Origin of the sequence: Fibrella musci, assembly GCF_041321105.1 — a bacterium.
In the GTDB taxonomy this organism is placed as follows: Bacteria; Bacteroidota; Bacteroidia; order Cytophagales; family Spirosomataceae; genus Fibrella; species Fibrella musci.
Map to the genome: position 1 here is coordinate 516,607 of NZ_JBGGWD010000002.1, position 115,343 is coordinate 631,949.

The following is a 115,343-nucleotide window of genomic DNA, read 5'->3' on the forward strand; positions in this document are numbered from 1 at the left end:
GACGACTGCAGTCGGCAGTTTATTCACCCAATTCCTCGAAGCGTTTGTATTGCTTCCGGTACAGGGTGGCGGCTTCCGGGTCAGGTTGAAAGGTATGCCCAAATTCGGTGGTTGCGGCCAAGTCGGTCAATGATAGCGGTTTATCAGTGGCACTGGCCAGCGCAAACTGAGCCAGCTTAACCGCCCCGATAGCTCCGCTTTCGTTGCTGGCGTTGAGCCGCACGGGTACGTTGAAGATGTCGGCCATCATCTGCACCCAGAATTCCGACTGTGCAAAGCCGCCGTTGGCATGGATCACCCGCGTTGGGCCAGCGTTGCGGGCCAGCAGCAGTTCGGTACGGCGCAGGTTGAAGAGCACACCTTCCAGCGCGGCTCGGGCGAAATGTGCCCGCGTGTGCAGCCAGTCGACGTGGTGGTAGCTGCCGCGCACGCTGGCGTCCCAGAGCGGAGCCCGTTCGCCCTGCAAATAGGGCCGGAATAACAGACCGTCTGAACCGGGCGGCACCGTGGCGGCTTCGGTCAGCACGGTTGGGGTATCTTGCTGAACAAGTTTCTCCGACAGCCATTCGAGCACGTTAGCGCCGTTGTTGGTGGGGCCGCCAACCACATACCGGTCAGGGTCGGCAGCGGTGCGGGCGTGGAGCAGGTAGGAAAAGAGTCGATCATCGCCCACAGGCCGGGAACTCGTCCGGCGAACAGCGCCGCTGGTGCCGATGGTGATGGTGGTTACGCCCGGCTCGATGGCCCCGGCTCCCAAATTCGCCAGGCAGCCATCCGACGCGCCAATAATGAGCGGCATATTGGGCGCGAAAATGGCCGACTGCCCCGCCTGCGGCTGGTAGGCAACGGTATGCGTGGTGTTGACGGGCGTAGATAGCTGATCGGCGCGGACGTTGGCGACGGCCAGCGCAGGGGCCAGCCAGGTACGTTTGGCGTTGTTGAACAAGCCCGTGGCGCCCGCCATCGCGTAGTCGATTTCGTAGCGGCCCGTCAGTTTCCACCACACGTATTCTTTGAGCGACAGCCAGCGAACGGCCCGTTTGAGCAATCGCGGATTGTGCGCGCTGAACCAGGCCAGTTTGCAAAGCGGCAACATCGGATGCACAGGTACGTTCAGCGCCTTTGTCACCTCGGCGTGGCCCGTGCGGATGGCGAGGGCTTCGCGGCTCGCCCGGTTGTCTGACCAGATCAGGGCGTTGGTGAGGGGGCGGCCGACATCATCGACCGCCAGTAGACTATGCATGGCGGTACTGAAACAAACCCCGGCCAGCTGGTCGGCCTGCGGACCTAGTTCGGCGAGGCATTCGCTTATGACCTCGCCAAACAAGGACCAGATGGCCTTTGGGTCTTGCTCGGCCCAGCCGGGTTTGGGTACCAGCGTTGTTACAGGCCGGGTGGCCTGCGCAATGGGTTGGCCCGTTTCGGTATCAATCGCCAGTGCTTTTAGGTTGGTCGTGCCGATATCAACGCCAAGTAACAGCATACGTCAGTGGATCGTGTGTAGTGAATGCGGCAAGTGCCTAGCGGCGGCTTCCAGCAAACGAAGCTATTACACATTATCCATTCTCACGTATACGGGTACGTTGGCAAAAGGCCAGATCAGGGTTCAGTGGTCCATAATCGGGCATTCCGACAACTAACAATTCACTACTAATCAACTGCTTAATAAGCTACAAACGTACCTATCGTCCCATCAGTCGTACGCGGATTTCCGTATCTTCTTTTACCTCGAAAGCGGCCTGATCAAACGAAGGCGGGCCCATCAGCATGGCAATGTTGGAGAAGCCGAAGGGTTCGGTGGGCATCATCCCCGCCCGGTCCATCACCTTGTTGTTGTTCAGATCCTGATAGAGCTGAATGGCGTATTGACCCGCCTTCAGGTTGGGAATCACGATCGTCAGCGGCCCTTCGGCAGGCACCGCTACCGCCGTATCCAGATCTGATTTTCCCATGAAATTTTCGGGTTTCATAATCAGTCCGACGTGCATCGTGCCCGTTCGCTGACTGATGTTCGGAATATTGATCGTCAGCTTGTAGGTACTATTCTGAGCCAGCAGGGGGCGATGTACAAACAGGGCGGCGATCAGCAGGGCGATGGTGTATAGCAGCGTTTTCATAGAAGAGCGCGGTTTGGTTTCTGGTTCAAACCTATTGCTCGCTTGCTACATGGCCGACAGGCAGGGGTGAACAGCACGCTTTTGGGACAAACGGCACAGGGTGGCGCGTATCTTTAGCCATTCTGATTCAGCTGCCGCCTCGATGAGTCCGACCGATGATCTTTTTCCGCCCGTCAGTCCCCGCATCGCCCGGGACCGTTTTCTGGTTCGTGATGACCAATGGGAGCAGCGGTTCCGGCCCGATTTCGACCAGTTTATCATTGCGTCGCTTGCCTTTGCCCGGCCTGTGATCAAGCTGCCCGTGCCGGCGGCGCGCACGAGCAACCACGCCTTCTTTCTGCTTACCGACGGCACCCTGGACCTGACAGTAGGGCATCAGGCCTACACGATGCAGCCGCAGCAGTTGGCCGTTGTTCCGGCGATGCAGATTTTCTCGATACCAGCCATTAGCGAGACGGCAGCGGGTTACATGTGCTTTGTAGATCGCGACAGGCTAGCTAACGCCACTCACAAACTCCCTTATGATTTTCTGAAGCTAACGGGCCAACCACTGATTTCACTAACAGATGCCCAAACCGGGTTCATCGACGCGCTACTTGGCCGCCTGGCCGTCGAGTACTACGAATCAGGTGCCAGCCGCAACGATCTGATCGGGCCGTATTTGCAGGTGCTGATGGCCGAAATAAACCGGGCGTATGCCGGTACGTTGCCCACTCAAACCGATGCGGGCGACCGGCTGGTGCAGGGCTTCATGGATTTGCTCAATGCCCCCGACAACCGGCGAGTGCGGGTGAGCGAGTATGCCGACAGCCTCAACGTGAGTCCTAACCACCTGAACAAAGTAGTAAAGGCACGTACCCGGCAGTCACCCTCGGTCTGGATCGATGGGCGGCGGGTGCTGGAAGCCAAAGTGCTGCTTTACCAATCGGCGCTGACGGTTGGGCAGATTGCCGCCGAACTGGGCTTTGCCGATCAGTCAGCTTTTGGCAAGCTGTTCCGGCGTTACGCACAAACCAGCCCAGCCGCTTTCCGAAAAATGATTGACAGAGACCAATTTCTGCCGGGTATGGCCTAACGCCAACCAACATACAGACGTGACCTTTGCGGGCAGAAACTGCCTGTCAAATGCTGTATCAAATTGCTTTAATACTCCACAATGCCCTGCGCTGGCTGGTGCTGTTTAGCTTGCTGGGTACGTTGGTGAGCGCTTTTTCGGGGCTGATCAACCGCCGCTTATACACCAAGTTAGACCAAACCATTCGGGTCGTGGCTACGTCTGTTGCCCACACCCAGTTGCTGGTTGGTTTTTACCTCTACGCCGTCAGCCCGATCATCCGCTATTACTGGCGCGAAAAACCATCGTTCAGCGAGGCGGCGGCATTTCCATTTTTCGCCCTTATTCATATTAGCCTGATGCTCACCGCCGTGGTGTTGATAACGATCGGGTCGAGTAAAGCCAAGCGCCAGACCGAGGCCCGGCAGCAGTTCGGAACCACCGCCCTGTATTTCACCATAGGCCTTGTGCTGATACTGGCCGCGATCCCCTGGCCGTTTTCACCACTGGCAGCCCGGCCCTGGGTACGTTGGTAACTAGCTGCGTTTCGTGTTTGGCGTTTAACGTTTGATGTTCGCTCAACCATCTAACCAACTGTTTATCAACCAACTAAATCATCAAATATTAAACGTTAAACATCAAACGTTAAACGCTAAACCCCATGTTTTTCACCTCACCTAAACTCCGCTTGCGGGTGGCCAGTATGCTTGAAGGTACGTCGTTGCTGGTGCTGTTTCTTGTGGGCGTACCGATGAAACACCTCTATCAGCAACCGGGGGTTGTGCAGGCGGTTGGGCCCATTCACGGGCTGCTGTTTGTCTGGTATGCGCTCACCGTTATTCAGGCCAAAACCGAGTACCGCTGGCCCTTGGGCAAGACACTGCTGGCCTTGATTGCTTCGTTCGTACCCGGGGGTACGTTCTACGCCGACCATGTGATTTTCCGAAAACTGCGCGAACAGACTCAGGAGCCATGAATGTGTTGGTTTTTAAAACGAATATGGTCTGCGCCGGCTGCACACAAACGGTTGGACGGGCGCTGGGTACGTTCGGAAACACCATCCGCTGGACGGCCGATCTCGACGATTGCGACCGGGTTTTGCGGGTTGAAACGGCTACTGTTCCGGCACAGGTCATCGTTCAGGCCGTTGGGCAGGCGGGCTTTCTCTGCGAGGAATTGCAGTAAGCAAACGTACGTGCAAGTTGGCTATCAGATGAGATTGGGAGGTACGTTATCTTTACCAGATTCCGGCTCACCTTAACATCATATGGCTAACCTAAACACGACCATTAATAAGACACACCGCTACGATGCCATCGTCATCGGCTCAGGCATGAGCGGCGGCTGGGCAGCGAAAGAATTGTGCGAAAAAGGGCTCAAAACGCTGGTGCTGGAAAAAGGCCGGATGGTCAATCACGTGGAGGATTACCCCACGGCCATGAAAGACCACTGGGAGTTTGAGCACCGCGGCGCCCTCAACCAAGACGATCAGAAAGCCTATCACGTGCAGACGCGCAGTGGCTTCGTCGGCGAGAGCAACAAGCATTTTTTTACCAACGATCTCAACGACCCGTACATCGAAACCAAGCGGTTCGACTGGATTCGGGGCAACCACGTAGGCGGGCGCTCCCTGACCTGGGGGAAACACTGCTACCGCTGGAGCGACCTCGATTTTACGGCCAACGCCCGCGAGGGAATCGCCGTCGACTGGCCCATCCGCTACGCCGACCTGGCCCCCTGGTACAGCTACGTGGAGAAGTTTGTGGGCATCAGCGGCGAAAAACTGGGCCTCGATCACCTGCCCGACGGCGAGTTTCTGCCGCCGATTCCGCTTAATTGTCTGGAGTCGCACTTCCGGCAGGCGATGAAGAAAACGTACGGCAACCGCTACGTAACGCCGGGCCGCGTCGCCCACCTGACCGACCCACAGCCCTGGCATCTCGAACTGGGGCGGGGAAAATGCCAGAACCGGAACCGCTGCGGCCGGGGCTGCCCCTACGGCGCTTATTTCAGCAGTAACGCCGCCACGCTGCCCGCCGCCAACCGCACCAACAACTTCGCTATCCGGCCGCATTCGGTGGTGCACTCGATTATTTACGACGAAGCTACAGGCCGGGCCACGGGCGTGCGCGTGGTCGATGCCGAGTCGAAGGAGATGACCGAGTTTTTCGCCAACCTCATTTTCTGCTGCGCCTCTACAGTGGCCACTACGCAGATCTTGCTGAACTCAACGTCGAAGCGGTTTCCTAACGGCATGGGCAACGACAGCGGCGAGCTGGGGCATAATATCATGGATCACCACTACCATGTGGGTGCCATGGGCAGCTACGATGGCTTCGAGGATCAGTATTACAAAGGCCGTAAACCCGCCGGGCTGTTCATTCCCAAATACGTTAACATCGACGAGAAATCGAAGAACCCGAATTTCCTGCGGGGCTACGACTATCAGGGCGCCGGAGCCGGCCGCGGCAACTGGGGCGGGGGCGTCAATACACCGGGCGTTGGGGCGGCGTTTAAAGAGTCACTGTTTAAGCCGGGCGGCTGGGGCATGGGCCTCATGGGCTTCGGCGAGGTGCTCCCCTATCACGACAACAAAGTGACCCTGCACCCCGACAAAAAAGATCAGTGGGGGTTGCCCATGCTGGTGTTCGACGCCGAATTCAAGCAAAACGAGCTGGCGATGCGTAAACAGATTATGGCCGATGCCGCCGAGATGCTCGACGCGGCCGGTTTCAAAGACATCACCACCTTCGATTATTCGGGTGGCATTGGTGTGGGCGTCCACGAGATGGGCACAGCGCGGATGGGCCGCGACCCTAAAACGTCGGTTGTGAACGGGAATAATCAGCTTCACAGCGTCCCGAACGTATTCGTGACTGATGGGGCGTGTATGACCTCGTCGTCGTGCGTGAATCCGTCGATTACCTACATGGCCCTGACGGCCCGCGCTGTTGATTTCGCCACGAAAGCCAAAAACCGTAACGACCTATGAACCGCCGCAACGCACTCAAAACCTCGGCTCTATTTATGGGCTACGCCGTTTCGGCTACAGCCCTGACCGAAACCTTCATCGCCTGCCAGAAAACGGTCAACCTGAATTGGAAACCCGTTTTCCTGACCAACGAACAGGGGAACACCGTCGCCGAAATCACCGAGACGATTTTACCCAAGACCAGCACGCCGGGCGCGAAAGAATTGGGCGTGCCGCAGTTTGTCGATAAGATGCTGCACGACCTGCTCGCTGAGGAAGATCAGAAAGACTTTATCGCCAGTCTGGAGGCACTTGATGACCGCTGCGAATCGGAATACGGCAACTCGTTTGTCGACTGTACGCCCGCTCAGCGCGAGGCTTTCTTGCTAACCCTCGATAAAGAGGCCGAACCGTTTCCGCCGTCACTTTGGGGGATTACGCTGAAACCGTCGGGCCCACCGGCCTTTTTCCGGCGCCTCAAAAGCTTGACGCTACTGGGCTATTATACCAGCGAGAAGATCGGCAAAGAGGTATTGGCCTACGACCCCGTCCCCGGCGAGTACATTGCCTGTATGCCCCTAAACGGCCAGAACGCCTGGAACGAGTAGTATTTTTTTCTCTGCCTGCATTCTGGCTTCCTGGTTGGTATGACAGAATGCAGGCAGAAGATCACAGCACCGCTTTCGGCTTTGTGGTCATAAACTCTTTGAGATAGTAGGGTTCGAATGCAACCAAATCCTCAAACTGCCCGGCGGTATATGCCTGAGCAGCTAACGTACCTACCGTGCGGGCCGAGGGACGTACCTGCGCAGCCGGGAAGAGCGCGTTAGGGTGCGTCAGAACGGGGCGAGCCTTGGCGGATCCATCGCCGAAAAACACAACCGGCTGTTGGGCTAGCCAATCGGCAAATGATTGTTCGTCCAGGATAGTCGCCGAGGTAGGCTTAACCTCTTGGCCCTGTTGATCATAAATAGCGCAGTAGACTTCCATTCGCCGGGCGTCGATCATAGGGCAGAGTAACGTACCTGTATCATAAAACGGCCGAATCTGCTCGGTCATGGCCGCCAGTGTGTTGATACCAATCAGCGGTTTATCGAGCGCGAAGCAAAGGCCTTTGGCCGTTGAGACCCCAATACGAAGTCCGGTGTAGGAACCGGGGCCTTTCGCCACCGCAATCGCCGACACGTCGGTTAGGGCATAGCCGGCATGCGCGACGACATCGTGCAATAAAGTAGTCAGGCGCGATGACGCCGTGCGTTCGGTAAACAGTTCGTAACAGCCTAGTAAGTCGCCCGTCAGGGTATGCAAGGCGGCGGAGCATACAGTGGTGGATGTATCGAGAGAAAGAAGCATAAACGGGTAAAGTAAAGAGAAAGGCGAAAAGGGACTGATGACGCCAGAGCAACTACGCTGGCGTCATCAGTCCCTTTTCGCCTTTCTCTTCTCTATTTCTTTTTCAAAATTCCGTTGTACCGGTTCATGTCTTTGAACAGGTCAAGGGCGGCTTTGATATCGGGATCGGTCGAAAATGACGCCTCTTTCAGGCCTTTTTGCAGGTAGTAGTGGCTGGCAATTTCCTCTTCCAGCAGCGTCCGGATTTCGGTCTGGAAGGTCTTCATGTCAGCATCTTTGCTGTGCGACATTTTTGATTTCAGCGCCTTCAACTGATCCTGAATCTGGTCGAAATACTTTTCTTTTTTAGCCGACGCTTCCAGCACACCCAGGTCTTTCTCGACCTGCGTGGTGTAGTCGTATTCTTTGTCAGACACCCACTTTACAAACTCCTGATACTCGGCGTCGGTAAGGCGGAACTCGCGCGCTGGTTTGATCGTCGGGTGTTCGCTCTTGTATTTGACGGCGTAATCGAAAATATGTCCCTTGCTGGTCAGGCTCTGGGCAATGGGCGTCGGCGTCTGGGCCTCCGTCTGGATATCGGGCGTTACCCCACCCCCATCATACACCACCCGACCCGCACGGGTTTTGAACGCTGTACGGAGCGAATCGGCAATTTTGCCCACGCTGCCGTCGGCGTTGCGGTGGCTGTAATCGATGGCCTGAATGCACCGGCCACTAGGGATGTAGTATTTAGCCGTCGTGATCTTCATACGCGTGCCGAACGAGAGCGGGCGGGTCGTTTGCACGAGGCCTTTGCCGTAGGTACGTTGCCCAATCAGCACACCCCGGTCATAATCCTGGATCACACCCGACACAATCTCAGCCGCCGACGCTGAGTGGTTATTAGTCAGTACCACGATGGGCATATCGGTGTCGAGGGCAGGAGCCATCGCTGAGTACGACTTATTCCACTCGGTCACTTTGCCTTTGGTCGTCACCACCTCCGATCCTTTCGGGATGAAGACGTTCGAGATATCGATGGCCTGATCGAGCAGCCCGCCGGGGTTTTCGCGTACGTCGAGCACGAGTTTCTTCATGCCCTTTCCTTTCAACTCCTGATAAGCAGCCTTCACCTCACGCCCGGCAGCAGCCATGAAATCTTTCAGGTCGATATAGCCAACCTCATCGTTGAGCATACCGTAGTAGGGTACGTTGGTCACCTTCACCACGTCGCGTTGCACCTGTAGGTCGACGGGGGCTTTCTGGCCGTACCGTTTCACCGTCAGCTTCACCGACGTACCTGTCTGGCCACGCAGCAGCTTACCCGGATCGGCATCCTGGCGGGCCTTGATATCGACGCCGTCGATTTTCAGAATCTCATCGCCGATCTGTAAACCCGACTTTTCGGCCGGCGTTCCTTCATACAGCATCATCACCACGTTGCGCCCCTGTCGATCGCCGATCACGGCCCCGATGCCGTTGTAGCGGCCCGTGGTCATGGTCATGTAATCTTCGATGTCGTCTTCGGCGTAGAAGTTGGTGTACGGATCAAGCGATTTCAGCATCGCGTCGATGCTCGTTTTCACCATCCGGTTGGGGTTTACTTCGTCTACGTAGTACATGTTCAGTTCTTTGAACATGGTGGCGTAGATGTCGAGGTTCCGCGCGATTTCGAAGAAGCGATCATCGCGGGTGAAGGCCGTCAGCCCACCCGCAACGAGCAGGGCCGAGGTGCCAAGTATAAGTTTTTTACGGAGCCGCATAACGTAATGAACAATGTACGATGAATAATGTACGATGAATAACGAACGACGCCTTGACAGGGCAAGCTCATTGTGCATTGTTCATCGTACACTATTCATTCTTTTGAGTGCCAATTTCATGCCTTTATCTATCTCGTCAAACGAAATTTTGACCTTGGCGGTATACAGAAACGTAATCGCGACGGGAGAGACAGCGGCCTTCTGCAAGATACACTTATTCAGCCGATATGCCTCGCGACAACGCCGCCGTACGAGGTTACGGTCTACCGCTTTTTTGAAGGCGCGTTTAGGTACGCTAAACAGTACCTGAGGCGGCGGCGGGCTGGGTACGTTGGCGATCGCCTTGTCTACGTCAGCAGCCTCTAGGCCCGGTACGTCGGCCGGGTCAGGTACGTTGGCAGCAGACGCCTGACCGGGCAACACAAACATCACCCGAAACGGATGCGCGTAGACCGACTGTACCGCGTCGGAGCCAGTCTGAGCGCTGCGATCGAAGAGCCGGTTGATGAGCTTCTTGCTCGTCAGGCGTTCGGTTTTGGGGAAGGTGTTGGGCATAAAATGCACAAAGCTACGCGGATATGAGCTGAATCACTGAGTAAATAGGGCGGATATTCCCGAGTAAATCAAACCGAGGGGTCTACTAAGCAACTCTTCAGTTTGTAAACGGATTGTATTTTATTTGCACCTAATACATACCACACTGTTCGCGCTACACGGGAAGAATGCATTCAATATGACCAACAATACCACATCAGCCATTACTGAATTTGCTACTCTTTTTCCCGAGTTTGCCGACCACACTGAGTTGATCATCCAACTCAGTGGCCTACTCAGAAAGCACGTGCTACGCCCCGGTCAACTGCTTGTTACCTCAGGCGAAGAAAACGACAGGCTGTATTTTATCGCGAGCGGCATGATTCGTGGCTTCTATTATACGGATACGGATACGGATACGGATACGGATACGGATACGGCGATAACATCCTGGTTTGAAGCCGAGGGGGGGTACGTGGCCATACCGCATAGTTACTTTGGTGGCGAGCCTTCGCGCGAGAGTATTGAAGTGCTGGAAGCTGGTGTGGCCTTCTCGATAGCACGTAACGACCTTCAACGCCTACAGGCGATTACCCCTGCTCTGGGCATGGTGCTTCGCAACATTATAGTCCGTTACATGGTACGGATGGAGCATCAGCTACGGGCGTTGCGTATGACGACGACCCGGCAGCGAGTGGCGTATTTTCGGCATTACTTTCCCTCTATTTACAAACGCGCTGCATTGAAACACATTGCTTCCTTTCTGAATATGACCCCCCAGACCCTAAGCAGAATTAGGGCAGAAAAAGATTGATGATGCACATTTACCTAAAAGGATATACTTATTATCAGATCTTTATTAATTAGTTTATATCAATTCGCTAATTGCCCCAGATTAATCACTGATTAAAATTTCAAACAAATCTTTGCAACAAGTAAGCCCCGCACAAGCATTGGAGCGCGTTGGCGGGGCTTATGAGTCTGATTGTTCAACCAAAACTCTGTGCAAAGATGCGCAAAATTTTAATTGCTGCGGTATTAGTGCCGCTTGGTATGCTTTGGGGGTGTCAGGACCGGGTTGACTCGGCCTTGCCTGTCACACCTCAAGTAGCTGAGTACGTAGAAGGCTCAGCGGGTGAAACGTATGACCCCGTGTTGGAAGAATTCGCCAAAACATTGGCAGCCTCGATGACGGATATTTCCATGCGGGAATTCGTGCACACGGAAGCCGCAAGAGCTTTCGACGGTGATCAGGACATTTTAGTGCAACAGGTCGGCAACAAAGCGTTTGAAAAGACGCTGGTCAGAGCCAATAGCGAACGGGCCCGGAGCGGCGCACGAACAACCGCCTTCTCCCTGCGAGAATACACGGCCAAACGGCCCTTGTTGAACGTTGCTGTACCTGTTCATAACGATGAATGGCAACCGACCATGTATACACCGCTAGTGGCTGTTTCCCCAACCATCAACGATGAATATAGAGTGAAATACATCAAGGCGTTTGACAGCAAAGGTAACGTCCATTGGCTGAGCACTCGTGGAGTACCTGATAAGCCGGTCGTGGTAGTAGGACTGAATGAGCGTGTTCGGATGGATGCCACCGGACAGATGAAGTTGAAAGCCAACCTTGTTTCGCTGCAAAAGTCGGGCAAGCGCCCAACTGGTCAACCTGCCATGATGAACATCGAACAATTACCTGATGATGGCACCGGGGGTGGTGGAACTGGTGGTGGTGGAACTGGCGGTACCTGCCACTTTCAAGACAATGCACTTTTGCAAATTCCTCGTCTGGAGGTTAATAATATCGAGCCTTTCGAGACTTGGGATCGTGGAATGCCAGAAATCTGCCTTGAGTCGTATGGTATTAACCCTACAACCAACACCGAACGGAAATTCAGAAGGTTTATATGGCTAGGCCAGAATAATGCATTTAGGCAACCTGGGCCTTGGAGTGGGTTTGGTTATAGCCCATACCAATCTTTCGATGTGAATAACATTGAAACTTGGAACACGAGCCTATTCGGCTCGGAGCTTGCCTTCAAGTTTTGGGAGGAGGACAGCGGCGGAACAGATGCCAGTGCATCTCTCAAACTAGGACTGATTACTATCACAGTTAATTTAGGTGCGGGAGATGATGAAATTGGTGACCTATGGTTATACCGCTGTGGCGATAACCAAATTTACCAAAACAACGGCCAGAATTTTAAACAATTGCAAAGCAGAAATTCTAATTTCTGGATTTTCTTTCGTACAGTCTGATTAAACCGTTAGCTCATCCTGATTCTTCATACGTTGATGAATGGAAACCTCAACTAACAAGATCAGAAGTACTGACTTCATTTTTGTTAGTTGAGGTCTATCAATTAACATACTTTTTTCACCAAACCCAGTCCGTGCAATGAAATCTATTCAATTTTCAGTGTTGCTTTTAATAAGCATCATTTTCTCCTGCAAGAATGATGATCAGATTTTGGGCAATCGTGTGGCCGGAACATGGTCACTTGAGCGAATACGGTATGCTAACCCTAATCGTCCCGGCATGGACACTACTATTACCCTGCAAGGTGCCACAATGAGGTTCGATGCCTGTCAGTACAAGCGTGGCGAATCCCTCAACTGCACAGGACAACATCAGGTGTTCAATAATAGCGCAGTACCGTTCAACTTTGATATTGACGGTGTGAAGCAGTCTTCGTTAAGTCTTAATCAGCAGTATAATCAGTATACGCCTAAAAGAGGCGATCTGGATTTAAATGGAAATTACTTCATTTCTTTCTCTGATAACAATAATCAGATGGAGATGAAGGGAAGATACTATTTGTATGGCTCTGATAAGGTGTTAGACGAGACCGCTTATTTCACACTGAAGCGAAATTAGGAACTGATCAACTTCCTTGCTTGAATTGATGAAGAGGCTGATTCTATGTATGCTATTTTTAGCTGTGTTCATGCAGATTTCCACAGCTCAGCCCAGTGTTACGATCAGCGGTTTTGTACGAGAGATGGGTAGCGACGAAGCCATGCCCAGCGTTACGGTTCGAGTATTAAATCAGTCTGTTGGCACTACAACAAACTACTATGGGTTTTACACACTAACCGTCCCTAAAGCGCTCATAACCGCTTCTACTGCGCTGACACTGGTTTATAGCAGTGTTGGCTACGATGTTGTTTATGAGCGAGTTGATTCACTGGCTTCGCAGACTCGCCACGTGTCTTTACAATCCACAGCTCGTATGCTCAGTGAAATAACTGTGATAGCCCAGCAGGAAAAGCTTTCTGAACAAAGTCAGATGAGCCAAGTATCAGTGTCGATGCAACAGGTACGTCAGATGCCCGTGCTCCTGGGCGAAAAGGACATATTGAAGGCATTGCAACTGTTACCCGGTGTGCAGAAGGGCAATGAAGGACAAACCGGCCTGTACGTTCGAGGTGGTGGTCCAGATCAGAACCTGTTTCTGCTTGATGATGCTGTCATTTATAACGTAAGTCATCTGTTCGGCTTCTTTTCTATCTTCAATAACGATGCATTAAAGCGGGTTGATTTATATAAGGGAGGCTTTCCGGCACGGTATGGCGGACGTATTTCGTCGGTAGTGGATATTCAGATGAAAGAAGGAAACCGACAACAGTTTAGTGGCGAAGCCAGTATTGGCCCACTCGCCGGAAGGGTAATGCTGGAGGGACCGTTACTTCGTGAAAAGCCGTCTTCTTACCTGATTTCAGCCCGTCGTACCTTTCTTGATCTGCTACCGGTACTCGGTGCCGCTCCGTCCTTTTATGATCTAAATGCCAAAGCCAACATTGATCTGACAACCCGTGATAAATTTTATTTAAGCGGATACATAGGCCGCGATGCGTTTGGCGGGGGCGGTGGGGGCATCAATTGGGGCAATACGGCTGTGACCCTCCGATGGAACCGGCTACTTTCTCAAAAACTATTCGGTACGGTAGCACTTATTGCCAGTAACTATCGCTTTCGAGTCTTTACTGAGTCAGGTACTGGTAGTAAGCAGGTATCACTTGATTACACATCAGGCATCCGTGATTTAACGGCTAAATATGATCTTGACTGGCACCCTAATGCTGCGCATACTATTCGACTGGGGGCATCGGTCACAAACCGGCGCTTCACGCCCAATGCTCGCGTACAACGCACAGCCGACCGCGACACCAGCAACCTTGATCAAATTAAGACATTAGCCACCGAAGCGGCGTTGTACATTGAAGACGACATACGTGCTTCATCATGGCTACGCGCCAATATCGGCTTACGGGCCGTCCTATTCAACGTCAAGGGGCGTACTTACAGCTACGCTGAACCAAGAGTGTCGTTGGCACTCACGCCGATAGCAAACTGGGCCTTTAAAGGCTCTTACGCTCGCATGAATCAATTCATGCACCTGCTGTCAAGTTCAGGTTTGGGGTTGCCCACTGACTTATGGGTACCCACCACTGACCTGGTTGCCCCGCAGCAGGGGTGGCAGCTTACCGCAGGTGTTGCGCACGACCTGCCAAGCCGAGCTATTACGCTGACAATCGAAGGATACTATAAAGAGATGCAAAATTTAATTGGCTATCGCGATGGTGCTTCTTTTCTGGCCGTTGATCTTTCTGCCACGATTGACCCAACATTGACGTACAACACGAATTGGGAAGACAACATTGTAGTTGGTAGAGGTCGGTCGTATGGAACCGAACTACTTCTACAACGTAAAGAGGGTCGGCTTACAGGTTGGGTAGGTTACACATTATCATGGACTATCCATCAGTTCAACGCCATTAACGGAGGCCGTGAGTTTTACCCTCGCTACGACCGCCGCCATGACGCTTCAATAGTGTTATCATATAAACTGAGACCACGCCTGACACTTTCTGCCAATTGGGTTTATGGAACAGGTAATACTATTACCCTGCCATTGGGCACATACTTGGCTGGTATTAACTCTCCTTCCGCTGGATATACTACTGGTTCACTTGAACCTTCAGGCGTAGCTGTTGTTAGCTCCACGTTATATAGCGACCGTTTTGCTTTTCGAGTAACACCTTACCACAGGCTCGATGTTGCGGCTCGATTTGAGAAGCCAACGCGCCGAGGCCGTGTGCGTACTTGGGAGCTAAGTATCTACAACGCGTACAATCGGATTAATCCATTCTATTATACCACGCGTCAAGATAGATTTAGCAATGAGTCGAAGCTATTTCGTGTAGGCCTATTTCCTATTTTACCCTCAGTTAATTATAGTTTAAAATTTTAATTAGTATGCTCTTACGCCAAAGTTGGTTGTGTTTGCTATTAGGCTTAATTAGCTGCGATGATGTATTATTGCGATCAACGCCAGAGACTATTCCTATTCCGCGCGTAACGCAATCATACGTAGCAGTATTTTTATCACCCAATAGCCCCACAGTTGACGTTCTATTAACTAGAATAACGTCCGCGGCAGGGGAAGGTTATGAATCTGATGCACTTGGTATACCCGATGCAACAGTGACGATCTTACGCGAGGATGGCAAAATTCTTTCTGTGCCTTATCGAAATGGTATTCGGTATCAGGTTTTGAATAATGGCTTTGTGCAGATAGGTAGGCATTATAAGTTATTAGTCAAATTACCAGGAGGCACTCAACTGGAAGGTTCTTGCACCATTCCAATTAAAAATATTGACGCTGGGCAAATTAAAGTTAACGATCTTGGGGATAACAGACTACGAGTATCTTGGACAGATGTAACCCCGGAAGTCGACTACTATGCTATATTAAACGGGAGTATGCAAGCCTCTCGGCGTGACACGACATATGCCTCAATTGATCCGCTTTTTGTGTTAACTGACGTTGGCAATGACGTTAGCAAGAGGGTTTATTCACCTACGCTTAATAAAGCATTTGATCTGCCTGATGAAAGTAGCGTCGTTAACTTCAATAATATTATTTTGTGTCGAACAGACTCAGCCTATTTCGCTTATCACAAATCAGTTGCTGATAAAGAAGCCGCCCGAGAAAATCCGTTTGCTGAACCTATCAACTTATACTCTAACATAAAGGGTGGATACGGCATATTAGCCAGCTATATAGGAGTTCGTGTCGTTTGCAAAGGAGAGCGAATTGTTCAGGTTCGCGAATAATAACAGCAAACTAACAAAGCCCCCTGCGCATTCACTCCGATGTTATTGGCAAGGAGCTTTGTGTAGCTATGCGTCAAGATTACATCTTAAATCGGTTGTCTTTCTTCTCGTCTGACACGGTCAGTTTCCAGCGGCCTTTGGCCCGGCGACGCGCCAATACGCTCTGGCCGTCAGGCGTTCGGTTTTGGGAAATATGTGACGCATAAAACGTTCAGAACTATGAGGGTATGAGCGGAATCAGCGACTTACTGGCTATCTATCAGGCAACAGCTATCAATTTTGTCGACATTTATTTCGCACCAGGTTACAACTTTTTTCGGGTGGCACTGGTCTTGTAACTGTCGGAGGCTCATCGTTATCCCCAAGCCTTTCTTACATAGGGTGCTCAACGGATTGAAACCGGTCTTTTGCCTTCTCCTTTCTACTATTATGTTCTAACCAACTCAACGATGAAAACGCATAGTTTTTTCCTGGCCTGCCTGCTGGGCCTGCTGCATACTGCTCACGCCCAAACCGAAAAGGGGACATTGGCCATCGGTATCAACGCCGCAAAAGGTATCTGGCGTACTGAACAAAGCGACGTTGCTAGCGGCAAAATAACGCCCTCTATTAGTTACTTTCTGAGAAAGAACGTGCTGATTGGGCTGAGCGTACCCCTCGAATCTGGCAAAACCAGTTATGCACGGGCTGGTTTAACCGGCGATCTGTCTCGCCTGAACAGCTCATCCATCGGGTTGGCGCTAATTGCTAGACGTTACTTTTTGGATGGTCGCGTCAAACCATTTGTTCATCTGGATGGCGGCTATACCTAGAATACGGTTCACTACTACCGATTGCTTCAGGATACGCCTTCAGGAATAGGCAGCGGGCAAACGATCAGAGCAAATGCCGGGTTAGGCATCAGCTATTTTGTCAACAACCGATTCAGTATCGAGGCAACCGCTACAATAGGAATTGCCAATGTGAAATGGGCCATTACGGAGAAGGCGCTAGACCCAGACAACCGCTTCCTGCTGCTCGGCATTGGTGTCAACTGGTATCTGTCTCCCCGCTCAAAATGAGTAGTTATTCAGGACAACAAGTCATTAAAAAAGCCGCTCTGATCATCAGAGCGGCTTTTTTAATGACTTGTAAAAGTCAGGCGTTACAGTTTGAACCGGTTGCCTTTCTTTTCGTCTGAAACGGTCAGCTTCCAGCGACCTTTCGCCCGGCGACGCGCCAGCACGTTCTGCCCGTTGGGCGTTGCCATCCGCTCCCGGAAGCCGTGCTTGTTGCGGCGTTTGCGGTTCGACGGTTGATACGTTCTTTTCATTGTATAGCTGCGACTAAAATGCCTGTTTCTGAATTGAGTCCGCAAAAGTAACAGAACGAATCGAGATCACCAAACAGAACGAGTTCAATGTTTAACGTCTAACGTTCGAGGTTGTAGTGCTGAGACTCAGGACACCTACGCAACTTTGGACCTTGGGCTTTGAACATTGAACTATTCTCAACGATCCGGTTAATTTTGTGGCCGATACGTTCAGCATCAGCTTCTCTTCAGTTCTATTCCATGTTTAAACGAACCAAGATTGTTGCCACGGTTGGCCCGGCCTCAGAAACCAAAGATCAACTGTTGGCCCTTGCCCGTGCGGGCGTAAATGTGTTCCGGCTCAATTTTTCGCACGGTACGCATGAAGACCACCTCATGCGCCTGAATCGCATCCGCGAGATCAACGAAGAGAATAACCTGAACCTCTGCGTTCTGCAAGATTTACAGGGCCCCAAGATTCGGATTGGTGCCGTTGAAGACCCTAAAAATGGTGTACCCATCCTGCCGGGCAACAAATTGGTCTTTACCAATGAAGAAGTCGTAGGTACGTCGGGTCGGGTAAGTACGCCCTACAAAGGCATGTACCGCGATGTGCGCCCCGGTGAGCGGATCCTGCTCGACGATGGCAAGCTGGAAGTGAAAGTAATTGGCGTGGAAGGCACCGACGTGGTCACTGAAGTGGTCTATGGTGGCCCCCTGAAGTCGAAGAAAGGCGTAAACTTGCCCAACACGAAGGTGTCGATGCCGTCGGTAACCGAGAAAGACTGGGCCGACCTCGACTTTGGCCTTGAGCACGACGTAGAATGGATCGCCCTCTCGTTTGTTCGGGAAGCGCGGGAGATTCACGAAATCAAAGAGTACATCAAATCGAAGGGCAAACTGGCCCGCGTGGTGGCGAAGATCGAAAAACCGGAAGCCATCATTAACATCGACGAGATCATCGAAGCCACCGATGCCATCATGGTGGCCCGCGGCGATTTGGGCGTTGAACTGCCCGCCGAAGAAGTGCCGATGATCCAGAAGATGCTGGTCGAGAAGTGCAACCGGGCGGCTAAACCCGTGATTGTAGCGACACAGATGCTCGAAAGCATGATCGACGCTCCCCGCCCGACCCGCGCCGAAATCAACGACGTGGCCAACTCGGTTATGGACGGTGCCGATGCGGTGATGCTCTCGGCCGAAACGGCGTCGGGTAGCTATCCTATCCTGGCTGTCGAGAACATGAGCGCGACCATCCGCAACGTGGAGGCCAACTCAGATAAGATTTATTACAAGCACCACGCGCAGGTGAATGATCACCCCGGCGAAAACGTGCTGAACGATAATGTGGTGATGAGCGCTTGCCGCCTTGCCCGCGACACGAAAGCCAAAGCGATTATTGGGATTACTACATCGGGCTACACAGCCGTGCGGTTGAGTCATCACCGGCCCAAGGCCAGCATCTTCGTATTCTCACCTGATGCCCGGCTGCGGAATGTACTCGGCCTCTACTGGGGGGTGCAGGTGATTCCCTACAACCCCGAAGCCAACCAGAACGCCGATCAGACCGTTGAGGCGATCAAGCAAACGCTGGTTGACCGGGGCGAACTAAGTTCTGGCGACATCTTCATTAACACGCTTAGCATGCCGCTCTCGAAGCAGCGCCGTACCAACACGGTGAAACTGAGCGTAGTCGAATAGGTACAGTGAGCAATGAACAGTACGCAGTATACAGTGATTACTATTGATCGGGCGCAGCCATCGTGAAGATCACTGTATACTGCGTACTGTTCATTGCTCACTGCCTTTCACCGCTTCGTAGTCGCTTTTGAGGCGGCCTACTTCGCGGGTCAGGAAGGTTTGTAGTTGTTGGTTGAAGTTCGCCTGCTCGTCGGCGGACAGGCTGGCATATAAGTCTTTCAACTCCTGATTGATGGCAGCACGCTCGTCGGCAGAAGCGGCGTTGATTGACCGAACGTGGTAGGTTCTGAAATCGTAGGTCGTCATAGCCGGTAAACGACAGCCTCCGTTTGGGAGTTCGTCAGCGGGTGGCTCCGTTCGCAGTAGGATAAGAATCCGGACGCCCCGTTAAACCTTTCGGGTAAATTGGCGTCTTACCCTTGTTTTATAATGGCATTAAGCCACGATAAGATTGGCTCGCTGTGAGCCAGGTATTTATTTTTGCGGGGTCGTTGTGAACCCGTGTTTTGTCTAACCAATTGCCCATTTCTTCTTTACAATGAAAAAAGCACTCAGCTTCCTTCTTGCCACCGCCGGTCTGGCTACGGCATCGTTTACGGCTCAGGCGCAGGATAATATTCCTGATGACATGAAGGCCCTGATGACAAAATACACGTGTATCGCCTGCCACCGCGTCGATACCAAACTCGTTGGCCCGGCCTACAAAGACGTCGCCAAACGCAACTACACCAACGATCAGATCGTTGAACTGATCTACAATCCGAAGCCGAGCAACTGGCCGGGCTACATCGCGATGGCCCCCATGAAGCAAGTGCCGAAGGAAGACGCGCTGAAACTTGCCACCTGGATTAACACCCTCGACGGCAAACCCGCTAAAGCCGGTGCCAAGAAAGGGACCGCCAAAGGCAAGAAAGCTTAAGACTGATTAATGTACAATGCACGATGTATAATGAATAATGGGGCTGACGCGCTTTACTCTTGCGTCAGCCCCATTATTCATTATACAGTATACACTGTGCATTAATTACCCCCTGATCGCTGCCGGACAACCTCGTAGAGTACGACGCCAGTAGCAACCGAGACATTGAGTGAGCCGACTTCGCCCAGCAGCGGAATCTTGACGTGGCCGTCGACGACGCGCAGGATGTCGGGCGAAATACCGTCTTCTTCGGACCCCATTACGATGGCGAGTGGGCCCTTGAAATCATTCGATAGCGTATAGAGATCGCGGTGCGATTTTTCGGTACAAGCCAGCACCTGCACACCCGACTTTTGCAGGTACGACACCGTATCGACCAGGCTAAACTCCCGGCAAACCGAAATATGGTTCAGGGCACCCGACGACGTTTTCATGGCGTCGGAGTTGATTGCCGCCGAGCCTTTGCCCGGAATCACGATACACTGCACCCCGGCGCACTCGGCCGTACGGGCAATGGCGCCAAAGTTGCGCACGTCGGTGATCCGGTCGAGCAGCAGCAGAAACGGAACCTCGCCGCGTTCGTGCACATCGGCCATCACATTCGAGAGTTTCACGTATTGGACCGCCGCCACCAGACACACCACGCCCTGGTGGTTTTTGCGCGTCAGACGATCGAGTTTCTCGACGGGCACGCGCTGGATTGTAACCCGATTCTGGAACGCCAGATTCTGAATATCGGCGTTGCTCAGGCTTTTCTCCATGTAGAGTTTGTCGATCTGCTGCCCCGAGCGTAGCGTTTCGATCACCGACTGAATGCCGTAGACCATCTCATCAGGTCCGGGTTCCGGGCGGGTTTCTTTGGGGCGATAGGCGGGCCGGGGCTTATCATACCCTCCTGAGCGGTTGTCGCGGTCGTTACGCGGGCGGCTGGGTACGTCGTTACGGTCGCGATCGTCGCGCCGCGGGTAATCCCGGTTATCACGCCCGCCGCCAGACCGGCCTACGGGCGATTGGCGACGCGGTTCTTCATCCCGTTGCGCTGGTTCATCGCCCCGATCGTCACGAGTAAAATCGCGCGGCCGGTTTTCGTCGCTGCGATCGTGTTCATTGGGGTTCCACTCATCATTGGGGCGATTTACTCGCGAATTGCGCCGGTTCTCCATGCTTCTACGACGGGGTACCAAATCGGCTGGTATTCGACATAACGCACCAGCTCATAATGGTCCTCGACAAATTGATTTTGTTTACGATTAAATGTAAAGTTCACTTCCGACAAGTTGCTGCGCTTGTTGTACACCCACACCTCGCGGTCACGGCTGCGTTGCACCCGGTCGGGCGCGCCGAGAATGATGTAAATCATCCCCTTGTCTGTTTTCCAGCCTTCTTTGTAGGTAGTAAACAAGGCGTTGGCTTCCTCAACCCGGCCATAATAGGCCCGGATAGCCCGCTTCGCTACCTCTTCGTTGCCCGACGTCAGCGTCAGCCAGTAGCGGTCGAGGGCTTTTTTGGCTTCTTTCGACGCATTCAGTTCGGCAATCTCCGTGCCCGTGCTCATATACAACAGTGGCTTCACGAGGCGCTCGGGGCGGGTCATTTTGGGGTAACGGCCGTCACCTACGAGCAACCCAATACCGCTCTGTTCCGTTGTGTCGGTCACAAAGTAGTAGAGCCCTTCGTCGGGTAGCCGAATGGGTTCATTGGTCGTAATGGTCAGCGTGGTATCGATAGCCAGGGTGCGGGGCGCGGGCCGTTGCGATGAGCTCATCGGTGGCAGGGCCGGGTCAAATTCGTGTTTGTAGCGGTAGGCAAACAGGGTACGTTTGGTGCCCGCCACGTCGCGGATCACGATCGTGTCCTGCGCACGTGCAAAGTTACGCAATTGCGGCAGGCGGCCCGCTGCATCGAAAAGTGCATATTGATCAGCCAGGCGGGCGGTTCTGAACCGAAGCGGCAGGTCATTCAGCGCTTTTTTACCCGTGTTCTTCTCCGAAATCTCGGTCAGCATAATCGCGTTGGTCGCGTTTTTGGGCCTTGGGATCGTGAACGATACGACCAGGTGATCGTTATCGCGGGTGATGGTTTCCGGCGTCAGGGGTACGTTGCCATACGCCAGTCGCTCCCGGTTGTTGTAGTCGGGATAGATCACAAAATTGACCATAAACCGCTCCTGAAAGGTCTCAGCGGGCATTGGCTGGCCGTTTGGCTGGCTCGTAATCACATTCAGGTACACACGCAGGGCGGTGGTGTCAATAGCCAGGAACTTTCCTTTAATTGCCAAGACCGACCACTCGCTTTGTGGCTGATCGGGCGTGACAGGTGCAGCCCCCACGTCAGTCGACGGAATTGATCGGGGCTGAACCCGACCAGCAGGCCGCATCCGGTCCCCTTCTGGGTCGGCCGAGCGGGGCCGACTTTGGGCCGACGACGTACCCACCGGGGCCGAACCAGTGGCGGCGGTGCCATCGGGTGTAGGAAATTTGGGCTTTGAGGGCGCGCAGGCCGCCAAAAGGCCGAGTATCGGAAGGATGTATAAGCGACGCATATGCGAAAGGACAAGTCAATCTACCTACTTCCAACGAAAAACCATAGTCGTTTCGTTTGGTTCTATGCCTCGACGAATCGCCGGACGAACGGCGTAGCGGGGCTATCACGCAGCACGTTAGGCTCTCCGAGCTGAACGATACGGCCTGCATCCATCAGCGCAACGCGATCGGCCAGCGCAAAGGCTTCACGCACATCGTGCGTTACCAGCACAATTGTTTTGCGTTGCAGGGCCTCCAGCTCCCGAAATTCCCGGCGAATATCGGCTCGGGTGAGCGGATCGAGCGCCCCAAAGGGTTCGTCCATCAGGATAATGGGCGGGTCGGCAGCCAGCGCACGGGCCAGCCCTACGCGCTGCCGTTGTCCGCCACTCAGCTGATCGGGAAAGCGAGTCAGCAGGCTTTCGGGCAGGTGCAGCATCGTCAGCAGTTCCTGGGTACGTTGGTCGATCCGATCGGGCGCCCAACCCAACAGGCGCGGCACCAGCGCGATGTTATCGGCTACGGTGTAGTGCGGAAACAGGCCCGCCTCCTGAATGACGTAGCCGATACCCCGCCGCAATTCGTGGGGCGATTGCTGCCGCACATCAGTCCCGTTGATGGCAATCGTGCCTTCGTCAGCGTCGATGAGCCGGTTCATCATTTTCAGGGTGGTCGTTTTCCCGCTCCCCGACGTACCCAGCAAGACCAGCGTTTCGCCTGCCGCAATGGTTAACGAGATCGAGTTAACCACCGGTTGATGGTGGTAGCGCTTGGTTACCTGCGACAAAACAATGGCGGGTGTAGCCATGAAAAAATGTTGATTCTGTGGACGAAAATAAATGGTGGACCGTAAATAGGCTACGTTGTGGCGGGTGTAGCTTGCCCGCGTGATTAAGGAACAAACAGTAAACAACGTACGCGAATTAAGCCATGAACAACCCAGAAAGCGGCCCGCTAAGCGATGCGTTGGCCACCGCCTTCGTTGATCGCTCACCATTTGGCAACTATGCCATTCCTCAACCCGGTTTGGCCGCAGGTACCCCGCCACGAGTGACCATCCGGTACCGGTATTGCGACTATTTACTTGGCGAACGCACTGGCGACGTGGTATTAACCAACGCCCACGCCATTCCTATTCATCAGGTAAAGAAGCTGATCGGGGTTTTGTTTTACGACGGCCTTTATTTCGATGCGCGTCTGTGCGGACTACCCTGCCTGGCGGCGGACTATTTGCCCGATACAGACCGCGACTGGCACGAACTGGTGCGGGTCTCTTCCACCTACGAGGCTGGCACCATACCGCTGGATCTCGTTGATTTTCTGACGAATGCGTTGAAACGGCACCGACCCCAATCGTTTGCCAACCGAGCTTGTACCGAACCGTCCATCCACTAGCCGGCCTGCTGGGTACGTTACCGGCCCGGTTGACCGCCGTTCTGAAACGCTTACTAAAATCGTCGGAACATATGAGCCGATACATGGTACTTTGCTCATCAACCCTTAACCGGACTTGTTGATGAATCGGCTCTTTACCCTGCTGGCGATAACCAGACAACGATTGGCTCCTGTTCTCCAGCCTGCGCTCACTTTTGCCCGCAAACAGGCCGATAACCGCGTGTATTGGCTGATAGGCGCGCTGATCATCGCCAGTTTTCTGGTTTTTGCCGAAAATCAGCTTGGCGAGCAGAACATGAATGCGCTCGGTGGCCAGTATGCCAGTAAGGGCCCCAACCCAACCGAGTTGCTGCAACAGTGGCGCCACACGCCCGACCTGAGCGGTCAATGGAAGCTGGCCCTGCTGGAAATGCTGCTGGATATGTTTCTGTTCATTCCGGCCTACGTGGGTACGTTGCTGATCTGGTGCGGCTATTATACCGAACACTCGCTGTTTGTGACCAACCCACGCCGCCCACGCCTTACCCTGCTGATGCGCGGGCTCGGGCAGGGCGTCATGCTGGGCACACTCGCTAGTGCCGCAGCCGATGTACTTGAGAATCTGGTCCTGTTCGGGTGGTTGTTCAACTGGCCGGTGGAGTGGGTTGGTAGTGGTTTACTGAGTGCTATACGCATTGCAAAAATGGCTCCGATTGCCGTGGCGTTGTGGTACATCCTGCTGCATCCGCTGGGTATTGTGCTGTCGTTCCGCGAAGCCTTTTTCCGCCTCTTCGGTATTGACCGGTACGATCAGGAACCCATCCGGTTAGGCTTGCTACACCATATCGAGCAGCATCGGCAGAACGAGGCAGCCGTGAGTGAGCACCTGCACACGCTCGAACAGGCACAGCCTACGCTGACGCCGCTTACATTCAAACGGTATTTCCGGACGATCTGGCGGGGGTTTCTCAACGTGCAGTTTATCGTGTATCTGTTACTGCTCCTGTTTGGCCTGCTTCAGCTCGATCAGTTCGATGAACTCTTTTATTCGCTCATTAACAGCGATGAGCGGCCACGCTTCGGCGTGCTCCTTTTCTCACTTGTCTCGCTGGGGTTGTTGGGTGGCATGGTTTACGTCAGTAGCAAGCTGCTGCTGTTTGTCCAGCCCAACTATTTCGGGCAGTTCAGCTCTGACCGGCCTGCCGATTCAGCGGCGCAGCTGCTGGCGCTTCAACCCGAACTACGCCTGCTACGCAACGTACCGCTTTGGCTGGCCCATGCCCCTTTCGTGATCATGGCCTTGACGTTGATCCTGAATTATGGGCGGCTGAATGCGCTCATGGGCGAGCAAACAGCCACTGCGGGTCTGGCCTACATTACGCTGTTGATGGCGGTCATCGCGAGTGGACTGGTGTTTTACTGGATACTTCGCCCTTATCACCGGTCGCTCGATGCGCAACATATCGCCTTGTTCGAGCCACTCAATCCATCGCACGACTACGCCCTACTGGTCGATCTGGCACCACGCAGCATTCTGTTCGGACAGGGCTTACTGGTGGCTACGCTGATGGTCTTTTTGCCGACGGTGACGGGACTGCCCGCCGCACAGACTATTGGCCTCTATGCTGTGGTCTGTTTGTGGCTGGCGGCGGTGGCGTACCTGGGTACGCTCATCTACCAGTTCAATAACCTGCCCGACTTTCCGCTCATTGTGATTCTGGTGGGTCTGGTGCTCCTTTTTTCGCGCTATAACGATAACAGCGACATTCGGCTCAGCATCCCGTCGGGTCCCAATACCGCCATCACGGCCCCTTGCAATGAATCTGCCGCGCCAGCACCTAGCCTCGATTCGTCACTAGCGCTGCAACGACCCGATATAGCGGCTTACTACCGCCAATGGCTGGAGACCCGCCTCCAGGCTGATACAACCAGCCTGCTGCCCGTCATTGTGGTGGCCACAGCCGGGGGCGGTATTCGCGCAGCAGCCTGGACGACAGAAGCCCTGAGTGCCCTCAACGACTCCATTCCCTGTTTCGACCGCCACTTGTTTGCCATCAGTGGCGTATCGGGCGGGGGGGTGGGTGCGGCTACCTATGTGGCTACGCTGGCTGGCCACCGCGACTCGCTCACCTGCCTGCCCCGCCACGATGCGGTCAGCCTGAAAAAGCCTGTTCAGCGCGTCATCACCGAAGACCTGATTTCACCCACGGCCGCGGCTATGCTGTTCCGGGGTGGCGTGCATAATCTCATGCCGGTTGTGGTGCCCGCCCTCGATCGGAACCGATGGCTCGAAGATGCCTGGGAACGCGGTATGCTTTCCGACAGCGTTCAACTGGATTCGACCACGCATCAGATACTCCCGCAGTCCTTTTTGCGGCTATGGCCATCCAGAGCCGAGCTGACGGGCAACCCGCTGGTGCTGCCTGCGCTGCTCCTCAACGGAGCCGCCGCCGAGACCGGGCAGAAAGTAGTGATGACGAACCTCAACCTGGGCAACACGACCGATTCGCTCAATCCCTTTTACGACGTGGCCGATCTGTTTGCCAGCATCCGCAGCGACGTCCCCTACAAGACCGCTACGTTTCTGTGCGCCCGTTTCCCATTTGTGACGAGTGGCGGTAAGGCAACCGGGCCGTTGCCCAACATCACGGGCGCCAATTGCCAGCAAACCAGCTACCATGTCATCGATGGCGGCTATGCCGAGAATACAGGCATCCTGACGGCCGTACAGCTTATCAAAAGCCTGCAACGGATCAGCGACACCATCCGCATCGGCCCGACCCGCCGCGCTGTGGCCGGTCAGGTACGTTATTTTCTCATCTTCCTGCCCAACTACGCGGCGGCCGACACGCCGGGTACATTGAGCACGTTACGTTTCCTGGCCGAGCCCGTCAAAGGGTTCCTGAATACCTGGAACCGCAACAGCGTGGGCCTCGATCAGCTCATTGCCAACACCCTCTCGAAAGACCTCAGTTTTAAATACACCAGCCTGACGCTCGACACCCGCCGCCACCATTACCCGCTGGGCTGGTACATTTCCAAACCCGCCGTGGAGAAGATGAGTGAGCAGGTTCGGGACGACATTCATGCCGGTTTAAACGAAACACAGGCGAGTGTGCTCTGCCAAATAAAGACCTTGCTGAGCTCGTCGTTCTGCCCCGTTTTTACGCCACCTCAACGGCCTAAAACTATCCCGCAAACATTACGAGCAGGGCTTGGAAAACCCATCAAAAAGTCGTAATTTTAATCAGTTAAACAACTTCCCAAACATGGCAAAATCTGATTTGGCCACGGCCACAGCAAGTGCTAATGACAATAAGCTGAAAGCCCTCCAAACCACCATTGAAAAGTTAGACAAAGCGTTCGGCAAGGGCACGGTTATGCGCCTGAGCGAGAGCAAAGTCGTCGACATTCCCGTGATCTCAACCGGTTCGCTGGGCCTTGATCTGGCTCTTGGCATCGGTGGCGTTCCGCGGGGTCGGGTGGTGGAAATCTATGGTCCCGAATCATCTGGTAAAACCACGCTCACGATGCACTGCATCGCTGAAGCCCAAAAAGCAGGTGGCCTTGCCGCCTTCATCGATGCCGAACACGCTTTCGACCGGACGTATGCCGAGAAACTGGGCATCGATACCAATAACCTGCTGATTGCGCAGCCCGATAACGGCGAGCAGGCCCTCGAAATCACTGAACACCTGATCAGTTCAGGCGCTATCGACATCATCGTGATCGACTCCGTTGCCGCCCTCGTGCCCAAAGCCGAGATTGAAGGCGAGATGGGTGAGAGCAAGATGGGTCTGCAAGCCCGCCTGATGTCGCAGGCGCTGCGGAAGCTGACCGGTGTGATCAACAAAACACAGTGCTGCTGCATTTTCATCAACCAGTTGCGTGAGAAAATCGGCGTGATGTTCGGTAACCCCGAAACCACGACTGGTGGTAACGCCCTGAAATTCTACGCCTCGGTTCGCCTCGACATCCGCCGGATTGGGCAGATCAAAGAAGGTGCCGATAACATCATCGGTAACCGCGCCAAGGTGAAAGTGGTGAAGAACAAACTGGCGGCTCCGTTTAAAGTCGTTGAGTTCGACATCATGTACGGTCAGGGTATCTCGAAGGTGGGCGAAATCCTCGACCTCGCCGTTGAGATGGAAATCATCAAGAAGTCGGGTTCGTGGTTCTCTTACGGGGCTAGCCGCCTCGCGCAGGGCCGCGACGCCGTGAAGGATCTTATCCTCGACAACCCAGAGTTGATGGCCGAACTCGAAGCCAAAATCCGGGCGAAGATCAATGAAGATACCAACGCCCTCCTAGACCCCGTTGGTGGCACCGAAGATGACGACGAAGGCGCTATTGAAGATTAATTTCAAACCTATAAGGTCTCTAAAGACCTTATAGGTTTCTGCATAAAAGCCGCTTCTACAACAGAAGCGGCTTTTTTATTAGCAAGACCGACGTACCCAGCCACAGGAGACGTACCTGTACACACAGAGCGGTTTACCTGCCTGGCTATCACAGGCTACCTTCTTTTAAACCGTATAGAGATTTTGAAACTACTGCAATTCGAGCTTTTCAAACGCCTTTTCGGCGGCCGACTGCTCGGCTTTTTTCTTGCTGTAGCCGCTGCCTGTGGCGAAGGGCTCATCATTGACCAGCAGTTGCGCCACGAACTCGCGGTACTGACTGGAGCCATTTTCGGAGATAATTTCAAAGCGGAGTTCTTTGCCCTCGCGCTGCGCCCACTCAATGAGGCGGCTTTTGAAATTGGTATTGTTGCTGATGATCGAATCCAGGTCGTAGTGCGACAGCAGATTCTTCAGGATGAAGCGGCGAGTGAAATTAAAGCCCTTGTCGAGGTACACGGCCCCAACGAGTGCCTCCAGGGCATCGCCATACATGGATGTACGGGCTGGCATCAGTCGGCCGCGCTGTCCGTCGTATTCGATCAGGTGATCGAGGCCAATTTTTCGGGAAATGCCGTTCAGGCTTTCGCGGTTCACGATCCGTGACCGGATTTCGGTGAGGAACCCTTCGTCTTTAAAGGGGTACTTTTTGAAAAGGTATTCGGCAATGACCATACCCAATACCGCATCACCAAGGTATTCGAGCCGTTCGTTGGACTCTCGAAAACCTTTGATTTTCGTTTCCTTCGCCGCCGACGTGTGCCGCACGGCCAGCTGGTAAACGTCCAGATTCGAGGGTTGGTCGCCAATTATGTGCGCGATCGCCTGCCGGAGCTGACGTCGTTGCACTTTGCTTGGTGAAGGACTAAACCAGGCGAAAAAGGGCTGCTTAAAGAAACGGGGCAACGCGAGCTGCACAAAAGAAGCGTCAGGGATGGTCAGAATAAAGCAGGCTGTCGAGCGAGTGCCACTACGGGCGAAGAATAGAAGGGCGAACAGTCGTCGAGACGCGCCATAAACAGAAGTAAGCTGGCAGACGAAAGCTCCGTGGGGCAATCCGGCGGGAGGTGCGCCTGCCAGCTACGAGTAACCCGTGCTTAGTTAGACGCGTTGCTTTCGAGGTATTTGATTGCCTGACCGACCGTAGTGATCGTTTCGGCCTGATCGTCGGGGATTTGTACGTTGAATTCCTTTTCAAATTCCATGATCAGTTCGACCGTGTCGAGCGAATCGGCACCAAGGTCGTTGGTAAAGCTCGCTTCGGGCGTAACTTCCGAAGGGTCAACGCCTAATTTGTCAACGATGATTTGCTTTACTTTGTCAGCAGTCTGAGACATTTTGGTAGTCTTTGTTTTGGTAAAAAACTGTGCAAAGAAAACACTTTGCCAACGGATTGCCAAACAATTTTTAACCCAATCAGTCGTTTATTACATTCATTTAGTAGCCAATAACTAGCTAATAATAAGCCAATTACCGATCAATCAGCCATCCTAAGTGCGCACAGACCATCTGCACTCTACCTGGTTAATAGTGTATACCAAAAACCAGGAGCGCACCCGGAAAGCGTACCTTTGGGGTATAGGTTAATCCGTCGCTACCATGCAGCTACCCAAACTCAATCATACCGACTCCAACCGTTTTTTCCTGATGGCGGGCCCCTGCGCCATTGAAGGCCGCGACATGGCGCTGCAAATTGCCGAGCGCATCGTGACCATAACCAACCGCCTCCAGATTCCGTATATCTTCAAAGGATCGTATCGCAAAGCCAACCGGACCAAGCTTAACTCGTTTACGGGCATCGGTGATGAATTGGCGCTGTCGATTCTGGCCGAAGTGGGTCGCACATTTAATATTCCCACGGTAACCGACATTCACGAGTCGCCCGAGGCGGCAATGGCGGCGGAATATGTCGATGTATTGCAGATACCGGCGTTTCTGTGTCGGCAAACCGAACTGATCGAGGCCGCGGCCAAAACCGGCAAGGCTGTCAACGTCAAAAAAGGTCAGTTTCTATCCGGCGAAAGCATGGGCTTTGCGGTCGAAAAAGTGAAAGCAACGAATCCAGATGCCACCGTTTTCCTGACCGACCGGGGCAACTCGTTTGGCTACGGCGATCTGGTTGTCGACTACCGCAATCTGCCCGCCATGCAGGCACACGGCGTTCCGGTCGTGATGGACTGCACCCATTCGCTGCAACAACCCAATCAGGCCTCAGGCGTAACGGGCGGCAAACCGGCGCTCATTGCCACGATTGCCAAAGCCGCGATTGCCGTTGGCGCCGACGGGCTGTTTATCGAAACCCACCCCGACCCCGCCTGCGCCAAATCCGACGGAGCCAACATGCTCCCCCTCGATCAGCTGGAAGCCCTGCTCGAAAAGCTCGTTCGGGTGCGTGAGGCTATTTTGTAATGTACAATGAATGATGTACAATGCACGATGTACAATGAGGCTACGCCATCACAAACCATTGTGCATTGTACATCATTCATTGTACATTCTTCATAAAATTCGCCAGTTTGGCTTCGTCGAGCTTGCCTTGGGTACGTACCCCGCTGCATAGATCAAGGCCAAAAGGCTCGACGGCGTCGATGGCCTGTCGAACGTTGTCGGGACGCAGGCCACCCGCCAGAAAAATCGGCACGGGCGACTGCTCCCGAATCTGGCGGCTGATGGCCCAATTGTGAACCCGACCCGTGCCGCCCAGTTCTTTCACGGCCAAGTTGGGGTTGCCGCTATCGAGCAGCAACGCATCCACCTGTGGGGCAATTTGCAGCGCCTCGTCGAGCGACCGTTCATCGATCACGTGAATGACCTGTACCAGCCGAATGCCGGGCAGCGCCGTGCGGATGTCGGCGTAGGTTCCGTCAGTCAGGGCATCGACTAGCTGTATGGTGTTGGTATTGACCCGCCGCTGATGGGCGATGATCTGGCCCACCGAGGTCTCGCTGGTTAGCAAAAACGTGGCTATGGGCGGCGGCACCGCCTGGGCTATAGTTGCAATTTCGTCGTCGGTGATCACGCCGGGGCCACTGGGCATTGGCCCGACTAAACCGAGTGCAGCAGCGCCGTAGCGAATGGCCAACTGCGCCTCGGCGGGGCTGCTGATGCAACAGATTTTAACGCGTGGAGCAGACATAGCGCCGGATTTTAACGAAAATCTAAAACGAAAGACTGAGTAGTATAGGCCACGAATATGCTACTTATTGGTTAGGTGAGCGAATTACACGTTTGCCTAAACTCCCCTTCCCGGTTTAGGGTTGTAGGAACAAACCCCCGCGTGCTTGAACTTTTCGGCGATTGTGCGGGGATTACAAATTGTTTTGGTACTAATTTCGCCCGCTGCTCTATAAACGGGCATACAAACCGTTAACGCTCTCCCACGCACGTATGGCAAGTAATGCTGAATTCATCGTAGATGGCAAGTCGTACAGCTTTCCCACCTTGGAAGGCTCTGAACATGAAAAGGCTGTAGATATTTCCGTCCTCCGCGATCAGACGGGGTACGTTACGCTCGACCGGGGTTACAAAAACACGGGAGCCACCCAAAGTGCCATTACGTTTCTGGATGGAGAAGAAGGGATTTTGCGGTACCGGGGCTACTCGATTGAAGAGCTGGCGGCTAAGGCATCGTTCCTGGAAGTATCGTACCTGCTGATCTACGGCGAACTGCCCACGCAGGAGCAGTATGATTCGTTTGCCACGGCGATTCGTCGGCATACGCTGGTCAACGAAGACATGCGGAAGATTTTCGATGGCTTCCCGGTGAGTGCTCACCCGATGTGCGTGCTGGGGTCGCTGGTCAACGCGATGGCCGCTTTCTACCCCGATTCGTATGATGGCAGCAACAGCACCGACCTGCACATTACGCGGTTGATGGCGAAACTGCCCACGATCGCTACGTGGTCGTACAAGCGCTCGCTGGGGCACCCAACCAACTACCCCAAAAACGAGCTCGACTACATCCCGAACTTCCTGAATATGATGTTCGCGTTGCCGGTGGAAGACTACAAAGTTGACCCCGTCGTAGCCGAAGCCCTGAACGTACTGCTGATTCTGCACGCCGATCACGAACAGAACTGCTCAACCAGCACGGTTCGGCTCGTGGGTTCATCGCAGGCCAACATTTACTCGTCGATCGCGGCGGGCATCAATGCCCTGTGGGGTCCGCTGCATGGTGGAGCCAACCAGGAGGTCATCGAGATGTTGGAAGAAATTAAGGCCGGTGGTGGCGACGTAGCGAAGTACATCGACATGGCGAAAAACGCGAAAACGACGGGCTTCCGCCTGTTTGGTTTCGGTCACCGCGTGTACAAGAACTTCGACCCCCGCGCCAAGATCATCAAGAAAGCCGCCGACGACGTGCTGAACAAGCTCGGCGTAAACGATCCGGTGCTTGAAATCGCCAAAGGGCTTGAAGAAGCTGCCCTAAACGACCCCTACTTCGTTCAGCGGAAACTCTACCCCAACGTCGACTTCTACTCGGGCATCATTTACCGCGCCCTCGGTATCCCGACGAATATGTTTACCGTGCTGTTTGCCATCGGCCGCCTGCCTGGCTGGATTGCCCAGTGGAAAGAAATGCGCGAGCAAAAAGAGCCAATCGGTCGTCCGCGTCAGATTTACACGGGCGCTACCCTCCGCGAGTTTGTCCCCATCGCCGATCGGAAGTAGAATCTATATTTGATTTTTATAGCAAAGGCCGGTAACCAAGAGTGGTTACCGGCCTTTGTTTTTATGATAATACCGAAGCTGAAGCTTCTGTTGTAGGTCGTATTCAGGCTTCACATAGCGCCATCACCACTCTTGCCAATGGGTGCATAATCCAGTCTTGGCAGGGTTTGTCAATACGTACCTGATTATTCGCGTAAGCTCAGCATCCCTTTGGTTAAGTATAAGTGGCTTACGCTGAGTGATTACAAATTAAACTTGCATTTCCGTTGATCTCTTGAGAAAGACAGGGCTTGCTGCGCGCTAATTTCGCGGCCGAAGCAGGAGCTTCGGTATTACTATGAGTCAACTTCCTCAACGTGACAAGGCCGTTATCTGGCACCCGTTTACCCAAATGCAAACCGCGCCGCTGCCGGTGCCCATTGTGCGGGGCGAAGGGTCGGTGTTGTATACCGCCGATGGGCGGGCTATTCTCGACATGATTTCGTCGTGGTGGGTGAACCTGCACGGTCATGCCCATCCGCACATTGCCAGCCGGATCAGCGAACAACTGCTGACGCTTGAGCACGTCATTTTTGCCGGTTTTACGCACGAGCCCGCCGTTCAGTTGGCAGAGCGACTACTGCCCATCCTGCCCGATAACCAGCGTCGGGTTTTTTACTCTGATAATGGGTCAACGGCGGTAGAGGTAGCCTTGAAAATGGCCTTCCAGTACTGGCATAATCTCGGGCAGCCACGCCGCAAAGTCGTCGCGTTTGACGATGCTTACCACGGCGATACGTTCGGCGCGATGGCCGTAGGCGGACGGTCGACGTTTACTACGCCCTTTGCCCCGTTTTTGTTCGACGTAACGTTTCTGCCCACGCCTGTGCCGGGTCGCGAAGCGGAGGTGCTTGAGCTGGCAAAAGCGGCTTTCACTGACGACGTGGCGGCTTTCATCGTGGAGCCGCTGGTGCAGGGGTCGGGCGGGATGAACATGTATTCGCCCGCCGTGCTGGATCAGCTCTTTTCGATGGCGCGGGCCAAGGGCGCATTGCTCATTGCCGACGAAGTGATGACCGGCTTTGGCCGAACCGGCAAGCTGTTTGCCAGCCACTACCTGACCGAAAAACCCGACCTGATGTGTCTCTCGAAAGGACTGACGGGCGGCACGATGGCCCTCGGCGTAACGACCTGCACGCAGACTATTTACGACGCCTTCCTTTCGACCGACCGGATGAAGACGCTCTTTCACGGGCACTCGTTCACGGCCAATCCGCTAGCCTGCACGGCTGCGCTCGCCAGCCTCGATTTGCTGCTCACGCCCGAACGCATGGCCGATACTGAGCGCATTGCCGCACAGCACGCCCGTTTCGCCGATGAACTGCGTACGCAGCCCCGCGTGGCCAATGTGCGTCAGTTGGGTACGTTGCTGGCGTTTGATCTCGTAACAGACGGGCAAACCACCTCTTACTTCAATAATATCCGCGACGTAGCCTACAATTTCCTGCTTGAGCGCGATGTATTAATGAGGCCGCTGGGCAATGTGCTGTACCTGATGCCCCCCTACTGCACCACCAACGCCCAACTCGATCAGGCCTACGAGGCCGTGCGGGCTTTGCTGGGTACGTTGTAAATTTTCCCTTAGCGGGCGGTTTAAACCGCCCGCTAAGGGAAATCGTATTGCTATTTTTACCCTATGTTTTCTTCGCATATACCCGCGTCGGCCGTGACGTATTGTCGGGCGCTGCAACGTCAATACCCCTTTCAATTCCGGCTGTCGCGACCCCGTAAAACGCGACTGGGCGACTTCCGGGCACTACCCGACCGCACCACGCACATCACCGTCAACGCCGACCTGAATCCGTACGCCTTTCTGATTACGCTAGTCCACGAGATTGCCCACTGCGCCGTTTACCACACCTACAAGCGTCCGGGAAAGCCCCACGGACGTACCTGGCAAACGGCGTTTCAGCGGCTGATGACTCCTTTATTGACCGAAACCGTTTTCCCCGCTGACGTGCTGCATCCGCTGCGCGCTTACCTGACCAAACCGGCCGCTACCACCTCGGCCCAACCCCTACTCATGCAGGCATTACGGCAGCATAACCCCACGGCGGCCTCGCTGCCCCAGCCGGGATTGCCTACCTTGCGCCAACTTCCCGAAGGTCAGGCCTTTCGGTTTGGCAAAAAAACCTACGTCCGGGGTAAGTTACGACGTACCCGCGTCGTTTGTAAAGACATACAATCGGGCCGATCCTACGCTATTCTGGCCGATGTCGGCGTGGAAATTGATGAGTAGCAGGAACGGGGAAGGCAATACGGTATGAGGAATTTATACAGGCGGTATCAACAGACAACAACGAACAGGCCATTCATGGCCCTGTTGGCTGTGTGCATCCTCCAAGTTGCCTTATCGGTTTCGGCGCAGGCGCAATCGGTGCTGGCTACAGGAAAATGGTACAAGATCGGCGTGTTGGGGTCGGGCGTTTACCAACTCGACTATGCCAAACTGACCCAAATCGACCCCGCCTTTGCCACCGCCGATCCGCGCCTCTTCCGGCTATTCGGTAATGGCGGTGCGCCCCTACCCCAACCCAACAACGCTCCGCGCCCCATCGATCTGGTTGAGAATGCCATTCAGGTACGTGGCGAAACGGATGGCCGCTTCGACGCGGGCGACGCGCTACTGTTCTACGCACAGGGGCCACGCACCATCAGCCGTGACGCCAAAACCGGCCGCTTTCAGCACCAGTTCAACCCATACACTGACACCACCTTTTACTTCCTGACGATCGGCCCTACCAACGGCAAGCGCATCGCCACCCGCCCCGCCGACGTGCTCACCAGCGGCCCGATCAGCAGCACCTTTACGGATTATGCCTTCTACGAACGCGATACCACGAAAGTACCGGGCGTAAACTCAGGCCGCGACTGGGTGGGAGACAGTTACGGGTTTTATCCCCAGCAATCGGTTTCGTTCCGGCTGCCGGGGCGGGTTGCCAACGTACCCAGCCTTGTTACGCTCTCGGCGGTAGCGGTGTCGCTACAACCCTCGGCCTTTAGCGTGACGCAGGGAACGCAGTCGGTCGTGCGAGCCTCGTTTCCGGCCATTAGTAGCTATATCTATGCGCCCCGCGGAGCACCACAGGTTGCGTCGGGGCAAGCGGTATTACCCAACACGAGCGACGAGCTGGTTTTTACGCTGACCTACGATGCCCAGGGCGCCAGCGGCGCAGCGGCCTATCTGGATTATCTGGCCGTGCAGACCAGCCGCACCATTGCCCAATACGAACAACCAAGCTGGGTACGTAGCGGGCGCGGGCGGTATGTGGCGACCCAGGCCACCAACGACCTGCTCATCTGGGACGTGCAGCAGCCGACAACACCTGTTCAGCAAGCCTACACGCTGGCCAACGGGCAGGCAAACTGGTCGGTAGCTGATAGCGCCTCATTTTTTTTACACACAGCCCGCAACCTGAGTGCACCAGCCACCATTACGCGGCTGGCGAACCAGAACCTACGCGGCCAACCTACGCCTAACCTGCTCATCGTCTGCCCCGATGCGTGGCGCGATCAGGCGGAGCGGCTGGCTCAATTCCGGCGCGACAACGACAAGTTGACCGTGCTGGTGGTCTCGCCGCAGCAGATCTACAACGAGTTCTCGACCGGGCAACAAGACCCAACCGCCATCCGCGACTACTGCCGGTTCCTGAGTGGACGGGCTTCGGGGTCAGCCAATACATTGCGGTATCTATTGCTGATGGGCGATGCCTCGTATGATTTCCGCAATAAAGCCGGACTATTATCGGCTGCCCAACAGGCAAACCTCGTACCGACCTACGAAAGCCGCGAATCGCTCGACCCGGTGCGCAGCTTCAGCTCCGACGATTATTTCGGTTTTCTAAAAGATACCGATGGCGACTGGGCCGAAACCCCCACGGGAAATCATCTGCTGGACATTGGGGTGGGGCGATTGGCCGTGAAAACGCCCACCGAAGCCCGTAATGTGGTCGATAAGCTCATCCGGTATGCCAGTGATAAGCGCCTGCTGGGCGACTGGCGCAGCCGCCTGACGCTCGTGGCCGACGATGGCGACTACAACATCCACAACCAGGATGCCGACCGGCTGGCGGCCATGGTCGAGGCCTATCACCCCGAATTTCGGCCCGAACGGCTGTTTCTGGCCCAATATCCGAAAGACACCACCGGCAAAGACGCCCTTGACCGGCCCATCGAGAAAGCCCCTCAGGTGAATCAGGCAATTGGGCGGGCCATCGACGACGGGCGACTGATTATTAATTACGCCGGGCATGGCGGTACAAGCGGCTGGGCGCAGGAACAAATTCTGACCGTCGGCGACATCCTGGCTTGGAAAAACAGCCGCCTTCCGCTATTTGTCACGGCCACCTGCGCATTCGGTCGCTACGATAATCCCGTGGAAGTATCGGGTGCTGAACTGGCTCAACTCGACCGGGCGGGTGGGGCCATTGGGCTGCTCACCACGGCCCGGCCCGTCTATGCCAACACCAATTACCTGCTCAACGAAGCCTTTTATCGGGCCATTTTCAAAGCCATCGAAAGCAATGGACAAGCTACCGCAGGTACGTTGCCCCGCCTCGGTGACGTGATGCGCGACACCAAAAACAACAGCCTCTCCGACGTACTCAACCGGAATTTCACCTTGCTGGGCGACCCCTCGATGCGGCTGGCATACCCTCAGAATAGCATCACCTTTACCCGCCTGAATGGGCGTACCCTCGCGCCCGCCCGCCCCGACACTATCCGGGCCGGGCAGCGTATCACGCTTGAGGGAGAAATCCGGACGGCGGGCGGCACGGCGGTATCAGACGGAGTGCCGCTTAGTACGTTCAATGGCACGGCGCGGGTACTCGTCTACGACAAAGCGACGCGCCTACGTACCCGCGAAACACCCGATGCCGAGTCATACGCTTACAATGCCTTCCAGAGTCTGTTGTTTGCCGGGCACGCGACAGTGCAGCAGGGGCGCTTTTCGGTCAGCTTCACAGTGCCTGCCGATGTGGTGCCGAATTTCGGATTCGGGCGGGTGCAGGCCTATGCCATACAGACCGATAGCACCACCGACGCTGTGGGAGCCTATGCACAACTGGTAATGGGCGGAACGGCTAGTCCGGGCGACACCGACACACGTCCACCTAGCCTGACGCTGAGCCTCGTAGGCGCCAACCCCGCTGCCGAACGGCCTACCGTTGTAGGCCCGCTGGTGCAGGTACGTCTTCAGGTAGCCGATGAAACCGGCGTGAACCTGACCCAGACAACCGCCAACCGGGGACCCACCCTTCAACTCGACACAAACTTACCTTTTCGCATCGCCGACTATTATACGGGCGCGGCGGATGGGCAGCAGGGGCAGTTCGTAATCCCGCTGGGCAATCTGGCGGCAGGTACGTATACGATTCGGGCACAAGTGTTTGACTTAAGCAATAATTCGGCGCAGGCGACGTTGACTTTCGTAGTCTCCGACAAGCCGGGTTTGGCCATTCAGCGACTGGTTGCCGCCCCAAATCCGGTGCAGGCGCAAAGCAATTGGCTCATGACGCATAATCAGGCAGGCCAACACCTGAACTGGACGTGGCGGTTGCTTGATGCCTCGGGGCGGATTGTTACTGAGCGGCAGGATTCTTGTTACGACTGCGCCGAAACCGTCCAGATTGGTCGTTACGACGCCCAGACTATGCCCCTGGCAACGGGAATTTATATATTACAAGTGCAGGCCCAAAACCCCGAAACGGGTGAGCAAACGACAGCCAGTACCCGATTATTGAACCGAAACGAATAACCATTCCCTTACTCCGGTCTCGCAATACCAACGTGTTGTAGAGCGTAAGTCCGGTAAACCTACTAATTTTGACCACCGCTTTCGGGTCATTTCACGGAGCGGCATTTCGCACTAATTATGAAGCGTATTTTTTCCTGCTTCCTGCTTGGCGCAGGGTTTGTTGCATCGGGTACAGTAGCAATGGCTCAGGCAACGCAACCGGGATCATTCACCAACCTGAATGGTGGTATCAACGTACCGAACTCGGCCGTTCCCTTCCTCAACTTCACCCCCGACGCCCGCTCGGGTGGGCTTGGTGATGCCGGGGTGGCCCTCGACAACCCCGACGCCAACGCCATTTTCTGGAACCCCGCGAAACTGGTCGATGCCAAGTCGGATGCCGGTGCGACCGTATCCTACACACCTTGGCTGCGAGGGATCATCAACGACATGTATTACGGTTATTTCTCGGGTTACAAGAAGGTAGCAAAAGATCAGGTCATTGGCCTCTCGCTGCTCTATTTCGATCTGGGCTCTATCGACTTCACCAACGCGCAGGGCATTTCTACAGGTACGTTCAACTCGCGGGAGTTCGCGTTTACGGCCAACTACTCGCGGCGGCTGTCGCGGACGTTCTCGATGGGCGTCAACCTCAAATACCTGAATTCCAACCTGGGGGCGGGCGCGTCGTTCTCCAATGGCACGCCCTTGCAGGCAGGGTCGACCGCTGCGGCCGACATCAGCGCCTACTACGCCAATTCAAGCATCGATGCTTCGTCGGGCCGCGGCATCAGCTGGGCGTATGGTCTAATGATCTCAAACATCGGTGGAAAAGTCAACTACGGCAGTACAGATCAGTACTACATACCCACCAATCTGCGGCTGGGTGGTCGGTTTACTTACCACGCCGACACCTACAGCAAGTTCAACTTCATTGTCGACTTTAACAAGCTGATGGTACCCACCCCACCGACCTACGCGCTGGTGAACGGAAGACGGGTAATTGTAGCCGGGCAAGACCCCAACCGGCCTTACCTCAGCGCGGTGTTTGGCTCGTTTGCCGATGCACCCGGTGGCTTCTCGGAAGAATTGAAAGAAATCACCGGCTCGATCGGGGCCGAATATTGGTACAACGATCAGTTTGCTGCCCGGGTTGGTTTCTTCGGCGAATCAGTCGAGAAAGGCGGCCGGCAGTATGCAACGGCGGGTATTGGCGCCCGGTTGTCGAACCTCGGTCTCGACTTTTCGTACCTGATCCCGACGCGGCAAGGCAGCCCACTGGCTAATACCCTGCGCCTTTCGCTGATCTTCAACTTCAACAAAGGAGACCGTGTTGCTGAAGATGCCGACGAAACGGCCGACGAAGCTAAGTAGTTATTTGTCGGTTTGCCTGCCGGTCTGTCCACCACGGTAGTGGCCGGGACGGCGCGCAAATCGGCCCTTTTTAAATCGGCAACCTGTTCTTACGGGTTGCCTTTTTCATACAAGCCAGTTGACTTACATGACACTCGACCGCACTATTGCGCCTGATTTTCACCCGGTTCAGGATATTCAGTCTGTTGCCGTTGATACCCAACAGCTCGACAACGGCGCGCCGCTGTATGTCGTTACCTTCGATCAACAGCCCGTTATGCGGCTGGAGATCAATTTCGATGCCGGTACGTGGTATGAAGAGGGACGCCCCGGCACCTCGTTTTTTGCCTGGAAAATGCTGGCCGAAGGCACCAAACAACACACATCGGCCCAAATCAGCGATGGCTTTGATCGGTACGGTGCGTTTCTGGAACTGAACAACGGCTTCGACCGGGGCAATCTTATTGTTTACTGCCAACCTAAGCATTTAGGCAGCGTGTTACCGCTGGTTGCTGAATTGCTCACCGAGGCAACGTACCCAGAAAAGGAATTCGAGGACCTTCGGACGATTACCCTGCAAAACCTGAAAGTCAGTTTCGAGAAAACGGCCCACGTGGCCAACGTACGGCTTCGGCAAAAACTGTATGGGCCCAATCACCCGTATGGCCGCAGCCAGAACCCTGACATGGTAGCCGCCCTGACCCGCGCCGATGCCGTTGCCTTTTACGATCAACATATCCGCCAACGCCCATTCCGGGTGCTGATGGCCGGTCAGGTGGGGCTTACCGAAATCGCGCTGGTCAATCAGGTGCTGGGGCAGTTGCCCATGATGGCCTCACCTGAGCCGGTAGCCGATCAACCCATACAGCCCCAAACCGATACGTCTGCTGAGCTCATCGAGAAAGCCGGTAGTCTGCAATCGTCGATTCGGATTGGCCGCATGCTTTTCCGGCGCGATCACCCCGACTTTCACAAGATGCTGGTGACCAACGAAGTGCTGGGCGGTTATTTCGGCTCACGCCTGATGAAGAACATCCGCGAAGAGAAGGGTTTCACCTACGGCATCTCGTCCAATGTGGGCGCCTTCCGCCACGCGGGGCAGTTTATGATCGGCACCGATGTAAAGCGCGAGTTTACCCAGCAAACGATCGACGAAGTCTGGAAGGAGATCCACCGCCTGCAAACCGAGCCCGTCCCGGCCGACGAGCTGACAGTGGTGCAGAACTACATGGCGGGCGAATTCGTCGGTTCGCTTAACACGCCTTTCGAGATTGCCGACCGGTACAAACTCATTCTGCTCGACGGCCTGCCAGTCGATTTTCTGAGCACCTACATCCGCCGCATCCGCGCCGTCACGGCCGCCGATATTCAGGAAATGGCCCAAACCTACTTCACTCCGGAATCGATGATCGAAGTCGTTGTGGGGGGGAAAGCGTAGGGAATGTACAATGTATAATGCACGATGCACAATGGGCTGACGCAAGAGAAAGACGCGTCAGCCCATTGTGCATCGTGCATTATACATTGTACATTCCCTCTTTTTTCTTCTATAAATTATCCTTTTTGGTGTAGCTTTGTCATTCCGATTCCGCTTTGTATCCTAAATAAATACAATTTTCCGTCAAATCTGAATGACGTTATTGATAGTGGGAGCCACTGTGATGGCTTACCTGTTAGGATCGATTCCGACTGCTGTTTGGTACGGACGCGCCTTCTTCAACCTCGATATCCGACAGCACGGCAGCGGTAACGCCGGTGCGACTAACACCTTCCGTGTTCTGGGCAAACGAGCCGGTACCATTGTGCTGCTGGTCGATGCCCTGAAGGGCTACGCTGCTGCCTCCCTGGCTTTTTTTGTCAATACCCTTTATCCGCTCAGCGACAACGAGCTACTGAGCTATCAGTTGCTGTTTGGCTTTCTGGCCGTAGTTGGGCACCTGTACCCGCTGTTCGCGCAGTTCCGGGGTGGCAAGGGCGTGGCTACGTTGCTCGGTATGGTGCTCGCTATCCGGCCCGACGTGGCGGCGGTCTGCATCGGTATCTGGCTGGTGGTCGTGATTGCTTCGCAGTTTGTTTCGCTGGGTTCGCTGCTGGCGGCGCTGGCTTTCCCGGTATTGCTGCTCCTGCGCGTTTTTGGTCAGCCCGAAAACCCCATGCTCATCGGGTTCGGCTTTCTGATCTTCCTGATCGTAGCCATTACCCACAAGAAAAACATCGGTCGCCTCATCCAGGGTAACGAAAACCGAACAATCTTGATTAAGTTGAAGAAAAAATAAAGCGTCAACGCAAAGGGCGCTAAGGGTTCGCGAAGAGCGCAAAGCTTTTCAGTACAACATTACGTTGCGGCCTTCGCGTTTTTCTTCGCGCCTTTGCGTTGAAAAGACTAACCATGCTAGCAACGTACCTCAACGAGAATAAGCAACGGTTCCTCGACGAACTGTTCGATCTGATTCGGATTCCGTCGGTATCAGCCGATTCCAAGTTTAAAGGCGATGTACGACAGGCGGCCGAATTCGTCCGTGACCGACTGGCCGACGCGGGCCTCGACGACGCCGAAGTCATCGATACGGCGGGCCACCCCATCGTGTTTGCCCAGAAACTCATCGACCCGGCCAAGCCGACGGTCCTGGTTTATGGCCATTACGACGTGCAACCGGCCGATCCCTACGAACTCTGGCACACGCCCCCTTTCGAACCGACGATTCGGAACGAACGCATCTATGCCCGCGGGGCCTGCGACGATAAGGGGCAGTTCTACATGCACATCAAGGCCCTCGAAGCCATGCTTGCCACCGACTCGCTGCCCTGCAACGTGAAAGTGATGATCGAAGGCGAGGAAGAAGTAGGCTCTGATCACCTGGGTACGTTCGTGGCCGAAAACCGCGACAAACTGGCCGCCGATGTTATCCTGATTTCCGATACGAGCATCATCAGCAACGATGTGCCGTCATTGGAGACGGGCCTGCGGGGGCTTTCTTACGTGGAAGTGACCGTAACGGGACCCAACCGCGATCTGCACTCGGGTGTGTATGGCGGCGGGGTAGCCAACCCGGCCAACGTGCTGGCCAGGATGATTGCGTCGCTACACGATGAGCAGGGACGAATCAACATTCCCGGTTTTTACGACGACGTGATGGACCTGAGCGAGGCCGAACGCGCCGAACTCGCCAAAGCGCCGTTTGACCTTGACGAATACAAACGCGACCTGGGCATTGGCGACGTAGCCGGTGAAGCGGGCTACTCGACCAACGAACGTACCTCGATCCGCCCGACGCTCGACGTGAATGGTATTTGGGGCGGCTACACCGGTGAAGGCGCCAAAACCGTGCTGCCATCGAAGGCTTCAGCCAAGATCAGCATGCGGCTGGTCCCCAATCAGCACCCCGACGTGATCACCGAATTGTTTGCCCGGCATTTCAAAGCTATTGCCCCGGCGTCGGTGCAGGTAACCGTAACACCCCACCATGGCGGGTTCCCGTACGTGACGCCGACCGATTCGGTGGAATTTGAGGCCGCCAGTCGTGCGTTTGAATTAGCCTGGGGTAAGAAGCCTATCCCCACGCGGGGCGGCGGCAGCATTCCCATCGTTGCCCTGTTCGAGAAAGAGCTGGGAATCAAGACGATTCTGATGGGTTTCGGACTCGATGCCGACGCGCTACACTCGCCCAACGAAAGCTACGGACTCTTCAATTTCTACAAAGGGATTGAAACCATTCCTTATTTTTATCAGGAATATGCCCGATTAAAGGGCCAAATATGACTTAATAAGTATGAGATATGAATTAAACTTCATAATTCCTGTCCGGATTGTGAAATTTGTTTAATTCATACCTCATAACTCTCAAGTCATACGATACAACGACTCAACGCTATCCAGCTTCATGACCGCAACGTTTGCCACTGAGCCTGTTCAGGTCTCGGTTGTTATCTGTGCTTATAACGAACAGGACGCCATACTGCCCCTGCTCGATTCGGTGCGGCATGCATTGGCAGACATGACCTATGAACTGATCGTTGTTGACGACGGCTCGACCGATCAGACCCTGACGCGGCTCCGGCAGCAGGGTGGCGCACCCCTGACGATCGTCGAACTCAGCCGTAATACCGGGCAGAGTGCTGCCATGGCGGCGGGGCTGTCACTGGCGACCGGCTCATTCGTAGCTACACTCGATGGTGACGGTCAAAACGATCCTGCCGACATTCCGCAGTTACTCCGGGTGGCGCAGTCGACCGGAGCCGATCTGGTAGCGGGTATCCGGGCCAAGCGGCAGGACGGGTGGTTATTACGGCGACTACCTAGCCAGCTAGCCAACCGGCTTATCCGGAAGCTGACGGGCATCGACCACCCCGACTTTGGCTGCACGCTGAAGCTGTTTACCAATGATCTGGTGCAGCGCCTGCCGCTTTATGGCGACAAGCACCGGTTCATTCCGGCGCTGGCGAAAGCCGAGGGTGCGCGCATGGTGTCGGTACCCGTGATGCACCACCCCCGGCTGACGGGACAATCCCACTACGGGCTGGGGCGCATTCCCCGCGTGCTGGCCGATCTTGTTTTCATGACGTACCTGATTCACTATCATAACCGGCCCATGCATGCGGCCATGCGGGTGCTGGGTACGTGCCTAGGCATAGCCGGGCTGGGTACGTTGATGACGGCTTCTGGCGCTGGGTACGTGGGTACGTGGCTGATCGGCGCGGCCGGGTATGTGCTGCTGGCGAGTCTGTTGCTGGGTGTAGCCATCAGCGCCGATCTACAACTGTACCGGCGTTACCAGAGCCGCACCGCTCAGCCCTTCGTGATTCGGCGTGTTTATCGAAAAAACCCCGTTCCGCTATGACCATTCTTCTCACCGGCGGGGCGGGCTTCATCGGCACGCACCTTACCGAACGACTACTCGCGCAGGGCGACACCGTTCACATCATCGACAATTTCAACGACCTCTACGACCCGGCTCTGAAGCGGCAGAACATCAGCCGCCATGCCGATTCGGGTCGGGTTTACGTGCACGAGGGCGACCTGTGCGATCCGCTGCTGCTCCACCAGCTTTTTCAGCAATACACGTTTGATGCCGTCGTGCACCTGGCCGCTTTACCGGGCGTACGGTCGTCGTTTGGGCAACCCAACGAATATTATCGGGTCAACGTATTGGGCACACAGCACCTGCTCGACATGATGCGGGCGCACGACGTCCGGCGGCTGGTCTTCAGTTCCTCGTCGTCGGTTTATGGCGAAACGGAACGGCAACGAAACAGCGAACTACGCAATCAGCCCGCACCGATTTCGCCCTACGCGCAAACCAAACAGGCGGCCGAACAGCTCTGTCAGCAGTATGCCGAGGAGTACGGCTTCGCCATCAACTGCCTTCGCTTCTTTACCGTCTTTGGGCCCTTACAACGCCCCGACATGGCGATTTACCAATTTCTACGGCGCATCCTGACCCATCAGCCGATTACGATCTACGGGGATGGCAATGCCAGCCGTGATTTTACGTACGTCACCGACGTGGCTGCTGGCATCACCAAAGCCCTGCAACACTGGGACGGTTTTCAGCTCTATAACATCGGCAGCGGTACCAACACCACCGTCGCTCAGCTTGTGCAGCTCATGGAAGAAGCGACGGGCAACAAGGCGCAGCTGACCTTCAACCACCGGCAGCCCGGCGACGTCTCGCATACGTGGGCTGACCTGTCCAAAGCCTCCCAACAACTCACCTATACCCCGCAGGTCAGCTTAGCCGAGGGCGTTAGCCATATGGTAACTTGGATGCAGATGATGTTGCTCTAATTTATTAGGCGGTATCTTTGTGGTTAGCATGTGGCAACAAGTACAACGTTGGTTTAAGAAAGAGTCGAGTGCGGCCTCGGTTATAGAGCGGATTACCGAGCTATGGCCGACAGATATGCATAACCACTTGATTCCGGGTGTCGATGATGGCGTTAAAACGCTGGACGAAAGTCTGACCTGTCTCCGGCAGTACGCAGCCTGGGGTATCCGGCGCGTCATTGCTACGCCACACATTAGCCAGGATTACCATCCCAACACCGCCACTCAGTTGCTGGAAGCGGTCAAAAGCGTACAGCAGGCCTTACGCGACGAGAACATTCCGATTGAGTTCAGCGTCGCAGCCGAGTACCTGCTCGACGAACAGTTCGATCACCTGCTGCGCAGCGGTGAGCTGTTGAGCTTCGGAGCCAAACAGTACGTGCTGATCGAAACGGGCTGGGCCGCCGCCCCCCGGCAGCTCGATCAATGGGTGTTCGACTTACAGGTCAAGGGCTACACACCGATTCTGGCGCATCCCGAACGGTACCGTTATTACCAGACTGAACCCTATCTGCTCAAACAGCTCCGAGAGCAGGGTTGTCTGTTGCAACTCAATCTAATGTCGCTGGCAGGTCGCTATGGGTCCAAAGCGCAGAAGCTGGCGCAGGATCTGCTCAAAGAGCACTGTATCAGTTTTATCGGCAGTGACCTGCACCGCCCCGCCGACCTCGCCATTCTTCAGGAAGCCTTTTCGCAACCAGGCTGGCAGGAATTAGCCAAGCAACCCTTATTGAATAATAAGTTGTAAGCACATGTACCCAATTACCGCAACAGCACGATGGTCCCGTTGTAAATCTGATCACCGTCATTGCGGATGGTGCGGTATACCAGGCGATAGCTATAGGATCCGTTAGGGCAAGCCTGCCCCTGTTGCGTCCCATCCCAGGTCGGCCGGTCGCTTCGTTCGTTGTAGACCAATTCACCCCAACGGTTGTAGATAGCCAGTTCGACCACGTCGCCCTGCACGATCGCGGGCGCAAACGCATCGTTCATACCGTCGGCGTTGGGTGTAAAGCCTGTTGGCGCCAGAATGTGCGAGGCGCAGATTCCTGATACCGTAATGGTTCGAACGACGGAGCAGCCCATCGGGTTGGTAATGGCTACCCGGTAAACGCCTTCGGCCTGAATGGCAATCTCGGGAGTCGTTTCCCCTTTGTTGTCCCAGCGATAGGTAACCGAAGGCTCCAGACTGCCCGCCGTAATGATTTTACCCCGGCAAACGGTCTCGTCGGGCAATACCGATGGCAGCGGATTGACGGCCAGCGCCAGTGAAGCAGTAGCCGCACATTGGCCATTGGCAACAGTAAGCTGATACGTACCCGGTTCACTCACGCGAATACTGGGCTCGACCGATCCCGTCGACCAGTGATAAACGGGATTGGCAGGACCGCCTACGGTTGGGATCAGATCAGTTTCCTCGCCCAGGCAGATAGCCCGCGCCCGGTCCAGACTGACGGTTGGCGTAGTGACTACATCAATGGTGCGGATCGCCGTGCACCCCAGCGGGTTCGTTACTTTAACCTGGTAACGGCCGGGTTGCGATACATTGACCGTCTGCGCTTTACTGTTGACCGACAACCAGTTGTACGTCATGCTGGTCTCGGTAGCGCCCGCCTCCAATGTCGTCGACGGACCAGACAGACAAACCGTTGCGTCGGGTTTCAGGGAGGGAGATCGGGCCGGTGCAACCACGACGGAAGCCGTTTTCACGCAGCCCCCGTCCTGCACCGTGACCTCATACGTACCGGGTTTAGCGACGGTGATGGCCGGTGTAGTTTCACCCGATGCCCATCGATACGACACCGAATTGGTAGCTGCCTTGACGGAGGGGCCCAACGTAATTGCCTGTCCATTACAGAGCGGTGGGTACGTCCCAAATCGAACTTCCGTTGGCGACGGCACCGATACAGTCGTCATGGCGTAAGCGATACACCCTTTATCGTCGGTGGCCTTGACGGTATAGGTACCACTTCGGTCAAAAACGTTGGTTCCATTGCCCGGCTTTTGTCCCCCGTCCCATTGATACATTGTACCTCCTGTTGCGGTAACGCTACTATTGTTACAGCCGGGCTGTGGCGCACTGATGGCCAGTGGCATAGCCGAAGGCCGAACGCCAAAATTGATGTTTGTGTAGTATTCATACCGGTCGGCGTCAACCGTCAGACAGGAGAACGTTCCGGGAAACAGAAGCACCGCATAGCCTTCTGTACCTCTCAGTTTGGTAGCACTAATCGGCTCAGCGCCACCATTTTGAAACAGCGGAACATACGATCGGGAAAACGTCAGATTCACGGTTGTATCCGGGCCGCCAAGTGACGCAATCAGCAAAACGGGATTGGTGACGGGTTCCGAAAAACATATTGTCACTTCGCCTTTGCCTTCTTTCGACCAGACCATCCTCGGTGTGGTTGTAGCCGGCAATGAACTGTATTCGGGGAAAGGTGTAAACTCACCAAAGGCATAAATACTTTTGGTCGAACCCATCGGAAAGTTGGTTGTTACGTCGACCTGTATCTGCCGACCATCAACCTGCAACGCGCCCACCGCCTTATTATCCTGAAAAGAAGACCAGGCGACCCACGAATACGTTTGGTTACACTGAGCCAGCGAAGCCGTGCAGCTCGCATAGCTAATAGCCAGCCATACCACGAGTTGACATACCCAGTCTGGTACTTCCCAAAGTAGCTTCATTCGCGTCTCGTCGACTGTCACGCTAGTCAGGTTTTTGATGGCTGAGATGCGCCCTAAGTCAGCAAGTAAGCTTGCATCAATTCTATGGACTTACGGTATACGAGTCAAAAATACACATTTTAGAACGAGTCAGTATACTCATTTCGACCAAGGCCCCCATATGGTTTACGCTAACTCTCATTCGATTACATCGTGAATATGAGTATCTTGCCGCTTATCTATAGCCAGATAAGGGGAATCCGTAACGCTAATTGACCAATTCAACGTTTTTATATGATATTATACTCATTCAGTAGACGTGGTCGATTTTTTGAGAAATATTGTATACCGATAAAGTTTGTAGGATGATCTACAGTTTTTGTCATCTCGATCGATCGAACCACCCCTGCGGTCAGGACGACTCTACCATATGGTTAAGCAGACGATCAACTTCTTTGCTGGATCAGCCCTGACTTAGCGCATACACAACGTTATGGCTACTCTATCTTCCCCTGTATCGCCGGTGTCTGCCTTACCCCGCGCATCGGTCCTGAGTCTCGACATTTCGCTGGCGTCATACCATTCCATTCAGGAAGCGATCATCGCGGCGGCGCATCGGCATGAATCGCGCACAGCCTGCTTTGCCAATGTGCACATGACGGTTGAGGGAACCCACGATGCAGCTTTTGCCCGGATTGTCAATGAGGCCGATTGGGTAACCGCTGATGGCGTACCGTTGACCTGGGCCATACGGCTGTTGGATGGCCTGCCGCAGGAGCGGGTAGCCGGTATCGACATGTTGCCCGATCTGGTTCGCCGCGCTGCTGAAGATCAATTACCGGTATTTTTCTACGGATCAACCCCCGACGTGCTGGCCAAAACCGTTGCGGTTTGCCAGGAGCGCTATCCTGCGCTTCAACTGGCAGGTACGTTGTCGCCCCCCTTTCGGCCCCTGACCCAAGCAGAAGAGATAGAGGTCATTGACACCATCAATGCCTCGGGAGCCCGGCTGGTGTTTGTAGCCCTGGGGTGCCCGAAACAGGAACGCTGGATGGCTCAGATGCGGGGGCGCATTCAGGCGGTGATGCTGGGCATTGGTGGGGCCTTACCCATTTTGGCAGGTACCCAAAGCCGGTCGCCACGCTGGATGCAGCAAAATGGCCTGGAGTGGGTATTCCGGCTGGCAGTCGAACCGCGTCGGCTGTTCAAGCGGTATGCTGTTACCAATTCGCTTTTTCTGCTTTATCTAACTCGTCAGTTCTGGCGCACCAAACGAGGCGCTGACTCACGCCGCCAGCACAATCTATGAACCAAACGCAACCTGTAACCGGCACAGCGGGCCAATTGGCCCCTATTGTTCTGTTTGCCTACAAACGACCGCAGGAGCTTAAACTGGCTCTCGAGGCGTTGCAGGCCAACTACCTCGCTCCGCAAAGTGAGCTTTATGTCTTCGTCGACGGTCCCAAACGGGAATCTGATCGGCCCAAGGTGGAGGCCGTTCGGGCACTCATCGATAACCTCACGGGTTTCCGGACCATTCACCGGCAATACGCCAAACAGAACCAGGGGCTGGCCAAATCGGTCATCACGGGCGTAACGGCCGTGATGCAACAGCACGGGCAAGCCATCGTACTCGAAGACGACCTTCTGCCTTCGCGCAACTTCCTGGACTACATGAATCAGGCGTTGCGCCATTATCGGCAGCAGCCGACGGTTTTTTCCATTACCGGCTACACGTTCCCCTTCGATAAACCGGCCGGTTATACCGCCGACGGCTACCTATATCCGCGAACGGGTTCATGGGGTTGGGCCACCTGGGCGGACCGTTGGCTACCAATTGACTGGGCCGTGAGCGATCTTAATGAGTTTTTAGGTGACCAACAGCGATGCGATACGTTTAACTACTATGGTAGCGATCGGCTGCGGATGCTGAAGAAGTGGCAAACCGGAAAAATTGATTCCTGGGCCATTCGCTGGTGTTACGCGCAGGCAAATGTCAGCGGCCTTACCCTCTACCCCACCGTCTCGAAAATTAATAACGTAGGCTTCACGACCGAGTCGACGAATACGCACGGCTACAACCGCTACCGGACCATTCTGGATACGGGTGAACAGCGTACGTTCTCGTTTCCGGACGAGCTGGCCTGCACAGATTATTACCTGCATAATATGCGCTGGAAGTTTAGTCTGCCCGTCCGTTTCGGCAATCGGCTCATCACCGAGGCATTGAAAGCAAGGCGCTGGCTGACCAAAACGTAATCAGCAATTACTTCACTCAACCGACTACGCATGACAGCCCCTATTATACTCTTCGCCTACAAACGGGCCGACACGTTTCAACGGACCATCGCGGCCCTTCAGGCCAATCACCTGGCGGCGCAAAGCGACCTGCACATCTTTGTGGATGGCCCCAAAACGGCGGCCGATGCGCCAAAAGTGGCAGCGGTGCAGGCGCTGGCCCGGCAGGTAGCGGGCTTTCGTACCCTGACGTTGCATTTTGGCGAGGCCAATTGCGGCTGTGCCCAATCCATCATCAACGGCGTATCGCTGATTCTGCGTGATCACCCTGCGGCCATTATCGTTGAGGATGACATTGTGACGGCGCCTAACTTTCTGGATTTCATCAACCAGGGCCTGGTTACGTACCGCGACAGCTCCCGTGTTTTTTCGGTGGGTGGCTACACATTTCCGTTCGAGAAACCAGCCGATTATCAGGACGACGTGTATTTTTTCGGACGTACCTGCGCCTGGGGCTGGGGTATCTGGGCCGACCGCTGGTTCAAAGCTGACTGGAACGTGATGGACTTCCCGCAGTTTATGGCCGATTCGGGGGCAAAGCGGGCTTTCAATTATTACGGTAGCGATCGGGTACGTATGTTACGCCGGACCATACAAGGCGATATCGACACTTGGGATATCCGTCTTTGTTATGCACTCTACAAGCAACAGGGCCTGACAGTCTATCCGACGGTGTCGAAAACGACCAACATCGGCTTTGGCGGCGGCGACGGTATGCATGCAAACGTATACGATCGGTACAAAACCCCATTGGATACAGGCGAACAGCGTCAGTTTCGAATGCCGGGACAGGCCTTTGAAAGCCCTTACTATACTCAGCAGGTACGTCATCAGTTTAGTCTGAGCGTACGTTTATACAACCGCCTGAAGACAATGGCGGGCGTGCGGTGAAGGATCCTGTTTTCATGTATCTTTGTCGCAACTCAACGGTCTCATATGCAGAAATTTACGGTCGGCCTTGCTGCTCTCTGCCTGTCACACCTTGCTGGCGCACAGGCCATTCCTGATACAACCAGCCGGGGTGCTCGTTCATTTGTCGAGGTAGGCGGGCTTGCCGCATCGGCCAGCCAAACGCCATTCTGGCTTCGCTCCCGCCAATACGGCCTCGTACCGCTCAACAACCCGGCAGGCATCGTTCGGGCGGGTACGGCCTTCTTCAAGGGCGACCCCACCGACCCACGCCGCGTGCACCTGAAAGTTGGAATTGAAGGTGCGCTGATCAGCAGCGCCGCAACGGCCGCCGAGCCAAACGCGGTTCGGTTCTTACTGCCCGAGGCGTATGCCAGCCTTCGGTTAGGTCAGTTCGAGCTTTATGGTGGCCGCCGACGCGAAGTATTTGGGTTGGTCGATACGTTATTGACGTCGGGCTCCTATTCGTGGTCGGGTAATGCCTTGCCCATTCCAAAAATTCAGATTGGCACACGGGGCTTTGCCCCGCTTGGGTTTACCAACGGCATCGTAGCCATCAACGCCTTCTACGCCCACGGCTGGTTTGGCAATGCCGATTCAGTGCAGGGCTCCTATCTGCATCAGAAAGCACTCTATGGGCGGGTTAGCCTGTTCAAACGGCGGGTCAATCTGTATGCGGGAGTAGTACACAACGCACAATGGGCCGGGCGGCGCAATGTAGGTACGTTATCAGTCAACGGTCAATTACCCAACACGTTCAAAGATTATCTGCGCGTCATTACGGCATCCGAGACTCCTATCGGAGACTCAACTAGTTATGTCGAAATTGACCGGCTCAACCGGGTAGGTAACCACCTGGGGTCTATCGATTTTGCTTTGGAAATTCTGGGCGATCGATCCAACTGGTTTTTGTACTATCAGCACCCCTATGAAGACAAGTCGGGCGTAGCTTTTCAGAACATGCCTGATGGCCTTTATGGGGTACGTTGGCGTAACGCAGGCGCTGGTGCAGGCGGTTTTCGGCTTCAACAGGTAACTGCGGAAGTGCTATCTACGATGAATCAGAGCGGATTTACGACTGATCAGAACGGGCTGTTTGCGGGAGCCGACGATTATTTCAATAACTACCAATATTCTGACGGATGGGCCTACCGCCGCCACATCATTGGGACACCCTTTATCACTTGGCGTGAAGACACCCGCCCCGACCTGCGTGACCTTCGTTCGGCATATGGCCGACTAACGGTAAGTAGTAACCGCGCTCAGGTTGTCCACCTTGGTTTATTGGGTGGGTGGCCTTCGGGTGTTCAGGTACGAGCTTTATTCTCATTTAGCCAGCATTTTGGCAGGCCTATTTTGCGCGACCCCAGAGTACCGTTGTCCCAATTCTCGGGTATGGCCGAAGCGTTGATACCTGTACGTTGGCTGGGTGGTTCAGAGTTGGTAGCCACCGTTTCGCTTGATCAGGGCGAATGGTTGACGAATAATTTTGGCGGCTGGATTCGCCTTCGAAAAACCTTTGCCCGTGTTCAGTGATGCGTATCCTGTTCATCCATAATTACTATCGACTACGAGGGGGCGAGGATACCATCTTTGAGCAGGAGTTTGCTAAGCTACGCGAGTTAGGACACGACGTAGACGCCGTTATTTTTACCAATGACCAGTTTGGGGAGTCGATTGGCGGTAAGCTGTTGTCGGCCTTTCAGACGCTTAATAACCGGGCATCGGCGCAGCGAGTAAAAGAAGCTATTACCCGGTTTAAGCCCGACGTCGTTCATATCCACAATCTGTTTTACACAGCTTCGCCCGCCGTTATCAATGCCGTCAAAGCGTGCAACGTACCCGTTGTAATGACGTTGCACAATTATCGGCTCGTATGTGCCAGTGGGCTGCTCATGCGGCCGGGAGAGATCCCATGCGAACGTTGCCTGACTAAAACGGTTCCGCTCGACGGTATTCGCTTCGGTTGTTTTCGTGATTCGCGGGTACAATCCGCACAGCTCACAGCCATTACCAGTTTACACAAACTGACGCATACATGGCAACACGTCGACCGGTTCATCACGCTAACCAATTTTGCCCGCCAGAAGATGTTGCAATCCTCCCTGCAACTGCGGCCGGAACAGGTTGTTGTAAAGCCAAACTTCGTCCCTGATCTAGGCTACACCGCACACGATCTGCGTGGTGATTTTTTCCTGTTTGTGGGCCGGCTGTCGCAAGAGAAAGGTATTGACGTATTGCTGGAAGCGGCCAAACAAGTGGCTCTCCCTATTGAAGTAGTTGGCGAAGGCCCGTTGCAGGCAGCCGTAGAAGCCGCTGCTCAACAGGGTCAGGTACGTTACCGGGGAAGCCTACCGAGAGAGCAGGCGGTAGAACGGATGCGGCAATGCCGGGCCATTATTGTGCCCTCTATCTGGTATGAGGGGCTACCTACCGTTATTCTGGAAGCGTTTGCGACAGGCACCCCTGTGATCTGCTCTGATCAAGGCAACTTGAACCAGATCGTAGAAGATGAGAAAACGGGAAAACTTTTCAAGACTGGACATGCTCCATCTCTGGCGACGATACTCACTACTATAAGCCAAGATACCAGTTCACTGGCAGCTTGGGGGCAAACGGCACGGCAAACATTCACTGAGCATTACGAAGAAAAAATCGTGATTCACAAACTACTAGATATCTATATGTCTATATCTAATTCTAATTAATCTAAAGATATAAATACTAATTTAGATCACTAATACTATACGCTGCTTTTTTGACGATGGTCTAGTATATTTACTCTAAATAATAACCGCAAATTACTTTTGATATTATGAAGATTGCATACATCGTAACCGCTTATACTGACCCCCAGCAATTACGACGCCTTGTTGATTCGCTCAATTCTAACGCTCACTTTTTTATTCACATAGACTCTAAAGTAGATATAGTTCCTTTTAAAAATCAATTATCTGACTACACTAATGTGTTCTTTACTAAGAACCGATTCTTCATCAACTGGGGAGGCTTTGCTCAAGTATTGTCTCAGCAGGAACTATTAGCTTCCGTATTTGAAAGTAAGCTACATTTTGATCGGGTTGTCTGTCTAAGCGGAACAGATTACCCGCTCTGGTCTACGAAAATGATTTTCGACGAATTTTCTAAAAACTCTAAAAAAGAATATATACAAGCAGTAAATTTAACTAAGCTAGAAAACTCTATTCAGACTAGAAAAGTAGTTCTTTACCACTTTTTAAGGGATATAAAAATTAAGAACTATTTTATTAAAAAGTGCTTCAGTGGGTCAGCTAGGCTACTTTTTAGAGCATTACCGTTTAGAAAAAGCCCAACTACACTTATTGAAGGAAAACAAGTTGACGTATATTTCGGTTCTGATTATTGGGCTTTGACAATAGACTGTGCCAGAGATGTTTATAATAAATTATTAAAGGAGGACGAATTAATAAACTATTTTAAACATTCATACATCCCTAGCGAGATGTGCATTCAGACCATAGTTTTTAATTCCGAATTTGGAAAGAATGCTATTTTAACTCCAAAAGAAAATTATGATAACCTTCACTCACTAACCCCTCTACACCATATTGAATACCATGGCATGATTAAAGTATTTGATGAAACGGATTTTGAGGCATTAGCTGCTAATCGAAAAATGTTTTTTCGAAAAGCATTAACTGGAAGGTCAGACAAACTTCTAGTGAAAATAGACGCTTTAAGGAGTGAGAGAGATTCGCTAAAGAATTAAACTCTATTTATTTTTGATAGCGAAGCTTGCTATAGTCCTTCCTAAGTCAACAGCAAAGTAAACGATTTTTAGAGGAGTATGGCGAACTGCAAAAGTATAGCGAGCTCTCAAGTAATTAGGCGATTTGAACGACCAGAACCCAGCAAAAAATTCTTTACTTGACTTTTGCTTGTTACGAGTCGCTTCCATATAGTTGTATATTTTACTGGCTACAGAGACGAATAATTTATATCCTTTTTTTCGAGCTCTAACAGAAAATTCAATATCGGCCATATAATGAGGAAAGTTAGCAGCGTCGTAAGCACCGATTTTCCCGAAAATTTCTAGCGGCATCAATGTACCTCTGCCTGATAATTCGTCTGTCGATACAATGAAATGGGAATTGGCAAGCTTACTATAATCATTATTATACAAGGCAGATGTTCGATTCCCTTTTGCTGTATAATAATTACATTTCCCACCTGCATATTCTAAATAGTTAGGGTTATTAATATCAACTACAACAGATCCTATCAGGCAAGGCTTGTTTGCATTATAGCTATCCATCATAGTTGATAAATAATCGGGATCAAATGTCAAATCGTCGTTAAGTGTCAATAATAAATCACTATTTACATCTTTACTATGCTTGAGCGCATAATCAACTCCCATATTGACTGCCTTAGTCCACCAGAGGTTACCATCACCATTTAACACCGTTACTTCTGGAAATTCTGTTGCAATCATATCTGCTGTACCATCTGTAGAACCATCGTCAACAACGACAGCTTGATAAGCAGTGTACGTCTGTTTTCGCAAACAACTCAGGCAACCGCGCGTATAATCTCTGCGATTGTAAACAGGAATGATAATGTAAATCATAAGATGAATTGGCTCAGTAATTATTCCACCTCGTTATCCTCTGGCAGGAACAAATTCTTGCAAGCTAGGGCGAGCATTAGACTGATGCATGTGATAATGTGGTACTTGACCAATAAATGAAGCCCAACCGGAGAATGTACTGGGCGGGCCAATCAATAGATCACATTGGCTGAGTGTAGCCAGATCGCCCAAGAAGGTCTTATTGGAAATAGCGGTTGACCAGTTCGAAAACGAAGATTGCTTAATCGGCTCATTAGAGCATAAAACAAAGGCAACCTTCTTTTCAGGTAACAAGTCGATTATATGTGCCATTATTCCCGCATAAGCGCTGTCATCGTAGTAGTATTTTCCGCCTTTCCACCCAGCATAATCGCCGCGGCGTAAGTGAATACCAACTACTATATCGCCTTGTTGACGGGCAACCGTCAGCAACTCACTCGCCTCATTTTGCGCTTGCTCCGGCAAGGCAAACATCGTTTTTAAAGCGACATACTGCCGGTTGAACGATTCGTAGTCGCGAAAGTCCCAATGGGTTGCAATAACCCGTTGCTGCGTAGCCTGTTCCAGAAAGTGTCGATCGGCCTGATCGAACTCGTAGGCCCGGTCAAGCACAGCGTAACCCTGCTGTTCAAAAAGGCGTCGAATGGTCCCTTGAAACGGGCGGCGGGTACCCACTTTTAGCAACTTCTGCTGAAATCCTGACAACAAGGGTTCGTCAGACACTAGCTGATGTTGCATCAGTTGGGGAAACAAATGCCGGTGTTCAAAATCGGCGCAGTTAACCTCGTAGCCTAGCTGTAAAGCATTGGCGACATGATGCCCCAGCCGAAACAGCTGATTGCAAAACTGCCCTTGCGTTCCTGCTACAATAACCATATTAGTTGACAAAAACAGGCCTATTATCGTCTTCCAGTTCGTGCATTGCCACGCGTCGTAGTTGTCCGTCTATCTGCTCAACGGGCACCAGACAAGCCATGTATGATCCTACACCAACGAGTACCCAATAGAAAAGCGGAAGTTGATAGGACCAACTGAAGACAAAGCCCGTGCATAAAAAGACAAACAGGGCGATGTAACCGGGCTCCTGCCTGAAACGACGCCACATAAACAACAGTGTATTAATGAGCATGCCATACATCAATACCATTCCAAACAGGCCATAATGGTACAGGACATGGATGTATCCAGAATGAATAAAAGTACCTTTTACACCGATCCAGTCTGCATTCCCCTCCAGTACAGCAGTTAGTTCCCCGTCATCATAGCCATCATACATCCAGCCGAAAAAAGGACGCTGTACGATGCGTTCCAGATATAGCTCCCGTTGATTGTATCGCCAGCCCGCCGTTCCTTGGGTATTTGAGTTCTCAATATCATCTATACTAGAGAGCAGGTTATCCATAATCTGTGGCCTGGCAGCTACCAACAGCGCTACGCTGATGATTCCAATGATCAGATAAGGTAATGCCAACACTGTCATTCGCATGAATCGTTTTTGCACAGCACCACGCATCACCAGCATGATGATAACAATAGCTACGCCGGTTGTTACCCACAGCGTTCGGTGAAAGAAACCGATGATCAACAGCAGCGAAAAAATAGCCATGTTCATGTTCTTCCCCCTGTTGTCCTGTAAGAAACTGACCATATAAAAACAGAAAACCAACGTCAGGTAATAGGTTTCTTCTGAGCTTGTCGAGCGGTCAGTCGAGTTAAATTGGTGCGTCAGGATACGCCCCAGTGCTAGTTGGTTAAAAGCAAACAGGATCAGAGTAACTGTAACAATTTCTTTAATACTAATATCGCGCAAGAACCAAGCGCCCATAAATCCACCATAAACGACTGTCGTCGACAAGCTAAGCGACATATACTGTAATGAGCCAATGGCTTGCCCATACTTGAAATATGACGTGCTCATCAGCATAGCAATAAGTATAAGGTATAGTACCGTTCCTATACGCAGATGACGAGGTAATCTCGGAAAGAACAGAATAGCATAGCTGATACCCCCAATGACAACAATCCGGCGAACGCTTGACTGTAGCGGTGCGGCCAATGGGCTACTCAGTGCCAGTTCGCTGAACAGGAATAGGTACAGATGCAGTCGTTTGAAAATAGCTTCGAAGTTCATCAATACTGTTGTTTGGTATGTCTCTAAGCCACCTGATACAGCCCCACCAATTGGCGAGCATTCGTATCCAGCCGATGGCGATTCATCACAAGCTTATAAGCCGCCTCAGCGATGGGCTCATAAGCCGCTGGATTATTAACAACGTCGATAATCGTTTGTCGAAATTGATCCGTGCTAGCATCGGCAATAATGCCAGCTTGCCCAAACTGAACAACTTCACGCAAGCCTGGCCCATCATTGACCAGACTTAATAATTTACAAGCGGAAGCTTCGAGATACACATTGCCTACACCTTCATATAACGAAGGCAACACATGCAAGTCGGCCACTTGCATATAGCGATATACGTCTTGACGAGTACCCAGGAATTGAACTCGGTCAGTAAGCTGATGTGACTCGCAACAGGCTTTTTCAGCAGCTTCGGCCTCACCAGTGCCAATGTGCAGGCACTTCACATGCTCGTAGCCAGCTGGTAGTTGCGCCATCAGTTCAAAAACGCGCTGATGGTTCTTCACCTTCGAACAGCCCCCCACCATAATCAGCACAAAATCGGTTGGCAACAGGCCAAGTTCAGCCCGGCGTTGTTTCTTTTCCGTGTCCGAAATAGGTACAAACAGGTTCGTGTTGATCCAGTTATGCAGGATAATTGGCTGACTGGTATAGCGACGTTCGTTGTTAAAAACCGCCTCCCCAATAGCCAGACGTTGTACACCGAAGACCTTTTCGGTCAGCCAGGTATGTATGATACGGCGGGCCAACAGGGCCTTGCGATACACGAAGACATTATGTATCGATGAAACCACACGCGGCACCCGGTTCAGGTACGTCAGGAATGAGTAATACACGAACGCCTGCTCGGGATGTATGTGTACGACATCAAACTGATGCTCTTTCAGAAACTGGTTAACCTTTTTAAAATAGGTTAGTGTCCGTTGAAACGGTATGTGGTGGATGATATAGCCCCTCGCCTGAAGCTCGTTGGCAAATTCACCCGGCACAGGGCCCGTGCCCAGTATGTGTGTTTCCAGATTATGTTCATCGAACACGCCATTGGCATCACGAATCATGACCTCGGCCCCGGAGTGCCGCAGTTCACACAGAATGTGCAGTACTTTTTTGGGGTTGGCTGAGTTGCTCATATGCGTTCAGATATTGGTCGACAACAGTACCCGGCGAAAACCGGTCAAGCGCGTTCTGGCGAGCCCGCTGACTCATAGCACGATAATAGGTGGCGTCCGACGCGAGTTGTTCGAGCGCCTCACAAACCGCCTGTGGAGAGGTGATGTCAGTAAGTACACCCGATTCGTTGGACAGGAGCCAGGGAACACCCCCGCTTTTATCACCTGCTACAATGGGCAGCCCCATAGCCGAGGCTTCGATCAACACCATCGGGCAGGATTCTTCCAAAGCCGTATGCAAAAACAGATCGTGCTTGCTGACGGCCTGCATCAGTTCATTGAAGTTGGTTGGACCGTGAAACCGAACGTTTTCTTCACAATCATGAGCTTGTGCCCACTGATGCGCTGCCTCTCCCTCACCAAAACCGAAACCATACAGGTTCAGTGTTGCTACGGGGAATTTTTGCCGAAACAGTTTAAACGCCTGCATGGCTACCCCGACGTTCTTTCGTTTGTCGAAGTTATTATTGACCATCACAAGGCTGGGTACGTTGGGCAATTGACGCTCGCGATAGAGGTCGAATACCGAATTTGGTTCAAAATTGGGAATCACCCGAACGGGTCGCTTCGTGAACCGGCTTACGCCATTGGCCGTGTACGTCGATACGGCAGTGAGGTGTTTGGCGCGACGCAATACATAAGCTGCCATACCAAGGCGAATAGTACGGTATAGATCACGCATCGATACTAACACATCGATTGGCGAATCGTGGCAGGTCACCAGAGTGGGAATACCTGAATCCAGTGCCGCCCAGCCCCATTCATACTGCCAGTGTGCATGCAACATGTCGGGTTTTGCCTGCTGAATCGCTTCCGTTACTCCTTTGCGCTCTGCTTTGAACAGATCAAGCACCCGATGCCGCGCACGACGCCTATAGTGACAGAAGTAAACGTCGAGGTTAGGACCACTTAGTTTTATCGTTTGTCCCGCAGGTACGTCATACGAATTCGAAAAAACCGAGACCCGATAGCCACGCCGGTGCAGTTCAATAACCTGATTATTGACGGGTACCCCACCCATGCCTTCAGGTACGTTACCCATTGGCAGGTTAAGCAGTGGAGCCAGCTGGCTCGTTGCCACAGGGCCGACAATACCAATATGTCGCATAGACTTACTTGTTTACAATGCTCACCTCAACGGGTTGCCATGATACGTTTGTCGTTGACGATTCAGGAGTACGAGCGGATGCATAAACGGCCATGAGCCGGTTAAAACTCGCTGTAGGGTTCAGGTGATGGTGGAAAAAGGCCTGCTGATCGGCTAGCAATAATTGCCGTGTCTTACCGGTTAGTACGTCCAGAATAGTAGCTGCATCGGCATCCATCGACTGGCTTAGGTGGCTAATTGATGTAGGCAGCAACTCAGGAATGCCGCCCACTGGCAAGGCCATAGCAGGTACGTTCACGGCCATTGCCTCAATGATGGCATAAGGGCAGTTTTCATTGTGCGCCACATGCACATACACATCGGAGTCGGCGACTAAACGCCAGGGGTCAGGTTGCCGCCCCACAAAACGGACAATGTCCTGAACGCTTAGCTGACGGGCCAATTGTTCCCACTCGGCCCGTTTCGGGCCATCGCCGATCAATACAATCTCAAACGGCTGACTGGTCAACTGCTTAATCCGGTTAGCCAACCGGATCAAGTAAACCTGATTCTTCCGTTCTTCAATAAACCCGACGTTCGTAATCCGCCAGGGACGTTCCGTAGTCGTCACGGTAACGTTTCCCGCCAGCCGTACGGTGTTGTGAATAACGGTGTAGCGATGTCCGGGAGGCAACAAATGCGCCGACTTCTGGTAGGCATACTGCGATACGAATACAAACTGATCGATCTTGCCAAACAGCCAGCGATACCACCGCTCCAGGCGGGCTTCACCTGCCGCCCCAACCGGTTCTACCGCCTGTATTTCGGCCACAGGATTGTCGTTGAAATGGCAGGTTATAATGACTGGTACATTGGGGTACGCCAGTTTAGCCATAGCGCCGGCAATGGGGTCCTGTGCATGTACCAGTTCCACCGATTGGGCCGGAATCCGGCGCAAAGCGGTATACAGCTTAATCGCATGATCCAGCTGATTGTGCAACACCTCACCGGGTCGTCCGGCCAGGCGCATCAGCCGGGCAAGGCCACCCATCGAGCGCCGTACCAGTAAGGGCGTATCATCGTGCGTAACCAAAGTTACCTGGTGGCCAGCCTGCTCTAAGTCTGATTGAAGCAGCTTGTAATACGTAACCACACCTGACGGGCAGTTGGGGTTCAATATGGAGGCTAGAACGATCATGACTGATGAGGCAGATTAAACGAATTGACAAGCGCAATACGCCGGTAAGCCAGCCAGGCGATCATTGCAATCACGACGCAGGCCTCTGTACATACCCAGGCTATGGCAGCCCCTATGTAACTGTGCTGATGGATCAGCCAGTAATTGAGACCTAGCCCAATAACTGAACCGCCTAGAGTTATGAAAAAGTAGGGCCTGTCCATGTGCAGATTCAGCATGGTGTGCATCCCCAGCAGGCTGTTCAGACTCAATAAGACGGGTAATACCGCCAATATTCTGACCACGGCAACAGCCTCATTGAAACGGTTGCCGTACAGCGACGAAACCGTTATCGGCGCACTGACAAACAGCAAGACACCAATCAGCGCTGTACCTGTCAGCAGTACGGGAGCAATCTTACGAACCATACCTAGTCCCCGTTCCTGACTTTGTCCGAAGCCATTGGCTACGATCGGAAAGAGTGCCTGATTAAGGGCCATGTTTACAAAAACGCGTAGAATAAGCTCCAGGCGGCTACCTGCTGAGAATACTCCGACGGCATAGGCTGTACTGAATAGCCCTAGCATAAACACGTGCGATGAGCTGTACAACGTGTTGTTGAGCGATGACAGGAAGAACGTAAACCCTTCCCGAAAGCGCTGTTTAATCGATTGCCAGCCTGGAAGTTGATACGTAAGGTTATAGCGTTTAATAGCTATCCTTAACGCTATTGTGCTTACCAGTACATGCGACAGGCTCATTACAAGATTCTGGTAGATGAAATCGTCTGCTTCCCGAACCAGCACAAATACGCCCATGGTCATGATCAGTTTCGTCAAGAAACTCAACATGGCCGTTCGGCTCAAATCCTCCATACCCTGAAAAAGCCATTGCGGAAATAGCGCTACGCCTACGCAATACAAACAGGTGGCCATGTGGAGCGGCAGCTGCGCCCGAAAGGCCGGATTGACTATTGCCAGCCCAGTGAAAATGCAGGCCGCCAACGCCAGTAACAGCAACTTAGCCGACAGCACCTGCGCAAACAGACGGTTAATGTAAGCGTGGTCACCACGATTAGCGGCAACTAGCCGCACCACCGCCATATCGAACCCAAAACTGACCAGCAGTACAAAGTAGTTGTTGTAACTCAGCGAAAAGTTGAGCAACCCCATCCGTTCCGGCCCAATCACCCGTGATACATACGGTACCGTTAGCAGCGGCAGCAGGTAATTGGCTACCTGTACGCTAAACAGGGAGGCGATATTAATCGAGAGCTTCCGCCATTGCCCCTGCGGCAACAAAGCAACTAGTCTACCACGCATTCACATTTCCTTTCAGCATAGCCTGCACTGTACCTAAACACAGTTTGGCGTCCAGCCCGACAGACTGTTTCTTTACGTACAACAAATCATACTGCACGCGGTGCTTCATATTCACCAGTTCCCGCGTTTCGCCACGGGCACCACGTACCTGCGCTAATCCGGTAATACCGGGGCGCACCTCATAGCGAGAGCGATAGTTCTGAATCGTGTGCCAATAGAGATCGTCGTGCTGAACCGCGTGCGGGCGAGGGCCAACAATACTCATGTCGCCCATCAGCACATTCCAGAACTGGGGCATCTCGTCGAGATTGGTGCGGCGCAGGAAGGCCCCGATCCGGGTTATCCGAGCATCGCCTTTACGAGCCTGCGCAAAAGTGGCCGTTGGCGCATGATACATCGTTCGGAATTTCAAGCAATGAAATACCCGCCCGCTGCGGCCACTGCGTACCTGAACAAACAGTATCGGGCCGCGCGAGGTAAGGCGAATAGCCAACCCAACGAGGGGGATCATCCACGAGAGCACAAAAACAGTGACGAACGCTGCTACTGTTATATCAAACAGCCGTTTCCCGTAACGAGTATAGAGCGTCGAAGGGGCATCAACACAACTTAGGGCCGGACCAGCCGGCGTTGAGGCACGTGTTGAGTGGCGCGAATACGTGGTTGGATTAGCGGACAGCATAACATCAGGACAATTTATGGATGGAGCACGCAAACGCTACACGTCTTTCCGCGTCTTCGTTGGCTTCTTATCGTCGGTGTAGTAATGGCCGTACCCATAGCTGTAGCTATTGTAATACGACTCTCCTTCGCCAATGGCGTTCAGAATCACGTTAAGCTTGTTAAACCGGTTCTCCCGATAGAAGACGTCAAGTTGCTTCAGGTAGTTTTTCGGGGTTACGTCGTGGCGCACCACATACATCGTGGCGTCGGCCAACGGCGCGATCAACTGGGCGTCAGTTACCAGGCCAATCGGCGGGGAATCGACAATGACGTAGTTGAACCGTTCCTTCAGTTCGTTGATCAATTGCGTCAGTTTAGGCGTACTCAGCAACTCCGACGGATTTGGTGGAATCGGCCCTGATGTAATGATAAAGTAGTTGTCCTGTCCCGGAATCGGTTGTAACACTTCGTCCAGTGTGGCGTCGCCAATCAGGTAATTGCTGATACCGACACCGCTAAACATACCCAGATTCTTGTGCAGTTTGGGCTTGCGTAAGTCCATTTCCAAAACAACCGTCGGGCGGCCAATCAGCGCAAGGCTAGCCCCCAGGTTCAGCGAGATAAATGATTTACCCTCGCCACTGATGCTCGACGTGAACAGCAGCACTTGGCTCTTGTCGGGGTCCGACTTCAGGAATTGCAGGTTGGTACGTAGCGTCCGGATCTGTTCGGCAATAACCGATTGGCTTCGGCCCCGGATCACGATGGCTTCGCCCTTCTTGCTTTTCATCAGTTCACCCAGAATCGGCGTCTGTGTGGTGTCTTCTACGTCGGTGCGGCGCAACACGCGGTTGTTCAGTGCATCGCGGCTAGCCATCACGCCGATCGGCAGCAGGAAGCCAACCAGCCCAAACAACAGGAAGTAGAAGCGACGCACCGGTTTAACCGGATCTTTTAGCGAACGAGCAATATCGATGGTCCGGCTGTCGGAGATCGTCGAGGCGAACGACAGCGCCGTTTCTTCCCGCTTTTGCAGCAGGTACGTATACAGTCCGTTTTTGATGCCCTGCTCCCGCGAGATATTCAGCAGTGATCGCTCTTTGCTGGGGATCGTGCGGATCATGCTCTCGATCTTGTTGTTATTGGCCTGCAACTGTTGCCGCGAGGTCGTTAGCTCCCGCTTCATCGTCTCCAGGTTCTCGTTGATGCTCGTCCGTGTTTCTTTGATCTGGCTGTCCAGCGTCTGCACGATCGGGTTTTGTTCCGAGGTCGTTTTAATGGCTTGCTCGCGCTTCATTTCCAGTTCCGACAGCCGGTTCACCATACCCAGCATGATGGGGTCGGCGAGGCCAAGTGTGGCGGGAGCAACCCCCTGCGAGGTCGACTGGCTACGCATGTAGCGCTCAATGTCGCCCAATGCCCCCAGTTGCAGTTTTACCTGGTTGAGTTGCGTATCATTTTGTTGCGCCGTCATCAGGAAACCCTGTGCCTGCGTGCTCAGGTCGGTAATTCCCTGCGATGATTTATAGCGTTCAACGTCGCCCTCCACATTTTTCAGCTCACCCGTGATGAGTCCCAACCGATCTTCAATAAATTTCAGCGTGTTGGCAGCCATCTTGTTTTTGTCCGAGATCGCAGCCTGGTTGTATTCATCGATCAGTTGGTTGAGGATCACCTCGCCCCGCTGTGGCACCGCATCTTCCATCGTGAGCATGATTACACTCGACGCTTTGGAAGTGGGTTCAGCCTTCAGGTTTCTCAGGAAACCAGTTACGGCGTCGGACTGCTGTTGTACCAGCACCCGCACGGGGTTAGTAGCTGGGCCAACGGGTTTTCGGCTAAACACGCGCAGCCGGCCATAAGGCGTCTGCATACTTTGGTTCAGCGGATACACCTTACCGTTGATATCGACCTGATCGGCCTTCGGGAAGCTCAGCGTTAGCTTGTCCCTGTAAAGTTCCGACGTTGGCTGCTCCACAATCAGCTTAACGGGGGGTATAAACGTTTCCCGGTCGCCGAAGCTTGTCTGCTGATAATAGCGAGTCGCGAGTTGAAGCCGATTCACAATTTTATCCATCAGTGTGTACGACTTCAGAATCTCGATCTCATTCTCTACAACCTTCTTGGGCGTGAAAATTTCGAGCTCTTTCAGCATGTTATCCTGATCGATCCCTTTCTTCTCGTCCTTGATCAGCAAGCTCGCCTGCACTTTGTAGACCGGCGGCTGATACAGCAGGTATACGTAGGCCCCCGCCATCGCCACAACGATGCTGACGATGAACCACGGCCAATTGCGGGCATAGCGCATCAGCACGGCACGCAGGTTCTTTGTCTCCCCATCCACCACTTGATAGGGGACGTACGAATACGGTTTGTTAGCCATAAATTGAGTAAATCAGAAAAGCTGAGAAGTTGTTAGTTAGACTAAAAACGGGTAGCAATGATGGCAATGAATGAAAGTGCACTGAGTATGAGGGGCGTTATCTGGTAAAAACGATCAGTAGCGGCCACACGCGTCTTACTCGGTTCAACATAGATCACATCATTGGGGTGTAGGTGATAATAAGGCGACTGAAACACATCACGCTTTGTCAGGTCGAGGCGAGCGTAGGTACGTTGGCCGTTTTCTTCCCGGACCACCAACACGTTATCGCGACGACCATAAATCGTCAGGTCACCAGCTAGACCCAGCGCTTCAGGTAACGTGATCTGCTCGTTGGCGATGTTGAATAGCGATGGTCGCGTCACTTCGCCGAGTACTGTTACGCGGAAATTTTGATTCCGAACACTAACGGTAGGCTCTTTGAGATAGGTCTTTAGTTTGTCGCGCAGCAGGTTGGCAATTTGGACGTTGGTTTTGCCAGCCACCGGCACGGCTCCTAGTAGTGGTACGGTGATCGTGCCATCCGTCGCTACTAGATAGCCGGGTGTAGCCGCGATAGGCGTAGTCGGGTTGGTTTGCATCGCCTGACCGGACATTGCCTGTTGCATTGCATACGGATTGAAAAACGACGACGCCTCAGGGCTCAAGCTACTAACCAGAATCGACAGAACGTCACCAGGACGAACTGCTGCTGCGTAGGCTTGTTGACGAGCGCTGTCAACACGGCTTGTCAGATCCTGAAAGTAAACCAACTCTCTCGAATTAACACAACCCATTAATAGTGAGCTAGTTAAAAGAAAAGATACCACAATCCATTTAGCTGCTTTTTTACCCTTGCCGAAACTCGTTACCGTCATTGTTAAATCATCGAAAATTGGTGGTGCGCTATGCGTTTCAGCACTTTGGTTTGCCTACGTTGAAGTACTCAATCTTCAAAATAATCACTTAACCAAATGTTTAGAAAAACATATCAACAAAAACTTTTCATTTGACCAATCCGTCATGCAAATTCAGTCAGAAACATAACAAATATTGTACATTTATTCATGTACAGCAAATTATTTAGTTCCAGACATGAATTTGTTGTCAACTGTCTATAGGTTGATTCATCTCACAAATGATGCCATTATGAAACCGAACCAGCCGTAACAAAAACAACAAGTTCAACAAGTGTAACTACTCAGCAATTAGTTATACAAGTTTTAATGACTGTATAAATACTCATGCCGCTGTTAGCCGACTTGATCTGACTATTATGCTTTGCAATCGAACTCTACAGAAGTTTAGCACTGGCTTTGGATAAAAACAAATCTTAAATTTTTCCAAACCCGATAAGTTGAAACCTATTTATAGCTACTAATCGATTTTAGTTTACATCAAGCGTTGCTCAACCGGACTTACTTTGGCATTCAACTAGCTACAATCCAAACTTATTTTTGAATTGTATAGTAAAAACTATTCAGTGCCATTCGATAGATACAGCCTATGTATCTGAAATTAATTATTAACTTATATAAATTATATCTCATATGAGCGCATAAATCAGCCTATCGTAGTAATGTTGTCTATCGGCCTAGTCTTACTTTGGCATGTCGAAGACTACAGTATTTTCTACTCAATGCACATATGACAGAGTCACCACTTGTAGAATTAAACCACCTTTCCCGTACCGATAAACGTATCCTTCTGATCGTGCTTGCGCTAGGATTACTGGCGCTGTTTGGCCGGTTGGGCTATATGCCGGTCGATAATCGCTCCGACGAAGCGAGGCGGGGGCTGGTAGCGCTCGAGATGGTGCTTTCGGGTAATTACATAGTTCCTACGCTCAACGGGATTCCTTACCTGAATAAACCGCCCCTCTATAACTGGCTCATTGCCGGCTCCTTCCGGCTACTTGGCTCGTTCGATTCATGGGCATTACGCCTGCCGATGGCGCTCTCACTGGTGGGTTACGCGCTTACTATCTTCGGAGTGGTTCGTCGGCAAACGGGCAACGGGGTACTGGCGGTCCGGGTGGCGCTGATGGTGGCACTCTGCGCGCGCATCTGGTTTTATGAGACGCTGCTTGGCCTCATCGACATTACGTTTTCGTGGCTTATCTTTTCCATGCTGAGCTGTCTGTTTGCGTTCGACAGGCGGCAGCAATATGGCTGGCTGTATGGTAGCCTGTATGGGCTGGGTACGTTGGCGTTTCTGATGAAAGGACTGCCCGCGTTCGTATTTATCGGGCTGTCGTTGCTGGTCTGGTTTGGGGCTACGCGGCGATGGTCGCTGCTGTTCCATCCGGCTCATCTGGGTGGTCTGCTACTGGCGGCAGTCGGGCTGGGTACGTATTACGCCGTGTATTTCAGGCACAGCCCGGTTGCCGCGACTACCCTGCTGGGGCGGCTGGTGAGTGAGAGTGCCAAGCGCACGCCGATCGAGCGAGGCCTGACCGATACAGCTCTTCACCTGCTGACGTTTCCCGGCGAATTTCTGGCTCATTTTGCCCCCTGGACGCTGCTGGGTACGTTGCTGTGGCGGCGATCGGTGCGGCAATGGCTGTTTAGGGACAGTTACACCCGCTTTTGCTGGCTAGTATTCTGGGGCAATATCTGGGTGTATTGGATCTCGCCCGAAGTGTATGCCCGCTATGTGCTGATGCTGCTGCCGTTTTTGTTTGTCGTGCTGGCCAACGCCTATGCGCTTCCCTGGCCGCAACTGAGCCGGGTACGTTGGTGGATAGAGCGTATCTGGCTGGTAGCCCTGTTGCTGGGTCCGGTGGCGCTGGTGGTAGCGCTGCTGCACCCGGCAACGCACTCGATTCCCTACGTTCCGCTTATGGCTGCCGTGGGTATTCCGATCCTCCTCGCGGTAGCCTGGTTTTACTGGCGGTGGCCCCTTCACCGGATGACGCTGGTCTTTCTGTTTATGGTTATCGTGCGGTTGTTCTTCAATGAGCTTGTGCTACCCGGCCGACGGGTTAGTCGGGAGCGGTACCAGCTCAATAATGAAGCAGCGGCCCGCCTTACGTTGGGACGACCCCTTTGGGCCGAGACCACTACCTTCGCCGATGAGGTAGCTACCGACGTTAACAGCTTTTATATCAGCGCCACGCGCCGGGCGATTCTACCCAAAACGGCGACGATTCGGCCGGGTCAGTTGTATATTATGGATTCGACCCGGGCCATTCGGTACAAACACCGGGTTGTGGCCCCTATTTTGCTCTTTAAAGAACACCGGGCCTGGGTCGTTCAACTACAGTGACCTAACTTAGAGTGGTCATCTAGCTAAACTCGCTTTCCCGCTCTTTATAAAAACAGGAGTCGGTATACATTAGCCTGTTTTTTTTAGTATACTTCGATTCAGTTACAGCGTGTTAACAGTTTGGTTGCATGAACAAAATAGCTACTTACAGACTAGTGCAGTGGGCGCTCGCTCTTTGCTGTCTGTTGGTGGCTATCACCCCGGCTCATCCGGATCCGTTGCTCCCCCCCGCTCATTTCCGCCTGGAACATATCGGCGTGGCCAATGGACTCACGCAGGGGTCGGTCTACTTTATGCACAAAGACTCGCGGGGGTTTATGTGGTTCGGCACGCAGGATGGCCTGAACCGCTACGATGGGCAACGTTTCCGCACGTATCGGGCCGATGACCGCCACGAGGGCGCTATACGCGGCTTGAATATTTTCGGCATTGTCGAAGACCCGCAGGGTAATCTCTGGATTGGTACGGAAGAAGGTCTGAACTATTACGACCGCCTGACCGACCGCTTCACGTGCTATTATACAAACCCGCCCCGCCCGAATACGCGCCCCATCCCCGACCGAACCCTCCCCTTTTACGTTGACGCCGACGAGTTGCTCTACCTCAGCGAGACAAAGGGGCTGGTGCGCCTTCACTATCGGACGCAGACAAGGGAGGTGCTCAACCCGGCGCTGAAGCCCCGGCGCGAGTACAACATGCAGAGCTCGACGGTGCGGACGCCCGCCGACGACATCTGGCTGCATACCGAATCGGGGCTGTTGCGTTACAGCCTGACAGACCGAAAACTATACCGGTACTTCAGCAGCCACCCCGACAATGCCTTCGGATCGCCTCAAACGGTTTTTTCCTTTTACATCGATCAAAGCAACGTTGCCTGGATAGGCACGGCCGAGGGACTCATTCGGTTCGATCATCAGGCAGGTACCGCTCGCACCTATACGCTGGCCGGCAATACGTCGCCGGGGCCTATCTATTCCATCGACGACGATACCTTCGGCCGGCTCTGGCTGGGGACACAACAGCGAGGGGTGCTGTATTTCGACACCCGCACCCGACTCTACGGCACGATCGAGAATCCGCCGAACAATATGGTGCAGCTGTCCCGGTTTGAGGTGAGCAAGCTGATGGTCGACAATCAAGGCATTATCTGGGCCAACATTGACCCCGACGGTATCGTCAAAATGATACCGGATGCCTTCATGTTCAGTGGTATCAACCGCAATTTCCAGTCGAAACAAAGCCCTACCGAACAGCAACTAAGCAGCTATACGATCCGAAGCTTTGCCGAATTTGCGATAACGCCCGCCGACAAGCAACGGGCAAGTTTACCCTTGTGGGTGGGCAACGAAGCGGGTATCGATGTCATTGACTCGCAAACGGGGCAGGTGTTGCGCCGCTATCTTTCTCATGGTGCCAGGAATAGCCAACCTATGCACAATCAGGTCAAACACCTGTATGCCGACAGCTATGGCCGAATGTGGGTGGGCACGCAGGGAGGGGCTTACTTGTTTCACCCACGCGACGAATCGTTTGAGTTGATCCCTTTCATTCCGGCCAAATCCGCGACAGCCAGTGGCGAGCAGACTACCAATTTTGCCCGGCGGCTGGTAGCGCTGAGCGCCGACAGTTTGCTGGCCGCCACCGAGAATGGCCTGTATTTGATGAGTCTGGCCCAACGCCGCTGGCAAAAGCGCCCCGAACTGGCCAACGAAAATATCTTTTCGCTGCACTGGCAGCCGGGCACGCGTCGGCTGTGGGTGGGTACGTACCTGAACGGCTTTAGCTGCTATCAGTTGCCCCCCGAGGGGTCGTCGGCTCCGTGGCGGCGCGTGCTCAACGGGCTGATGGGTTTCACCGTTCTTCACTTTCATGATGATCCGGCCCGCAACACGATCTGGCTATCAACCGACCGAGGGCTCGCCGCGCTGAACCGGGCAACCAACCGGATTCGGCTCTACAGCGAGCGCGACGGGTTGGCCAATTCATTTATATACGGAGTGCTCTCTGACAGTAATAACAACCTGTGGATGAGTACTAACCGGGGCATTGTTCGGTTCGACGTCAACAACGCCAACTTCAAAAACTTTGGCCTGAGCGATGGGCTACAGGGGTTAGAATTCAACGGAAATGCTTACCTGAAAACCCAACAGGGCTTTCTGTATTTCGGAGGAATCAACGGCTTCAATGTGTGTCGCCCCGAACTGTATCACAGCACCCGAACGAATCCACCCGTTTATTTCTACAATCTACGCATCAACGAAGAGGCTCCGGTTGGGCAAACGGTGATCAGCGAGCTAAAAGAGCTGCACCTAGATCATTCGCAGAATACGTTCTCACTCGAATTTTCGGCCGTCGATTACCTCAGCAGCGGTACCAACCGCTACGCTTATAAGCTGACCGGCTACGATAACGACTGGGTCGAGGCGGGTGAGCGCAACTATGCCCGCTACGCCAACGTGCCCCCCGACACGTATACGCTCGAGGTACGTGCTGCCAATAAGGACGGGCACTGGAGCAACCGGGTTCAGAAACTGGTTATCCACATTAGCCCGCCTTTCTGGCGCACGTGGCCGTTTGTTGTTGGTTTGATCCTGGCGACGACGGGGTTGGTACTATACTGGGTACGTCACCGGGAAGAGGTCATTCGTAGGCAGCAGTCAGAACAGCTGCGGTTGGCGTTCGATGTACAGGAGCAGGTCAAGAAAGACATTGCCCGCGACCTGCACGACGAGATTGGTACCCGACTGGCTACGCTGAAACTCTATACGACGCAGATGGCCCGCTACGCCGGTGACGACGATGCTCCCCGGTCGTTACGTAACGCGATCAACAGCCTGATCAACGACATCATCAGCGATGTGCGCGACCTGCTGCGTGAACTCAACCCGCGCACGCTCGAACAATACGGTTTCGGCCCCGCGCTGGAAGAACTGCTGGAGCGCATAAGCGGCACGGGGGCCATTGAAACACACCTGATCCTCGACGAGAACCTCCCCCGCCTGCCCATCAACACCGAGACGATGCTCTACCGGATTGTGCAGGAACTGGTCAACAACACGCTCAAACACGCCAACGCGTCTCAGATCGATATCACCTGCCGCTACCGCGAAGACCGGCTGCAACTCACCTACGCCGACAATGGGCAGGGGTTTTCGTATGAACGAACCCATCAGGGATTGGGCATCGGCAACATCGAGTCGAGGGTGGTGATGTTGCAGGGCAGTATCCAATGGCAGACCGAAGCCGGCAAAGGCACCTCGGTGGTATTATTGGTGCCACTCCCCTACGCCGATGGCAAAACCCGTCGGGTTCAGACCTCGATGAAAATTCCGTCGGTTTCGGGGTAAGCCGTGCAAGTCAGCACCCAGCCTTCGGCCAGGTCACGCTCGGTCAATACGTCGTTGATACTCATCTGCACCCGACCGTTTCGGCACACACCGGCGCAGGTAGCGCACCGCCCGCCCCGGCAACTGTAAGGCAAGGCAATGCCGGCTGCCAGCGCGGCCTGCAACACCGTAGAGCCGCTGGGTACCAATAGACTGTAGATCTCACCCCGAAAGCGCAACTGAATAATCCGGTCAGGCACCACAAAACGTGCAGCACTGGGTACGTTCACGGGTTCGGTGACAAACAGTTCACGCCGGATCTGCTGGGGCGGAATGCCCAGGTACGTTAGGGTGAACCGCACCATCCGCATGAAGTCGGGTGGGCCGCAAAGAAACCACAACGCTGCCGCCGCGGGACCACGGGTTAAGTCAGGCAGCAGCCGTTCGAGCAACAGGTTGTTCAGCCGCCCCCGCCGTCCGGCCCAGGCATCGGTCGGTTGACTTAGCAGATGTATGAGCTGAAACCGATCCGGGTATTGCTGTTGGAGCGCGTCGAGTGCCGCGCGGTAAATGATGGTTTTCTCGGATGTGTTGACGTCCAGCAGGGTTACCCGCGCCGTTGGTTCATGATTCAGCGTATATATAAGTATAGAGAAAAGCGGGGTGATGCCACTGCCTGCGCCGATCAGCACAACGTCGCGGGGCTCCGTTGTGGTGGGCAAGGTAAATCGGCCGGCGGGGGGCAGGCTGTCTACTACATCGCCAATGCGCAGGTGATCGATCAGATAGCGGGATACCCACCCGTTTTCAACCCGTTTGATGGTAATGGCCAATGGCTGCTCCACCAATTCGCCAGCCACAGTCGGAGCCGACGTAATCGAATAGGACCGCCTTACCTCCTGGCCATCAATCTGCACTAACAGCGTCAAAAACTGACCTGGCTGGTAGGCAACCACCACTGGATAAAAGACGTAAGTATATACATCAACTGTATCAACAACGATATCAGTGATTGTCAGACGATAACTCGATATAACCATGCGCGCTTAGTGCCATCGTTAATGTAGTAGGAACACACACTCGATTTTACGTAAAGTTTGTCGTCAATCCGTGACTTTTACTCAGCAGCCCCGTCTGACCCCACACGTATCCAAAAAAAGCCGTGCAACACCATCATGGAAAAAGTCAAACGTAACCGTGCTCAAACCACTCAGCGAATCATTGACGCGTTCGAAGTTATTCTGGCAGAACGGGGTCTCCAACACGTTGGGGTCAACCGGGTTGCCGAACAAGCTGGCGTCAGTAAAGTATTGATCTATCGATACTTTGGCGGGCTCAATGGTCTGATCGACTACTACATTAAGATGGGGAAAATTTATCCTGATTTTCCTCCTGCCTTGCTTGAACAAATCCGTCCTGAAAATGAAACCGAATTAGGGCGTTTATGGTATCGGCAGGTTACGCAACTTTTTCGTCAGTTTCGGGCCAATCAGGCGGCGCGTGAACTCCTCAAGGCCAACGTAATTGAACATGATCCAACCGCTGAAGCAGCCAGCCAATCACAGGATCAGGAAATTCAGCGACTGGTTAGTCAGCTATCGTTTGTCAAAGGGACCGATGTAGAGGCCGTTTCAGCCGTGGTGCTTGGTGCTATGTCATACCTGACGCTGCTCGCCGACAATAACCGTACGTTGGTTGGTATCGACCTTCGCAGTGAGTCGGGCTGGAAACGCATTGAGCAGGCGATCGAACTGATTTATTCAACCCTTAGCCAGACGGTTAGCCAAACTGAAGGCAGCCGGTTTAGCCCTACCCACAGCACCGCGCTCGACGGGCACTGGAAATAACGAGTACCCACCACACTACCTACACGACCGAAAGAGCCCGTTTAGGCGCATCATGTACGAATGACGCGCTTAAACGGGCTCTTGTCTTTATACGTAACGGCTCCTGTCTACCTTACCACTACGGTCTTCTTTTCTACACCAATGCCTTTAATCGTCAGTGACTTCCATTTCTTCGGCAATCGGCTTTTCAACTGGCCAATGCCGGCATCCGATAAGTCAAGCCCACCGAAGCCGCTTAGTACCGCCTGCAACATACCGCCCGCTCCCGTGGCAAAATAGGGGTTAGTGCCACCAGCCGTTTCGGCCAAGACGCCAAACGGCGGCACCTCATTGGGTTTGTAGCTTTTCACAAACCACTCAAATCCTTTTTCGGGGTCACCCATGCGCGTATACAACGTTGACAGCACCGACCAGCCCATAGCCGGTCCGTCGGGCGAGTAGCGGGGGGCATAGTAAGCCAGGTCTTTCTTGATGCGGGCTTCGTCGGTGATGAGTTTCAGCGGAAAAGCCAGCAGATTTACGTCGGCCTGTTTGATCATCACGCCATCGTACGTCCGGTTTTCCTTGGTCGTTCCGTCGGGGAAAGTCAGAATAGGTACGTTGGCGGCTATGGCATTCCACTGCGGGTTGGGCACAATGCCCAGTTCCTGCGCGGCCTTGGTAGCCATCGGCAACACGGTTTTGACCATGCCGTTGGTGAAGGCATTGTCGTCGATGTTTTCCTGCCATTCGTTTGAACCGATGACATTATTAATATGATACTGTCCATCGGTACCTTTCTCGACGCGGCTCACCCAGAAATCAGCGACTTCTTTCAGCATCGGATACCCGCGTGTACGGAGCCATTCTTTGTCTTTCGTTACCTGGTAATAGCTCCAGAACGACCAGCCTACGCAACCTGTAATATGGTGTTGGAAGGGACCGGTCAGCGCCCAGACAGGGGTAGCCTCCTGTCCGTCGGAATCCGATTCCCACGGGAACATCACCCCCGTGTACCCGTGACTAAACGCGTTTTGCCGGGCCATCGCCATACGCTCAAAGCGGTACTCAAGCAGCGATTTGGCAATCTCAGGTTTCAACAGCAGCAGTGGCGGGTACATCCAGAGTTCGGTATCCCAGAACACGTGCCCATTGTAACCCAGCCCCGACAGGCCCATCGGCGACAGGCTGTAGGCCGTGCCTTCGCGAGCGAATGAATAGAGGTGATACAGCGCCTGCCGAACGGCCCGCTGCGCGTCGGGGTCGCCTTCGATTACAATGTCCGACTGCCAGAGCTTGTCCCATTCGGCATTGTGGCGGCTTAGTAGCCGTTGGGTACGTTCCAGGGCCGCAAAAATGGTCAGGCGTTCGGCTTCATTATGGGGGTCTGCGGTGTGGGCCGTCGATGATACCGAACCCACCACGCTGAACCGGTACGTTTCGCCAGCCTTCAGCCGCTTTTTGAACTTGGCGAGGTGCATGTTGTAATCCCAGTCTTCGTGGATCACGTCGGGCTCCTGCCCGTGCGGTTCATCGAACAGAAACGAGGTCGAAGCCGCTACCGTATGTCGGCCGCTCGGGCTTTTGGCGACCGACGTGAGCAGACGGATGGTAACGTGCGGGCGGTCGATTTCCGAATAAAAATTCTTTACCTCTTTCAGGTTTTCGGGCGATTCGATCACCGACATCGGCATGATTTCGCAATCTTTTTTGGCTGTGATTTCCACCATCGTCAGCTCTGAAAAGGGCAGGTGACGCAAGGCCATCATCGTCTGCTTTACGCTTACCTTGTCCTTGTAGTCGAACGTGGTCGTGAGCGCTGCCTTCTGCATATCGAGGGTTTGCCGGTAGTTGGCAATGTCGCGGGGGCCGATGCGGGTGCCATCGACATCCAGATTCATATTGGCGAAGTTGAATACCTTCAGGATATTCGATACACGACCACGCCCATACGTATCGAAGGCGCCGTTAAGCACTACGTCTTTCACTTTCATGGGTTCTGGCGACGATACCAGTCCAATCATGCCGTTGGCGACAGTGATGCCGTAATAATTGGCGGGGTTAATATTCTGGCCAACAATCTGCCAGTCTGAGCTCTGGGCTTGGGTCAGCGTAGGTAGGGTACAGGTAAGCAGTCCCAGCAAAGCCGCCTGGGTAAACAGGTTTCGCTTCATAGAAAAAACATAGGTTTCGTTGTAGAAAGCGAAGATAGGCTGCTCTTGGCAAAGACACGAGACAAACCCAATCGGTTACCGGATTGGTTGGTTTATTCGCTCCGGTAGGTCAGTTGCACAACCAGCGCCGAGGATCCATCCTGATTGCGCCGTTGCCAGCCCAGCGATAGAGGTAGCTTTTTCGATAGAAATACTTCAAACCCGAGCACCAGTTGGCCGGCGTCGTGCTGCCCCGATAGCCAATCGCCGAGCAGGTGCAGCTTCTGGTAGACGATTGCCGCTTCAAAACCCGTTTGGAAGCCCACCGGTGGCCCGTCGCCAAGGTAACGCACATGCCCGTTGAACACCCCCGCCGTGATTTTATAATGGTCGTTCAGAAATGTGCGGTTCAGGTTAACGTAGACGAAATGCACGAAGCGATGCTGCCCCAGATTGGGAGTCAGATTCCAGCCTGCCTGCCCACCAATGCCCACGTGAAAATCATGCGGTAGCTTAATGATTTTCTGTGCGTTGAGCATCAGCAATGGCGAATAAGCCTGTTCGGTGCTGGAGTCGTTGCGCATAAACCGCCGATTGACGGGATAATAGTCTAGGTTAATCAGGTTGGCACCCAGTTCCAGGTCTTCAGCCAGTCCATAATCGAAGGTGGTGATCGAGCGGTAGAAATTCTGAATCGAAAATTGCTGCTGCACAACAATGGCCCCCTTTTCGGCAACATCCGACTCGGTTACGTTGAAGTAAGACTCCTGCGCGTGGGCGGTGTTGGCAAGAAGACAGAGGTAAGCAATACAGCCCCAGACAGGTAGCGAAGGCATCATAAATGCGCTGAGTAGATGAGCAATTATGACACGTTAAAAAGCATTAATGTTCGGGCTCTTAATTGCCTTTTAATTAAACAGCCTTCGATTAAGCTGGATATTTGCAGGGATAGTTGTACCGTAATTAGCCTATTTTTCCTAAAAATGTTTTTAAAACTGCTTGCTGCCGTTTGTAGCCTTGGTGCCTTACCGTCAGCAGCGCAGGACACCCTGTCACTGACGCTCAGGCAGGCCGATAGCTTGTTTCTCCAGCAAAATTTACAGGCGCTGGCTGGCCGTTTCCAGATTGCTGCCGCACAGGCTCAGGTAGCTCAGGCCCGGCTTTTTGACAACCCGACCGTTTATCTGGAATTGAATGCGTTTAACCCCAGTGCCGGGCAACTTTTCGACGTTGGGCCGGGTGGACAGAAGGCGCTGTCAGTTCAACAGACCATTTTGCTGGCAGGCAAACGAAACAAACGTGTAGCCGTAGCCGCCCAGCAGACCCGCCTCACCGAATTGCAATTTTCGGATCTGCTTCGCTCGTTGCGTTTCGATCTGCACAGCCGGTTCTATTCCATCTATTTTACAACCGGTTCGCTTCGTATCTACGATCAGCAACGGGGACGCCTTACCGAGATTATTGCCGCATTCGAACGGCAATACGGCAAAAACAACGTGTCGCTCCGGGAGATTGTTCGGCTGAAAGCGCTGCTGTTGCAACTCACCAACGATCAGCTTGAGTTGCGCAATCTGCTCATCGATCAGCAGCGCGACCTGCGGGTTTTACTACAAACGGGAGCCGCCGTGCGCCCGGTTGTGCTCGACAATGACATGCTACGCTATGGCCGCCCGTTACCATCGCTACAGGATGCTACAGCCCTCGCCTTTAGTAATCGCCCCGATTTACAGGGAAGCGAAGTAGCTGTGCAACAGGCCGATGCCAATCTGGCGCTGCAACGGGCGCTGGCCACGCCCGACGTGCGGTTGGGTGGCATGTTTGACCAGAATGCCAGCTATACGCCTAACTACATTGGCCTTACCGCCAGCATCGACCTGCCTGTGCTGAACCGAAATCAGGGCAACATCCGCTCCGCTCAGGCACAGGGGCAGTTTTTGCGGCTGGGCCAGCGCAACCTGCAAAGCATCGTCGAGAACGAAATCCGCGCCTCGCTGGAACAGATTCAGCAAACGGAGCAGGCTTACCGAAGCATCGATCCCAATTTTTCGGGGCAGTACGACGAGTTGATCCAGAACGTCCTGCGCAACTTCGAGAAGGGCAACCTGTCGCTGGTTGAGTTTGTCGACCTCTTTGAAACGTACCTGGACAACACACGCCAGCTGAACCGCCTCCGGGCCGACCGGGTCAACGCCTACGAGCAGCTTACGTATGTGATCGGCACTGACATTTTCCGGTAGCCTCCGACCAACGTACCTGAACAACGCACCTTCTGTTTAACAGTCATCAACCCGACTTACCGGGCCATTGCTTATGAAACCTTATTGTTTACTTCTATCGCTTTTGGTATTGGCTTGCGCAAAGGAATCAAAACCGACTACGGAAGCTCCTAAGGCTGCTTTTGCGCTCACGGATACCATGGCAAGCCGCGTGCAGACCGAGGCCGTAATTAGCCAGCCCATTCGTAGCCAACTCCGGTTAATCGGGCGCGTGGTTCCCGACGAAAACCGGCTGATCCGGGTGTTTCCGCTGGTAGGTGGAAACGTGCGTGATGTGCGGGTCGAACTGGGCGATTATGTCCAGAAAGGACAAACCTTGGCTGTTATCCAGTCGAGCGAGGTAGCCGGCTACAACCGGGAACTGGCGCAGGCGCAGGCCGAGCTTCGGCTGGCGCAGAAGAACCTACAGGTTGCTCAGGATATGTTTGTGGATAAGCTCAACTCGGAACGCGACGTGGTAGCAGCGCAGAAAGAAGTCGTGCGTGAACAGGCCGAACTGGCCCGCCTGCGCGAAGTACTTCAGATCTACGGTGCAGACAAGCAAGCCCAATCGGTGATCAAGGCGCCTATTTCCGGGTACGTGCTGGAAAAAAACATCAATCGGGGCATGCAACTCCGCTCCGACGATGCCAACGCTGTCTTTACGATTTCGCAGCTCAACGAAATATGGGTACTCGCCAACGTCAATGAATCAGAGATCGGCCGGATGCGGCTGGGGTTGCCTGCTCAGATCAAGACATTGAGCTATCCTGACAAAATCTTTCGAGGAGTGGTCGACAAAGTCTATAACGTACTCGACCCGGCTACCAAGACCATTCAGGTACGTATCCGGCTAGCCAACGAGCAGTTGAAACTTAAACCCGGCATGAACGCCACGGTCATGCTGGCCTTCGATGAAGGGGGCGCCCTGCCAGCCATTCCGGCCAAGGCCCTGATATTCGACAAAAGCAAGCAGTATGTCATGGTCTACCACGACAGGCAGCACATCGACACCCGCGAAGTAACGGTCTTTCGGTCGCAGGGTGATCTGGCCTACATCAGCCACGGGTTACAACCCGGCGAGAAAGTCATCACGCAGGCTCAGTTGCTGATCTACGATGCTCTAAATGACTAATTCGCGAATGAGTGAATCGCCACCGCGCAGGTACGTTTGCGGGCGGCCCAGATTCCCTTATCGACTTACCGAACTATGAACGCGCTCATTAAATCCATTCTCACCTTTTCGTTGAAGAACCGCTTTTTCGTGTTTTTCATGGTGGGGGCGCTGACGGTAGCCGGCATAATCAGCTACCTGAAAACGCCCATCGAAGCCTTCCCCGACGTCACGAACACCCAGATCATCATCGTGACGGAGTGGAACGGGCGTAGTGCCGAAGAAGTCGAGCGGTTTGTCACGGTCCCCATCGAGGTAGCCATGAACTCGGTGCAGCGAAAGACCAACGTCCGGTCGATCACGATGTTTGGGCTCTCGGTGATGAAGATCATATTTGAAGACGACGTCGAGGACTTTTTTGCCCGGCAGCAGGTCAATAACCTGCTCCGTACGGTGTCGCTACCCGATGGAGTAGAACCCGACATTCAGCCACCCTATGGCCCAACCGGCGAAATTTTCCGCTATACTCTTCAATCCTCGACGCGCGATACCCGCGAGCTACTGACGCTACAAAACTGGGTTGTCGACCGGCAGTTGCGCTCCGTGTCGGGGGTGGCCGATGTAGTGGCTTTTGGCGGTCGCGAAAAAACGTACGAGGTCAGCGTAAACCCCATTCTACTACAGAAATACGGTATCACGCCATCGGAAGTCTACAATGCCGTTACGCAGAACAACCTCAACGTGGGGGGCGACGTCATCGAGAAAAACGGGCAAGCCTATGTGGTACGAGGGATTGGGCTGCTGAATAACATTGAAGACATCGAAAACATCATCGTCGACGAGCAGGGTGGCCTGCCCGTGCTGGTTCGCGATGTGGCCGATGTTTCGCTGTCCAATCAGCCGCGGGTGGGGCAGGTTGGCCTTGATCAGAACGACGACGTAGTCGAGGGCATCATCGTGCAGCGTAAAGGTGAAAACCCCTCGGACGTGCTGGCGCGGGTGAAAGCCAAAATTGACGAGCTCAACGAGAAAATCCTACCCGACGACGTCAAGATGGTTACGTTTTACGACCGCGATAACCTCATGACGTTCTGCACCGAAACCGTGCTGCACAACCTGGCCGAGGGGATTCTGTTCGTGACGGTGATCGTCTTTCTGTTCATGGCCGACTGGCGTACAACCGTCATCGTTAGCATCATCATACCGCTGGCGCTGCTGTTTGCTTTTCTATGCATGCGGCTACGGGGCATGTCGGCTAACCTGCTGTCGATGGGGGCTGTCGACTTCGGTATCATCATCGACGGGGCCGTCGTCATGGTCGAAGGCATTTTTGTGGTACTCGACCATAAGGCGCACCACTTCGGCATGCCGCGCTACAACCGGCTGGCCAAGCTGGGGCTGATCCGGAAAACAGGCACGGAGTTGGGCAAGGCCGTTTTTTTCTCTAAGCTGATCATCATTACGGCGCTGTTGCCCATCTTCTCGTTCGAGAAAGTCGAAGGAAAAATGTTCAGCCCGCTGGCCTGGACGCTGGGCTTTGCCCTGCTCGGCGCACTGATTTTCACGCTGACGCTGGTGCCGGTACTGTGCTCGATGCTACTTAACAAGAACGTGCGTGAGAAGAACAATCCCATCGTCAACTTCTTCGACCGGATTGTCACACGAGGTTTTAGCTGGACCTATGCCCATCAGCGCATCAGCATGTTGGTCGCCTTACTGTTCATGGGCCTCACCTTCGCGTCGGCAACCCTGCTGGGTACCGAATTTTTGCCTCAACTAAATGAAGGCGCCCTTTGGGTCGAGGCCAAGCTGCCCATGAGTACGTCGCTGGCCGAAACGGTGAAGATGGTACGTACCCTGCGGGGCAAGCTAAGCGAGTTTCCCGAAGTACGCGGCGTGCTGTCACAAACGGGTCGCTCCAACGACGGCACCGACCCATCAGGGTTCTACTACGTTCAGATGCAGGTGAACCTGAAACCCAAGAAAGAATGGACCCGCCCCATCACCACCGATCAGTTGATTGAGGAGATGGACGCGAAACTCAAGCAGTTCCAGGGTATCAATTACAATTATTCGCAACCCATCATCGATAATGTGGCTGAAGCCGTTGCGGGCATGAATGCCAGCAATGCCGTGAAGATCTTCGGCAACGACCTGACCGAACTCGACAAATACGCTAACCAGGTTATTGCGGCTATTCGGGACGTACCTGGCGTAAAAGATGTAGGTATTTTGCGCAATGTGGGTCAACCCGAAATGAGCATCTACGTCGACAAACAGAAGATGGCCTTCTACGGGGTACGTGTGGGCGATGCCGAAGCCGTCATCGAAATGGCCATTGGGGGTAAAACAGCTACGCAGTTATACGAAGGCGAACGCCGCTTCGACATCCGGGTACGTTACCAACCCGATTACCGGAAGAATGAGGAAGACATCGGCCTGTTGATGGTCCCCACCATTCGGGGCGACAAAATCCCGCTCAAAGAGATTGCAACCATCAAAACCCTAACCGGACCCGCTTTTGTATATCGCGACAAAAACAAGCGGTTTATTGGCGTTAAGTTCTCCGTTCGGGAGCGTGATCTGGGTAGCACCATCGCCGATGCGCAACAGCGTGTGCAGAAACTGGTGAAGTTCGACAAAGGCTACGAAGCCGAATGGACGGGCGAGTTTGAGAATCAGGTACGTGCTACCAAACGCCTGGGTCAGGTGGTGCCGCTTAGCCTGATGGCCATTTTCGTGATTCTGTTTGTCCTCTTCGGGAATGCCAAAGACGCGGGTCTGGTACTGCTCAACGTACCTTTCGCGCTAATTGGTGGCATACTGGCTCTTCATATCACGGGCACCATCTTCGGCATTTCGGCGGGCGTCGGGTTCATTGCTCTTTTCGGCATTTGTGTGCAGAATGGCGTTATTCTGATTTCAGTATTCAACGCCAACCTTGCCGAAGGCATGACCCTCGATGAAGCGATTGCCGCCGGGGTGCGGTCGCGCATCCGGCCCGTAGTCATGACCGCCATGATGGCTGCCATTGGGTTGTTGCCTGCGGCTGTCAGTAGTGGCATTGGATCAGAAACCCAGAAACCGTTGGCTATCGTCGTCATCGGAGGGCTGATTACCGCAACCGTGCTGACCCTGCTGATCTTTCCCATCATCTACCGCTTTTTCAACCGTAACATCACGCATACCATTGCCAGACGAGGCGGCAGAAAGCGGAAACCTGTCGCCGAGCCTATTTAGCGACAAAAGTGGCTCAATCTGCGACGAAGCCGGGTTGGCCGATGGACTATATCGTACCGGCGAGCAAACGCAGGCAAGGCCATTTCAGAAAGACAGACGCGACTTTATGGAAAGTCGGGTGAGGCAGCATCAAGGGTTTACCCTTCATAGTAGCTGGGTGATTTAAAAAAGCAGCAACACCATGAAACTCCGCGCTCCTCCTAAAATCCAACTGGCCCATTCTGATTGGATAGATTCCGCTGGCTATTTAGGGCGTTGACGATCAACAGGTAAAGGGCATAAAATGATCGCTACGGAATAAGGTTTTGTCCTATACTTTGCTGAGAAAATTACAATTCACGATTTTTTTACAAAAACGGATTGTCCGTTTATGGACAGAAAAAACGTAGATTTGTCAGCAATAGTCGGGTGATTATTCGGAATTTTATTCTCTGAAAAGTCGCTGATAGAGAATTTTCACTTTTTTTACGTTCAAAACCTAACTTTCAATTCAACCCCAATAGTACACAGTTCAATGAAAACACAATCAGCAACCCCCGCACCCGCCAAGGCAGCCGCACCAAAGAAGTCGTCAGGTGGTCTGAATCCCGTTCTAATCATCCCGATCCTGGCTATCGTCGCCTATGTGGCTTACAAGTTTGTCTTCGGTGACCCCAGCCACTTCCAGGGGGGGGATCCTGAGAAAAACCCGATCGACGGTGATTACTACGGCATCATCTACAAGGGTGGTCCTATCGTACCGATCCTGTTTACTTGTGCCCTGACCGTACTTGTGTTCTCCATTGAACGCTTTATTACTATCGGCCGCGCCAAAGGGTCAGGCTCGATCGACGCCTTTGTTCGGAAAGTGAAAGGCCTCCTCGACCGTAACGAAGTATCAGCCGCTATTGCTGAGTGCGACAAGCAGAAAGGTTCTGTAGGTAACGTAGTAAAAACTGCCCTGCTGAAATACCAGCAACTGAGCGGCGACGCTGCCCTGACGAAAGAGCAGAAACTGGTAGCTCTGCAAAAAGAAGTAGAAGAAGCTACGTCGCTCGAACTGCCTATGCTTGAGAAAAACCTGACGATCATCGCTACGCTGGCGTCGGTATCAACACTGGTAGCCCTGCTCGGTACGGTATTGGGTATGATTCGCGCCTTCGCCGCCATGGGTACTACGGGTCAGCCCGACACCGCCGCTCTGGCAACGGGTATCTCAGAAGCCCTTGTAAACACGGCCCTGGGTATCGGTACTGCCGCTATCGCGACGATCATGTACTCGTACTTCACTAGCCGTATCGATGAGTTGACCTACAACATCGACGAGATCGGTCTGAGCATCCAGCAGAACTTCTCGGCACACAATTAATTGGCTGTGCCCTGCGTTTTGCGTAGCAACCAACTTTTTAAACAAGCAACAAAATGCCCGCAGTAAAGCCCAAACGCGCCAGTTCGGCCGTGGATATGACGGCGATGTGCGACGTAGCGTTCCTGTTGCTGACGTTCTTCATCCTGACGGCCCAGTTTAAGGCTCAGGACGCCGCCAGCATCGAAACGCCTTCGTCAATCTCCGGCATCAAAGTGCCCGACAAAGACATCATGACCATCAGCCTGGACAAAGATGGCAAGGTGTACTTCGGGATCGACAATCAGGCGAAACGCCGCGAGATGCTCGAAAACGTAGCCTCGGCAAAAGGCATTAGCTTCACGGAGCTGGAAAAACAGAAATTTTCGCTGCTGCCCAACTTTGGGGTTCCGCTTGCGCAGATGAAGCAGTTTCTGGCACTTGAGCCTGAGAAGCGTAACCAGTTGAAACAGCCTGGCGTTCCTACCGACTCAACCGGTGCAGGTCCTGAAAACGAGTTGAAAGAATGGGTGTACAACTCCCGCAAAGCCAATAACGACTTGCGGATTGCCATCAAGGGTGATAATGTGGCCAAATTCCCGGCCTTCAAAAACATCCTGGCTACGTTGCAGGCTCAGAACATCAACAAGTTCAACCTCATTACCGGTACGGAGGCGCCTCCGGCTGGCTGGACAGCAGACTAACCAACCGATTCAGCGTTTAATCGTTTTCAGTTGTGGAAAAAAGCACCTCGCTGCATCTAACTGAAAACGATTAACACTGAATTACTGAAAACTCCCACAGAACATGGCAGCAATTGAAACCGGTGGTGGTGGTGGACACGAAAAAGGTGGGAAGGTACGCAGTAAGAAAGCATCAACCCGCATCGACATGACGCCGATGGTGGACTTAGGTTTTCTCCTGATTACCTTCTTCATTCTAGCCACCACACTGAGTAAGCCCTCGTCGATGACCCTCGACGTACCCGATAAAACGAAGACCAACGAAACCAACCCAATTAAGGCTTCGAAGGTAATGACTGCGTTTTTAGGCAAAGACAATCAGGTTCTGTACATCGTTGGTAAAGCTGCCAACGAAGACCCTGAAGTCAAAACGGTTGGTTACGGCTACGACCTCCGCAAAGTGATGCTCGAAGAGCAGGCCAAAATTGGCCCGGACTTCGTTATCGTCGTGAAGCCGACCAAAGAGTCAACCTACAAGAATCTGGTTGATATGATGGATGAGTTGAGTATCGCTAAAATTCGTCGTCGTGCCCTCGTGTATGACTTCACGCCCGACGAAAAGACGCTGCTCAAGGAAAAAGCAAAACTGGAAATCTAACCTATGGCTGAACTCGCAAAAGACGCAACACTCGATGATATCGTGTTTGCGAACCGCCATAAAGCGTATGGCGCGTATGACCTCCGGACTTCGTACCGGAAGTTTTCAACCCGTGCCTTGCTGATTGGCTCCGCGGTAGCTCTCCTGGGTATTTTCGCTCCGCGCATCATTGATGCCATTGCTCCCAAAGAGGCACCGGAGATGAACATGCAGGAAGTGGATTTGATGAAGCTGCCCCCGCCGCCCATCGATCCGAACGAACCACCACCACCACCGCCGCCACCTGTTGAGGTGCCGAAAGTGAACACGGTGCAGTTCCTTCCGCCCGAAGTAAAGCCTGACCAGGAAGTACCAGAAGAAACACCCCCTCCTGCTGTTGAAGAACTGAAGGAAGCAGTAGCTGCCGAAAAAACCCAGGAAGGTGACCCCAACGCTGAAGAAGTAATCGCCGCACCGGAAGAATCAGCCGGTCCGTCGAAAGCTGAAGTAGTCGTTGAAGCTCCTGCACCGAAAGAAGACGAAGTCTTCACGGTCGTAGAACAAAACCCTGAGTTCGTAGGCGGTCAAGCGGCTATGTATGCCTGGTTGGGCAAGAACATCAAGTACCCGGCAGCGGCTCAGCGGGCCAACATCTCGGGTAAAGTGTTTGTAAGCTTCACGGTAAACACAGACGGCTCGATCACAGATGCTCAAGTACTGAAAGGCCTTGGCTTCGGTACCGACGAAGAAGCAATTCGGGTAGTAAAGTCAATGCCGAAATGGAAACCTGGTAAGCAATCAGGTCGCGCTGTTCGGGTGAAATACAACCTGCCTATCAGCTTCCAGTTGGAGTAATGAGACGCACTGAGAATCGCATGGCTGAAACGCTTCGGTTAACTCTGTCCGTTTTGGCATCGATCGCATACTTGGGAGGAGGCATCGGACTGATTGCCTCCTCTCAGTCTTTTGGGATTGCGGTATTGGCAGGTCCGCTGCGCTATGTATTGGCTGCACTTATGTTGGTTTACGGGAGCTTTCGAGCCTACCGGGCCTGGCAGCAATACAGAGATAGTCAGTAGCATGGGTCATTGGTGAGTTGCCTACTGCGCTACCGACGATTGATCATGCTTATGGAAAACCGTTGTTCCGGCATCTACGTTATGTCGAAACAACGGTTTGTTTACGTTAACGACTACTATCTTGAAACGACTTATTGCTTTGCTAGGCGTATGCCTGAGCCTTGGAACGTACCTAGCCGGTTGCCAGGAAGAACATCCCGCCGATACACCCTCACAGGGTCGTATCACAGTCGTGGCGGATGAATCGTACCGCTTGCTGACTGAGGAAATTACCAAGACATATCAACTCCTGTATCCGCGAACAAAATTCGATCTGGTGTTTAAACCAGAGCGGGAGGCGATCAATCTAATGCTCAACGACAAGGCTCGTATATGTATCGTATCCCGGAAGTTGACGCCTAATGAACAGCAGGCTCTTGTTGAGCAAAAGATCAAAGGATCGAGCACCCGGATTGCCACGGATGGCGTAGCCCTTATTACGAGCAAAGCCAACACCGATACGTTAATGACGATGCGCGAACTGCGTGGTTTATTTACAAAGCAGCTGACCAAGTGGTCACAGCTCTCGGGCGGCAATCAACAGGGGCCGATCACGCTGGTTTTCGACAATGCCAATTCAAGTAACCTGGATTACGTATTGCAAACCTTTGGTGTCAAAGACATTACAGGGCTCCCGATTTATACAGTGCAGTCAAACAAACAGGTAATCGAGTATGTTCGTCAGCATGCAGGTGCTATCGGGTTTATCGGTGTAAACTGGATTAGCGATGGCGATACAGTGTTATCGGCAGAGCTATCGAAGGATATTCAGGTTGTCGGGATTTCTGAGAAAGAAAACCCACGTTCACGGGCTGATTATTTCCAGCCTTTTCAGCGCGCTTTGGGCTTAAAAGATTATCCACTCCGCCGCGATGTGTATATTCTGAGCCGTGAAGCCCACCCCGGTTTGGGCAGTGGCTTAACCAATTACCTGATCCGTGACGCTGGCAGCATCCTCATCGAGAAGTTGGGATTGTGGCCTGCTATACCGTATAATCGGGAAGTGTTCCTCAAATGAACAGTCATTTTTTTCTGTTTGGAGGCAATTTTTTAGTTTCGCGGCTTGTTCTCAAAATGACAACCTTCGTTTTTCACAACCTACGAATGCGAATGAACCTATCGAAAAAAACACTGCTGGCTACCCTCTTCGTGGGAGCCACAACGTTTGCCCCCGCCGTTGCACAAGATGTGCAGACGGCTCTGAAAGACCTCGAAGCCGAGCGCGTTCCGAAGGCCGAGCAAACGTTCAGGCAGTTGGTATCGAGTTCGCCCTCAGCAGAAAACCAGTTTTATCTGGGCTATTTCCTGCTTAAAACGGGCAAACCCGATGAAGCTAAAGCCGCCTTTGAAAAAGGGCTGGCAGCTGATCCTAAGAATCAACTGAATAATGTTGGTCTGGCTGGTGTGGCTCTGACCAAGAAAGACCTGAACACGGCTAAAGCAAAAACAGACGAGGCTATTGCTGCCACAAAAGGCAAAAATAGCGAGGTGCTGTTCCGGGCAGGTGAAATGTACACCCTGTTTGAAGGCGACAAAGGAGTCAATGATCCGGCTCGCGCCATCGAACTGCTCGAACGCGCTAAAACGCTCGACAAGAAGAATCAGAACGTAGAGATTCCGATGGCGATGGGCGATGCCTACACGCTGCGGAATGAAGGCGGCCCCGCCGTTAGCCGGTACGAAGAAGTAATCGATGGCACAATGGCAGCTCAGTCGAACAATACGACGAAAGCCGAAGCCAACGCCAAGATTGGTCAGCTGTACCTGCGTTCGAAGCAGTACAAACTGGCTCAGGAGTTCTTCGAGAAAGCCATCGCGGCCGATCCCGAGTTTGCGCCTACGTACCGCTCGTATGCTGATGCCCTGGTAGGCTCAAAAGCTTACAAGAAAGCGTCTAGCATTTACGATACGTATGTGACGAAGAGTGGTACGAAAGATCCTGAGCTGCTGCTCAACGTGGCGAAGTACTACTTCCTGGCAGGTGACCACATGAAGTCGCTTGATTATCTGTCTAAATTACAAGGTCAGGTAAACGACCCGATTATCGATCGTATGACCGGTTGGTCGAGCCTTGCGCTTGGTAAGAACGATGTGGCCGTTGCTTCGTTGAACAAGTTCATCACCGCTGCGCCTCAGAAAGTAATTTTCGACGATTACAAATACCTTGGCCGTGCTTACGCGCAGCTAGGGACGCCGGAAGGTGATTCGTTGAGCATTGTGAACCTGGAAAAGGCGGCTCCACTCGATACGACGGAGAACCTGTATAAAGAGATCGCCGACAAGTACTACGGCACGAAGCGTTATGACAAAGCCGTAAGCTATTTCGAGAAGGCAATCAGCGCAGAAGAGAAGCCGTCGACCAACGATTATCTGAAACTGGGTCTGGCCAACTATCAGCAAGGGTTTGCTGTAAGCAAAACGGTTGCTGATACCGCTCAACAGCGTGTTCTGCGTCGCGATTATTTCATGAAGGCTGATTCGGCTTTTGGTAAGCTGGCAGAGGTGGTTGAAAAAGACGGAAAAACGTACCCACTCGCGTACTATTACCGTGCTCAATCAAACTACTACGCTAATGGTCGCGATGCATCTTTGGCAAGCGGTGTTCCGGTTCCCCTGTATGAAAAGTTCATTGAGCAGGCACTGGCTGAACAGCAGAATCCCGAAACGGGCGCAACCAAGAAAGAGCAGAACCGTAAGTATCTGATCACGTCGTACAAGTATTTGATCTCGAATTCGATCGCCAAGAAAGACGACGCGAAAGCAAAAGAATATGCCAACAAAGTGCTTGAGTTGGATCCGGAAGATAAAGACGCTAAAGACTTCCTCGCAGGTCCGAAGTCAACGATAACGCCGGGTACGACGCCAGCAAAAGGCACGACGAAACCGGCTCCGAAAAAGGGGACGACTAAGCAGAGTTAATCTCAACTTTTGCGCTTACCTAATACAATGAGGCGCGGGCTAATTGGCCCGCGCCTTTTCTTTTGTAATTTTGCCCGCTGCTTTTTCAAAACACCGCTAACTCGCGTCTAAAATTCTCTATGCTTAATCTTGTACTGTTTGGCCCACCGGGTGCCGGAAAAGGCACGCAAAGCGAAAGCCTGATTAAAAAATACCATTTAGTCCACCTGTCGACTGGCGATTTATTGCGGTCTCAAATTGCAGCAGGAACGGCACTGGGCTTACAGGCTAAGACATTGATGGATCAGGGCATGCTGGTGCCTGATGAAGTAGTCATCGGCATGATCGAATCAAAACTTACAGAAAATGCGGCCGCCCCCGGCTTCATTTTCGACGGTTTTCCGCGCACGGTGAAACAGGCCGAAGCGTTGGACACCTTGCTGGCTCAGCATGGTACAAGCATTACCACTATGATTGCGCTGGTCGTTGACCGCGACGAACTAACGCGACGGCTCCTTATCCGGGGCATGTCGTCGGGGCGACCCGACGACCAGAATGAGACGATCATCGGTCAGCGTATTACCGAGTATAATGATAAAACAGCACCCGTTGCCGATTACTATCAGCAGCAGGGCAAATTCGCAGCCATTAGTGGCGTCGGCGGCATTGACGAAATCTTCGCCCTCATCTGTGAAAAGATTGAGCTGGCACAACTGAGTTAAGATCGCTCTCGGCGATCTACCGCCAATCCCCAGGCGGGACGCTACGGCTTGTGGCTTGTCGTCAATGGCGCTCGTATAAACAAATGGCGCCAGCCGCACACTATTGCGCTGCATACCACAACATACCTATGGCATCCTCCAACTTCATCGATTACGTAAAAATAAATTGCCGATCTGGCCACGGTGGCGCGGGTTCCATGCACTTCCGGCGGGAGAAGCACGTACCTAAAGGCGGCCCCGATGGCGGTGACGGGGGTCGGGGTGGCCATATCATCCTGCGCGCCAACACTCAGCTTTGGACCCTGCTACACCTGAAGTACAAAAAGCACATCAAAGCCGATTCTGGCGGAGGGGGCGAAGGTGGACGCCGTACCGGAGCCGAGGGTGAAGACGTCATCATCGAAGTACCGCTGGGCACTATCGCCCGCCACGCTGAAACCAATGAGGTGATGGCCGAACTCACCGAAGATGGACAGGAACTCATTTTGCTACCGGGTGGTCGAGGTGGGCTGGGCAATACCCATTTCAAATCAGCCACTCAGCAAACCCCGTATCACGCTCAGCCAGGCGAACCGGGACAAGAAGCCTGGATTATTCTCGAACTGAAACTACTGGCCGACGTGGGGCTAGTCGGCTTCCCCAACGCGGGTAAGTCGACACTCTTATCGGTTATGTCGGCCGCTCGCCCTGAGATTGCTGACTATCCCTTTACGACCCTCGTACCTAATCTGGGCGTGGTGGCCTACCGCGATTACAAATCGTTTGTCATGGCCGACATTCCAGGTATCATCGAAGGTGCTTCACAAGGCAAAGGGTTAGGATTGCGGTTTCTGCGCCATATTGAGCGCAACGCCGTGCTGCTTTTTCTCGTACCGGCTACCAGCGAAAACATTGCGGCCGACTACCAGGTGCTTGCCAATGAGTTGGAAGCTTACAACCCTGAGTTAGCGGATAAAACCCGGGTGTTGGCCGTTACTAAAACGGACTTAGTCGACGATGAAACCTTGGACCGTACAAAAAGTAACTTACCGACAAATGTGCCCACTGTGTTTATTTCGTCTGTTCAACAGCGGGGTCTGACGGACTTGAAGGATTTTCTTTGGAAAACGTTAACCCAAACAGTTGACCTGTAGGCCCTTGAGCCGATTCAGGAAAGTTGAACATGACCGCCACCCATTCGCCGTTAATAGGTAAGGTCTACCCGCTCTTTTTTTAAATTTTTCATGAAACAAATTGTATTGATTTGTGCAGTTGCTTTTAGTCTGCTGTCGGCTTTTCGTGCTGTTGCCCAACTGAGCATTTCTTTTCCAACAAGCCGAGCCGTTTACCAGCGTAATACAGCCAACAATGCAGCGATTTCTATTTCAGGTACGTATTCAACAGCCATTTCGCGTATAGAGGCACGGGTGATTGCCCGCGCAGCTGGGCAGGGCACCTCTACTGACTGGCAAACGATTGTCAATAATCCTCAAGGCGGTGTGTTTAGTGGGCAACTGACCGTACAGGGTGGCTGGTACGATCTGGATGTGCGCCTGATACGCAACGATCAGCAAATCGCGATCAATCGCGTTGAGCGGGTTGGCGTAGGCGAGGTCTTTGTTGTTGCTGGCCAGTCAAATGCCCAAGGATTCCGGGATGATGGCATCTCTGCTCAAGATGACCGGGTTAGCTGCGTCGATTATTTTTACCCGGCCTCCAATTACCCGGCTGATGCACCAATACCTAAGTTTGAACACCTCGATGCCCGAAGAAATATATCGCCCCGTGGCATTGGCTCGTGGTGTTGGGGCATGCTGGGCGATGTACTAAGTCGACGGCTGAACGTACCCGTTCTCTTCTTCAACACGGCTTTCTTCGGAACCTCGGTCCGTAACTGGGCCGAAACCGCTACTGGCGACCGGACGATGAGTGATTTCGATCCGGTTTTTTACGAGACAAAGCACCCCTATTTTCCTCTTCGACTGACCTTACAAAACTACGGTAGCTTGCTGGGCATTCGTGCCATTCTGTGGTTACAAGGGGAGACAGATAACCAATTCAACACCACTTCGGGCCAGTACGTTGAGCGCCTTCAAACGGTTATCCGGCAAACCCGCACAGATTATGGGCGAAATGTAGCCTGGATGGTGGCGCGCACCTCGTATGACGATCGGTTTGGTGTTGATAACAACATAATAAGTGCACAGAACCAAGTGATAGCCAGTGGCAACAACGTATACGCTGGCCCCAATACGGATAATATTCAGATACCCCGATCAAGAGCGCCACTATACGATGTCGTGCATTTTGATAACGCAGGGTTGAGCGAGGTAGCGGCCGCCTGGAGTGCCAGCATGACCGACACCTTCTTTGCCAATTCGGATCCCAGCACGGGCATCCCTGCTCCTACTGTTGCTGTGAGCTGCCCTGGCGGCAACGCCGTAACCTATCGCGTTACTAACTATAGCAATGTATCATGGGACTCGGGCGAAAATGGCACTACCGTGACTAAACCTACGGGTAGTACGATTCGGGCTAAAGTGCGCGACAGTCAGGGAAATGTAACGTATACGCCCGCTATTACCATTAGCAACGCGCCTACCATTCAGGCCGTTGGTGAAACGGCTCTATGCGAGGGTGGTTCCCTTACGCTCAGCAGCAGCTTTGGCGAAGCCAACGTATGGAGCAACGGCCAGACCACCCAACGCATCACGGTTAATACAGGCGGCGATTACTCGGTTCGTTACAACGATGTAAGTGGCTGCACATTCACCTCAAACACGATTCGGGTGAATGTAAACCCGCTTCCTGCCCGACCGACGATTACCGCCGACAGATCGACAACGATCTGTCAGGGAGAAAGCGTTGCTCTATCTTCTACTTCATCAAACCGCTACAACTGGAGCAACGGCCAGGGTGATCAGCGAATCAACGTTACGCAGGCGGGTAGCTATTCGCTCACGGTTACTGACCAAAATGGCTGTACGTCGCCGGCATCAGCGGCGGTTGTGGTTACCGTTAATCCAGTGCCATCAACGCCCCAACTCGCCGCCAGTGGCCGTACGACCTTCTGCGCCAACGAATCGGTTACGCTCACATCGACCGAAGGCCTCGCCTACGTGTGGAGCAGTGGCCAGAATACCCGGAGCATCAACACAAACCAGTCAGGTACGTATACGGTACGTACCCGCAATGAGTTTAACTGTAATTCAGCTCCGTCGAACGCCATCAACGTAACGGCGTTCCCCTTGCCCGCTCAGCCAACCATTACCAACGAACGACCTACTACGTTCTGCCAGGGTGAAAGTACCGTGCTAATCAGCAGCGGCGCTTTCCGATACAACTGGAGCAACGGACAGGGCGATCAGCGCATTACCGTCAGCCAGAGCGGTAGCTTTTCGCTCACGGTTACCGACCAGAATGGGTGTACGTCGCCAGCGTCAGCCGTTGTTGCCGTCGTTGCCAACCCGCTGCCTACAACACCGATACTCACCGCCAGCAGCCGTACTACGTTCTGCGCTAATGAGTCGATTACGCTCACCTCAACCGAAGATGCAGGCTATAACTGGAGTAGTGGCCAGAATAGCCGGAGCATCAACGTCAATCAGACGGGTATCTACAGCGTACGTACCCGAAACCAGTTCAACTGCGTATCGGCTCCGTCGAATAGCGTCAACGTGTTGGTCAATTCATTGCCAGCGCCGCCCATTATCTCAGCCCGTGGATCGCTCACGTTTTGCGAAGGCGGGCAGTTGCTGCTCCAGACAGATTCACAGTTAAGGGCGCTCTGGTCAACCGGCGATTCCACCCAAACGCTTACAGTACGCGAAACAGGCGCGTATACAGCCCGGGTACGTGATGGCAACGGCTGCCTCTCGCCCAATAGTAACGTACTAACCGCCCGAGCGTTGGCACGGCCTCAACCCCCAACGCTACAGCAAATAGGTACGTACCTGCTGGAGGCATCTGGCGCTCCTCAAAACGAGCGCTATTTCTGGCGGCGCAACTCAGATTCCCTCGCGGTTACGGGTTCGCTGTTGCGGGTCAATCAGTCGGGGCAGTACAGCGTTCGGACGCAAATCACGTACAGCCCTGCTTACGTCTGCTTGTCGTTGCCGTCGACCGTTGTGAACTATGACCTGCCCACCAACAATCAGGACGTCAGTATCTACCCCAACCCGAGCCCGGATGGTATTTTCCTGATCGAAACATTGGCCGATCTGAGCAACGCTTCGGTGACGGTTTACACACTGACCGGTCAATTGGTATACCGAAGCACGGAAACCACCCTGAACGACCGTAGGCAACTACAGTTGTTACGCCTGGCACCCGGTCCCTACATTCTGAAACTGGATGCCGACGGCGTGCACGTTTCGAAGCGCATCCTGATCGGAAACCAGTAGTAATAAACTAATTACCTTTTCGTTTAAAGTTGAGACGTGCCAAGTGTTTACTTTGTACGTCTTTTCTTTTTAAACACTCCCCTGTGTCTTGACTTTAAGGAGTGTATACTGAACAGATTTCTATGTATCGACTTTTATACGGCTTTTTATTAGGATTGACAGTCGCATCAGCAACTGCTCAAACTGTTCCTACCGGCCTGTCAGTCACGTACCCATCCAGTCGGGCTGTTTTTCAGCGTGAAAATGACAACACCAGCACAATTTATCTATCAGGTACGTACTTCCAACCCGTCGACAGCATTCAGGCGCGACTGGTTGTTGAAGTAAACGGGCAGGGACTCAACACAAACTGGACCACGATCCGTCGGAACCCACAAAGTGGCGTATTTCAGGGGGCTATCAATGGCACGGGCGGCTGGTATCGGCTGGAAGTGCAGGGTTTTCAGGGCGGACGAGTCATCGCCCAGGATGTTGTGCGGAAAGTAGGCATTGGCGAAGTGTTTATCATCACCGGCCAATCAAACGCACAGGGATTTCTGGAATATTCATCGGTGGGCGCCAGTGACGACCGGGTCAACTGCGTTAGCTACGACAACCGCGAAGCGCACTCGCTGGCCGACCCGCCCGCTCCGACGTTCGAGCAGTTAAGTGCTCAAAGCATTATTGGCCCCCGTGGGTATGGGGCCTGGTGCTGGGGGCGACTCGGCGATTTGCTGGCTCAACAATATAACATCCCGATTCTCTTCATCAACACGGCCTGGGGCGGCTCGACCATTCAGAACTGGATAGAGAGTTTTGATGATGGCTTTACCAAGAGCGTGTATTTCGACGGGTTTTTTCCGAAGGGAATGCCCTACGCCAACCTGCGCATCGCATTGCGGTATTACGCCTCATTGCAGGGGTTACGTGCCATTCTTTGGCATCAGGGCGAGAGCGACAATCTGCAAAACTCCAACACCGTGCGGGCAACCTACAAACGGCAGATGGAGCAACTGGTGGCGAAAACGCGCACCGATACGCAGCGTTACCCAGCCTGGATGCTGGCCCGCGCCTCGCGCAACAGCGATCCAGACCCTACTTGCTTTGCGCAGTGCAATGGTAACGTAGATTGTATAAACCGCTGCCCACGGATTTTCCGGACGAACGATCAGGTTACGGGTGGGCAAACCGACGTGATCAACACGTTCAGCAATAACGTCTATGCAGGCCCTTTCACCGACCCGATTCAGCCCAACCGCGTTGATGGGGTGCACTTCCAGGGCGATGGGCTGATTCAGCTTGCCAATGCCTGGTATCAGAGCATGAGCCCAACGTTTTTTGCGGCGGCGCTCCCACTGCTTCCCCAACCGCAGCCGACCGTAACGGTTGAGTGCGTCAATAACAACAGTGTTACCCTGCGGCTACCCGCCACCGGCTTCCAGAGTTATCTCTGGTCCAACGGACAGACGGGCCCGACGATCACTGTCAGCCAGCCAGGGCAGTATCAAGCCAAACTGAAAAACGCCATAGGGAATACCTTCCTGTCGCCAACGGTCAATGTTCAGTTGCCAATCCAGCCCGCTACACCTACCATTTCGCTGGCCCGGAACGGCACAGCTGTTGCCGATAACCAACAACAAATCTGTGCCGATTCGGTGCTTACACTGGTGGCCAACGTGGGTACCCAATCGTCGGCCCAATGGAGCAACGGTATCAACAACACGGTATTACGAGTTGCCAATGCCGGGCAATACAATGTGCAGGCCGTCAACACATATGGTTGCCGATCGAACGCCTCATCGGCTATCAGCCTGACCGTGCGGCCGCGCCTGGCCACGCCTACCATCGAGCAGGTTAGTATCCGCTCAATCCAGGCGACACTACCTGGTTTCCCGAATAATGAGCAGTTTGACTGGCGGCGCGGATCGGTCTTTCTGAATAATCAGAATGGACCCGTAGCCAAAGCGCTTATCAGTGGTACCTACACGGCTCGGGCCAAAGCCTTGTTTACGCTGCCCAACGGCAACGCGCTTACCTGCTATTCCGGCTTTTCCAATGAAGTGCTGTTCACCTCCTCAGAGTCGGCACAGATCGTCAGCATATACCCCAACCCGAGTGTCAATGGCTATATTGCCGTCGAGACCATCGAGGATCTTCAGAACGCAGACCTGACGATTCAGTCGATCACAGGGCAGGTCCTGTATTCAGAGAAGATCCCGTCGTTCAATGCCCGGCGTCTGATCCCGGTTGCCAACTTCGCCTCGGGTCAATACATCGTGCGGGTACGTTCCGAAGGGTTCGACGTGGCCCGGCGCGTATTTATCACCCGGTAAGCGTGTTGGTTTTCTCGTTAACTTGCAACAGTTTTCTGCATCGACTTTCGCTATGAACGCCGTTTCGTATTTACCCTCCGATTACGTCCCTCTCTTTATCCAGCTGGGTTTGGCTCTGGGCTTTATTGTCGTGACCATGCTGGTTACACACAGCATTGGCCCTAAGCGCCACAGCCAGAAGAAAGACGATCCTTTTGAGTGTGGTATTCCCACTGTGGGCGATGCCCGCGCCCCGATCTCGGTCAAGTACTTCCTGATCGCGATCCTGTTTGTGTTGTTCGACGTAGAGGTCATTTTCCTGTACCCCTGGGCCGTCAACTTTCTGAAGCTGGGTACAGCCGGGTTCATTCAGATGATCCTCTTCATGGGTTTGCTGCTGGCAGGCTTCTATTATGTGCTCCGCAAGGGCGTTTTAAAGTGGGAATAAAAAGAAGTCTTCAGTTTAGGAGTTTCCGGTCTACAAGTTTGTTATACTGAAGACTTACAACTGAAACTGAAACCTGATTTTCGAATGGCATCTGAAATAAAGATGGTAGACGCCCCGGCAGGCCACGAAGGTGCCGGATTCTTTGCTACCTCCTTGGATAAAGTAGTGGGTATGGCGCGTGCCAATTCACTTTGGCCTCTGCCTTTTGCGACCTCCTGCTGCGGCATCGAATTTATGGCCACGATGGGCTCGCATTACGACTTCGCCCGGTTTGGCTCTGAACGCCCCAGCTTTTCGCCCCGCCAGGCCGACCTGCTGATGGTGATGGGCACAATCGCCAAAAAAATGGCTCCGATTGTGAAGCAGGTTTACCTCCAGATGGCCGAACCCCGGTGGGTAATCGCCATGGGTGCCTGCGCCAGCAGTGGTGGCATTTTCGATACCTATAGTGTCTTGCAGGGTATCGACCGCATCATCCCTGTCGACGTATACATTCCGGGTTGCCCACCGCGCCCCGAGCAGGTGATCGAAGGCCTGATGCAGATTCAGGAGCTGGCGCGTAACGAATCGACCCGACGCCGCAACACGGAAGAGTATCAGTTGCTGCTCAATTCGTACGGAATTCAATAAGTAAGGCGTAAGCGCGTAGCTAAGCCTGGCTTGTGACGCGCCTACCCAATCGATCATTCACTCATCTCTTTTCATGAGTAATCAAGAAGTCGCCGAGGCCCTCATCCGTCAGTTTGGCGAAGCTGTTTCTGAGTTTGACGAACCGTTCGGTCTGCTGACCCTGACGGTCAGTCGCGAGCAGCTGTTGCCGCTGATGACGTACCTGAAAGAACACAAGCAATATCAGATCAACTTCCTGACCGATATCACGGGTATTCATTATCCCGATGATGCCGGGCGGGAGTTCTGTGTTGTGTACCACGCCCATAGTCTGGTGAATAACTTCCGGATTCGGGCGAAGGTGTTTTTGCAAAAAGACGACCTGCACGTACCCAGCATGACGTTGCTCTACGCCTCAGCCAACTGGATGGAGCGGGAAACCTTCGACTTCTTCGGTATTCTCTTCGATGGTCACCCGAACCTGACGCGCATCCTGAACATGGAAGAGATGGATTATTTCCCGATGCGGAAAGAATACCCACTGGAAGACGGCACCCGCGAAGACAAAATCGACGCGTTGTTTGGACGATGACTTAAAGCGTGGAAGAGTAAACGAGTGAATGAGTGACAGCCCGGCGCTCCGGTTGCTTCGCTCAGGTACGTTAATCGACCGATCGCTCCCTCACTCTTTCGCATTCACTCTTGAGATATGGTTACTGAAGACCTAAGTATAGATGCAGTTGGGGCACGCAACACCCCAGCCACGCCCGAAGGCCCAATTCAGTACGTCAACGAACTGACGACGCTGAACCTTGGCCCAACGCACCCGGCCACGCACGGTATCTTCCAGAACATTCTGCAAATGGATGGCGAGAAGATCGTGTCGGGTGAGCAAACGGTGGGTTACATCCACCGCGCCTTCGAGAAAATTGCCGAACGGCGGCCATTCTACCAGATCACGACTCTCACCGACCGGATGAACTACTGTTCATCGCCCATCAACAACCTGGGTTGGATGATGACCGTCGAGAAGTTACTGGGTGTGCAGGTGCCCAAGCGGGCCGAGTATATCCGCGTGATCATGATGGAATTGGCCCGCATTGCCGATCACCTCATTTGCAACGGTATCCTAGGCGTAGATACGGGCGCTTTTACGGGCTTCCTTTACCTGTTTGAAGAGCGGGAAAATATCTACGAAATCTACGAGGAAATGTGCGGTGCCCGCCTTACCACCAACATGGGCCGGATCGGCGGCATGGAGCGTGACCTGTCGGCAGAAGCCATCCGCAAGATCCGGAAGTTCCTGAAAGACTTCCCGCCGGTGATGAAGGAATTTGAACGCCTCTTCAACCGCAACCGGATTTTCATGGACCGCATAGTCGACGTAGGGCCAATCTCGGCCGAACGGGCACTGAGTTATGGCTTCACGGGCCCTAACCTGCGGGCCGCCGGCGTCGATTACGACGTACGGGTCATGAACCCTTACTCGTCGTACGAAGACTTCCAGTTTGATATTCCCGTTGGCGAAAGTGGCGATACCTATGACCGCTTCATGGTGCGGAACGAGGAAATCTGGCAAAGCCTGCGGATCATTGAGCAGGCCATGGATAAACTGCCCGACGGTCCCTACTACGCCGACTCCCCTGAATACTACCTGCCTCCTAAGCAGGAAGTGTACAAGAACATGGAAGCCCTCATTTATCACTTCAAGATCGTGATGGGTGAGATCGACGCGCCGGTGGGTGAAATTTACCACGCCGTTGAGGGGGGTAATGGTGAATTAGGTTTTTACCTGATCAGTGATGGTGGCCGGGCTCCCTACCGCCTGCATTTCCGCCGTCCCTGCTTCATTTACTACCAGGCATTCCCGGAAATGTGTAAAGGCACCACCCTCTCAGACGCCATCGTGATTATGAGTAGCCTCAACGTAATTGCCGGTGAGCTAGACGCCTAATGGCTAACGAAGCCTGCAAGTATTTCATAATCTTGCCGGTTTGACGCCTAACTACGCTATGACTACAGAAGCTAACACGCCCGTTGCGTTCACGTCTGAACGGCTGGCAAAAGCAAATGAAATTATTGCTCGCTATCCGGCGGGTAAACAGAAGTCGGCTCTCTTACCCCTGTTGCATTTGTTGCAGGAACAGGAAGGCTGGACTAGCCCCGAAGGCATGGATTATGTGGCGGGGCTACTTCAGATTCAGCCAATTGAAGTCTACGAAGTGGCCTCGTTTTACACGATGTATCACCTCGAACCGGTTGGCAAGCACGTCATTGAATATTGCCGCACGGGCCCTTGCTGCCTCATGGGTGGCGAAGAGGTGTATGCGCACCTGAAGCAACGCTTGGGCATCGAGGCAGGCCAAACCACGTCTGACGGTTTGTTTACCGTTAAAGAAGTGGAGTGTTTGGCGGCCTGCGGCATGGGGCCGGTTTTTCAGATTCGTGAGCAGTACTACATGCATCTGACCAATGAGCGTGTAGATGAAATCATTGCAGAACTATCGAAATAACCTTTCGTTATGGGCAGGAAAATATTAACCGAACACATCAACGTACCCGGCATCGAGACGTTCGATGTGTACCGCAAACAAGGCGGCTACACGGCCGTTGAGAAAGCGCTGAAAACCATGACCCCAGAGGCCGTGGTGGAAGAAGTGAAGAAGGCAGGCGTACGCGGCCGGGGCGGTGCAGGCTTCCCGATGGGCATGAAGTGGAGCTTTCTGGCAAAGCCCGAAGGAGTTCCCCGTTATCTCGTCTGTAACGCCGATGAGTCGGAGCCAGGTACGTTCAAAGACCACTACCTGATGAAGAACATCCCTCACCTGCTCATCGAAGGGATGATTATCTCATCATTTGCGCTGGGGGCCAACACCTCGTTCATCTACGTGCGTGGTGAGTTGATGTACGTCATCAACATTCTGGAAAAAGCCATTGCCGAAGCCAAAGCAGCGGGTTTCCTGGGTAAAAACATCCTGGGCAGCGGCTACGATCTGGAACTAGTTGTGCAGCCGGGCGGCGGTGCTTACATCTGCGGTGAAGAAACGGCACTACTCGAATCGCTGGAAGGAAAGCGTGGCAACCCACGTAACAAACCCCCGTTCCCAGCGGTAAAAGGGCTATACCAATGCCCCACGGTAGTCAACAACGTAGAGTCGATTGCGACCACTTCTTGGATTGTCAATAACGGTGGCGACGCCTATGCGGCAATCGGCATTGGCCGCAGCACAGGAACCAAGCTCATTTCGGCATCGGGCCATATCAAAAAGCCGGGTGTTTACGAGATTGAGCTGGGTGTACCGGTCGAAGAGTTTATTTATTCCGACGAATGGTGTGGCGGTATCCGCGAAGGGCACCAACTGAAAGCGCTCGTGGCTGGTGGCTCCTCAGTACCCATCCTGCCCGCCAATCTGGCCCTGAAACTGGCCAACGGCGAACCCCGCCTGATGAGCTACGAATCGCTCTCGGAAGGTGGTTTCCAGACGGGTACCATGCTCGGATCGGGTGGTTTCATTGTGTTCGACGAAACGTCATGCATCGTACGGAACACCTGGAATTTCTCGCGGTTTTACCATCATGAGTCCTGCGGTCAGTGTAGTCCCTGCCGCGAAGGCACCGGCTGGATGGAGAAAGTCCTCCATCGGATTGAACATGGTCACGGCTCCATGTATGACATCGACTTGCTTGTCGATGTAGCTAAGAAAATTGAAGGCAATACGATTTGCCCATTAGGCGATGCCGCTGCCTGGCCCGTTGCCAGCGCGATCCGGCATTTCCGCGATGAATTCGAGTGGCACATCACCAACCCGTTCGAAGCAACCCAGCCGGGTGCTGTGTTCCGGGGCGATATGGTGCTGGCTTGATGTAACCGTCATTCTTCTTATAATACAAAAGGCAATCTATACAGGTTGCCTTTTGTATTATGGCGTGATAGAGTTGACCATCACGGCCAAACAATCAGATCTAAAGGCTTGATGGCCGGAAAAAGCTAACTTGCACCCTGATTTTTTTAAGACAAAAATGAAGCGTACTAAGGTAGGCGATATAATCGGGCTGTTGTTGGTGATATTAAGTGGTGTAGTCTTGACCTACGGCATCACGCACCGGCTTGATCTGGTTGCTACCGACGACGATGTTTATTTCGACAACGGATTACGCGCCATTTACCAGCACGAGGCACTGCCCGTTCAGATGGCGCCGCTGTTCAGCCTCTGGTACCTACTGATCGACGCCTTTTACAAAAACAGCATCGATACCCAGTATGTCAGTTGGGCGTTGCTATCCGTATTACCAGGTATACTCTTTTATTTTTTGCTGCGAAGCCTGCGCGTCGGGGTTATACCGAGCGTAGCGCTGTCGGTGCTATTCCTGTATTCTCCCCTCAACTTTCCGCAGGATCAGAAAGTGTCGCCCTTTACCATGCTCTGGCTGATGGGAGGCCTGATCGCCAGCAATTACCAGAAAAACCCCGTTTATAAACTGGCCGCCGCCGCCGCTGGTGCTCTGCTCGCAACCTACGCCCGTCCCGAGTTCTTCCTGTCCTTTCTGATACTTTGTGCCCTAGCCCTGGGCTGGTATGTCTGGCAACGGCGCACACAATCCCGAAAGAGCCAGCCAACCAGTCCATTGCCTTACCCGCTTTTAGGCCTGATGGGTATTGCCTTACTCTTGGTGATCGCCTTTGGTTCGCCGCTGTCGGGTAAGCGAAGCATCATCGCTTTTTCGCAGCACTTCGCTATGAACTATGCGGTTTGGCACCCCGAGATCAATCTGTCGCCCTGGATGCACCCACAGGTGTTTATCCGGGAGGGGTTTGGCCGCGATGTTACGTCAATCAGCGATGCTTTCTTTCAGAATCCGGCTATGTTTATGCGCCACATCTGGACCAACGTGGTTGCGTTGTTTGTACATACCGAGCACTTTGTTCGAGAAATGCTGCTGACGCCCTGGCTCGCGCGACTGGCTTTTCCAGGCCGACGGTATCTGCTACTTGCCATGTTGGTGGCCGTCATCGGGCTGGCCGACTGGCCCAAAACAGGCCGCAAGCTGCTCGACGGTTTCCGCCACGATGGCTGGTACTGGCTGTGTGTAGCTGTAATTCTTTTGCCGACGTTTATCTCGTGCATTCTGCTGCTGCCCCGCGATCATTACGTCGTTTTCCAGATGATTATTTACGTAAGTCTGGCGGGGGTACTGCTTCGCGCTTACACCCTTCGGTCAATACCGCAGTTGTCACCGGCTATAGGTTATGGCACGGCGCTGGTGCTATTAGGGCTATTTTTGTGGCCGCATTGGCAACTCAGCCAACAAACCAAACCAACTCCCACGGCCGATGTGCTGCGTACGCTGGAGAAACTGCCCGTTGGCCGCCCTGTGACCATGACAGGCAATCTGTCTCTAATGTATCGGATCTATCTGGGGCCCGACTGGAAATTTGTGCACATGGATCGCTACCGGCCAACCGACGTGCAGGCATTTATCGCGCAGAACGCCATCAATTGCATTCATATACAGCCCGACGTCATCAGTCGGTATGCCAAAGACCCCTTCTTTGCCAGCCTGATCGCTAATCCAGCGGCGGCGGGTTATACCAAATACGCAATCAACAACGTACCTGACCAATACGTGCTGGTGCAGGAACCAACCGTTTCCATCGCTCATCCCCCCTCTGTTCGCTAACGTGCTTTTTTACAAGAATAACTTCGCCATCATTACGCCCATGGCGAACGAAGAAAACGAGTTTGCCGAATTCACAGCTACGTTGGCTACCGAGCTGGACAAACTGCAATGTGGCCGGGTCTACATGGTTATCGACAACGTAACCAAAGACAACACCCTTAGCCTGGCCCGGGCATTGTCGGCGCGCGACGATCGGTTCGTGACGATCTGGGCTCCCGAAAACCGCAGCATCGTCGATGCGTACCTGCGCGGCTACCGCGAAGCCCTGAAAAACGGTCACGACATCATCATCGAGATGGACGCGGGCCTGTCGCACGACCCGCGGGCGATCCCGATGTTCCTACGCGTGCTCAACGAGGGGAACGAATGTGCGTTTGGCAGCCGGTTTATCAACGGCGGATCGATTTACAAGTCGAATTTCAAGCGGACGTTCCTGTCTAAAATCGGGACGATCATGTCGAACACCTTGCTGGGTAGCACCATGCACGACATGACCTCGGGCTATCAGGGCTTTCATGCCAATGTCGTTGCCGAATTTCTGGCGTATCCGCTTAAATCAACCGCTCACTTCTACCAGACCGAACTGCGCTATTTGCTGCGGAAAAAGCGATTTGCCGAAATTCCCATCCATTACCGGGCACCGTCGCCCAGCGTCTCGGAGAAAGCCATAAAAAACTCACTCTCAACACTCTGGTATTATTTTAAACTTCGGCTTAGCGGCAAACCTGCCCTGATCGAATAGCCATAGGGCCGAAGCTCCAGCTTTGGCCGACGCAATTTTCTGTCGTTTCGTACCGACCGAGGCTGGAGCGTCGGCCCTACCAATTTATGAACGAGTCTACCTTCCTAGTCATTACGTCCATTGCTGCGCCCAATGCCGTTCTGATCGACTGTGCCGAGCAGTCAACGGCGCACGGCGTCGCTTTCGTGGTTATGGGCGATACCAAATCGCCTACCCAGTTTGAGTTGTCAGGCTGCGACTTCTGGTCGATTGACCGGCAGTTAACCCTCCCCTTCTCGCTGGTTGAGAATTTACCGACCCGCCACTACGGCCGGAAGAACCTCGGTTACCTGGTGGCTATGCAGCAGGGGGCGCAGGTCATCATCGAAACCGACGACGACAATTTCCCCCGCGAGGGCTTCTGGGCTAACCGGCAACGTACCCAGCCCGCCCACAGCCTGACCCAGACCGGCTGGACCAACGTCTACAAATATTTCACCGACAAGCACATCTGGCCGCGTGGATACGCCCTTGAGCACCTGCACGACACCTTGCCCGATCTGCCCGGTCTGTCGGATGTGGTTTGCCCCATTCAGCAGGGCCTAGCCGACGAGAACCCCGACGTTGACGCCATTTACCGCCTCACCTTGCCCCTGCCGCTCAATTTCGAACAGCGCGACAGCGTAGCCCTGGGCGACGGCGCCTGGTGCGCCTTCAACAGCCAGAATACAACCTGGTTCCCCGAGGCGTTTCCGCTGCTCTATCTGCCTTCGCACTGTAGCTTCCGCATGACCGACATCTGGCGCAGCTATGTGGCCCAGCGCGTGGCCTGGACCTGCGGCTGGAGCATTCTGTTTCACAACGCCACCGTTTGGCAGGAGCGCAACGAGCACAACCTCATGCGCGACTTTGAAGACGAGGTAAGCGGCTACACGCAAAATCGCCAGATTTGCCTCGACCTGGCTGCGCTCGACCTGCCACAGGGCATCGAACACATTCATGAAAACCTGCTCACCTGCTATCGCCTGCTGACCGAAAAAGGCTACGTGGGTAAAGCCGAAATGCCGCTGGTCGAAGCGTGGGTTGCCGACCTGCGAAAGTTGGGTTTCTAGTGGTTGTGTCGTTATTTTACGGTAGCAAAAAAGGCAAAAATGTCATTCATCATTTGTTGCCGGCTTTGGGTACGTTATCGGCACACACACAGCGGCTGAAACAACGTACCCAACGGCTGTTGGCAAATGCTCGGTGATCAGTTCATATGGTTGATAATCAAGTCCAATTACTTAAAGTAACCGTCGATGGGATCGAGGTTGAGGTAGAGCCGGGGACAACCATCCTGCAGGCGGCCCGCAAAATTGGTCCTGAAGTAGCCCCGCCGGCCATGTGCTATTACGAACCCCTGAAAGGGAGTGGTGGCAAATGCCGGGCCTGTCTGGTTCGGGTAGCGGCTGGTTCAGCCAAAGATCCGCGCCCGATGCCCAAACTGGTGGCCTCGTGCATTACCCCCGTTCAGGATGGTATGGTCGTCGAGAATTTCTCGAATCCGGCCGTTCTGGAAGCTCGGAAAGGAGTCGTCGAATTTCTGCTCATCAACCACCCACTCGACTGCCCGGTCTGCGATCAGGCGGGTGAATGCGACCTGCAAAACTTCGCGTTTGACCACGGCGCGGCGACTACCCGCTACGAAGAAGAACGCCGCACCTTCGACAAGCACGATCTAGGGCCATTCATTCAGCTACACATGACGCGCTGCATTCTGTGCTACCGTTGCGTGTACACGGCCGATCAGATAACCAACAAGCGGGTGCATGGCGTATTGGGTCGGGGCGATGCCGCCGAGATTGGTACGTACATCGAAAAAGCGATCGACAACGATTTTTCTGGCAACGTGATCGATGTGTGCCCCGTGGGTGCCCTGACCGACAAGACCTACCGCTTCAAAAACCGGGTCTGGTTTACTAAACCCGTGGATGCGCACCGCGATTGCCCCACCTGCTCAGGCAAGGTATCGCTCTGGTATCGGGGCGACGAGGTAATCCGGGTCACAGCGCGGAAAAATGAGTGGAACGAGGTGCAGGAGTTTATCTGCAACACCTGCCGGTTCGAGAAGAAGAGCACGTCGGACTGGGTGATCGAAGGGCCAACCAAGATTTCGCGCTCATCGGTGATTTCGGCCAACAAATACCGCAAAGACCTGATCAAACCCAGTTTTGGCGATCGGCTGGCCGCTGCCGAGTACAAGCCGATCGACGATGCTCGCCACAACGCGGCAGAGCAGCTGGCCATTCAGCAACTGCCCCCCGAGCGGTTCAACAAATCGCTGCCTTCAGCCAACGAATAACTTTTAGTTCACAGTCCGCTGTTCACAGTCTGTTGTTATGGTGCCGAGTCAATAGTTGATTCGTACGTAAGTAACCCAACAGAAGACAGACAACGGCGGACAGACTAACTTAAAAATGGACCTGACCGTTCTCATTATTAAAGCCATCGTGATTCTGGTCATTTTCGGAGTCACGCTGCTCATTGCTACCTACTCGACTTATGCCGAGCGGAAGGTGGCGGCTTTCCTGCAAGATCGCCTCGGGCCAAACCGGGCGGGTCCGTGGGGCCTGCTACAGCCCATTGCCGATGCGGGTAAGATGTTCTTCAAAGAAGATTTTATTCCGGCTCAGGCCAGCAAGTGGCTCTTTATTCTGGGTCCCTGCCTTGCCATGCTCACGGCGCTGATGTCGAGCGCTGTAGTGCCTTTTGGCGACAGCATCCGGTTCGGCGCCTACGACGTACCTGTGCAAGGTATCGACGTCAACGTGGGTATCCTCTACGTGTTCGGCGTGGTGTCGCTGGGTGTGTATGGCATCATGATTGGCGGCTGGGCGTCGAACAATAAATTCTCGCTGCTGGGTGCCATCCGGGCGGCTTCGCAAAATATCAGCTACGAAGTGGCGTTGGGCCTGTCGATCATCGCCATCCTGATGATGACCGGTTCGCTGTCGTTGCGGCAGATTGTGGCTGAGCAGGCGCACGTTTGGGAATGGAACGTGTTTACGCAGCCGCTGGGCTTTATCATCTTCCTGACCTGTGCCTTTGCCGAGTGTAACCGGACGCCTTTCGACTTACCCGAATGCGAAACCGAACTCGTTGGCGGTTATCATACCGAGTACAGCTCGATGAAGCTTGGGTTTTACCTGTTTGCCGAGTACATCAACATGTTCACGTCATCGGCAGTCATATCAACCCTCTATTTTGGCGGTTTCCACTACCCGTTTATGACCGAGGCACACGATCTGCTGGTGAATAAGCTGGGCAGCACTGTCGGCCACAACATCGCGACAGGCATCGGCACGCTGCTGTTCTTCGGCAAGATTTTCTTCTTCATTTTCTTCTTCATGTGGGTACGTTGGACGGTCCCCCGTTTCCGCTACGATCAGTTGATGAACCTTGGTTGGAAAGCGCTCATTCCGCTCTCGATCCTGAACGTGATCTTGACGGGTGCCGGTCTGCTTTACGACTTCAAGTATGGCACCTGGGCCATCGTAATCGTGATGATTGGCCTGGCCGCTACCAATGCCATTAAAGCCCCACGCCGCAAAGCGGCGGCCCAACCAGTTTAAAGGGTTTCCAGTCTTCAGTTTTTAGTTGCTTCGCTTAATTTAGTAGGTTCTACTGGCAGCACAACTGAAAACTGACGACTGAAAACTGAAAACTCTTCCAATATGCTCACGAATCGCTCGAAGCAGGTTAGCAATAAAGAAATGACGCTGGCCGAACGGATGTACCTCCCTGCCGTTCTGGGCGGGTTGGCCATCACGATCCGGCACTTCTTCATGAAGAAACCGACGATCCAGTACCCGGAGGTAAAACGCTATCTGGGGCCGATCTTTCGGGGTCACCACGTACTCAAACGCGACGAACAAGGGCGCGAGCGCTGCACGGCCTGCGGGTTGTGTGCCGTGGCCTGCCCCGCCGAGGCCATTTCGATGGTAGCGGCCGAGCGCCGGAAAGGCGAGGAAACGCTGTATCGCGAAGAGAAATACGCGGCGGTGTACGAGATTAACATGCTCCGGTGCATTTTCTGCGGCCTGTGCGAAGAAGCCTGCCCAAAACAGGCGGTTTATCTTCGCCACGACCGGATGGTGCCCGTCATGACTGAGCGCGATCAGGTTATTTACGGCAAAGACAAACTGGTTGAAAAGCTCGACGATCGCTATATCCGCAACAACCCCGACGTAAAAGCTACGCCCACCGAGCCAAGCCTGTCACGATCAGTAGGCTAAGAATACTATGAATCAAGTCAACTCTTTATTAGGTAATCTGAAGAACCTGACGGCCGCCGGGTATCTTTTCTACGGGCTGGGTCTGGTCACGCTTATCAGCGCCATTTCGGTGGTTACGGCTCGCAACCCCATCCATAGCGTACTGGCGCTGATTTTTACGTTCTTCTGCCTCACGGGCCACTACATGCTGCTCAACGCACAGTTTCTGGCAATCGTCAATATCATTGTATATGCAGGGGCCATCATGGTCTTGTTCCTCTTCGCCATCATGTTTCTGAACCTGAAATCCGACGACGAAGATGCCAAAACCAATCTGACCAAAATGGCGGCGACCATTGTGGGCGGCGTGCTGATGGTCTTGCTGCTATCTATTTTCAACGTGGCGCCCGTGGGTACGTATGATCCCAGCAACTTCGATACACAGACGGGGCTGGTCGAGAAGCTCGGTATCGTGCTGTATAGCGACTACATTCTGCCGTTCGAGCTAGCGTCTGTCCTTTTCCTGATCGCCATGGTTGGGGCTGTCATGCTGGGGAAACGCGAAGCCGGCGACCCGCACTTCTGACCCCTACGAGCACAAGGAATATTTCTCGAAAAAGCCGCCCAGATAGGGCGGCTTTTTCTGTATTAGGTGATCCTGTTGTACGTTATCAGGCTAGCATTCCCAACAGCAGGAACAGCAGAAAACCCATATAGAAGGTGGCCGTCAGCCAGGCAGGTTCTTCGGCTAGATGAGCTTCCTGCAATAGCTCTTCCGTAACGAGAAACAGCAGTGCAGCAAGACCAAACGAGAGCACAATATCCAGCCCGCCGGGCGACAGATTGTGCAGCAGCGTAGCCCCCAAAACAGTGCTACCCACAAACAGCAGCGCAATACTCACCAATAAGCTACTAATACGACGGCGGGCGAGCCCTGTATTGGTTAAGGTGGTAGCCGTAGCCAGCCCCAGGGAAACACTCTCGATGCCCAGGGCGTAGGCTAACAGCTTACCTTCTTTGTCGCCAGCGGCAAAGCCTACCCCGAGTAGCAGCCCGTCGATAACGACATCGACGCCCAACACAACCAGAAACGTGATGGGTAAGGCACCTCGGCTCTGGTTTTTCGAGGCGTGCTCGGCACCTTCCGTAAGCTGACGGATGAGCAGCATGATCAGGATACCACCCCCAAAACCGATGAGCGTCAGAAGCCAGTTTCGGAAATGAACGACTTTAGGCAGAATTTCAACGGCCACGACCGAGAAGATAACGCCCGCGGCAAAATGAAGGATTGCGCTCTGTGCTTTGGGTTTTAGCGTGTAAAACGTAGCGAACAAGCCACTGATCGTTAGCGCCAGTGCAGGCAGCAATGCATATGTCGCGATGGACAAATAGGGAATGGGCATAGATAAATGATTAGATACGGATGACCTGCTTCCGGGTTGGGGACGTACCTGCGCAGGTACGTCCCCAACCCCGAAGCAGCGACGAATTTTATTTGGCGCGCTCGCCACTGATGAAATAGGCCCCTTCGCGAACGATATCCGCCGCATCGACACCCGCCGGTAGCCGTACTTCCACCTGATTGTGCTGACTAATGCCCGTCTGCACAGGGATCAGTTTAAACTGATATGCAGAAGCTGTATCGGTCCTCTGCCGGACGTATACAAACGAGCGGTTACCTTCTTTCACCAGGGCTTCCTCGGGCAGCGTGGCTACCCTCCGGGGGTTGACCAACACCGTAGCCCGTATATAAGAACCCGCCAACAGTCGCGCACCGTTGTTGGCCAGCAGGTTAGCGTGTACCAATACGGTTTTTGTTTGTGGATCAAACGCCTGTCCCACCCTATACACGCTGGCCCGCAACGTACCTGTCTGCTGTTGCGGAATGGTGAACTGCACCACCTGCCCTTCTTTTACTTTCTGAATGTCGTTTTCAAACACCCGCAGCTCCAGATAAAGCCGCTCCCGCCCGACAATCTCCACCAGTTCGTCGGTATGATTGACGAACTGGCCAAGTCGGATATTCACCTTATCGACGTACCCACTGATTGGGGCGCGCAGGGCGATTGTTCGGGTGATGGTACCCTTCCGTAAAGTTTCCAGCGGGATGTGAAGCTGCGCCAGTTGTGCTTCCAGCGAGGCCAGTAACGCCTTGGTCGTTTCAAAATCGGCCGTCGATTGCTGTAGATTACGCCGGGCCCCAACGGCTTCACGGCTCAGTTCTGTCTGACGGTCCAGTTCCTGCCGCTCAAAGCTGTGTTTGGCAAGTGCCTGCAAGTATTCCTGCTGAAGCTTGACGTAGTCTGGATGCTCCAGTACGGCCAGTACCTGCCCTTTATGCACAAAATCGCCCTCGACCAGATGGGCCGACCGAACAAATCCTCCCATAATCGCGTGCACCGACGCCCATTGGTCGGGAGGAGCCTCCAGTTTACCCGTCGCCTGAATGGTTTCGCCCATCGAAAGCGTATCAGGCCCCCCCAGCTTGATGCCCGTTTCTCGAAACTGAGCCTCGCTGATGGTGATTACCCCCGATTTAGGCTTGGTTACGGACTGAGCTGCAACGTGTTCAGCAGGTTGTTTAGTCGATGACGAACAGGCCGCCAGACCGCCCAACGCCAGCAGCGTAAGTCCCATCCAGCAGCTACGATTTTGCTGTTTTTTCATAAATAAAGACGTGTTGGAAAAGAAGGTAGAAGCCTCAACGGCGTCCACCAATTAGTGCATTTCGGCCAGCGAAGACGCGGAAGCTTCGGCGGTGGTTGATGACGGGCGAGGTCGCTTGATTTTCGCGGCAACCAGGCTGTAGAGTACCGGCAGCACAACCAGTGTAAGCAGCGTGGCCGATACCAGTCCGCCGATGACAACCGTGGCCAGCGGCTTCTGCACCTCAGCCCCTGCCGACATTGACAGCGCCATTGGCAGGAACCCCAGCGAGGCCACGGCGGCGGTCATCACCACGGGTCGGAACCGAACGGTGGTTCCTTGCCGAACGCGCTGGTTTACGTCGGTTACGCCTTCTTCTTCCAGCTGGTTGAAGTAGCTGATGAGCACAATACCGTTCAGCACTGCAATGCCGAACAGGGCGATGAACCCGACACCAGCCGATATGCTGAAAGGCATACCCCGCAGCCATAGGGCCATTACACCGCCAATGGCCGAAAGAGGAATTGCCGAAAAGATCAGCAATGCCTGCGCCATCGAACCAAACGTAACGAACAGCAGCAGGCCAATCATGACGAGCGCCAACGGCACAGCCACCGCCAGCCGCTCTTTCGCCTTGACCAGATTCTCAAACTGCCCACCGTAGGTGTAGCTGTAGCCCGGCGGCAGGGCTACATCCTTCTCCAGCCGGGCTTTCATTTCGCCAACCAGGCTTTCGACATCGCGACCCCGCACGTTGACACCGATGGTAATACGGCGGCGGGCATCGTCGCGCGAAATCTGCATCGGCGCATTTTCGTATCGGATAGCCGCCAGCTGATCCAACGGAACCTGATTGCCGTTGGGCAGGTCGACGTATAGCTCCCGGATGTTATCGATCGTTTGCCGGTACGTGCTATCCAGCCGCACCACCAGATCGAATCGCTTTTCACCTTCAAAAACCACCCCCGCCGTTTCACCGGCAAAAGCCGCTTTCAGCACTCGGTTCAGGCTAGCGACCGAAACACCGTATTGAGCCAACCGGGGCCGGTTGTAGGTAACCAGCATCTGAGGCAAGCCGCTAATCTGCTCAACTTTGATATCGGCAACACCGGGGATCGACTTCATGCTGGCCGCTGCCTGATTGGCCTTTGCGAACAGAATAGCCAGATCTTCACCGTAAATTTTAACCGCGATGTCGGATTTAACGCCGGTCATTAACTCGTTGAACCGCAACTGAATGGGCTGGGTAAATTCCAGATTTAGCCCCGGCAGAACACTCAGGGCGCGCTGCATCTTCTGAATCAACTCTTCCTTGGTAGCTGCCGAGGTCCAGCTAGACGGTTCCTTTAAGCGAACAATGATGTCGCCGCCTTCAATGGGCATGGGGTCGGTGGGGATCTCGGCGGTACCTATTTTGGAAACCACATCGATCACCTCCGGGAAACCGCCTTTCAGCAGCGTTTCCAGCCGCTGGGTTGTCGCGATGGTCTGCGAAAGCGAGGAGCCTGGTTTGAGCGTCAGGCTAATGGCAAGATCACCTTCGTCCAGATTCGGAATAAATTCACCGCCCATCTGGCTAAACAAACAGCCAGCACCCACCAGCAACGCTACAGACGCCATCAGAACCGTTTTTCGCCAGCGCAATGCTCCGTTGAGCAGGGGTGCGTAGAGCCGGTAGAGCCCTTTCATAATTCGGTCGGCCAGTGTTCCTTCCTCGCGAATGTCTTTCCGCAACAGCGTAGCCGCCATCATAGGTACGTAGGTGACGCAGAGCAACATTGCCCCAATAATGGCAAAGCCCACGGTCAGGGCCATCGGCCGGAACATCTTCCCTTCAATACCCGTCAGCGAAAGAATAGGTACGTAGACGATCAGGATGATGAGTTGCCCAAACAGGGCCGAGCGCATGAGCCGGCTAGCCGAATCGAGCGCAATCTGATCCATGGACTGACTTTGGGTAGCGCGGGCGTGCACGATACTGAAAATCATGCTTTCCACGATAATCACGGCCCCGTCGACCAGCAGACCAAAGTCAATAGCTCCCAGGCTCATCAGGTTGGCCGAGACACCGAATACATGCATCATGCCGAGCGCAAAAAGCATGCACAGCGGAATCACCGACGCCACTACCAGCCCCGCCCGCCAGTTACCCAACAGCAGCAGCAGAACGCTCATCACGATCAGCCCGCCTTCGAGCAGGTTCTTGGCTACGGTGTGGATTGCTTTGTCGATGAGAACCTTACGATCCAGAAAAGGCTCGATCACCAAACCAGGCGGAATACTTTTCTGGATTTGATCAATGCGTTCTTTAACTCCGGCGATGGTCGTTTCCGACGAAGCCCCTTTCAGCATCAGCACAATACCACCCACAACCTCACCCTTTCCGTTTCGGGTCATAGCCCCATAGCGTACTGCGTGACCAAAGCCAACCTCGGCTACGTCGCGCACCAGCACAGGCACAGACCCGGCCTGCTTGACCACGATCTGCCCGATTTCGTCGGGACTTTTGGCCATGCCTTCGCCCCGAATAAAAAACGCTTCCTGTCCTTTTTCGATGTAACTACCTCCAGTGTTGGCATTGTTGACCGAAAGAGCATCCATCACCTCAGTTAGCGTTGTGTTCATGCCCCGCAGGCGTTCGGGATCAATGCGTACTTCGTATTCTTTCAGGTATCCGCCCAGACTGCTGATGTCCACCACACCAGGCACACCCGCCAATTGCCGTTTCACGAGCCAGTCCTGAATAGTGCGCAGTTCGGTGGGCGAGTAGGTATGTTCGTAGCCATCCGCAGGGCGGATTACGTACTGATAAATCTCTCCCAGCCCGGTTGTAACCGGTGCGAGTTGGGGTGTTCCAGCAATGAGTGAGCCTTCCGCAGCTTTAAGTTGCTCCGTGACAAGCTGACGAGCCAGAAACGTCGGGGTAGCTTCTTCAAATACCACCGTGATCACAGAAAGCCCAAAGCGGGAAATCGACCGGATTTCGGTCACGCCAGGTACGTTGCGCAGGGTTGTTTCGAGCGGAAACGTGATGAACTGCTCGGTTTCCTGAGCCGCCAGCGACGGGGCCTGCGTAATAACCTGGACCTGATTGTTTGTAATGTCGGGAATGGCGTCGATTGGGAGTTGCCGCAAGGCATACGTACCCCAGGCGATCAACGCCAGTACGCCCAGCACCACCATCAGCTTCTGACGGATGCTGAACTGAATGAGTTTATAGAGCATACAGATAACTCGTTGATAATGAAAAAGCCAGCAAGCCCACGACACACTGTTGGGTACGTGTGGTGAACTACAGACCAATACAAAAAGCGAGTTATCCGAGCTGAGGGGGCTGAAACAGCAGCGCAGCGGCGCGAAAGCAATACAGATTCTGGTACGAGAAATGAGGCTGGTAGATCAGCCGTTCAACCAGCAGATCAACACAGAAGCGCTGCGGTTGTGGTACCGTGAAAATCAGTCCTAACGACAGGTGATTGAAGAGGGGGATCTTAACCCCTTTATGTGGTGTCTTGGCGTGTTCCGACGAGGGGTTATAGTGCATGTCGAGAAACTGCCAGAAATCGAAATCACGACCGGCCGCCTGCTTGTGTACCTGATAATGAGCCAGTAAGCCGGG

96 protein-coding genes and 1 pseudogene (1 of these 97 running past the window's edge) are annotated in these 115,343 nt (G+C 53.6%); 65 read left to right on the top strand and 32 right to left on the bottom strand.

What is annotated here, in order from left to right; all coding sequences use genetic code 11:
- Window positions 1-19 precede the first annotated feature (19 nt).
- Together ACAW74_RS07855 and ACAW74_RS07860 are read right to left on the bottom strand one after the other, a co-directional pair.
- Window positions 20-1,483, bottom strand: a complete 1,464-nt coding sequence (locus ACAW74_RS07855) for a gluconokinase (protein ID WP_370697639.1) — start codon at window positions 1,481-1,483, stop codon at window positions 20-22.
- 199 nt (window positions 1,484-1,682) lie between these two features.
- Window positions 1,683-2,117 carry a DUF2141 domain-containing protein gene (locus ACAW74_RS07860; protein WP_370697640.1) on the bottom strand — a complete coding sequence of 145 codons (435 nt, stop codon included), beginning with the start codon at window positions 2,115-2,117 and terminating at the stop codon, window positions 1,683-1,685.
- A gap of 142 nt (window positions 2,118-2,259) precedes the next feature.
- Between ACAW74_RS07860 and ACAW74_RS07865 the strand changes: the two genes are divergently transcribed.
- From ACAW74_RS07865 to ACAW74_RS07890, 6 genes are all read left to right on the top strand, one after another.
- Entirely contained in the window at window positions 2,260-3,192 is a 933-nt protein-coding gene (locus tag ACAW74_RS07865) for an AraC family transcriptional regulator (protein WP_370697641.1), read from the top strand.
- Window positions 3,193-3,242: 50 nt separating this feature from the next.
- Entirely contained in the window at window positions 3,243-3,707 is a 465-nt protein-coding gene (locus ACAW74_RS07870) for a hypothetical protein (RefSeq protein ID WP_370697642.1), read from the top strand.
- A 125-nt stretch (window positions 3,708-3,832) separates the two neighbouring features.
- The gene (locus ACAW74_RS07875) at window positions 3,833-4,147 is read left to right on the top strand and encodes a DUF3817 domain-containing protein (protein WP_370697643.1); all 315 of its coding nucleotides are present in this window, start codon (window positions 3,833-3,835) and stop codon (window positions 4,145-4,147) included.
- Entirely contained in the window at window positions 4,144-4,356 is a 213-nt protein-coding gene (locus tag ACAW74_RS07880) for a heavy-metal-associated domain-containing protein (protein WP_370697644.1), read from the top strand. Before ACAW74_RS07875 ends, ACAW74_RS07880 begins: the two co-directional genes overlap by 4 nt.
- Window positions 4,357-4,438: 82 nt before the next feature.
- A complete protein-coding gene (locus ACAW74_RS07885; RefSeq protein ID WP_370697645.1) occupies window positions 4,439-6,163 on the top strand; it encodes a GMC oxidoreductase in 1,725 nt (574 codons plus the stop codon).
- The gene (locus ACAW74_RS07890) at window positions 6,160-6,750 is read left to right on the top strand and encodes a gluconate 2-dehydrogenase subunit 3 family protein (RefSeq protein ID WP_370697646.1); all 591 of its coding nucleotides are present in this window, start codon (window positions 6,160-6,162) and stop codon (window positions 6,748-6,750) included. Before ACAW74_RS07885 ends, ACAW74_RS07890 begins: the two co-directional genes overlap by 4 nt.
- 61 nt (window positions 6,751-6,811) lie before the next feature.
- Here the strand turns inward: ACAW74_RS07890 and tsaB are convergent, their stop codons facing one another.
- The 3 genes from tsaB to ACAW74_RS07905 all read right to left on the bottom strand — a co-directional run bounded on the left by tsaB (window position 6,812) and on the right by ACAW74_RS07905 (window position 9,795).
- Window positions 6,812-7,495: a tRNA (adenosine(37)-N6)-threonylcarbamoyltransferase complex dimerization subunit type 1 TsaB gene (gene tsaB / locus ACAW74_RS07895; RefSeq protein ID WP_370697647.1), complete on the bottom strand. Its 684-nt coding sequence runs from the start codon at window positions 7,493-7,495 to the stop codon at window positions 6,812-6,814.
- 92 nt (window positions 7,496-7,587) lie between these two features.
- Window positions 7,588-9,240 (bottom strand): S41 family peptidase, encoded by a 1,653-nt coding sequence (locus tag ACAW74_RS07900; RefSeq protein ID WP_370697648.1) that lies wholly within the window; start codon window positions 9,238-9,240, stop codon window positions 7,588-7,590.
- 81 nt (window positions 9,241-9,321) lie between these two features.
- On the bottom strand, window positions 9,322-9,795 hold the full coding sequence (locus ACAW74_RS07905) for a ribonuclease P protein component (protein WP_370697649.1): 474 nt from the start codon (window positions 9,793-9,795) through the stop codon (window positions 9,322-9,324).
- Window positions 9,796-9,919: 124 nt separating this feature from the next.
- On the opposite strand from ACAW74_RS07905, the gene ACAW74_RS07910 reads away from it, so the two are divergent.
- The 5 genes from ACAW74_RS07910 to ACAW74_RS07930 all read left to right on the top strand — a co-directional run bounded on the left by ACAW74_RS07910 (window position 9,920) and on the right by ACAW74_RS07930 (window position 15,895).
- Window positions 9,920-10,588, top strand: coding sequence for a Crp/Fnr family transcriptional regulator (locus tag ACAW74_RS07910; protein WP_370697650.1), 669 nt, complete (start codon window positions 9,920-9,922; stop codon window positions 10,586-10,588).
- Between the two features lie 197 nt (window positions 10,589-10,785).
- On the top strand, window positions 10,786-12,033 hold the full coding sequence (locus tag ACAW74_RS07915; protein ID WP_370697651.1) for a DUF3103 family protein: 1,248 nt from the start codon (window positions 10,786-10,788) through the stop codon (window positions 12,031-12,033).
- A 139-nt stretch (window positions 12,034-12,172) separates the two neighbouring features.
- Complete coding sequence (locus ACAW74_RS07920; RefSeq protein WP_370697652.1) at window positions 12,173-12,652, top strand: hypothetical protein; 480 nt, start codon at window positions 12,173-12,175, stop codon at window positions 12,650-12,652.
- Window positions 12,653-12,722: 70 nt separating this feature from the next.
- A complete protein-coding gene (locus ACAW74_RS07925) occupies window positions 12,723-15,029 on the top strand; it encodes a TonB-dependent receptor (protein WP_370697653.1) in 2,307 nt (768 codons plus the stop codon).
- A 5-nt stretch (window positions 15,030-15,034) separates the two neighbouring features.
- Window positions 15,035-15,895: a DUF4249 family protein gene (locus ACAW74_RS07930; RefSeq protein ID WP_370697654.1), complete on the top strand. Its 861-nt coding sequence runs from the start codon at window positions 15,035-15,037 to the stop codon at window positions 15,893-15,895.
- A 79-nt stretch (window positions 15,896-15,974) separates the two neighbouring features.
- Here the strand turns inward: ACAW74_RS07930 and ACAW74_RS07935 are convergent.
- Window positions 15,975-16,073 (bottom strand): annotated as a pseudogene (locus ACAW74_RS07935) (large ribosomal subunit protein bL34); the annotation flags it as partial.
- 271 nt (window positions 16,074-16,344) lie between these two features.
- Here ACAW74_RS07935 and ACAW74_RS07940 point away from each other — a divergent pair.
- Together ACAW74_RS07940 and ACAW74_RS07945 are read left to right on the top strand one after the other, a co-directional pair.
- Window positions 16,345-16,707 carry a hypothetical protein gene (locus ACAW74_RS07940; RefSeq protein WP_370697655.1) on the top strand — a complete coding sequence of 121 codons (363 nt, stop codon included), beginning with the start codon at window positions 16,345-16,347 and terminating at the stop codon, window positions 16,705-16,707.
- A gap of 21 nt (window positions 16,708-16,728) precedes the next feature.
- Window positions 16,729-16,956 carry a hypothetical protein gene (locus ACAW74_RS07945; protein ID WP_370697656.1) on the top strand — a complete coding sequence of 76 codons (228 nt, stop codon included), beginning with the start codon at window positions 16,729-16,731 and terminating at the stop codon, window positions 16,954-16,956.
- Between the two features lie 83 nt (window positions 16,957-17,039).
- On the opposite strand, the gene rpmH is transcribed toward ACAW74_RS07945, so the two are convergent.
- Window positions 17,040-17,207: a 50S ribosomal protein L34 gene (rpmH, locus tag ACAW74_RS07950; RefSeq protein ID WP_041257544.1), complete on the bottom strand. Its 168-nt coding sequence runs from the start codon at window positions 17,205-17,207 to the stop codon at window positions 17,040-17,042.
- 240 nt (window positions 17,208-17,447) lie between these two features.
- On the opposite strand from rpmH, the gene pyk reads away from it, so the two are divergent.
- Window positions 17,448-18,887, top strand: coding sequence for a pyruvate kinase (gene pyk, locus ACAW74_RS07955; RefSeq protein ID WP_370697657.1), 1,440 nt, complete (start codon window positions 17,448-17,450; stop codon window positions 18,885-18,887).
- A gap of 90 nt (window positions 18,888-18,977) precedes the next feature.
- On the opposite strand, the gene ACAW74_RS07960 is transcribed toward pyk, so the two are convergent.
- Window positions 18,978-19,193 carry a hypothetical protein gene (locus tag ACAW74_RS07960; protein ID WP_370697658.1) on the bottom strand — a complete coding sequence of 72 codons (216 nt, stop codon included), beginning with the start codon at window positions 19,191-19,193 and terminating at the stop codon, window positions 18,978-18,980.
- 232 nt (window positions 19,194-19,425) lie between these two features.
- Here ACAW74_RS07960 and ACAW74_RS07965 point away from each other — a divergent pair, with 232 nt between their 5' ends.
- Entirely contained in the window at window positions 19,426-19,806 is a 381-nt protein-coding gene (locus tag ACAW74_RS07965; protein WP_370697659.1) for a c-type cytochrome, read from the top strand.
- Between the two features lie 101 nt (window positions 19,807-19,907).
- Here the strand turns inward: ACAW74_RS07965 and rlmB are convergent, their stop codons facing one another.
- The 3 genes from rlmB to ACAW74_RS07980 form a co-directional block, all read right to left on the bottom strand.
- On the bottom strand, window positions 19,908-20,633 hold the full coding sequence (gene rlmB / locus ACAW74_RS07970; RefSeq protein ID WP_370698029.1) for a 23S rRNA (guanosine(2251)-2'-O)-methyltransferase RlmB: 726 nt from the start codon (window positions 20,631-20,633) through the stop codon (window positions 19,908-19,910).
- A 308-nt stretch (window positions 20,634-20,941) separates the two neighbouring features.
- On the bottom strand, window positions 20,942-22,348 hold the full coding sequence (locus tag ACAW74_RS07975) for a GWxTD domain-containing protein (protein WP_370697660.1): 1,407 nt from the start codon (window positions 22,346-22,348) through the stop codon (window positions 20,942-20,944).
- A 62-nt stretch (window positions 22,349-22,410) separates the two neighbouring features.
- Entirely contained in the window at window positions 22,411-23,136 is a 726-nt protein-coding gene (locus tag ACAW74_RS07980) for an ABC transporter ATP-binding protein (protein WP_370697661.1), read from the bottom strand.
- 122 nt (window positions 23,137-23,258) lie between these two features.
- Here ACAW74_RS07980 and ACAW74_RS07985 point away from each other — a divergent pair, with 122 nt between their 5' ends.
- From ACAW74_RS07985 to recA, 3 genes are all read left to right on the top strand, one after another.
- Window positions 23,259-23,723, top strand: coding sequence for a hypothetical protein (locus ACAW74_RS07985; RefSeq protein WP_370697662.1), 465 nt, complete (start codon window positions 23,259-23,261; stop codon window positions 23,721-23,723).
- Between the two features lie 121 nt (window positions 23,724-23,844).
- Window positions 23,845-26,943 (top strand): hypothetical protein, encoded by a 3,099-nt coding sequence (locus tag ACAW74_RS07990; protein WP_370697663.1) that lies wholly within the window; start codon window positions 23,845-23,847, stop codon window positions 26,941-26,943.
- A gap of 28 nt (window positions 26,944-26,971) precedes the next feature.
- Window positions 26,972-28,063: a recombinase RecA gene (gene recA / locus ACAW74_RS07995; protein WP_370697664.1), complete on the top strand. Its 1,092-nt coding sequence runs from the start codon at window positions 26,972-26,974 to the stop codon at window positions 28,061-28,063.
- A 189-nt stretch (window positions 28,064-28,252) separates the two neighbouring features.
- Here recA and rnc read toward each other — a convergent pair whose 3' ends face one another.
- Both rnc and ACAW74_RS08005 read right to left on the bottom strand, forming a co-directional pair.
- The gene (rnc, locus tag ACAW74_RS08000) at window positions 28,253-28,951 is read right to left on the bottom strand and encodes a ribonuclease III (RefSeq protein ID WP_370697665.1); all 699 of its coding nucleotides are present in this window, start codon (window positions 28,949-28,951) and stop codon (window positions 28,253-28,255) included.
- Window positions 28,952-29,199: 248 nt separating this feature from the next.
- Window positions 29,200-29,439: an acyl carrier protein gene (locus tag ACAW74_RS08005; protein WP_015329936.1), complete on the bottom strand. Its 240-nt coding sequence runs from the start codon at window positions 29,437-29,439 to the stop codon at window positions 29,200-29,202.
- A 262-nt stretch (window positions 29,440-29,701) separates the two neighbouring features.
- Between ACAW74_RS08005 and kdsA the strand changes: the two genes are divergently transcribed.
- A complete protein-coding gene (gene kdsA, locus ACAW74_RS08010; RefSeq protein ID WP_370697666.1) occupies window positions 29,702-30,511 on the top strand; it encodes a 3-deoxy-8-phosphooctulonate synthase in 810 nt (269 codons plus the stop codon).
- Between the two features lie 76 nt (window positions 30,512-30,587).
- On the opposite strand, the gene ACAW74_RS08015 is transcribed toward kdsA, so the two are convergent.
- Entirely contained in the window at window positions 30,588-31,238 is a 651-nt protein-coding gene (locus tag ACAW74_RS08015; protein WP_370697667.1) for a phosphoribosylanthranilate isomerase, read from the bottom strand.
- 251 nt (window positions 31,239-31,489) lie between these two features.
- Between ACAW74_RS08015 and ACAW74_RS08020 the strand changes: the two genes are divergently transcribed.
- The 11 genes from ACAW74_RS08020 (at window position 31,490) to ACAW74_RS08070 (ending at window position 46,474) form a co-directional block, all read left to right on the top strand.
- On the top strand, window positions 31,490-32,773 hold the full coding sequence (locus tag ACAW74_RS08020; RefSeq protein ID WP_370697668.1) for a citrate synthase: 1,284 nt from the start codon (window positions 31,490-31,492) through the stop codon (window positions 32,771-32,773).
- A 337-nt stretch (window positions 32,774-33,110) separates the two neighbouring features.
- Complete coding sequence (gene bioA, locus ACAW74_RS08025) at window positions 33,111-34,385, top strand: adenosylmethionine--8-amino-7-oxononanoate transaminase (protein WP_370697669.1); 1,275 nt, start codon at window positions 33,111-33,113, stop codon at window positions 34,383-34,385.
- A 63-nt stretch (window positions 34,386-34,448) separates the two neighbouring features.
- Window positions 34,449-35,051 carry a SprT-like domain-containing protein gene (locus ACAW74_RS08030; protein WP_370697670.1) on the top strand — a complete coding sequence of 201 codons (603 nt, stop codon included), beginning with the start codon at window positions 34,449-34,451 and terminating at the stop codon, window positions 35,049-35,051.
- Between the two features lie 75 nt (window positions 35,052-35,126).
- Entirely contained in the window at window positions 35,127-38,570 is a 3,444-nt protein-coding gene (gene porU, locus ACAW74_RS08035) for a type IX secretion system sortase PorU (protein ID WP_370697671.1), read from the top strand.
- 117 nt (window positions 38,571-38,687) lie between these two features.
- A complete protein-coding gene (porV, locus tag ACAW74_RS08040; RefSeq protein ID WP_370697672.1) occupies window positions 38,688-39,923 on the top strand; it encodes a type IX secretion system outer membrane channel protein PorV in 1,236 nt (411 codons plus the stop codon).
- A gap of 127 nt (window positions 39,924-40,050) precedes the next feature.
- On the top strand, window positions 40,051-41,340 hold the full coding sequence (locus tag ACAW74_RS08045) for a M16 family metallopeptidase (protein WP_370697673.1): 1,290 nt from the start codon (window positions 40,051-40,053) through the stop codon (window positions 41,338-41,340).
- 193 nt (window positions 41,341-41,533) lie between these two features.
- Window positions 41,534-42,178 (top strand): glycerol-3-phosphate 1-O-acyltransferase PlsY, encoded by a 645-nt coding sequence (plsY, locus tag ACAW74_RS08050; protein WP_370697674.1) that lies wholly within the window; start codon window positions 41,534-41,536, stop codon window positions 42,176-42,178.
- 113 nt (window positions 42,179-42,291) lie between these two features.
- A complete protein-coding gene (locus tag ACAW74_RS08055) occupies window positions 42,292-43,662 on the top strand; it encodes a dipeptidase (RefSeq protein ID WP_370697675.1) in 1,371 nt (456 codons plus the stop codon).
- Between the two features lie 121 nt (window positions 43,663-43,783).
- On the top strand, window positions 43,784-44,740 hold the full coding sequence (locus ACAW74_RS08060) for a glycosyltransferase family 2 protein (protein ID WP_370697676.1): 957 nt from the start codon (window positions 43,784-43,786) through the stop codon (window positions 44,738-44,740).
- Entirely contained in the window at window positions 44,737-45,687 is a 951-nt protein-coding gene (locus ACAW74_RS08065) for an NAD-dependent epimerase/dehydratase family protein (RefSeq protein ID WP_370697677.1), read from the top strand. The genes ACAW74_RS08060 and ACAW74_RS08065 overlap by 4 nt, the downstream gene beginning before the upstream one ends.
- Window positions 45,688-45,715: 28 nt before the next feature.
- Entirely contained in the window at window positions 45,716-46,474 is a 759-nt protein-coding gene (locus ACAW74_RS08070; RefSeq protein ID WP_370697678.1) for a tyrosine-protein phosphatase, read from the top strand.
- Between the two features lie 14 nt (window positions 46,475-46,488).
- Here the strand turns inward: ACAW74_RS08070 and ACAW74_RS08075 are convergent, their stop codons facing one another.
- On the bottom strand, window positions 46,489-48,417 hold the full coding sequence (locus ACAW74_RS08075) for a T9SS type B sorting domain-containing protein (protein ID WP_370697679.1): 1,929 nt from the start codon (window positions 48,415-48,417) through the stop codon (window positions 46,489-46,491).
- 472 nt (window positions 48,418-48,889) lie between these two features.
- Here ACAW74_RS08075 and ACAW74_RS08080 point away from each other — a divergent pair, with 472 nt between their 5' ends.
- The 6 genes from ACAW74_RS08080 to ACAW74_RS08105 all read left to right on the top strand — a co-directional run bounded on the left by ACAW74_RS08080 (window position 48,890) and on the right by ACAW74_RS08105 (window position 55,351).
- A complete protein-coding gene (locus ACAW74_RS08080) occupies window positions 48,890-49,705 on the top strand; it encodes a WecB/TagA/CpsF family glycosyltransferase (RefSeq protein ID WP_370697680.1) in 816 nt (271 codons plus the stop codon).
- Complete coding sequence (locus ACAW74_RS08085; protein ID WP_370697681.1) at window positions 49,702-50,655, top strand: glycosyltransferase family protein; 954 nt, start codon at window positions 49,702-49,704, stop codon at window positions 50,653-50,655. The genes ACAW74_RS08080 and ACAW74_RS08085 overlap by 4 nt, the downstream gene beginning before the upstream one ends.
- A gap of 30 nt (window positions 50,656-50,685) precedes the next feature.
- Complete coding sequence (locus ACAW74_RS08090; RefSeq protein WP_370697682.1) at window positions 50,686-51,585, top strand: glycosyltransferase family protein; 900 nt, start codon at window positions 50,686-50,688, stop codon at window positions 51,583-51,585.
- 45 nt (window positions 51,586-51,630) lie between these two features.
- A complete protein-coding gene (locus ACAW74_RS08095; protein WP_370697683.1) occupies window positions 51,631-53,139 on the top strand; it encodes a capsule assembly Wzi family protein in 1,509 nt (502 codons plus the stop codon).
- A complete protein-coding gene (locus tag ACAW74_RS08100; protein WP_370697684.1) occupies window positions 53,139-54,311 on the top strand; it encodes a glycosyltransferase family 4 protein in 1,173 nt (390 codons plus the stop codon). Before ACAW74_RS08095 ends, ACAW74_RS08100 begins: the two co-directional genes overlap by 1 nt.
- Before the next feature lie 107 nt (window positions 54,312-54,418).
- The gene (locus ACAW74_RS08105; RefSeq protein WP_370697685.1) at window positions 54,419-55,351 is read left to right on the top strand and encodes a beta-1,6-N-acetylglucosaminyltransferase; all 933 of its coding nucleotides are present in this window, start codon (window positions 54,419-54,421) and stop codon (window positions 55,349-55,351) included.
- 3 nt (window positions 55,352-55,354) lie between these two features.
- On the opposite strand, the gene ACAW74_RS08110 is transcribed toward ACAW74_RS08105, so the two are convergent.
- Genes ACAW74_RS08110 through ACAW74_RS08155 form a run of 10 tightly spaced genes read right to left on the bottom strand, consistent with a single transcriptional unit; the run spans window position 55,355 to window position 67,010 of the window.
- Window positions 55,355-56,212 (bottom strand): glycosyltransferase family 2 protein, encoded by an 858-nt coding sequence (locus ACAW74_RS08110; protein WP_370697686.1) that lies wholly within the window; start codon window positions 56,210-56,212, stop codon window positions 55,355-55,357.
- A gap of 33 nt (window positions 56,213-56,245) precedes the next feature.
- Window positions 56,246-57,088: an alpha-1,2-fucosyltransferase gene (locus ACAW74_RS08115; RefSeq protein WP_370697687.1), complete on the bottom strand. Its 843-nt coding sequence runs from the start codon at window positions 57,086-57,088 to the stop codon at window positions 56,246-56,248.
- A gap of 1 nt (window position 57,089) precedes the next feature.
- The gene (locus ACAW74_RS08120) at window positions 57,090-58,343 is read right to left on the bottom strand and encodes an O-antigen ligase family protein (protein WP_370697688.1); all 1,254 of its coding nucleotides are present in this window, start codon (window positions 58,341-58,343) and stop codon (window positions 57,090-57,092) included.
- 23 nt (window positions 58,344-58,366) lie between these two features.
- Window positions 58,367-59,482 (bottom strand): glycosyltransferase family 4 protein, encoded by a 1,116-nt coding sequence (locus tag ACAW74_RS08125; protein ID WP_370697689.1) that lies wholly within the window; start codon window positions 59,480-59,482, stop codon window positions 58,367-58,369.
- A complete protein-coding gene (locus ACAW74_RS08130) occupies window positions 59,436-60,629 on the bottom strand; it encodes a glycosyltransferase family 4 protein (RefSeq protein ID WP_370697690.1) in 1,194 nt (397 codons plus the stop codon). Before ACAW74_RS08130 ends, ACAW74_RS08125 begins: the two co-directional genes overlap by 47 nt.
- Before the next feature lie 4 nt (window positions 60,630-60,633).
- On the bottom strand, window positions 60,634-61,806 hold the full coding sequence (locus tag ACAW74_RS08135; protein ID WP_370697691.1) for a glycosyltransferase family 4 protein: 1,173 nt from the start codon (window positions 61,804-61,806) through the stop codon (window positions 60,634-60,636).
- Window positions 61,803-63,107 carry a flippase gene (locus ACAW74_RS08140; RefSeq protein ID WP_370697692.1) on the bottom strand — a complete coding sequence of 435 codons (1,305 nt, stop codon included), beginning with the start codon at window positions 63,105-63,107 and terminating at the stop codon, window positions 61,803-61,805. Before ACAW74_RS08140 ends, ACAW74_RS08135 begins: the two co-directional genes overlap by 4 nt.
- Complete coding sequence (locus ACAW74_RS08145; protein WP_502918608.1) at window positions 63,097-63,789, bottom strand: sugar transferase; 693 nt, start codon at window positions 63,787-63,789, stop codon at window positions 63,097-63,099. Before ACAW74_RS08145 ends, ACAW74_RS08140 begins: the two co-directional genes overlap by 11 nt.
- A gap of 36 nt (window positions 63,790-63,825) precedes the next feature.
- The gene (locus ACAW74_RS08150; protein WP_370697693.1) at window positions 63,826-66,153 is read right to left on the bottom strand and encodes a GumC family protein; all 2,328 of its coding nucleotides are present in this window, start codon (window positions 66,151-66,153) and stop codon (window positions 63,826-63,828) included.
- 41 nt (window positions 66,154-66,194) lie between these two features.
- Complete coding sequence (locus ACAW74_RS08155; protein ID WP_370697694.1) at window positions 66,195-67,010, bottom strand: polysaccharide biosynthesis/export family protein; 816 nt, start codon at window positions 67,008-67,010, stop codon at window positions 66,195-66,197.
- 835 nt (window positions 67,011-67,845) lie between these two features.
- Here ACAW74_RS08155 and ACAW74_RS08160 point away from each other — a divergent pair.
- On the top strand, window positions 67,846-69,399 hold the full coding sequence (locus ACAW74_RS08160; RefSeq protein ID WP_370697695.1) for an ArnT family glycosyltransferase: 1,554 nt from the start codon (window positions 67,846-67,848) through the stop codon (window positions 69,397-69,399).
- Window positions 69,400-69,527: 128 nt separating this feature from the next.
- Window positions 69,528-72,746: a ligand-binding sensor domain-containing protein gene (locus ACAW74_RS08165; RefSeq protein ID WP_370697696.1), complete on the top strand. Its 3,219-nt coding sequence runs from the start codon at window positions 69,528-69,530 to the stop codon at window positions 72,744-72,746.
- On the opposite strand, the gene ACAW74_RS08170 is transcribed toward ACAW74_RS08165, so the two are convergent.
- Window positions 72,710-73,765 (bottom strand): 2Fe-2S iron-sulfur cluster-binding protein, encoded by a 1,056-nt coding sequence (locus tag ACAW74_RS08170; protein WP_370697697.1) that lies wholly within the window; start codon window positions 73,763-73,765, stop codon window positions 72,710-72,712. The two genes, ACAW74_RS08165 and ACAW74_RS08170, sit on opposite strands and share 37 nt — an antisense overlap.
- Before the next feature lie 135 nt (window positions 73,766-73,900).
- On the opposite strand from ACAW74_RS08170, the gene ACAW74_RS08175 reads away from it, so the two are divergent.
- On the top strand, window positions 73,901-74,572 hold the full coding sequence (locus ACAW74_RS08175) for a TetR/AcrR family transcriptional regulator (protein WP_370697698.1): 672 nt from the start codon (window positions 73,901-73,903) through the stop codon (window positions 74,570-74,572).
- 107 nt (window positions 74,573-74,679) lie between these two features.
- On the opposite strand, the gene ACAW74_RS08180 is transcribed toward ACAW74_RS08175, so the two are convergent.
- On the bottom strand, window positions 74,680-76,725 hold the full coding sequence (locus ACAW74_RS08180) for a kojibiose hydrolase (RefSeq protein ID WP_370697699.1): 2,046 nt from the start codon (window positions 76,723-76,725) through the stop codon (window positions 74,680-74,682).
- A gap of 92 nt (window positions 76,726-76,817) precedes the next feature.
- Window positions 76,818-77,543, bottom strand: coding sequence for a hypothetical protein (locus ACAW74_RS08185; protein ID WP_370697700.1), 726 nt, complete (start codon window positions 77,541-77,543; stop codon window positions 76,818-76,820).
- Window positions 77,544-77,687: 144 nt separating this feature from the next.
- Here ACAW74_RS08185 and ACAW74_RS08190 point away from each other — a divergent pair, with 144 nt between their 5' ends.
- The 26 genes from ACAW74_RS08190 (at window position 77,688) to ACAW74_RS08315 (ending at window position 109,664) form a co-directional block, all read left to right on the top strand.
- Complete coding sequence (locus ACAW74_RS08190) at window positions 77,688-78,941, top strand: TolC family protein (protein WP_370697701.1); 1,254 nt, start codon at window positions 77,688-77,690, stop codon at window positions 78,939-78,941.
- Window positions 78,942-79,014: 73 nt separating this feature from the next.
- Window positions 79,015-80,094, top strand: coding sequence for an efflux RND transporter periplasmic adaptor subunit (locus ACAW74_RS08195; protein WP_370697702.1), 1,080 nt, complete (start codon window positions 79,015-79,017; stop codon window positions 80,092-80,094).
- Between the two features lie 75 nt (window positions 80,095-80,169).
- Window positions 80,170-83,313, top strand: coding sequence for an efflux RND transporter permease subunit (locus ACAW74_RS08200; RefSeq protein WP_370697703.1), 3,144 nt, complete (start codon window positions 80,170-80,172; stop codon window positions 83,311-83,313).
- Window positions 83,314-83,827: 514 nt separating this feature from the next.
- Window positions 83,828-84,661, top strand: coding sequence for a MotA/TolQ/ExbB proton channel family protein (locus tag ACAW74_RS08205; RefSeq protein WP_370697704.1), 834 nt, complete (start codon window positions 83,828-83,830; stop codon window positions 84,659-84,661).
- A gap of 53 nt (window positions 84,662-84,714) precedes the next feature.
- Window positions 84,715-85,341, top strand: a complete 627-nt coding sequence (locus tag ACAW74_RS08210) for an ExbD/TolR family protein (RefSeq protein ID WP_015329897.1) — start codon at window positions 84,715-84,717, stop codon at window positions 85,339-85,341.
- Window positions 85,342-85,444: 103 nt separating this feature from the next.
- Window positions 85,445-85,978: an ExbD/TolR family protein gene (locus tag ACAW74_RS08215; RefSeq protein ID WP_370697705.1), complete on the top strand. Its 534-nt coding sequence runs from the start codon at window positions 85,445-85,447 to the stop codon at window positions 85,976-85,978.
- Window positions 85,979-85,981: 3 nt separating this feature from the next.
- Window positions 85,982-86,812, top strand: a complete 831-nt coding sequence (locus ACAW74_RS08220) for an energy transducer TonB (protein WP_370697706.1) — start codon at window positions 85,982-85,984, stop codon at window positions 86,810-86,812.
- Window positions 86,813-87,157: 345 nt separating this feature from the next.
- Window positions 87,158-88,093 carry a PstS family phosphate ABC transporter substrate-binding protein gene (locus ACAW74_RS08225; RefSeq protein WP_370697707.1) on the top strand — a complete coding sequence of 312 codons (936 nt, stop codon included), beginning with the start codon at window positions 87,158-87,160 and terminating at the stop codon, window positions 88,091-88,093.
- A 92-nt stretch (window positions 88,094-88,185) separates the two neighbouring features.
- Window positions 88,186-89,994: a tetratricopeptide repeat protein gene (locus ACAW74_RS08230; protein WP_370697708.1), complete on the top strand. Its 1,809-nt coding sequence runs from the start codon at window positions 88,186-88,188 to the stop codon at window positions 89,992-89,994.
- Window positions 89,995-90,113: 119 nt separating this feature from the next.
- Entirely contained in the window at window positions 90,114-90,695 is a 582-nt protein-coding gene (locus ACAW74_RS08235; protein WP_370697709.1) for an adenylate kinase, read from the top strand.
- Between the two features lie 128 nt (window positions 90,696-90,823).
- Window positions 90,824-91,828 carry a GTPase ObgE gene (gene obgE, locus ACAW74_RS08240; RefSeq protein WP_370697710.1) on the top strand — a complete coding sequence of 335 codons (1,005 nt, stop codon included), beginning with the start codon at window positions 90,824-90,826 and terminating at the stop codon, window positions 91,826-91,828.
- A 90-nt stretch (window positions 91,829-91,918) separates the two neighbouring features.
- A complete protein-coding gene (locus tag ACAW74_RS08245) occupies window positions 91,919-95,077 on the top strand; it encodes a T9SS type A sorting domain-containing protein (RefSeq protein ID WP_370697711.1) in 3,159 nt (1,052 codons plus the stop codon).
- A gap of 122 nt (window positions 95,078-95,199) precedes the next feature.
- Entirely contained in the window at window positions 95,200-97,389 is a 2,190-nt protein-coding gene (locus ACAW74_RS08250; RefSeq protein WP_370697712.1) for a sialate O-acetylesterase, read from the top strand.
- A gap of 52 nt (window positions 97,390-97,441) precedes the next feature.
- On the top strand, window positions 97,442-97,816 hold the full coding sequence (locus ACAW74_RS08255; protein WP_015329888.1) for an NADH-quinone oxidoreductase subunit A: 375 nt from the start codon (window positions 97,442-97,444) through the stop codon (window positions 97,814-97,816).
- Window positions 97,817-97,900: 84 nt separating this feature from the next.
- Window positions 97,901-98,446: an NADH-quinone oxidoreductase subunit B gene (locus ACAW74_RS08260; RefSeq protein WP_370697713.1), complete on the top strand. Its 546-nt coding sequence runs from the start codon at window positions 97,901-97,903 to the stop codon at window positions 98,444-98,446.
- 73 nt (window positions 98,447-98,519) lie between these two features.
- Window positions 98,520-99,017 carry an NADH-quinone oxidoreductase subunit C gene (locus ACAW74_RS08265; protein ID WP_370697714.1) on the top strand — a complete coding sequence of 166 codons (498 nt, stop codon included), beginning with the start codon at window positions 98,520-98,522 and terminating at the stop codon, window positions 99,015-99,017.
- A gap of 117 nt (window positions 99,018-99,134) precedes the next feature.
- Window positions 99,135-100,379: an NADH-quinone oxidoreductase subunit D gene (locus tag ACAW74_RS08270; protein ID WP_370697715.1), complete on the top strand. Its 1,245-nt coding sequence runs from the start codon at window positions 99,135-99,137 to the stop codon at window positions 100,377-100,379.
- 58 nt (window positions 100,380-100,437) lie between these two features.
- Window positions 100,438-100,938: an NADH-quinone oxidoreductase subunit NuoE family protein gene (locus ACAW74_RS08275; RefSeq protein WP_370697716.1), complete on the top strand. Its 501-nt coding sequence runs from the start codon at window positions 100,438-100,440 to the stop codon at window positions 100,936-100,938.
- Between the two features lie 9 nt (window positions 100,939-100,947).
- Window positions 100,948-102,288 (top strand): NADH-quinone oxidoreductase subunit NuoF, encoded by a 1,341-nt coding sequence (gene nuoF / locus ACAW74_RS08280; protein ID WP_370697717.1) that lies wholly within the window; start codon window positions 100,948-100,950, stop codon window positions 102,286-102,288.
- A gap of 157 nt (window positions 102,289-102,445) precedes the next feature.
- Window positions 102,446-104,104 carry a hypothetical protein gene (locus tag ACAW74_RS08285; protein ID WP_370697718.1) on the top strand — a complete coding sequence of 553 codons (1,659 nt, stop codon included), beginning with the start codon at window positions 102,446-102,448 and terminating at the stop codon, window positions 104,102-104,104.
- Window positions 104,105-104,144: 40 nt separating this feature from the next.
- A complete protein-coding gene (locus tag ACAW74_RS08290) occupies window positions 104,145-104,846 on the top strand; it encodes a glycosyltransferase (RefSeq protein WP_015329881.1) in 702 nt (233 codons plus the stop codon).
- Window positions 104,847-104,932: 86 nt separating this feature from the next.
- Window positions 104,933-105,937: an STELLO glycosyltransferase family protein gene (locus tag ACAW74_RS08295; RefSeq protein ID WP_370697719.1), complete on the top strand. Its 1,005-nt coding sequence runs from the start codon at window positions 104,933-104,935 to the stop codon at window positions 105,935-105,937.
- A gap of 146 nt (window positions 105,938-106,083) precedes the next feature.
- Window positions 106,084-107,166, top strand: a complete 1,083-nt coding sequence (locus ACAW74_RS08300) for an NADH-quinone oxidoreductase subunit G (RefSeq protein WP_370697720.1) — start codon at window positions 106,084-106,086, stop codon at window positions 107,164-107,166.
- A gap of 115 nt (window positions 107,167-107,281) precedes the next feature.
- The gene (gene nuoH / locus ACAW74_RS08305) at window positions 107,282-108,436 is read left to right on the top strand and encodes an NADH-quinone oxidoreductase subunit NuoH (protein ID WP_370697721.1); all 1,155 of its coding nucleotides are present in this window, start codon (window positions 107,282-107,284) and stop codon (window positions 108,434-108,436) included.
- A gap of 102 nt (window positions 108,437-108,538) precedes the next feature.
- A complete protein-coding gene (locus ACAW74_RS08310) occupies window positions 108,539-109,099 on the top strand; it encodes a NuoI/complex I 23 kDa subunit family protein (protein WP_370697722.1) in 561 nt (186 codons plus the stop codon).
- 7 nt (window positions 109,100-109,106) lie between these two features.
- Entirely contained in the window at window positions 109,107-109,664 is a 558-nt protein-coding gene (locus tag ACAW74_RS08315; RefSeq protein ID WP_370697723.1) for an NADH-quinone oxidoreductase subunit J family protein, read from the top strand.
- Window positions 109,665-109,749: 85 nt separating this feature from the next.
- On the opposite strand, the gene ACAW74_RS08320 is transcribed toward ACAW74_RS08315, so the two are convergent.
- The 4 genes from ACAW74_RS08320 to ACAW74_RS08335 all read right to left on the bottom strand — a co-directional run.
- A complete protein-coding gene (locus ACAW74_RS08320; RefSeq protein ID WP_370697724.1) occupies window positions 109,750-110,481 on the bottom strand; it encodes a ZIP family metal transporter in 732 nt (243 codons plus the stop codon).
- A gap of 88 nt (window positions 110,482-110,569) precedes the next feature.
- Entirely contained in the window at window positions 110,570-111,745 is a 1,176-nt protein-coding gene (locus tag ACAW74_RS08325) for an efflux RND transporter periplasmic adaptor subunit (RefSeq protein WP_370697725.1), read from the bottom strand.
- 51 nt (window positions 111,746-111,796) lie between these two features.
- A complete protein-coding gene (locus ACAW74_RS08330) occupies window positions 111,797-114,949 on the bottom strand; it encodes an efflux RND transporter permease subunit (RefSeq protein WP_370697726.1) in 3,153 nt (1,050 codons plus the stop codon).
- A gap of 91 nt (window positions 114,950-115,040) precedes the next feature.
- Window positions 115,041-115,343, bottom strand: partial view of a hypothetical protein gene (locus tag ACAW74_RS08335; protein WP_370697727.1) — the 3' portion only. The gene runs 90 nt beyond the window's last position; the window shows 303 of its 393 coding nt (coding positions 91-393); its start codon lies beyond the right edge, outside the window — the gene reads right to left on this strand; the stop codon is at window positions 115,041-115,043.

Excerpts from the sequence above, each read along its gene's own strand:
- ACAW74_RS08210 (WP_015329897.1), top strand. The coding sequence starts at position 84,715 with ATGCCCGCAGTAAAGCCCAAACGCGCCAGTTCGGCCGTGGATATGACG.
- ACAW74_RS08150 (WP_370697693.1), bottom strand. The coding sequence starts at position 66,153 with ATGGCTAACAAACCGTATTCGTACGTCCCCTATCAAGTGGTGGATGGG.
- ACAW74_RS07870 (WP_370697642.1), top strand. The coding sequence starts at position 3,243 with ATGCTGTATCAAATTGCTTTAATACTCCACAATGCCCTGCGCTGGCTG.
- ACAW74_RS07860 (WP_370697640.1), bottom strand. The coding sequence starts at position 2,117 with ATGAAAACGCTGCTATACACCATCGCCCTGCTGATCGCCGCCCTGTTT.
- ACAW74_RS08005 (WP_015329936.1), bottom strand. The coding sequence starts at position 29,439 with ATGTCTCAGACTGCTGACAAAGTAAAGCAAATCATCGTTGACAAATTA.
- ACAW74_RS07925 (WP_370697653.1), top strand. The coding sequence starts at position 12,723 with ATGCAGATTTCCACAGCTCAGCCCAGTGTTACGATCAGCGGTTTTGTA.
- ACAW74_RS08285 (WP_370697718.1), top strand. The coding sequence starts at position 102,446 with ATGAAGCGTACTAAGGTAGGCGATATAATCGGGCTGTTGTTGGTGATA.
- ACAW74_RS08125 (WP_370697689.1), bottom strand. The coding sequence starts at position 59,482 with ATGAGCAACTCAGCCAACCCCAAAAAAGTACTGCACATTCTGTGTGAA.
- ACAW74_RS07920 (WP_370697652.1), top strand. The coding sequence starts at position 12,173 with ATGAAATCTATTCAATTTTCAGTGTTGCTTTTAATAAGCATCATTTTC.
- ACAW74_RS07930 (WP_370697654.1), top strand. The coding sequence starts at position 15,035 with ATGCTCTTACGCCAAAGTTGGTTGTGTTTGCTATTAGGCTTAATTAGC.
- ACAW74_RS08030 (WP_370697670.1), top strand. The coding sequence starts at position 34,449 with ATGTTTTCTTCGCATATACCCGCGTCGGCCGTGACGTATTGTCGGGCG.
- kdsA (WP_370697666.1), top strand. The coding sequence starts at position 29,702 with ATGCAGCTACCCAAACTCAATCATACCGACTCCAACCGTTTTTTCCTG.
- ACAW74_RS07855 (WP_370697639.1), bottom strand. The coding sequence starts at position 1,483 with ATGCTGTTACTTGGCGTTGATATCGGCACGACCAACCTAAAAGCACTG.
- ACAW74_RS08155 (WP_370697694.1), bottom strand. The coding sequence starts at position 67,010 with ATGACGGTAACGAGTTTCGGCAAGGGTAAAAAAGCAGCTAAATGGATT.
- ACAW74_RS08070 (WP_370697678.1), top strand. The coding sequence starts at position 45,716 with ATGTGGCAACAAGTACAACGTTGGTTTAAGAAAGAGTCGAGTGCGGCC.
- ACAW74_RS08230 (WP_370697708.1), top strand. The coding sequence starts at position 88,186 with ATGAACCTATCGAAAAAAACACTGCTGGCTACCCTCTTCGTGGGAGCC.
- ACAW74_RS08195 (WP_370697702.1), top strand. The coding sequence starts at position 79,015 with ATGAAACCTTATTGTTTACTTCTATCGCTTTTGGTATTGGCTTGCGCA.
- ACAW74_RS07880 (WP_370697644.1), top strand. The coding sequence starts at position 4,144 with ATGAATGTGTTGGTTTTTAAAACGAATATGGTCTGCGCCGGCTGCACA.
- rlmB (WP_370698029.1), bottom strand. The coding sequence starts at position 20,633 with ATGGTCTACGGCATTCAGTCGGTGATCGAAACGCTACGCTCGGGGCAG.
- ACAW74_RS08270 (WP_370697715.1), top strand. The coding sequence starts at position 99,135 with ATGGTTACTGAAGACCTAAGTATAGATGCAGTTGGGGCACGCAACACC.
- ACAW74_RS08315 (WP_370697723.1), top strand. The coding sequence starts at position 109,107 with ATGAATCAAGTCAACTCTTTATTAGGTAATCTGAAGAACCTGACGGCC.
- plsY (WP_370697674.1), top strand. The coding sequence starts at position 41,534 with ATGACGTTATTGATAGTGGGAGCCACTGTGATGGCTTACCTGTTAGGA.
- ACAW74_RS08095 (WP_370697683.1), top strand. The coding sequence starts at position 51,631 with ATGCAGAAATTTACGGTCGGCCTTGCTGCTCTCTGCCTGTCACACCTT.
- porU (WP_370697671.1), top strand. The coding sequence starts at position 35,127 with ATGGCCCTGTTGGCTGTGTGCATCCTCCAAGTTGCCTTATCGGTTTCG.
- ACAW74_RS08330 (WP_370697726.1), bottom strand. The coding sequence starts at position 114,949 with ATGCTCTATAAACTCATTCAGTTCAGCATCCGTCAGAAGCTGATGGTG.
- ACAW74_RS08265 (WP_370697714.1), top strand. The coding sequence starts at position 98,520 with ATGAGTAATCAAGAAGTCGCCGAGGCCCTCATCCGTCAGTTTGGCGAA.
- ACAW74_RS07965 (WP_370697659.1), top strand. The coding sequence starts at position 19,426 with ATGAAAAAAGCACTCAGCTTCCTTCTTGCCACCGCCGGTCTGGCTACG.
- ACAW74_RS08250 (WP_370697712.1), top strand. The coding sequence starts at position 95,200 with ATGTATCGACTTTTATACGGCTTTTTATTAGGATTGACAGTCGCATCA.
- ACAW74_RS08290 (WP_015329881.1), top strand. The coding sequence starts at position 104,145 with ATGGCGAACGAAGAAAACGAGTTTGCCGAATTCACAGCTACGTTGGCT.
- ACAW74_RS08205 (WP_370697704.1), top strand. The coding sequence starts at position 83,828 with ATGAAAACACAATCAGCAACCCCCGCACCCGCCAAGGCAGCCGCACCA.
- ACAW74_RS08275 (WP_370697716.1), top strand. The coding sequence starts at position 100,438 with ATGACTACAGAAGCTAACACGCCCGTTGCGTTCACGTCTGAACGGCTG.
- ACAW74_RS07980 (WP_370697661.1), bottom strand. The coding sequence starts at position 23,136 with ATGGCTACACCCGCCATTGTTTTGTCGCAGGTAACCAAGCGCTACCAC.
- ACAW74_RS08190 (WP_370697701.1), top strand. The coding sequence starts at position 77,688 with ATGTTTTTAAAACTGCTTGCTGCCGTTTGTAGCCTTGGTGCCTTACCG.
- ACAW74_RS08100 (WP_370697684.1), top strand. The coding sequence starts at position 53,139 with ATGCGTATCCTGTTCATCCATAATTACTATCGACTACGAGGGGGCGAG.
- ACAW74_RS08020 (WP_370697668.1), top strand. The coding sequence starts at position 31,490 with ATGGCAAGTAATGCTGAATTCATCGTAGATGGCAAGTCGTACAGCTTT.
- ACAW74_RS08320 (WP_370697724.1), bottom strand. The coding sequence starts at position 110,481 with ATGCCCATTCCCTATTTGTCCATCGCGACATATGCATTGCTGCCTGCA.
- ACAW74_RS08130 (WP_370697690.1), bottom strand. The coding sequence starts at position 60,629 with ATGCGACATATTGGTATTGTCGGCCCTGTGGCAACGAGCCAGCTGGCT.
- rpmH (WP_041257544.1), bottom strand. The coding sequence starts at position 17,207 with ATGAAAAGAACGTATCAACCGTCGAACCGCAAACGCCGCAACAAGCAC.
- ACAW74_RS08145 (WP_502918608.1), bottom strand. The coding sequence starts at position 63,789 with ATGCTGTCCGCTAATCCAACCACGTATTCGCGCCACTCAACACGTGCC.
- ACAW74_RS08220 (WP_370697706.1), top strand. The coding sequence starts at position 85,982 with ATGGCTGAACTCGCAAAAGACGCAACACTCGATGATATCGTGTTTGCG.
- ACAW74_RS07915 (WP_370697651.1), top strand. The coding sequence starts at position 10,786 with ATGCGCAAAATTTTAATTGCTGCGGTATTAGTGCCGCTTGGTATGCTT.
- ACAW74_RS08045 (WP_370697673.1), top strand. The coding sequence starts at position 40,051 with ATGACACTCGACCGCACTATTGCGCCTGATTTTCACCCGGTTCAGGAT.
- ACAW74_RS08165 (WP_370697696.1), top strand. The coding sequence starts at position 69,528 with ATGAACAAAATAGCTACTTACAGACTAGTGCAGTGGGCGCTCGCTCTT.
- tsaB (WP_370697647.1), bottom strand. The coding sequence starts at position 7,495 with ATGCTTCTTTCTCTCGATACATCCACCACTGTATGCTCCGCCGCCTTG.
- ACAW74_RS08325 (WP_370697725.1), bottom strand. The coding sequence starts at position 111,745 with ATGAAAAAACAGCAAAATCGTAGCTGCTGGATGGGACTTACGCTGCTG.
- ACAW74_RS08260 (WP_370697713.1), top strand. The coding sequence starts at position 97,901 with ATGGCATCTGAAATAAAGATGGTAGACGCCCCGGCAGGCCACGAAGGT.
- ACAW74_RS07960 (WP_370697658.1), bottom strand. The coding sequence starts at position 19,193 with ATGACGACCTACGATTTCAGAACCTACCACGTTCGGTCAATCAACGCC.
- ACAW74_RS08065 (WP_370697677.1), top strand. The coding sequence starts at position 44,737 with ATGACCATTCTTCTCACCGGCGGGGCGGGCTTCATCGGCACGCACCTT.
- ACAW74_RS08310 (WP_370697722.1), top strand. The coding sequence starts at position 108,539 with ATGCTCACGAATCGCTCGAAGCAGGTTAGCAATAAAGAAATGACGCTG.
- ACAW74_RS07940 (WP_370697655.1), top strand. The coding sequence starts at position 16,345 with ATGAAAACGCATAGTTTTTTCCTGGCCTGCCTGCTGGGCCTGCTGCAT.
- bioA (WP_370697669.1), top strand. The coding sequence starts at position 33,111 with ATGAGTCAACTTCCTCAACGTGACAAGGCCGTTATCTGGCACCCGTTT.
- ACAW74_RS08060 (WP_370697676.1), top strand. The coding sequence starts at position 43,784 with ATGACCGCAACGTTTGCCACTGAGCCTGTTCAGGTCTCGGTTGTTATC.
- ACAW74_RS07890 (WP_370697646.1), top strand. The coding sequence starts at position 6,160 with ATGAACCGCCGCAACGCACTCAAAACCTCGGCTCTATTTATGGGCTAC.
- ACAW74_RS08200 (WP_370697703.1), top strand. The coding sequence starts at position 80,170 with ATGAACGCGCTCATTAAATCCATTCTCACCTTTTCGTTGAAGAACCGC.
- ACAW74_RS08175 (WP_370697698.1), top strand. The coding sequence starts at position 73,901 with ATGGAAAAAGTCAAACGTAACCGTGCTCAAACCACTCAGCGAATCATT.
- ACAW74_RS07865 (WP_370697641.1), top strand. The coding sequence starts at position 2,260 with ATGAGTCCGACCGATGATCTTTTTCCGCCCGTCAGTCCCCGCATCGCC.
- ACAW74_RS08185 (WP_370697700.1), bottom strand. The coding sequence starts at position 77,543 with ATGATGCCTTCGCTACCTGTCTGGGGCTGTATTGCTTACCTCTGTCTT.
- ACAW74_RS08295 (WP_370697719.1), top strand. The coding sequence starts at position 104,933 with ATGAACGAGTCTACCTTCCTAGTCATTACGTCCATTGCTGCGCCCAAT.
- nuoH (WP_370697721.1), top strand. The coding sequence starts at position 107,282 with ATGGACCTGACCGTTCTCATTATTAAAGCCATCGTGATTCTGGTCATT.
- pyk (WP_370697657.1), top strand. The coding sequence starts at position 17,448 with ATGTTTAAACGAACCAAGATTGTTGCCACGGTTGGCCCGGCCTCAGAA.
- ACAW74_RS08245 (WP_370697711.1), top strand. The coding sequence starts at position 91,919 with ATGAAACAAATTGTATTGATTTGTGCAGTTGCTTTTAGTCTGCTGTCG.
- ACAW74_RS07985 (WP_370697662.1), top strand. The coding sequence starts at position 23,259 with ATGAACAACCCAGAAAGCGGCCCGCTAAGCGATGCGTTGGCCACCGCC.
- ACAW74_RS07875 (WP_370697643.1), top strand. The coding sequence starts at position 3,833 with ATGTTTTTCACCTCACCTAAACTCCGCTTGCGGGTGGCCAGTATGCTT.
- ACAW74_RS07885 (WP_370697645.1), top strand. The coding sequence starts at position 4,439 with ATGGCTAACCTAAACACGACCATTAATAAGACACACCGCTACGATGCC.
- ACAW74_RS08075 (WP_370697679.1), bottom strand. The coding sequence starts at position 48,417 with ATGAAGCTACTTTGGGAAGTACCAGACTGGGTATGTCAACTCGTGGTA.
- porV (WP_370697672.1), top strand. The coding sequence starts at position 38,688 with ATGAAGCGTATTTTTTCCTGCTTCCTGCTTGGCGCAGGGTTTGTTGCA.
- ACAW74_RS08255 (WP_015329888.1), top strand. The coding sequence starts at position 97,442 with ATGAACGCCGTTTCGTATTTACCCTCCGATTACGTCCCTCTCTTTATC.
- ACAW74_RS08170 (WP_370697697.1), bottom strand. The coding sequence starts at position 73,765 with ATGGTTATATCGAGTTATCGTCTGACAATCACTGATATCGTTGTTGAT.
- ACAW74_RS08090 (WP_370697682.1), top strand. The coding sequence starts at position 50,686 with ATGACAGCCCCTATTATACTCTTCGCCTACAAACGGGCCGACACGTTT.
- ACAW74_RS08110 (WP_370697686.1), bottom strand. The coding sequence starts at position 56,212 with ATGATTTACATTATCATTCCTGTTTACAATCGCAGAGATTATACGCGC.
- ACAW74_RS08080 (WP_370697680.1), top strand. The coding sequence starts at position 48,890 with ATGGCTACTCTATCTTCCCCTGTATCGCCGGTGTCTGCCTTACCCCGC.
- ACAW74_RS08015 (WP_370697667.1), bottom strand. The coding sequence starts at position 31,238 with ATGTCTGCTCCACGCGTTAAAATCTGTTGCATCAGCAGCCCCGCCGAG.
- ACAW74_RS07990 (WP_370697663.1), top strand. The coding sequence starts at position 23,845 with ATGAATCGGCTCTTTACCCTGCTGGCGATAACCAGACAACGATTGGCT.
- ACAW74_RS07900 (WP_370697648.1), bottom strand. The coding sequence starts at position 9,240 with ATGCGGCTCCGTAAAAAACTTATACTTGGCACCTCGGCCCTGCTCGTT.
- ACAW74_RS08180 (WP_370697699.1), bottom strand. The coding sequence starts at position 76,725 with ATGAAGCGAAACCTGTTTACCCAGGCGGCTTTGCTGGGACTGCTTACC.
- ACAW74_RS08235 (WP_370697709.1), top strand. The coding sequence starts at position 90,114 with ATGCTTAATCTTGTACTGTTTGGCCCACCGGGTGCCGGAAAAGGCACG.
- ACAW74_RS08300 (WP_370697720.1), top strand. The coding sequence starts at position 106,084 with ATGGTTGATAATCAAGTCCAATTACTTAAAGTAACCGTCGATGGGATC.
- ACAW74_RS08055 (WP_370697675.1), top strand. The coding sequence starts at position 42,292 with ATGCTAGCAACGTACCTCAACGAGAATAAGCAACGGTTCCTCGACGAA.
- ACAW74_RS08085 (WP_370697681.1), top strand. The coding sequence starts at position 49,702 with ATGAACCAAACGCAACCTGTAACCGGCACAGCGGGCCAATTGGCCCCT.
- obgE (WP_370697710.1), top strand. The coding sequence starts at position 90,824 with ATGGCATCCTCCAACTTCATCGATTACGTAAAAATAAATTGCCGATCT.
- ACAW74_RS07975 (WP_370697660.1), bottom strand. The coding sequence starts at position 22,348 with ATGCGTCGCTTATACATCCTTCCGATACTCGGCCTTTTGGCGGCCTGC.
- ACAW74_RS08105 (WP_370697685.1), top strand. The coding sequence starts at position 54,419 with ATGAAGATTGCATACATCGTAACCGCTTATACTGACCCCCAGCAATTA.
- ACAW74_RS08115 (WP_370697687.1), bottom strand. The coding sequence starts at position 57,088 with ATGGTTATTGTAGCAGGAACGCAAGGGCAGTTTTGCAATCAGCTGTTT.
- ACAW74_RS07905 (WP_370697649.1), bottom strand. The coding sequence starts at position 9,795 with ATGCCCAACACCTTCCCCAAAACCGAACGCCTGACGAGCAAGAAGCTC.
- ACAW74_RS08120 (WP_370697688.1), bottom strand. The coding sequence starts at position 58,343 with ATGAACTTCGAAGCTATTTTCAAACGACTGCATCTGTACCTATTCCTG.
- ACAW74_RS08140 (WP_370697692.1), bottom strand. The coding sequence starts at position 63,107 with ATGCGTGGTAGACTAGTTGCTTTGTTGCCGCAGGGGCAATGGCGGAAG.
- recA (WP_370697664.1), top strand. The coding sequence starts at position 26,972 with ATGGCAAAATCTGATTTGGCCACGGCCACAGCAAGTGCTAATGACAAT.
- nuoF (WP_370697717.1), top strand. The coding sequence starts at position 100,948 with ATGGGCAGGAAAATATTAACCGAACACATCAACGTACCCGGCATCGAG.
- ACAW74_RS08215 (WP_370697705.1), top strand. The coding sequence starts at position 85,445 with ATGGCAGCAATTGAAACCGGTGGTGGTGGTGGACACGAAAAAGGTGGG.
- ACAW74_RS08135 (WP_370697691.1), bottom strand. The coding sequence starts at position 61,806 with ATGATCGTTCTAGCCTCCATATTGAACCCCAACTGCCCGTCAGGTGTG.